Here is a 112,472-nt window from a genome sequence, read left to right on the forward strand (position 1 = left end):
CCTGTCCCCCGTGGCCCGGTTGCCGATCTGGTCGTGGTTCTGGTTGCAGACCACCAGCGCCGCGGGGTGCACCAGCGACGTGTTGATGGGCCGGCCGTGGTGGCGCCCGCGGAAGCTGGAGTAGCTGCCGTCGTGCAGGAACCCGTCCTTCAGCACCTTGGCCAGCACAGCCAGGGATTCGAAGTCGGAGTAATACCCGGTGGTTTCGCCGCTGACGTTGACGTGGACGGCATGGTGGAAGTCGTCGCTCCACTGCCCGGCCAGCCCGTAGCCGTTGGTGTCACGCGGGTACAGCAGTCGCGGGTTGTTCAGGTCGGACTCCGCGATGAGCGTTTTGGGCAGCCCGGTTTCGGCGGACACTGCGTCGCCCAGTGCGCCGAACTCCTCGAGGATGTGCACGGCACGCTCATCCCGCAGGGCATGCACGGCGTCCAGGCGGAGCCCGTCCACGTGGTAGTCCCGCAGCCACAGGGCAGCGTTGTCCAGGATGTACTCGCGCACCACGTCCGAGCCATGTCCGTCCAGGTTGACCGAGTCGCCCCAGGTGTTGGCGTCACCCTGCTTCAGGTACGGGCCGAATTTGGGCAGGTAGTTGCCGCTGGGCCCAAGGTGGTTATAGACCACGTCCTGGATGACGCCCAGCCCTGCCGCGTGGGCAGCGTCGACGAAGCGCTGGTAGGCGGCGGGGCCGCCATAACCCTCGTGCACGGCGTACCACTGGACGCCGTCGTAGCCCCAGTTGTGGGTTCCGTTGAAGCCGTTGACGGGCAGCAGCTCAATGAAGTCGATGCCCAGCTCAGCCAGGTAGCCCAGCTTCTCCGCGGCAGCGTCCAGGGTTCCCGAAGGCGTGAAGGTGCCCACATGGAGTTCGTAGATCACCGAGCCCTTGAGGTCCTTGCCGCCCCAGCCGGAGTCCTGCCACGGGTAGGAGGCCGGGTCGAACGTTCGGGACAGCTCGTGGACACCGGACGGCAGGCGCCGCGACCGGGGATCGGGGACAGGATGGCCGTCCCCGTCCAGCAGGTACCCGTAGTCCACTTCGCCGTCGCCGGGAGCGTCGGGGGCGGTCCACCACCCCTCAGAACCGGGCGCCGTGTCTTTCTTCAGCATGGGGTACTGCCGGCCGTTGGCCAGCAGGATCACGGATGTGGCGTCCGGGGCCCAGACATCGAAGCGCTCAGGACCAACATTGACCAGGGTCATGCGTTCTCTCCATCCACCGGTACCAGCAAAGCCACCGGGTAGGTACCCAGGACATCCGCCACCGAAACGCTGCCAGGCCCGTAGCCGGTCCCGGTGAGTTCGTCCCGCATGGGAACGGAAAGTTCGACGGCGGTGTCCCGCCAGCCGCCGCCGGCTTCCAGTCCTGCGGGGAGCCGGGTGGCAAGCGTCAGCGCCCCTGGCGACGTGTGCGGGGTGCCGCGGGAAAACGCCAGCAGGTGTTCGGCCGCCGCACCCGTGGCCGCCACCGGGCTGTAGCCCTGGAACAGTTCCGGCCGGTCACGCCGCAGGCGGAGTGCCCGCGAGGTGGCCAGGAGCTTGCTGGCTTCCGTTCCCGCTGCCGGCAACATCCCGCCGTCGATCCTTGCCAGCTCCTGCCGGCGGAGCGTGAAGTCCACGGGCCGGCGGTTGTCCGGGTCCGTCAGGGAGCGCTCCCAGAACTCACTGCCCTGGTAGACGTCCGGCACGCCGGGCATGGTGAGCTGGACCAGTTTCGCTGACAGGGAGTTGGACGCGGCGTGGGCGTCAATCCGTGCCACAAACTCCTCCACTGCCTTGTTCACCCGGGCGTCGTCGAACGCCGCGTCCACGGCTGCCTTCACGGCGGACTCAAAGTCCTCGTTGGGCTCTGTCCACTTCGTGGAGTTGCCGGCCTCGCGGGCCGCCTTCTCCGCGTACCCCTGGAGCCGCTCCCGGCTGGCGGGCCACGCGCCGATGATGGCCTGCCACAGCAGGTTCTCGTACGGGCCGTCCGGGATCGGCGCCAGTTCCCGCAGGGTATTCAGTGTGGCCGTCCACTCCTGCGGCAGTTCGGCGATCACGGAGATCCGCGCCCGGGCGTCCTCGCTGCGCTTGGTGTCGTGGGTGGACATCGTGGTCATGGACAGGGGCAGGTCCTCCTGCCGGCGGCGCATCCGGTGGTGGAACTCCTCCGGCGCGACGGCGAACTCGGTTGGTTCGGCGCCCACTTCGGTCAGCGTGCCCAGGCGGGTGTAGCGGTAGAACGCGGTGTCCTCGACGCCCTTGGCCATGACCATGCCGGAGGTCTGCTGGAACCGGACCGCAATCGGGTTTGCCGGGTCCAGCAGCAGCGGCAGGAGTGTTCCCACGGCCACGGCCAGGTCCGGCCGGTGTTCCGCGGCGGACCCGCACGCTTCCTTGAGGATCTCGGCGCCTGTGGGCAGGTAGGTCCGGTAGACCGGGAACGATGCGATGATTTCCGCGATGGCGTCGGCCGCCTGCTCCAAGGGCAGCCCGTAGGACTCCGGCACCAGGCGGGCCAGGCGCAGCACCTCGGACCTCAGGATGCCGTCCGCGATCATCCGCTTGGTGCCGCGGATCATTTCGGCGTAGTCCGCCGGTCCGGAAGCCCCGCGCAGGTCAGCGTCCAGGGCATCCAGCGCGGCCTGCCCTGCGGGGTCCACGAACACGCGGTCCACGTCCGCCAGGGCGTCGTAGCCGGTAGTGCCTTCGCAGGCAAAGTCCCCGGGGAGCACTTCGCCAGGCTCCAGGATCTTTTCCACCAGGACGTAGCCCCCGCCGGTGAGGTCCTTCAGCCAGCGCAGGTAGCCGGCCGGGTCCGCCAGACCATCGGGGTGGTCCACCCGGAGGCCGTCCACCAGTCCCTCGCGGAACCAGCGGCCCACCTCGGCATGGGCTTCCTCAAAGACCCGGGGAAGCTCAACCCGGATGCCCGCCAGCGTGGTGACCGCAAAGAACCGGCGGTAGTTGAGCTCGGCGTCGGCGCGGCGCCAGCCCATCAGCTCGTAATGCTGCCGGCTGTGGACGTCCTGCGGCGAGTCGCCTTCGGCGTAGGTGCCCGGCGCGAGCGGGAAGCGGTGGTCGTAGTAGCGGAGTTCGCCGTCCTTGATTTCCAGCTTGTCCAGGTCCGCGTCGGAGCCCAGCATGGGCAGCCGGATCTTGCCGCCGGCCAGGTCCCAGTCCACGTCGAAAGCCTCGGCGTAGGGCGAGCCCCGGCCTTCCCGGAGCAGCGACCACCACCACGGGTTCTGCGGGGGCGAGGCAACGCCCACATGGTTGGGGACGATGTCCACCAGGACGCCCATGCCATGCTCGCGGGCAGCCGTGGACAGAGCCAGCAGCCCTTCCGGGCCGCCGCGCTCCGGGTCCACCGCGGAGGGGTCGGTGACGTCGTAGCCGTGGTCCGAGCCCTGCTCCGCGGTGAGGATGGGCGAGAGGTACACCCAGTCCACACCCAGCGATTTCAGGTACGGGACCTGTTCGGCAGCATCGAACAGCGTGAAGCTGCTGCGGATCTGCAGCCGGTAGGTGGATGCGGGGGTCCTCATTTGTCAGATGCCTTCCGCGTGCCCACCTTCGTCGTCTTCCCCGGCTCTGCCACCACGGGCGTGCTGATGGACTCCGCCTCGCTGGTTGTGGACTGTGTCAGCGCGGCAAGCGAGGCGGCCACGGAATGGTCCGGCTCAACCTCCGGCACGGTGTGGGCCCGGAGGACCACCAGGGACTTGGCTTCCACGGGCAGCGGCTCGCCGGCGGAAACCGGTTCGGTGTCCGCGTTCTGCCCGGCGCTGTCGATAATGATGTCCCACGCCGGGGCGTACTCGTCGGACGGAAGCGTGAACTTGACCGTGTCGTCGTGGGCGTTGAAGTACAGCAGGAAGTTCACGTCGGTGATCCGGCGTCCGCGGCTGTCCTTGCCCTGGATGCCGTCGCCGTTCAGGAACACACCCACAGAGCGGCCGAACCCGCTGTCCCAGGCCTCTGGCTTCATGGTTTCGCCGTCCGGGTCCAGCCATACGATGTCCGGCAGGCGTTCACCTTCGCCCCGCAGGACGGGCCGGCCGTCGAAGAACCGGCTGCGACGGAACGTGGGGTGCTTGGCGCGGAGGGCGTTGACGGCTGCGGTGAACTCGACCAGTGGCTGGTCGATGGTCTCCCAGTTGATCCAGGTCAGCTCGGAGTCCTGGCAGTAGCCGTTGTTGTTGCCCTGCTGGGTGCGGCCCATTTCGTCGCCGTGCAGGATCATGGGCACGCCCTGGGACAGGAGCAGCGAGGCGAGGAAGTTCCGCTGCTGCCGGGCCCGGAGCGCAAGAATTTCGGGATCGTCCGTGGGGCCTTCAACACCGCAGTTCCAGGAACGGTTGTGGGATTCGCCGTCGTTGTTGTCCTCGCCGTTGGCCTCGTTGTGCTTCTCGTTGTAGGACACCAGGTCGTGGAGGGTGAAGCCGTCATGCGCCGTGACGAAGTTGATGGAGGCGACGGGGCGCCGGCCGGAGTGTTCGTAGAGGTCGGCCGAACCAGTGATGCGGGAGGCGAACTCGCCCAGCGTGGCAGGTTCGCCGCGCCAGAAGTCGCGGACCGTGTCCCGGTACTTGCCGTTCCATTCGGTCCACTGCGGCGGGAAGTTGCCCACCTGGTAGCCGCCGGGCCCCACGTCCCAGGGCTCGGCGATGAGCTTGACCTGCGAGACCACCGGGTCCTGCTGGATGAGTTCGAAGAAGGTGGACAGCTTGTCCACGTCGTAGAACTCGCGGGCCAGCGTGGAGGCGAGGTCGAAGCGGAAGCCGTCCACGTGCATCTCCGTCACCCAGTAGCGCAGCGAGTCCATGAGCAGCTGCAGGGAGTGGGGCTGGCGGACGTTCAGCGAGTTGCCGGTGCCCGTGTAGTCCATGTAGTACTTTTCGTCGCCCTCCATCAGCCGGTAGTAGGCGGCGTTGTCGATGCCCTTGAAGGACAGCGTGGGGCCGAGGTGGTTGCCCTCGGCGGTGTGGTTGTACACCACGTCCAGGATGACCTCAATGCCGGCTTTGTGCAGCGAGCGGACCATGGCCTTGAAATCCTGGACCTGCTGCCCGGTGTCACCGGTGGAGCTGTAGGTGTTCTGCGGCGCGAAGAAGCCGATGGTGTTGTAGCCCCAGTAGTTGGTCAGGCCCTTGTCCTGCAGCGTGCCGTCATTGACGAACTGGTGCACGGGCATGAGTTCGATGGCGGTGACGCCGAGTTTCTGCAGGTGCGCGATGACGGCAGGATGCGCCACCCCGGCATAGGTTCCGCGCTGTTCCTCGGGGACGTCCGGGTGCAGCTGGGTGAGGCCTTTGACGTGCGCCTCGTAGATGACGGACTGGTGGTAGGGAATCCGGAGGTTCTGGTCGCCCTCCCAGTCGAAGAACGGGTTGATGACCACGCCGAGCATCATGTGCCCGGCGGAATCCTCGTTGTTGATTGAGTCCTCTTCACCCAGGTTGTAGGTGAACAGCGACGGGTCCCAGTCCACCTGGCCGTGGATGGCCTTGGCGTAAGGGTCCAAGAGGAGCTTGTTCGGGTTGAAGCGGTTGCCGGAGGCGGGATCGTAGGGTCCGTGGACACGGTAGCCGTACTTCTGGCCGGGCTGGACCTGCGGGATGTAGCAGTGCCACACATAGCCGTCCACCTCGTCCAGGGTGATGCGGGTTTCTTCGCCGTCGTCATCAAAGAGGCACAGTTCCACTTTTTCTGCTCGTTCGCTGAACAGGGCAAAGTTGGTGCCGGTGCCGTTGTACGTGGCGCCAAGGGGATAAGCCGATCCGGGCCAGACTTCCATAATGCTCCTCATCGTTGGTCGGCAGCGGTACTGAACCGCCCCCAGCTGCCGTGCGAACTATGCCTACCGTAGCGGGTGGCTGTGACTTCCACGTTTCCGGCCACCCGAATTGCTAAGCATGCTGACTTTACCCCAAACATCGGGAATCGCGTTGGCGATTACGCCAGCAGTGATCGGACCTCCTGAGTAGAAGTCCGACGCCGACCTGCCGGCTTTGCCGTGCAGCGCCGCTCCCAGCGCGGCAAGTGCAGCCCACCGGCCGTCCTCGTCGGTATTGTTGGTGGCCGTGTTTTGAACGTTGGGAACCGGTAACCGGAAGCGTCCGACGTCGGGTCCCGCCTGGGCGAGCAGTGCGCCGATGACACCGGCCAGGACGTCTCCGCTGCCGGCGGTGGCCAGCCAGGGCGTTCCGTCCGCCTGGCTGTACACATCACCGGTAGGGGCAGCCACCAGGGTGGACGCTCCTTTCAGCAGGACGGTGGCGCCGGTCCGGGCGGCGGCGCGGCGGACGGCGCCCAAAGTTGCGGCTTCCACCGCGTCCCGGTCCTCCGACCCGCCCATGCGCTGCAGAAGCGAGGCTAGCTCGCCGGCGTGCGGGGTCAGGACCACGTGCGGGGCGAGCGTCTCGGGAAGCGCGGGCAGGGCTCCGGCGTCCGCCACCGTGGGGAGCCCGGAGTCCACGGCGTCCCGGGCCCGTGCCAGCTGCCCATGGTCTTCGGTCCCCATCCCGGAGCCCACCAGCCAGGCCTGCACCCGGTTGTCGGCCACGGTACCGGTGCTGCACACAACTTCCGGGCATGAATGCCGCACCAGGTCGGCCACCTCGGGCGGCCCAAGGTACCTCACCATTCCCACGCCAGCCGCGAGGGCACCGCGGCAGGCCAGGACCGCGGCCCCGGGGTAGGCGGCAGATCCCGCGACCACACCCAGGACCCCGCGCGAATACTTGTGGGCGCGGCGGGCGGGGCTTGGCAGGAGCGCGGCGAGGTCCGCGTCCTCCAGCCGGCGCAGCGGCGGACTGGGAAAGTTGTCTTCGATGCCGATGGGCACCGCCTGCACCCGGCCGGCATAGTCCGCGCCGGGATCCGCGAGCAGGCCGCACTTGGCAGCCCCGAACGTGACGGTCAGGTCAGCCGCCAGCACCGGCGCAGCGGCGCCGCCGGTGTCGGCGTCCACGCCGCTGGGCAGGTCGCAGGCCACCACGAACCCATGCCTCTCGACCCGGCGGGCTTCCACGATGGCCTCGACGAACGTTGCGGCGCTCCCCCGCAGCCCGCCCTTGGCTCCGGTTCCCAGCACGGCATCAATCACGACGTCCGCTCGCGCGGCTTCCGCCGCCAGCCCACCCAGTACCGCCTCCGTTAGTTCATGGGCACGCCCGCCGGCGCCCTCAAAAGCAGCCAGCGCCTGGGGGTGGCCCATCCCCGAGGTGAGGACCGCCGTCGTACGCATCCCGCGCGCGGCAAGGAACGCAGCCGCGTAAAGCCCGTCCCCGCCGTTGTTGCCCTTGCCGGCGAGCACCACCAGGCGTGTGCCGTAGATGCGCCGGCCGCGGCTGCGGAGTTCCATGATGACGGCGTTGGCCAGCCCGTGCGCAGCGCGCTGCATCAGCGCGTCACCCAGCCCGGCAGCCAGGAGTGGCTCCTCGGCGGCCCGGACCTGCGTTCCGGTGAAGGCGCTGATCATCTGGTCAGGTCATCTGCTCAGGCGGATGCCCGGGCCCGGTGCCTGCTCAGCCCTCGGCCAGGACCGTGGCGGTGGCGATCCCGCCGTCATGGCTGATGGAGAGGTGCCAGCGCTTGACGCCCTTGGCTTCGGCGACGGCCAGCACGGTGCCCTTGACCTGGACGGTGGGGCCGTTGTGGTCCAGACCGATCCAGCAGTCCTGCCAATTCATGCCGGCGGGTGCCCCCAATACCTTAGCCACGGCTTCCTTGGCAGCGAACCGGGCGGCCAGGGACCGGGTGTTCAGTTCCCGCTCGGCGGGGACGAACAGCCGGTCCCGGAGGCCCGGTGTGCGCTCAAGCTGGCGGCCGAACCGCTCGATGTCTACGACGTCTACCCCAATGCCTACGATCATGGCACTACTCTACGGTCACGCTCTTGGCGAGGTTGCGCGGCTGGTCCACGTCGTAGCCCTTGGCCGCGGCGAGTTCCGCGGCGAAGATCTGCAGCGGGACGGTGGTCAGCAGCGGCATCAGCAGGGTGGGCGTCTCGGGGACGTAGAAGACGTGCTCGGCGTAGGCCTTGACCGCTTCGTCGCCTGCTTCGGCAATGACCAGGGTGCGGGCGCCGCGGGCGCGGACTTCCTGGATGTTGCTGATCACCTTGGCGTGCAGCGATTCGCGGCCGCGCGGGGACGGCACGATCACGAACACCGGCTGGCCTTCATCGATCAGGGCGATGGGGCCGTGCTTGAGCTCGCCGGCGGCGAAGCCCTCGGCGTGGATGTAGGCGATCTCCTTGAGCTTCAAGGCGCCCTCGAGGGCCACCGGGTAGCCGACGTGCCGGCCCAGGAACAGCACGGACTTCTCGTTGGCCATGCTCCGGGCCAGTTCACGCAGCGGACCTGCGTTGTCCAGGATGGTCTGGATCTTCTCCGGGATCTTGTTCAGGTCCGCCAACACGTCCCTGATCTGGCCGGAGAAGATGTTGCCGCGCAGCTGTGCCAGGTACATGCCCAGCAGGTAAGCGGCCGTGATCTGGGCCAGGAACGCCTTGGTGGAAGCCACCGCGATCTCCGGGCCGGCGTGCGTGTAGAGCACGGCGTCGGACTCACGCGGGATGGTGGAGCCGTTGGTGTTGCAGATCGAGATGGTCTTCGCGCCCTGTTCCCGGGCGTAGCGGACGGCCATCAGGGTGTCCATCGTCTCCCCCGACTGGGAGATGGACACTACCAGGGTGTTCGCGTCTAGGATCGGGTCGCGGTAGCGGAACTCGTGCGCCAGCTCCACCTCGGTGGGGATCCGGCACCAGTTCTCGATCGCGTACTTCGCCACCGTCCCGGCGTACGCGGCCGTGCCGCAGGCCAGCACGATGATCTTGTTGACCTGCTTCAAAAGCTCCGGATCGATCCGGATCTCGTCCAGGGTCAGCTTCCCGTCCAGGTCCGAACGGCCCAGCAGGGTCTGCGCCACGGCGTCTGGCTGGTCATGGATTTCCTTCTCCATGAACGAGCTGAAACCGCCCTTCTCAGCCGAGGCCGGGTCCCAGTCCACGTGGTACTCCTTGCCGTTGGCCGGGTTGCCGAAGAAATCGGTAATGTCCACCGTGTCGGCGGTGATCGTGACAATCTGGTCCTGGCCCAGCTCCACCGCGCGGCGGGTGTAGTCGATGAACCCGGACACATCCGAGCCCAGGAAGTTCTCCCCCTCGCCCAGGCCGACCACCAGCGGCGAGTTCCGGCGCGCGGCCACCACCACATCGGGCTGGTCAGCGTGCACGGCAAGGAGGGTGAAGGCGCCCTCAAGGCGCTGGCAGGCAAGCTCCATCGCCCGGGTCAGGCCGCCGTCGGACGTGTCCCCGCCCAGCTTGTTCCGGAAAATGTCCGCCAGCAGCGCCGCGGCGACCTCGGTGTCCGTCTCGGACGCGAACTCCACGCCCTTTTCCAGCAGCTCCACCTTCAGCTCGGCGAAGTTCTCGATGATCCCGTTGTGGATCACGGCGAGCTTGCCGCCGTCAGCCAGGTGCGGGTGAGCGTTGCGGTCCGTGGGCCCGCCGTGCGTGGCCCAGCGGGTGTGGCCGATACCGGTCACCGTCTCCGGCAAAGGCCGCGCCTCCAGCTCCGCGATCAGGTTGCTCAGCTTCCCCGACTTCTTCCTTGCCTCGATGCTGCCGTGGGACACCACAGCCACCCCCGCGGAGTCGTAGCCCCGGTACTCCAGGCGGCGCAGCCCCTCCAGGACAACATCCAAAGCATTGTGACCGGCAATTACACCGTCAACCGGACGGCCCACATATCCCACGATTCCACACATAGGCTAAAGACTATCGGCTGGGAGCCCTAGCTCTAAACCGCCTCGCACGGGCCTGTGGACTCGAGTGTGGCGGCTGCACGCCGCCCGGAGAGAGACGCCTGCATTTCGCTATGTGCCGGGGGCGGGGCAGAATCACTAGCGTGACTTTGCAACGCAACGAGGCGAATGGAGAGGGTGTCTCCCCGTTCGTGGAGCTGGACCGGCAGACCTGGTCCAGGCTGGCAGCCCAGATGGAACAGCCTCTTAATGAAGAGGATATCGTCCGCCTGCGCGGCCTTGGCGATCCCCTGGACATGAGGGAGATCCGCGAGGTCTACCTGCCCCTCTCCCGCCTCCTGCACCTGTACGTCGAGGCGGCAGGCCAGCTGCACGCGGCCACCACCACGTTCCTTGGCGAGCAAACCCAGCGCACCCCGTTTGTGATCGGCGTGGCGGGTTCGGTGGCGGTGGGCAAGTCAACCATTGCCCGCGTACTCCGCGAGATGCTGCGCCGCTGGCCGGGCACCCCGAACGTGGAACTGATCACCACCGATGGTTTCCTTTACCCCCTGGCCGAACTGAAGCGGCGCCAGCTGCTGGACCGCAAGGGTTTCCCCGAGTCCTACGACCGCCGCGCGCTGCTCCGGTTCGTGAGCGAGATCAAGAGCGGGGCAGAGGAGGTCCGGGCGCCCTGGTACTCGCACGTCACGTACGACATTGTTCCGGACAAGGAAGTGGTGGTCCGCCGGCCGGACGTCCTGATTGTGGAGGGACTGAACGTGCTGGCCCCCGCGCGCCCCCGGCATGACGGCCGGCAGGGCCTGGCGCTGAGTGACTTCTTCGACTTTTCCATCTATGTGGATGCCAAGACGTCCTACATCGAGGAATGGTACGTGGACCGGTTCCGGAAGCTGCGGAGCACGGCGTTCGCGCAGCCGGAGTCCTACTTCCACCGGTATGCCAGCCTGTCCGACGACGAGGCCGAGAGCACGGCCCGGGACATCTGGAAGCGCATCAACGAGCCCAACCTTGAGGAGAACGTCCTACCCACCCGCGGGCGGGCGCAGCTGGTGCTCACCAAAGAGGCGGACCACACGGTGCGGCGCATGCTGCTACGGAAGGTGTAGCACAGGTGTGCTACGGCTGCCCGCCTGATTCGGATCCTTCGGTTCCCAGCCGCCGGAGCTTTGCCCGCTTCCTCGCCACAGGCGCGGGGCTGACCGTCCTGACAGCCTGCACGCCGGAGGCACCCAAGGTGGCGCCGCCGTCGTCCTCTCCTTCGGCGTCCCCCTCCCCCGCTGCCGTGACCGCTTCGGCAACCCCGACGGCGGAGTCCGCCACGTTGCCGCCCGCGCCTCCGGAGCCGGTCCCGACGCCTTCTCCCTCCGCCGCGCTGCCGCGGCAGTTCTCCCTGGCGGACCCGGCGAGCCCGTGGCTGATCGTGAACAAGCACCGGCCGCTGGTGCCGGCGGCGTACGCGCCGGCCGACCTGGTGCGTCCCGCCGTCACGATGACTGTGTCCGGGGAGGCGTCACTCCTGAACAGCACGACGGCGGCCGCCGCGGAGGCGATGTTCGCGGCGGCCGCGCGCGATGGGGTGTCCATGGTGCTGGCGAGCGGCTACCGCTCGTACGCGACACAGGTGGCCACCTACAACGGCTACGTTGCGGCCCGCGGCCAGGCCGACGCCGACAATGCCAGCGCGCGCCCCGGCTATTCGGAGCACCAGACGGGGTGGGCGTTCGATATTGCCGACGGCGGGGGCGCGTGCGGATTCCAGCCGTGCTTCGCGGACCAGCCCGCCGCCGTGTGGGCGAAGGCGAACGGACACAGGTTCGGGTTCGTGGTGCGGTACCCATGGATGTTCCATCCGATTACCGGGTACTACTACGAGCCGTGGCACCTGCGGTACATCGGCGTGGAGGCCGCCACGGATATGGCGCACCGGGGCATTTTCACGCTGGAGGAGTACTTCGGCGTGGAGGCGGCGCCGGGGTATCCCTAAGGCTGTACATTGGCCGCATGGGGGACAATCGCGGCGCGGACCCGCAGAGCGAAATCGACAGCATCGTTGGACGCATCGGGGCTGCGGCGCGGGAGGACCTGACGCGGCGTAAGCCCCTCGACGAGAAGCAGATCGCTGCGCTGAGCTCTTCCCTGGCCTTCACGCAGGAACTCAGTTTGGGCACTCTTCAGGCGCTCGACAAGGATTTGGCCAGGTCCGACAGCCTAGCGATGTCCGGGGTCTTCGCGGATTTTAGCGGTGGACCTGGGGTTGCCCCTTTCCTAATACGTTTCTGTTCCCCTCCCAGCGCTCCTCCTTTGGCTCCCCGTCCAGCGGGTGCTGTAGACGCGGCGCTTTACGACATGCTGTTGTTCCGCGACATTCTGTTGGCGCACGGCAGCATTATGTTTTTCCGGTGTCACACTCGGGTGAAAGAGATCCTCAGCCTCAGCCCGGAGGTCAGCTTGGCAAGGGGCGGTGTGATCCAGTACGGCGCGAGCGAAGTAGTTCTGCTGCTCAACACGGCACATTCAATAGCTGCGCTTCAGCTCAGGCAGACCTCGGCGGGCATAACGGGCAACATGGGCTACTCGGGCCTTGATGCCTATGCAGACGCTCAGGACAACTGCCACTTCATGACCGCTGAGTTCGCGAAGTGGATACTCCGCCGGAGACCCCGCCACCAGGAAGTGGCCGCGCCTGCGAGCAGGGGCCGGTTGGCCAATTTCTGCATTTCGCCGTCGGAACTGGATCCGGAGCTGCTGCTGGCTGAACTTTCTAAGGTGGACGTTGACCGTCAGGCCTCCGTCCTGGCCCAGTCGAACGCACTGGACGTCAGATTGACACGTCCAGGGCGCGCCAAAAGCCTCCGGACAGATTTTCGTGGCATCAGTGATCGGGGTGTCCGGAGTTTTGATGTACGTACACTCCCCGGCGCGACCAATGCCGGTGATGCTTTTGAAGCGCACATCTGGCGTCGCCAGTCGAAAGAGGCTGCCCATCAATTCAAGATTGTTTGTTGGGTGGCGGGCCCACTCGCAGCCTTAGTAATTTCGTTCTGGCTCACGTGGCCGATGGTTCAGCAACTACTGTCAGGGCCTCCCACCAAGGATTGGCCCGGAGTACTTGCCTTTTTCCTGGCCGAACTGCTCGGCGGGACCTTTTTGGCAATGGGGGCTACATCGTTACTGAACCTGCGGACGGACGGCTTCTTCGCGATGGCTCGTGCCATGAGTCAATTCACAGTACTGCAGGGCCAGCGCACCCCTGAATTCCTCGCGGCCCTTCATACGCTCCGCCCGGAACTAATGCGGAACTTAAACTCCAGCCGTTTGCCTCGCTTCTTCTCATTTTGCTTCAACAAAGATGGAGCACTGCTGATTGGGGGTGGCTGGAGACCCGACATCATAGCTACCTTTCCCTGGGAAACCGTGCGCGGCATCGAGCCCGACCGGCCGTATGCGGCAGGTCCGGACCCCAGTGGGGTACAGCTAAGGGTTGACCACCACGGGGCGGAAGTTACGTTGGCCTTCCCGCTGGAGCGGGCAAAAGTGGCGTGGACGTCGCGCACATACTTGGAGGACAAGCCCATTGAAGCGACCTTGGGGATGATCCAAGGCTTACGGACGCTCAGAAGGATGGATTCTGTCGGGTCAGGCTTTGGTGATTGGTCGCGTCCGAACGCTCAAGCCACGGCAGCCCAGCTTCGAGCGCGGAGCCAGCAGATCTGGCGCGGCATTGTCGGCGCCGCACTTATCTGTCTCGCCAGTCCGCTGATCCTAGTGTTGTTCCTGCGATAGGTGTTGGCCGGGCAGGGCAGCTGTAACAATCCTTCGTCCCCTTTGGGTTAGCGTGGGTGTCATGCTGACTGGATTCAAGAATTTCATCATGAAGGGCAACGTCGTTGACCTTGCCGTCGCCGTTGTGATCGGTACCGCGTTTGGTTCGGTGGTGACGGCGCTCGTGAACAAGGTGCTTATGCCGTTTGTCGCTGCTGTGGTGGGGTCGCCGAACTTTGACAGCTTTGCGAGGGTCGACCTGAACGGGAACGCCATCGAGTTCGGCGTCCTGCTCACCGCGATCGTCAATTTCCTGCTGATTTCGGCTGCCATCTACTTTGTGGTGGTGCTGCCGATGAATCTGATGATCGAGCGCCGGAACCGCCGGCTTGGCATCAACGAAGACGTGAAAGCAGAGTCTGCCGAGGACCCGCAGATCGCGCTGCTGACCGAGATCCGTGATGCCCTGAAGAGCCGAACTTCCTGACCCGCCCGGATATTGTGGCCCGCCTCCCAGGGGGAGGCGGGCCACATCTGTTTGTTGCCGGTTACTCGCTGACCAGTTCCAGGGCGAGTTCGGTGCGGACCACCTGCGCGAGGTGCTCTGCAATGGACTGGGCGGTTTCCTCGTCGCCTGCTTCCACCATGACGCGGACTACGGGTTCGGTGCCGGAGGGGCGGAGCAGGACACGGCCGGTTTCGCCGAGCGCTGCTTCCGCTGCAGCGACGGCCTGTGCGAGGACATCGCTGCTGCCGACCCGGCTGCGGTCCACGCCCCTGACGTTGATGAGCACCTGCGGGAGCTTGGTCATTACTGTGGCCAGTTCCTTGAGCGGCTTCTTGGTCAGCGCAACCTGGGCGGCGAGCTGCAGGCCCGTGAGGAGGCCGTCTCCGGTGGTGGCGTAATCGGAGAAGATGACGTGTCCGGACTGTTCGCCGCCGAGGTTGAACCCGCCCTCGCGCATGCCCTCGAGGACGTAGCGGTCTCCCACTGCTGTTTCGCGGATGCTGATGCCGGCTTCGCGCAGCGCGAGCTTCAAGCCGAGGTTGCTCATGACGGTGGCGACCAGGACGTCGTCCTTCAGCTTGCCGGACGCTTTGAGCGCGACCGCGAGGATGGCCATGATCTGGTCGCCGTCCACCTCGTTACCCTCGTGATCCACTGCGAGGCACCGGTCAGCGTCGCCGTCGTGGGCGATGCCGAGGTCGGCGCCGTACTTCACCACGGCTTCCTTGAGCGGGCCGAGATGGGTGGAGCCGACGCCGTCGTTGATGTTGAGTCCATCCGGTTCCGCACCGATAACGATGACATCCGCGCCGGCGTCCTTGAAGACCTGGGGCGAGCAGCCGCTGGCGGCGCCGTGCGCGCAGTCCAGGACCACAGTGAGCCCGTTCAGGTTGTGCGGCAGGGTGCTGAGGAGGTGGACGATGTAACGGTCCTCGGCGTCGGAGAAGCGCTGGATGCGTCCCACGTCGGCGCCGGTGGGGCGGACTGCCTCATTGCCCATCTGGGCCTCTATCGCGTCCTCCACGTCGTCGGGGAGTTTCTGGCCGCCGCGGGCAAAGAACTTGATCCCGTTGTCGGGCGCCGGGTTGTGGGAGGCGGAAATCATGACACCGAAATCCGCGTCAAGGTCTGCCACCAGGTAGGCTGCGGCGGGCGTGGGGAGGACGCCGGCGTCGTAGACATCGATCCCTGAACTGGACAGCCCGGCTTCCACAGCAGCGGCGATGAACTCGCCGCTGGCGCGGGGGTCGCGGGCCACCACGGCGCGGGGCCTCGAGCCGTTGGAGTTGCGGTCGTGGCCAAGCACGACGGCAGCCGCCTGGGCCAGCTGCATGGCCAGCTCTGCTGTCAGCAGGCCGTTGGCCAGCCCCCGGACACCATCAGTTCCAAATAATCTAGACACCGGTCAAGTCTAGAGGATGGGGCTGGCTGGGCTGCATCTGAGTAGCCAGTGCGTCCGGGCCGGATCTACTTGCCAGTACCTGCACTTAGCCAAGGGTAATTACTGGGACTACTTGGTTTTTTTCGGTGCTACCTGTCTTTGGCGAAAAGCCTCGCCACGCCTATTTCGCCACCCCTACGATCCATGCATGACACCTAGCTATGGGGGCTTGGCGCTCGAAATTGTAGTACCGGTCTATAACGAAGAAGCGGTACTCGAAAGCAGCATCACAAGGCTCGCCGAATATCTGACGCACGAAATGCCGTCGACGTGGAAAATTACCATCGCCGATAATGCAAGCACCGACCGTACTCCGGTGATTGCCGCTCGACTCAGCGAGCATATGCCAAACGTCAATTACCGCCGGCTCGAGGTTAAAGGCCGCGGACTCGCCCTGAGAGATGCGTGGGGTGCTTCGGAGGCAAAAGTCCTGGCTTACCTGGACGTTGATCTGTCCACGGATCTTGCTGCGCTGCCGCCATTGGTTGCCCCTTTGCTTTCCGGGCATTCCGACATTTCCATTGGCACCCGGCTAGGCCAGAACTCGCGGGTAAGCCGCGGTCCCAAGAGGGAGTTCATCTCCAGGTCCTACAATTTCCTGCTCCGCCGGACCATGCAGGTGCGTTTTTCTGACGCCCAGTGCGGGTTTAAGGCAATCCGTGCCGACGTTGCCAAACGGATTCTTCCGCACGTGGAAGACAACGGGTGGTTCTTTGATACGGAACTGCTGATTATCGCGGAACGATCAGGACTTCGTATCCACGAAATCCCGGTTGACTGGGTGGACGATCCGGACAGCCGGGTGGACATCAAGCAGACCGCGCTCGATGACCTGCGGGGTATGGTCCGCGTAGCCGGCTCCTTGGTCAGGGGTGTGATTCCCGTGCAGGCAATCTACGCTGAGCTGGGGCGGCGCCCAATTGTGCCGGTGGGCCGGCCGAGCTTCTTTGGTCAAGTGCTGCGCTTCGGCGTCGTGGGAGTAGCGTCGACGCTCGCTTTCGCCCTGCTGTATCTCATCCTGCAGGGCCCGTTCGGTGCCCAGGAAGCGAACTTCCTGGCACTTCTGCTAACGGCTGTCGGTAATACCGCCGCCAATCGGCGCTTTACATTCGGCATTAGTGGTCCGGAGAAGTTGTTCACTCAGCAGTTACAAGGCCTTATCGTCTTCCTGCTGGCTTGGAGCATCACCTCCTCCTCGCTGTTGGTCCTGCACGCGGCTCAGCCCGACGCCGCGCCAAACCTCGAACTGCTCGCCCTGACGGCGGCAAACATCCTTGCCACACTGATGCGGTTCGTACTCCTGCGGCTGTGGGTGTTCCGGGTGCGGCAAAGTAGCAAACAGACGACGCTTGGGACATTGCTTCAAGCCAGGGAAGCTGTCCGGTGAAAGTTGCAGAACTCCACCCGGTTAACACATCTTTAGTCGACGGCCCGAATTCCACCCCACGCTGGCATTCTTTCGCCCTACTGGTTCTGCTTTTGTCTTCCGCCGTTTTCTACATCTGGGGTATTGACCGGAATGGGTGGGGAAACGCCTACTACTCAGCAGCAGTGCAAGCGGGCCAGTACGACCTGAGAGCCCTGTTTTTCGCGTCAGCCGATTGGGGTAACTCGATAACGGTTGATAAGCCTCCTCTCAGTCTGTGGCTTATGGGCTTGTCCGTTCACATGTTCGGCCTCAGCTCTTGGTCGATAATGCTGCCGCAGGCAGCGATGACAGTCCTGAGCACTTTTCTTGTATATCGGTTGACGAAGCGCTGTTTCTCGTTTTCCTCGGCTCTGTTTGCTGCAGCGGCGTTTGCATGCACGCCCATCACCGTCTTACTAGCGCGCTACAACAACCCGGATCCCCTGATGGTCCTTCTCATGGTGGCAGCCCTCTACGCAGGCGTCCGTGCCACCGAGTCCGGGCGTTATAGGTTTCTTTACCTAACCGCCCTACTGCTTTCGCTGGGTTTTCTGACTAAACAGCTTCAGGCGTTCCTGGTTTTGCCGGCGATAGTTCTTACTTTTGTGTTGTTCTCCCCACTCACGTGGCGCAGGAGACTGGCCGCAATCATCAGCGCAGGTGCCTTGTTGGTCCTCGGTTCCTTGCTGTGGCCGGTTTTCGTCGATTCGACACCTGCCGAGACCCGCCCCTACGTTGGAGGATCGCAAACCAACAGCATGCTCGAACTAACTTTGGGTTATAACGGTCTCGATCGAGTACTGCACCAGGAAGAGGCGCCATCCACGACCCTTATCCCAGAGCAATTTCGGAGTGTCGCTTCGGACGCGGGACTATTCCGTCTGTTCAACGCCAACTACGGACAAGAAATAGGCTGGCTTCTACTGCCTGGTATAGCTGCCTGCTTGGTAATACTGCTTAGGCTCTTGCGCCGTGGCTACAACCGAAAACAAGCCCTGCTCGCTTGCGCATCAGTGGTATGGATGATGACGACTTACCTGGTTCTCAGCTTCATGGGAAACAATTTTCACTCCTATTACACCGCGGCTCTCGCAGTTCCCATGGCCCTGTGTTTGGGTCTGGGTTTGGAATCACTAACCAGGAGCAGGACATCAACCGCAGGCCGATTTTGCGTGGCGGCCATTTTGGTTGCCAGCCTCGTGTTCTCGCGAGCTATGTGGCAGCTGAGCGATGCATTTCCGGAGTGGCTTGGCACGGTGGCATTTCTGCTGGGCCTTTGCACGGCGGCAGCACTTTCGGTTCCAGCCCCTAGAGCTTGGATTCCCCGTACGGCAACGTGGCTCGCGGCAGTTATCCTTCTGATCGGGCCCGTCTACTGCTCGGCGCTGACGCTGGCCTCCCCACAAAGCGGTTCTAACCCGTTATCGGGAGGCGTAACGAAAAATCCCAACACCCTTAGTCGTTTCCTGGCAGATGTAAAACGGGGCGATCCCGCATGGGCTGCTGGTATCGCACTCGGATCCGCACCTACCCCTCGACTAGCAAATTTTCTTCACAACGCCCCGGCCGACTGCACCTGGGGTGCCGCAACCTATCCAGGTCAGACAGCCGCGCGCTACCAACTAGCAATAGAACGCCCCGTAATGGCTATTGGTGGTTTCGCCGCGACTGATCCAAGTCCAACCCTTCAGCAGTTTAAGGATTGGGTTTCGTCACGGGACGTATGTTATCTCGTCGAACAACCAAGCCAACTCGAAGTGCCGGGCAATAGCCCAGAGCTCATTGCAATTCAGGAATGGGTTACCAATACCTACGAATCGGAGGAGATCGATGGGATCACTGTCTACGACCTCGCTTCCTGAACCCACGACAGCGCAACAGCAGAATAAGGACGGAAGGTGGAGTCGGCATCTGCCCACACTGGTACTGGCCGTCATAGCGGGTGTCGTCTACTTCTGGGACCTCACCATAAACGGTTGGGGCAACCCGTACTACGCCGCTGCAGCACAAGCAGGGTCCCAGGACTGGATCGCCCTATTCTATGGATCAGCCGACGCGGGAAACGGCCTCACAGTCGACAAACCGCCATTCCACTTGTGGCTCATGGCTTTGTCCGTACACGCCTTCGGCCTCAGTTCGGCCTCTGTGCTGGTACCGCAAGCCGTAATGGGTGTAGCAACAGTGCTGCTAGTACATGCCACAGCACTGGCGTGGACTGGGCAACGGCAGGCCTTTATGGCTGGGCTCTTCGTCGTATTGACTCCGGTGACATCGATTGTTTTTCGCTTCAACAACCCGGATGCCTTATTGCTCCTGCTGTGGGCGTTGACCGCCTACTTCTCAGTAAGAGCTGTAAAACGCAACCAGGTGCGAGATATCTATCTGGCCGCTTTTATTTTGGGCTTGGCTTTCTTATGCAAACAGTTCCAAAGTTGGATCATTGTACCGGCCCTCGGAATCTCCTTCCTTACGTTCGGCTTCGGGACTCTTTGGTCGCGGGTTCGGCAGCTCGTACTGGCTGGACTGGCGATGATCGCCCCTGCTTCGCTATGGATAGCCATCGTTGAACTGACGCCCGCCTCCGGCCGTCCCTGGATCGGCGGATCGACGGCAAACAGTTTTCTCGAACTCACATTCGGTTACAACGGTTTCGGGCGTCTTACCGGGCAGACCGATCTTGGCGCCGTGAACCCAAAGGACTTCGAGGGTGTTGTGGGCCAAGACGCCAGCCTTATACGGCTTCTCACTATCAACTACGCCCCCGAGGTCGCTTGGTTTCTACCATTGGCGATTGTCGCGAGTCTGTCTATAACAACCACACTCTGCCGCCGCCGGTACAGCCGGCAGGACTCGTATGCAGCTAGCTTTATCCTCATCTGGTTCCTCACAACGTTTTCGGTGTTGAGCTTCATGACCGGAGACATTCACCCTTACTACACAGCGATGGTTGCCATACCCATGGCGTTTCTGTCGGCGCATGCCTGTGAACAGCTGTGGGTGAATCGAATGAAGGCCGGATACGCACGTGGAGCAGCGTTCATCACCCTTTTCTGTGTTTTGCTAGCCTCCGGCATGCTCACATGGTTTGACGGTTGGAACCCCTGGGCAGCAACCACCATCAAACTGGCTGCCCTCGCTTCGGCATGTATCTTATTTCTTCCACGACCAGGCAAACGGCCTCATACAACTCAGCTCGCAGTTTTCGTAGCAGCCGCATCGGTGCTGCTAATCCCAACACTTTTTATCGTCGAGTCAATAACAACGCCACAACAGGGTTCGTTTCCAATCTCCGGGCCGGTTCCAACTGCTGAGAGCTGGCACAAACGTGATGCCGAACAACTCCGGCTGGGCGAGAAAACTAAGTACGCACTGGCGCGAGGAGAGCCTGTCATCCCGGAAATTGCAGCATATATCGAGGATGTAAGTGAGGGAACCCGCTGGGCGGCAGCCACGACGGGCAGCGAGAACGCTGCCCTATACCAACTGTGGACCAAACGTCCCGTCATGTCGATTGGCGGCTTTTCAGCCTTGGACTCGTTTCCGACTCTTGCAGCGTTTCGGGATCTCGTAAAGGACGAAAACATCCGTTATTACGTACACCAACCAGGCATTCTCCACTGGTCCGCAAGTAGCAACACGCTCTCGGTCGTCGCTTGGATCGAAAGCAACTTCGAGTATCAAGAATTTGACGGTGTACGTCTGTACGATTTGGCCCGGCCCATTCAATGAATACTTAAAGCAGAAGCCCGCCCCGCCGAACGGCGGGACGGGCTTCTGTGAAAGCGGTTTTAGCGCTTGGAGTACTGCTGGGCCTTGCGGGCCTTCTTGAGACCGGCCTTCTTACGCTCGATAACACGGGCGTCGCGGGACAGGTATCCAGCCTTCTTCAGGGTGGCGCGGTTGTTCTCGACGTCAATCTCGTTCAACGAACGGGCGATGCCGAGACGCAGCGCACCGGCCTGGCCGGAAATGCCGCCGCCGTGGATGCGGGCGATGACGTCGTAGGCGCCTTCGAGATCGAGGATCTTGAAGGGCTCGTTGACGTCCTGCTGGTGCAGCTTGTTCGGGAAGTAGTTGTCCAGCGCGCGGCCGTTGATGGTCCACTTACCGGTGCCTGGCACAACGCGGACGCGTGCAACGGCTTCCTTACGGCGGCCAACAGCTGCGCCGGCAACGGTCAGGGCCGGGCGCTCCTTCTTCGGCGCAGCTTCGGCAGCTGAGCTTTCAGAGGTGTAGCTGGTCAGGGTTTCCTCGGCCTCAACGGCTTCGGTGGTCTCTTCGTTCTGAGCCACGATTCTCCTTGTATAGATAAGTTGCTTGGTGGCCAGGACTACTGGGCGACCTGGGTGATTTCGAAAGTCTTGGGCTGCTGCGCGGCGTGCGGGTGCTCAGCACCGCGGTACACCTTCAGCTTGCCCAGCTGCTGGGCAGCGAGTGAGTTCTTGGGGAGCATGCCCTTAATGGCCTTCTCAACGGCGCGGACCGGGTTGGATTCCAGCAGTTCCGCGTAGTTGACGGAGGTCAGGCCGCCCGGGTAACCGGAGTGGCGGTAGGCCCGCTTCTGCTCCAGTTTGGCGCCGGTCAGGGCTACCTTTTCAGCGTTGATGATGATGACGAAGTCGCCCATGTCCATGTGGGATGCATAGGTGGCCTTGTGCTTGCCGCGCAGCAGGATTGCGGTCTGGCTTGCAAGACGGCCAAGGACAACGTCGGTGGCGTCAATGACGTGCCACTGGCGGTTGATATCGCCGGGCTTCGGGGTGTACGTACGCACGGTGTTTGCCTCGTTCTTGTTCTGGCGTTCTTGTTTAGGTGTCACTAGCTCGTGCACCTACTATCTGCGCGCTACCGGAACAGAGGTGAGGGCTCTATGTAACCAGTCATCCTGAGGTTCCGAATGTGCCCGTTGAGTAGTCATCCTGCAACCGGATCCTCAAGCGGGCACGCACCATCGGAATAGGACACGCACAACGACTACCAAGATTAGCGCGTCAAGGGGTTCAGGGTCAAAATGGGGTAGCCGGAGCCGCCTCAGCGTCTTCGGCCTAATGGACGCAAGGGGTCGCGGTGTTTGCTACGGGTAGTGAGAGTTCTGCAGGCTGGCTAGTCGTCGTCGGCGCGGCACTCGTGGGCTGCATCCTCTCCCCCGCTTCCGAGGTCCTCATCGCACACTGCCTGCCCCGGCTTGGGCGGCTTCCATCCCTTTCCGTACGCATCACGACGGCGGCGCTAGCCGGCCTCGCATGCGCCGCTTTTGCTATCCGATTTGGATTTGGCTTTACTCTGCCGGCTTTTCTTTTCTTGGCTGTTCTCGGAGTGCAGCTCGCGCGGATCGACGTGGCTCTGCATCTCCTGCCCAACCCGCTCGTACTAATACTGTTCGCCGGCGGCTTTCTTTTTCTTTTAGTGCCTGGACTCTTCGATCAACAGGCTGATGGACTACTCCGCGGGATATTGGGAGCTGCTGTGTTGTTTGCCGGCTACCTTATTTTGGGACTGATTTCGCCAGGAGGGATCGGAATGGGTGATGTGAAGCTCGCAGCCCCCATCGGCCTTTACCTTGGGTACTTAGGTTGGGGCCAACTGCTCTACGGCGGACTCCTGGGCTTCATCCTGAACGGCCTGGCCGCGGTGGTCATCATCAGCCGAAAAGGCCCAAGAAAAGCGACAGAAGTGGCCCACGGGCCTTCTATGTTCGGCGCGACTGCCGCCGCCATCTTAATTGTCATGTAGCCCAATCGGAGGCAATTTTCAGCGGCTTCCCCCGCTCAAGCGCACCGCCGAATCAAGTAGTCACATGCGTACTCGCTTCGTTTCTTGAGTACCACTCCCATCTTTCGAGTACGTAGTTCTCGGGCTGCGAAAAAAAGTCGAGTACCACTACGCATTGTTGCCCCATTACCCCCAATGACAATCTCTTCTTAGCGAAGTCCAGCCGCTAAGGAACTATGGGGGCAGCTGGAAATTCGTTGAAATCAAATCAACCCTATTTCACCGAATTAAGGAATCTACAATGACTTCTCTCATGGTCTCAATGACTGCTTTTATCGCCGGCATCAAGGCACGCTTCGAGTCAGAAAAGGGCGCAACCGCTACGGAGTACTCCCTCCTGGTCGGACTCATTGCCCTCGTCATCGTGGCTGGCGTGACCCTCTTCGGCGGCAACCTCAATACCTTCTTCAACGGCCTGGCTGGCAAAGTCGGCGCCTGGTAACCGCACCCACACAAGAAAAGAAGGCCAACTAATGATGCACATAACGGAGTACCTCCAACGAATGACCATGGCTCTCCGGGCGGTGTTCGCTGGTGAGAAGGGTGCCACGGCAACCGAGTACTCGCTGCTGGTGGGTCTCATTGCTCTGGTGATCGTTGCGGGAGTCACGCTCTTCGGAGGGAACTTGAACACCTTCTTCGACAGCCTCGCCGGCAAAGTCGGCGCCTGGTAGCCAATTTGACCGGTGTGCCGCGCTTCGAGCGCGGCACACCGCACCTATTTCCATGCTGCAACCGTCCAGGGGGACATGTGAAACGCAGTCACAAAAACGGGGAGCCCAAGGATCGGGGCGCAGTTGCCGTCGAGTTCGCCCTTGTCGCGCCTTTCTTGGTGGCGTTGATTATCGGAATTGTCGAATTCTCCAACGCTTACAACATCCAAGTGTCTGTTACACAGGCCTCCCGCGAAGCAGCACGGACAATGGCAGTAACTAAAGACGCGACCAAGGCGACTGCCGCCGGCAAGGCCGGCGCACCGTCCATCAACTCGGCACTGCTGTCATTTGATTATTCGGCAGCAACGTGCCCTGCCTCAACACCTTCAGCAACTGCCCTGGTAACGGCCACTTATAGCGGTCCGTCCCTCACGGGCTTCTTCGGGTCCAGTCTTTCACTTACCGGCAAGGGGGCAATGCAATGCGGCGGCTAATTAGGAAGGTTCGAGCCCAATCCTCAGGTGAACGAGGGGCTGCGGGCGTAACCGTCGCGGTAATGATGCTGGTACTGATCGGGGCTGGTGCCATGGCCGTTGATGTGGGCCAGATCTATTCCGAACGAGCTCAACTCCAAAACGGGGCTGACGCCGGGGCCCTCGCTGTGGCGCTGAGTTGCAAGCAAGGCGCATGCAACTCCGCTTTGGCGGATGGCCTGGCCAACTCGAATTCGAACGACTCTGCGAGCACGGCAACGGTGGACCTTACAGTTCCGGGCCAAGTGACCGTTACCACGTCCACGAAGAACGGCTCATCCAGCTTCCTGACGAATCTGTTTGCCAATGCCATAAATGCGGGCCCAGTAACGGTCGGTGCGCAGGCCACCGCCGGGGCCGGCCTACCCGGAAGCGGGTCTGGATTCCCGCTGGCCCTGTCGGACAATTGCTTCAACCTGAGCTCAGGAAGCCAGACTGCCGAAGTGCAGAAGATGTCCTACAAGCCAGGAGGGACCTGTACTGGCCCGTCCGGGACACAGATAGCTGGCGGATGGGGCTGGCTGGACGAAGATTCGCCGTGCAACGCGGTCACCCACGTCGGCACGAATGATATGGGGTCAGACCCGGGTAACAACCCTCCCAGTGGCTGCGCCACAGTTCTTGGGACCTGGAAAACCACGCTGCTGGCCGGTGGAGAGGTTAAGGTGCCTTTCCCCGTTTTCGATGTGGCTAGTGGCACCGGGCAGAACGGCTCGTTCAGCATCATTGGCTACGCCACCTTCAAAATCTGGGGCTGGAAGTTCGGCAACAACGGAGTCTACGAGTTCCGCAACACCAGCACCGACCCCGGCATGACCAGCGCCCTTGCCTGCACCGGCGGCAATGACCGCTGCGTCATTGGTCAGTTCGTCAAGTTCACGTCCATCGGCTCCGGCAGCGTTGTTCCCGGTGGCGCAGATCTTGGCACTTCGGAAATCCGACTCATCAAGTAGTTCCACCTAAGGGGAAGAAATGAAAGCACGCCTACTGGGAGGCATAGCCGCATTGGTGGTAGCGATATTTGGCACCGTCCTCCTATTCAATTACGTGCAAGGCGCCGACCGCCGCGCCCTTGCCAACACGGAGACGGAAGACGTCCTTGTGGTGAAGCAGGAGGTGGCTGCCGGTACGCCGGCCAGCCAACTCAGCCAATACCTCGTTACCAAGACGGTGCCCCGGAGCGCAGTAGCCGAGGGCGTAGTCGACGACCTCGAGGCTCTTGGCACGAAGGTTACTTCGGTTGCTCTCGAACCGGGGGAACAACTCCTAAGTAGCCGGATGGTCGATGCCAATGCCTTCCTGGGGCCAGCGAGGGTGGAGGTTCCAGATGGTTTGCAAGAGATCACGGTTCGGCTCAGCATCGATCGTGTTGTGGGTGGCCGAATTCAGGCCGGCGACACTGTGGGCGTTTTCATCTCCCTCGGTGACGCTGCGGCAACTGACCAGGCTGAAGGCGGAAACGCAACGCAGCTGACCTTCCACAAGGTCCTTGTCACTGCGGTCCAATTCAGCTCGGGCCAGGCAGCACAAACCCAGGCCCAGGCAACGCAGGCAAGCTCCCAAGGAGCCCTAAACACGGATAACAAGGACCAACAAACCTCAAGCGATTCCTACCTGATCACGTTCGCCAGGAACGCCGTTGATGCTGAAAAGCTGGTGTTCGCCGCTGAATTTGGAAAGATCTACCTTTCCAAGGAGCCGGCCGACGCTACCGAGGGCACCAGCGGAGTGGTCAACCAGACAAAGGTATTCCGATGAGCCGCTTCATATTGATTTCCCCTTCAGTGGACTATGAACGCAAAGTTCGAGCTTCCGTGGCACCTCTTAGCGGGTCGCTCCAGTTCTTCCAGGCAGCCTACTTGCCTGACAGTCCGGATGACATCCTTCGCCAGCAAGTTGGCGAGCCACCCGAGGTCCTGATCCTCGGTCCCGGCCTTCCCCAGGACGAGTCGCTCAAATTCGCGGCAGTTATGGACCTTCAGTACCCGGAAATCAGCATAGTTCTGGCCGCCGATGACGATGGGGAACTGGCCCTGAACGCAATGCGATCAGGCATCAGGGATCTCATTCCTCCAACCGCCGAAATGGACCAGGTACGGGCTTTAGTTGAACGGGCCAGTCTCGCCTCGGCCGGCAGGCGGCGGGGCCTCGCTCCAGGCACAGCCGAACGTCCTACAGCTGAAGGCGGTCGGGTTGTTGCTGTCATGTCCCCTAAAGGGGGAGTTGGTAAGACAACCGTAGCCACCAACCTTGCAATCGGATTGGGCCAGATCGCTCCCATGAGCGTCGTAGTAGTGGACCTCGATCTACAGTTCGGCGACATAGCCAGTGGGTTGATGCTCGAGCCAGAGTTCACAATAACGGACGCCGTGGTCGGAGCGGCCAGCCAAGACTCCATGGTTCTCAAGACTTACCTGACGATGCACCCCGGAAACATCTACGTCCTGTGCGCTCCCCGCAACCCTATCGACATGGACAAGATCACTGGTGAACACATCAGCCATCTGCTGCGCCAACTGCGGGCCGAGTTCCAGTACGTCGTGGTTGATACTGCCCCCGGGCTTGGCGAGCATGTGCTCGCCACCCTGGAGCAGGCAACCGACGCCGTCTGGGTTTGCGGTATGGATGTCCCCAGCATCCGCGGGCTGCGAACAGGATTCCAGATTCTGTCGGAGCTCGATCTGCTCCCTGACAACAGGCACGTCGTCCTCAACATGGCCGACCGCAGGACGGGTCTGACGGTCCAGGACGTGGAGGCCACCATCGGGGCTCCCGTGGACGTTGTCCTGACGCGGTCCCGTGCCGTCCCATTCTCTACGAACAAGGGGGTCCCCCTCCTTCAGGATGGAAGCCGCGACTCAGTGGCAAAAGGCCTCCGTCAATTGGTTGAACGATTCAAGCCGAATTGGGAAGCCCCCCGCAAGAAGCTCCACAGAAGGGCGGTAGTGCAGTGACTCTCTCACACCGGTTTGCCAGGTTACGGGGCGAGGAAGGCCCCGGGTCCGAGCCATCCGCCATCCCGGCAGCGCCGCCCCTTCCCTCCACGTTGAGCGCCATCCAACAAGCCCAGGCGGCCGAGCACGCCAACACCACCGTTCCAGAGCAGGTTTCAACAGGCCACGCAAGTGAAGCTCTTGCAGGACTCAAAGAGCGGGCCAGCCAAGCACTCTACGAACGCCTGGGCTCCCGTATCACTGACTCCTCCTTGGAAGAGTCAGAACTTCACCAGTTCGTGAAGGACGAACTGAAAGCGGTCGTCGATGAGGAACAGGTTCCCTTGTCTCAAGGGGAGCGACAGCGCCTCACGCGGGAGATCATCGATGACGTGCTGGGCCACGGCCCGATGCAGCGCTACCTGGATGATCCCTCGGTCACTGAAATCATGGTGAACCGTGCCGACCAAATCTATGTGGAGAGAAATGGCCACCTGTTCCTTACCGACACAAAGTTCAGCGGTGAGGAAGCACTGCGGCGGGTTATCGAAAGGATCGTGTCCCGCATAGGGCGCCGCATTGACGAGTCCTCACCGCTGGTGGATGCGCGCCTCCCCGATGGCTCGCGCGTCAACGCGATCATTCCGCCTCTGGCAGTCAATGGAGCCTCGCTGACAATCCGTAAGTTCGGGCGTGAAGCACTTACCGTACAAAAACTTATAAGTTTCGGAAGCTTGTCTCCTGAAATGGCAGAACTCCTCCAGGCTTGTGTGCACGCGCGCATGAACATCATCGTCTCCGGCGGTACGGGAACCGGAAAGACGACCATGTTGAATGTTTTGTCATCCTTCATTCCGGCTACCGACCGCATCGTCACCATTGAGGACGCGGTGGAACTTCAGCTTCAGCAGGACCACGTAGTCCGGTTGGAGAGCCGGCCCGCAAATATCGAGGGCAAGGGTGAGGTCTCGATCCGCGACCTCGTTAGGAACTCACTTCGCATGCGGCCCGACCGAATTGTGGTTGGTGAAGTCCGTGGCGGCGAGTCGCTGGACATGCTCCAAGCCATGAACACCGGTCACGACGGCTCCATCTCAACGGTGCACGCCAATTCCCCGCGCGACGCAGTCGCCCGCCTGGAGACCCTGGTTCTCATGGCAGGAATGGACCTGCCGTTGAGAGCGATCCGGGAACAGATTGCATCCGCTGTGAATTTGATCGTTCACATTTCCCGTCTTCGGGACGGAACGAGACGGGTGACCCACATAACTGAGGTGCAAGGCATGGAAGGAGACATCGTCACCCTCCAGGACGCCTTCGTCTTCGACTACTCGGCAGGCATTGATGCGAACGGCCGTTTCCTGGGCAACCCTGTGCCCACGGGTGTGCGGCCCCGGTTCACGGACCGATTCGAAGAACTTGGAATTCGAATCTCTCCCTCTGTCTTCGGCGCGCAAGCCATCAGGGGCCGGTGATGGAGACGGCCGAAGCCCCGGTCATGATGATGGTCGCGGGCGTGGCACTTATATTCGCCGCGATCGTTGTCCTGTTCGTTGTCGTCCTGAAACCTCGGCATACCATTCCGCTTTCGCGGCGACGGCCAGACGTAGCTTCAGCAACGTCCAGACTGACCATACTGACCGATACCGCGGTAGGCGCGATTGACAAGCAGCTGAGGGGCAAGAAGGACTTCCTGGTGAGCCGGGAGAAACTCGAACGGGCAGGACTCAAGACCCAGCCAGCAAATTTCCTGCTCATGATGGGCGCGGGTGCGCTCACGGGGAGCGTCCTCGGATTCCTCCTTGGCGGTCTGTTCTTCGCAGTCCTGATGATTGCCCTGGTTCCGGCAGGCATGCTCGCTTACCTTTCGGTCCTGACGTCCAGGCGCAAGAGCAAGTTCGACGAGCAATTGCCGGATACGCTCCAGATGCTCACCGGAAGTATGCGTGCTGGCCACTCCCTCCTCCGGGCCGTGGACGCCTCCGCCCGGGAATCGGAAGCGCCGATGTCCGAGGAACTGAGCAGGATCGTCAACGAAACCAGGATCGGGCGAGACCTCGGAGAATCAATGATCGACGTTTCCGCCCGCACGGGCAGTGAAGACTTCGCTTGGATCGCTCAGGCAATTGAGATCCACCGGGAAGTCGGCGGAGACCTTGCCGAGGTGCTCGATCACGTCGGTGAGACAATCCGTGACCGAAACCAGATTCGGCGGCAAGTCAAAGCCCTGAGTGCCGAAGGCAAAATGTCGGCAGCGGTTCTCATGGGACTGCCCATAGTCCTGTTCTTTGCGTTGATTTTCATCAATAAGCAATACGCGGAGACCTTCACGAGCACCGTTCCCGGCTACCTGATGCTGGGCGTGGCCGCCGTGATGCTCACAGCCGGTGGATTCTGGCTCAGCCGTCTGATCAAGCCGAAGTACTAGGAGGGTTGAAATGTCACCAGTAGCACTTGGGGCAATCCTGGCCATTGTTCTTCCAATTACATACTTGGTGTGGTCCGTTGCTGCCACTGACAGGGTTGCTTTGCGGAACATTCAGGCAAACCTCGGGCAGCGGGCGAGAAGTGTTGCGCCCCAGAACTTCTCGGCCGAATTAAGCACCCTTGCACGCAAGATCGCACCCGTGGGATACGTCGCTTGGCTCGATAAGCAGCTCGCCGCCGTCGGGCGACCCAAGGAGTGGCCGCTTGAGCGTCTCCTGATCGTGAAGGCACTGCTGGCACTTGCTCTTGGAATGCTGGGGTTGGTCAACTTCCTCGCTTCGCCTGCACCGGCCCGCTTCGCAATTCTATTCGCCGCGCTCGTCTTCGGGTACTTCGCGCCGGACCTGCTGGTACGCACCAACGCCGAGAAGCGGAGGGCCAAGATCCGTCAGGAGCTACCGAACACTTTGGATCAAATGTTGATTTCCGTCCAGGCGGGCCTTGGTTTCGAAGCGGCGATGGCCCGCACCGCCGAGAACGGCGGCGGACCTCTGGCAGACGAGATGACGCGAACTTTGCAGGACATGCAAGTAGGACGCTCCCGCAAAGAGGCTTACCTGGACATGTCCGACAGGGTAGACGTTGCCGACCTGCGTTCCTTCATCCGAGCGATCGTCCAGGCGGACGCTTACGGTATCGCCATCGCAAAGGTGCTGAAGATCCAGGCACATGAAATGAGGCTTAAGCGCCGCCAGCGCGCCGAAGAACACGCCATGAAGATTCCGGTCAAGATCCTCTTCCCGCTGATCTTCTTCATCTTTCCGACCCTGTTCATCATCCTGCTGGGGCCGGCCGTCATGAACATCGTCGCCGCCTTCTCGTAGGAGGAATGATGAAGTATCTGCACCGTATGTTGCTACCTACAAGAGCCCTTTTGGGTCGCATCCGCTGTGAACAGCAGGGCGCAACGGCAACGGAGTACAGCATTCTTGCCGGATTCATTGCTCTCGTAATTGTGGCAGGCGTCGGGTTATTCGGCGTTGCATTGAACTCCTTCTTCGGATTCCTCACCACCGGGGTCAAAACGGCGCTAGGCATCCCCTAGCCCTCCATAACCCCAGACGCGCCATCCGGCGCCCCATAGACCGGACCCCCTCGGCACCCAGAACCGAGGGGGTCCGTTTGTGTGCGTGCATCACGGGGAAATCCCAGTCTTAGCGCAGCAAAAACCAAGCGAAAGCGCAGGAAAAGTACATGGCCGAGAGCCTTTGCGCAGGATGCTCCAAGATCCGGCTTCGGCTCCAATTTCCGTTGCTAACTTCGTTTTAGTGCTGGTGCAGGGCCAGCCATCCGTCTCGCACAGGAGTCTCAAATGCTTTCTCTCTACACCAACCTCATGATCCGCCTCCGCAGCGAAGAGAAGGGCGCAACCGCCGTTGAATACGGCATCATGGTCGCACTCATCGCCGTCGTCATCATCGTTGCCGTCAGCACGCTCGGCGGCCAGCTCGGCACGCTCTTTACGGGAGTCTCCACCGACATCGCCAACCCGACCACCACCGCCATCCCCACTCCGTAGCCCTCAAAGTCCGGTTCCGGCCCCCATATCGGAACCGCACCGCCTCGAGCAGCAGGGGCAAAAAACGAGACATTGAAGAGGAGGTGCAGCAGGTGTCACACGAATCGGAGCGCGGCGCAGCCGCCGTCGAGTTCGCGATCCTGTTGCCCCTCCTCTTGATGCTCGTTCTGGGAACCATCGAATTCGGGCGCGCCTACAACGCCCAGATCACCCTCACCAACGCAGCACGCGACGGTGTCCGGGTCATGGCAATCGCCAACGATCCCACCGGCGCCAGAACCGCGGCAAAGAATGCAGCCGCCTCAGTAAGTGCCAGTATCCCCACCTCGGACATCACCCTCAGCACCAACGCATGCAGCACCGGCGCCCAAGTCACGCTCACCATCACGTACAACCTGTCCACCATCACCGGAATCGCGGGACCTTTCCCGATGACCGGCAAGGGGGTCATGCTGTGCGGCGGCTGACCGATGACCAGGCAACGAATGAACGCGGCGCCGTCAGCGTCATCGTCGCCATCCTCCTGGTGACCCTCCTCGGCTTCGTCGCGATCGCCGTCGACGTCGGAGTCATTTATTCAGAACGCGCCCAGCTGCAAAACGGCGCGGATGCCTCCGCCGTAGCGCTCGCACAAAAGTGCGCTAAAGACACAACCGACCCGGTGTGTTCGGAGACGTCGAGCCTCGCCACGAGCCTCGCCAACCAGAACGCCCTGGACGGCATGAGCAAGGTGTACAGCATCGAGCTCGACAAGACGGCGCGCAAGGTCAGTGTCACCACGTCCGCAAAGGAAGCCGGTGGAACAGACAACTCTGTCTCCCTCTTCTTTGCTGACGTCCTCGGCATTCCCACCAAGGAAGTCGGGACACGGGCCTCAGCCGAGTGGGGCAGCCCCAAGGCAGGACGTACCGCGTTCCCCCTGGCCTTCTCCATCTGCCAGGTCAAGGACCGTGTGGACGGCTCGCTCCAACTGCTTCAGGACCACGGCAACAACGCCAACCCGGACTGCAACTATGGCCCGTCAGGCGCCGCAGTGGCGGGAGGATTCGGCTGGCTTGCCCCGGACCCAGGAAAATGCGGCGGCAGCATCGACCTCGCCACCAGCGAGGGCGGAAGTGACACTGGCAACAACGCGCCAGGCCACTGTTCCGCCGAGCTCAGCAAATGGGCCAGCGAGATCACGGCAGGACGGAAGGTCGTCGTCCTCCTGCCGGTCTTCAACAAGGTCACCGGCACCGGCGCGGGTGCCGTCTACAGCCTGATTTCCTTCGCAGCATTCGAAGTGACCGGTTGGAAGTTCAGCGGCAACAGCGGACTCCCTTACGAGTTCCGCAGCGAAAAATCGACGACGACGGGCGTCACCACGGCCACGGAATGCAAAGGAAACTGCCGCGGCATTATCGGCAGTTTCATCAAATACGTCTCCCTGGCCGATGGCTACACCCTCGGCCCGGTTACCGAGTACGGGGCGACGATCGCGCGCCCCACCCTCTAATAACCACCACCCCCTTATCCAGGAGATCAAAGTGAAGTCTCGCCTCCTCGCCGGAACGGCTGCGGTCGCCTTGGCGATTGTGGGAGCCCTCCTCATCGTCTTCTACGCCCAGGGCGCAGACCAGCGGGCGCTGGCATCGACAAAACCCGTTGACGTCCTGGTGGTAAAGACTTCCATTCCCGCAGGAACCCCGGTCAACGACATGACAGCCTCGCTGGTCATCGAGAAGGTACCGGCAGCGGGGGTCTCAGACACCGCACTCAGCACCCTGGACAACAAAGCCGGCACCGTCAGCGCCGTGGACCTCGTCCCCGGCGAACAGCTCCTCGCCGAGCGTCTCGTCGCCCCGGAAGACGTCAAAGCCCAGGGCGCCGTCGAGGTCCCCGCAGGCCTGCAGGAAGTCTCCTTCGAGGTGGAACCCAAGCGTGTAGTGGGCGGCCGCATCGACGTCGGCGACCACGTAGGCATCTTCCTCACCTTCGAGAACGGCGCCTACAAGGCGAAAACCGATGACCCCACCACCCAGCTGGCGGTGCGCAAGGTTCTGGTCACCGCCGTCCAGCGCGCACCCCAGGCTGCAGGCCCCGAAAAGCCGGCAGACGGTTCGGACCCCCAAGACACCACCCTTCCCGAGGGATCGCTCATGCTCACCGTCGCCGTGAACGATATCGACGCCGGCAAGATCGTTTTCGCCTCCGAGTTCGGCAAACTCTGGCTCACCAAGGAGCCCCTCGACGCCCAGGACAACGGACCCCGCGTGGAGCGAAAGGAAGTGGTGTACAAGTGAGCCGCTTCGTCCTCCTCTCCCCCAACGGCGAGTTTGACCAGAAGCTGCGCGCCGCCGTCGCCCATGGCCTCCGCGGTACCGTGCAGACCATCGCCTCGGACATCCTTCCCACAGGCCCCGCGGAACTGTTCTCGCTCCTTAACCAGGAGCAGCCCGAGGTCCTGATCATCGGACCGGACGTTCCCTACGAGGAAGCGCTCCGGTTCGCGAAGGTCTTCGACGTCCAGGTCCCTGGCCTCAGCCTGGTCCTGGTCAGCGACGCTGACCCGTCCTTCCTGCTGCACGCCATGCGGGCCGGCATCCGGGACATCGTCAGCCCGCAGGCCGACGCCGCGGAAATCCGCGTGCTGCTGGAACGCGCCTGCCAGTCCTTCGCCGCCCGGCACCGCAACCACGAGGCGCCGCCGGCGGAAAACGGCGGCAAGGGCCTGGTGATCGGCGTCTTCTCGCCCAAGGGCGGCGTCGGCAAGACCACCCTTGCCACCAACATCGCCATCGGACTGGGGCAGGTCGCGCCCATGAGCGTGGTGATCGTTGACCTGGACCTGCAGTTCGGCGATGTCGCCTCCGGCCTCTACCTCAACCCGGAGCATACCGTCACGGATGCCGTCACCCCGGCAGCCGCGCAGGATTCACTGGTCCTCAAGGCCTTTCTCACCGTCCACCCGGCGGGCATCTACGCGCTCTGCGCCCCGCCAAATCCGGTGGACGCGGACCACATCACGCCGGACCAGATCACCCGCCTGCTGGAACAGCTGGCCCAGGAGTTCCAGTACGTGGTCCTGGACACCGCCCCCGGCATGCCGGAAATCGGCCTGGCCGCCATGGAGCAGTGCACCGACGTGGTGTGGGTCAGCGCCATGGACATACCCAGCCTCCGCGGCCTGCGCTCCGGCCTGGAAGTCCTCCGCCAGCTTGAGATCATGCCCGAGTCCCGGCACGTGGTCCTGAACATGGCCGACGCCAAAGCCGGCCTCAGCGTCCAGGACGTGGAATCCACCATCGGCGCGCCCGTGGACGTAAGCGTCCCCCGCTCCCGCGCCGTGGCCCTGTCCACCAACCGCGGCATCCCCGTCCTGCAGGAATCCAAGAAGGACCCCGCCGTGAAAAGCCTCCGCCAGCTGGTGGAGCGCTTCAACCCGGCGTGGCGTACCCAGACCCAGCGGAAGCTTCACCGAAGGGTGGTCATCTGATGAAACTCTCCGAACGGATCAACGCTGTCCAGGACCGCAACCAGGCGTCCGGTACGGCCACAGCCGTCCTTGAGCGGCCCGCCGCCGCTTCGCCGGCCCCCGCTCCCGGCCCGGCAGCTGAGGGGCACCTTCCCGTGCGCCCCGCCGTCGTCACGCCAACGCACGACGCCGGCACGCAGCAGGTGCCAGCGGTACCCAAGGTGGACGTCTTCGCAGCCATGAAGCTTCGGGCGGCCAACGCCCTTTTCGAACGGATGGGCGCCCGGTTCAACGACGCCGCCGTGACCGAGCAGGAGCTCCGAAGCACCGCCAAGGAAGAGCTGTCCCGCATCATCGACGCCGAGCAGGTTCCGCTCTCGTCGGAAGAACGCACCCGGCTGGTCCGCGATGTTGCCGACGACGTCCTGGGTTACGGCCCCCTCCAGCGGCTGCTGGATGATCCGGCTGTCACCGAAATCATGGTCAACCGGATGGACCAGATTTATGTGGAGCGCAAGGGCAAGCTGACCCTCACCGAATCCCGGTTCAGCTCCGAGGAACACCTGCGCAAGGTCATCGAGCGGATCGTGTCCAGGGTGGGCCGGCGTATCGACGAATCCTCACCGCTGGTGGACGCCCGCCTCGAGGACGGCTCCCGTGTTAACGCCGTCATCCCGCCGCTGGCCGTGGGCGGCTCCTCACTCACCATCCGTAAGTTCAGCAAGGTCCCGCTGACTGTCCGCAACCTGATTGACTTCGGCACCCTGACCCCGGAGATGGCCGAACTCCTGAACGCCTGCGTCAAGGCCAAGCTGAACATCATCGTTTCCGGCGGCACCGGCACCGGCAAGACCACCCTCCTCAACGTCCTTTCCTCCTTCCTTCCCGCAGACGAACGCATCGTCACCATCGAGGACGCCGTGGAACTGCAGATCCAGCAGCAGCACGTGGTCCGGCTCGAAAGCCGCCCGCCGAACACGGAAGGCAAGGGTGAGGTGACCATCCGCGAATTGCTCCGGAACTCACTGCGTATGCGGCCCGACCGGATTGTTGTAGGCGAGGTCCGCGGTGGCGAGTCCCTCGACATGCTCCAGGCCATGAACACCGGCCACGACGGGTCCCTCTCCACCGTGCACTCCAACTCCCCGCGCGACGCCGTGGCAAGGCTTGAAACCCTGGTGCTGATGGCCGGCATGGACCTGCCGCTGCGCGCCATCCGGGAACAGATCGCCTCCGCGGTCAACCTCATCGTGCAGATCTCCCGGCTCCGGGACGGATCCCGGCGCATCACGCACGTTACCGAGGTCCAGGGCATGGAAGGAGACATTGTCACCCTCCAGGACGCGTTCGTCTTCGACTACTCCGCCGGCGTCGACGCGCACGGGCGGTTCATGGGCAAGCCCGTGGCCACCGGCATCCGCCCGCGGTTCATCGACCGGTTCGAGGACCTGGGCATCCATGTCTCCCCCGCAGTGTTCGCCGGACCGCAGTCCCCCGTCCCACCCACCGGAAGATAGGGCGCCGCCGTGATCCTCGCAACCGGAGCTGTTATCCTGCTCACCGCCGTGTGCCTGCTGGGCGTCGCCGTGATCCTGCCGGGCGCCCCCGCGGTGCCGCTGGACCGCCGTCGTCCTTTTGAAGCCGAGCCGCCGTCGTCGCTGACGCGGTTCGCGCTCTCTGCCGTCCGGTCCTTCGAACGGCTCCTCGCCGGACGGAAGGTTACCTTGTTCTCCCGTCCGCAGCTTGAGAACGCCGGGCTCCGCCTGAGCCAGGCAGAATTCTTCCTGCTGGTAGGCATCGGTGCGGTCATCGGCATGCTGGTGGGCACCGTCACTGTAGGCCCGCTTGTGGGGCTGCTCCTTGCCCTGCTGGCACCATTTGTCGGAAAACTGGTCCTCGGGTTCCTGGCCGGGAAACGCCGGGCGGCCTTCGACGGCCAACTCGGTGACACCCTGCAGCTCCTCTCCGGCGGCCTCCGGGCAGGACACAGCATCCTGCGCGCCATTGACGCCGCGGGCACCGAGTCGCAAAAGCCGACGTCCGAGGAGATGCGGCGGGTGATCACCGAGACCAGCCTGGGCCGCGACCTGCTGGCCGCGCTCAACGACACTGCAGACCGGATGAAGAACGAGGACTTCATCTGGATTTCGCAGGCTATCCAGATCAACCGGGAGGTGGGCGGCAACCTGGCCGACGTCCTGGACCAGGTGAACGAAACCATCCGCGAGCGCAGCGAGATCAAGGGCCACATCAAGGCGCTGGCAGCGGAAGGCAAGTTCTCCGCCTACATCCTGATCGCCATGCCGTTCGGCATCGTGGCCATGCTGCTGTCCGTCAGCCCCAACTACATGAACCCCATGTTCACGCACCCCCTGGGCTGGGCCATGATCGGGGCGTCGTTTGTCCTGATGACCATCGGTGCGCTGTGGATGCGCAAGATCATCGACCTGAAGTTCTGAGGACGCCATGAACCTGATAGTTCTCCTCTCCGTCCTGCTGGTGTGTGTTCCCTTGGCCGCGCTCGCCTGGTCCGTCCTGGGCGTGGATAGGCAGGGCCGGCTGGCCGTCAGCGATTTGCTGTCCCGCGGCGCCACACCGGTGGCCGTTGCCCCGGTAACGAAGCCCGGCCTGCTCGAGGGCATCGGCCGGCGGCTCCACCCGCCCGCCTACGTGGCTTTCCTGGACCGGCTGCTGGCCCTCGCGGGCCGGCCCGCGTCAATGCCCCTGGGCAAGGTGCTCGGGTCAAAGCTCGCCATCGGTTTTGCCGGGGCGGCCGCCGGCATCTACCTCAGCGCCACCGGCAGCACGCCGCTGATGAAACTGGCGGGGCTGTTCCTGCTGTTCCTGGGCTATTTCATTCCCGATCTCCTGCTCTACAGCAAGGGCCAGGAGCGGCAGAAGGTCATGCAGCTGGAGCTGGCCAACACCCTGGACCAGATGCTGATCTCGGTGGAGGCCGGCCTTGGGTTCGAGGGCGCCATGGCCAGGGCGGGCGAGAATGGCAAGGGCCCGCTGGCGGAGGAGCTGGTTCGGACGCTGCAGGACATGCAGGTGGGCCGCAGCCGCCGCGAGTCCTACATAGCACTGGCGGAGCGGACCAGCATCCCGGAACTGCGCAGTTTTGTCCAGGCAGTGGTTCAAGCGGACACCTATGGCATTGCGATCAGCCGGGTGCTCCGCGTCCAGGCCAAGGTGATGCGCGTCAAGCGCCGCCAGCGGGCCGAGGAGAAGGCCATGAAGCTTCCGGTGATGATCCTCTTTCCGCTTCTCTTCTTCATCTTCCCGGTCCTTTTCATCGCCATTCTCGGTCCGGCGGTGATCAACACCGTGATGACGTTCAGCGGCCAATGAAAGCCAAAAGGCCTGCTGAAGAGTCGCTCAAGGTTTACACAGCTTCACCCGAAATAGGCCAACGAAAGAATTCCAGGAAGTAGCCTTGAACAATGCACAGTCCAGGTTCCGGCTCCAGCAACGAGGGCCCAGCTGCGGGTTCAGTGCCCGCCGGGATCACCGCACACAGCCATTCCGCGTCCTCACAGGAAGCGGCCGGGCTCTTGCCGCTCATTGACGCCGCCGTCCTCGACGAACTGGAAGACGAGTTAGCCGGCACCGAGCTCGCCAAGCGGTTCGCCCGTGACTACGCGGCCATGTGGGACCAGCGCTACTCGCGCCTTGCGGCTGCGGTCCACCGCCACGACAGCGACTCGGCGCTGGATGCAGCCATCAGCCTGAAAATCAGCTCCGCCATGGTGGGCGGCATGCGCCTGGCCAAGCTTGCCGAACTTCTGGAAGCAGTCATCCGCCTGGGTGACTTTGGGCAGGGGCAGCTGCTGATGGAGCGCGTTGCTTTGGACGGCGGCCTGACCATCTCCGAGCTCCAGGCCACGTACATCCTGCAAGCGGATTAGGCCTTCCCGAACGGCCTTGCCGGTGCCAGCCGGTAGCCCACCCCACGCACGGTCTGCAGCCAGCGCGGCTGCAACTGGTCCTCCTTGAGCTTGCGCCGCAGGTTGCCAATATGGACCTCGACGGCGCGTTCGTCCGCCTCGCTGATGTAGGTGTCCTCGTCGTAGAAATCGCCGCGAACTGCCTTGACCAGATCCGCCCTGGTACACACCGCGCCGCCGCCCTTCAGCAGCACGTGGAGCAGGTCGAACTCGCTGCGGGTGAGTGCCAGCGGCTGGCCGTCCACTTCCACGGTCCTGGTCCGGTGGTTCAGGAGCAGGCCGTTGTGCTGCAGGACGGCCACGCCCTGTGTCCGCGTGGCGGGGGCAGCTGGTGCGGACGCCCAAACGACGGGGGCAGGCTTTTGCCCGTTCACTTCGTGCCGCGGCCTCCGCATCATCGCCGCAACCCGTGCCCGAAGCTCCCGGGGCCGGAAGGGCTTGGCGATGTAGTCGTCCGCGCCGGCGTTCAGCGCTGAGAGCAGGTCCGGCTCATCGGTCCTGCCCGTCAGCATCACCACATAGGCGTTGCTGAAATGGCGGATCCTCCGGAGAACCTCAAACCCGTCGATATCCGGCAGGCCGATGTCCAATGTCACCACATTCGCCTGCTTGTCGCGGACCACCTCAACCCCGGCCCGCCCGTCAACCGCTGTATGGACTTCGAAGCCGGCCTGGCTCAGAACCCCCTCCAGGAGGTTCCGAACGTCAGCGTCGTCCTCGATGACCACAGCTACACCAAGATCGTCGTCCATTGCTATCCCTGTGCCAGGCGGATATGACCCCCCATTGGCCCAGCGCCAATGCCATATCCGCTCCAACTCTTTATACGCTACAAGTAAGCCGGGCTTATCACTATCTGTTTTGGCACTCATTTTCAAAAGTCAATTATCATGACAAGACATGTGCATTACCGGCTGGGAAAGGATGTGCATGAGGGTGACCTGCAGGAATTCGACGGCGCGGGAGAACTGTGCCTGGACCATTGCGCCATGCGGCCGGAACGGCTTTCATGGCTGAACCCCTGTTCCGGCGCGGTCCGCTGCGCCTTTTCCGGGAATTGGGGACCCGCTCACAAGTGGCACTGTGCCAGCTGCCGCTGGCACTGGTGGTGGCTGCGCTGGCCGTTGCCACGCCGTTCGCCTGGCCAACGCTTCTGCATAATCCTTTCTACATGTCCGGCATCGTCCTGCATGCCGTCCTGTTCGGAGCCTGCCTCCTGGTTCCCTGGGAGCGCCTGCCGCAGCGCCCCTACCTCCTGATCCCCGTCCTGGATTTCCTTGCGATCGGGCTGTTGCGCAACGGCGCTGCCCCGCTCCTCCCCGGACTCGCGGTGCTGGTGGTGTTCCCGGTGATTTGGCTCTCGGCCTCGGGGATGCTGGCGCGCAGCAGCCTGGTGCTCAGCTTCACCGGCCCACTGCTCATCATGCTGCCCCCGGTGGCAGGACGGTTCCCAAACCTCACGGCCTCGGATGTCACCACGGTTGTCCTCTTCCCGCTGATGATGCTGGCCGTGTCGCTGGCCATCCGGTTCGCGAGTATGAACCTTCGCCTGCAGCAGCGCGAGCTTGCCGAGAAGGACCGCGAACTCCGGCAACTCCTGCACGAAAGCCGGGAACGGGAGAAGCTGCTGGAGACGGTCCTGGACGCCACCGACGTAGGCATTGCCGCCGTCGACCCTTCCGGGCGCTTCTTAGTCTCCAACGACCGGCAGCGGAACTTCCGCCGGGCAACGGGTGCCGACGACGCTGCCCCCGGGCAGGGCCACCAGCTGATTTTCGGCCCCGACAAACGCACCCTGGTGCCGCCCGAAAAGCGCCCCATCAGCCGGGCCATGGCCGGCGAATCCTTCGCGGACTACCTGGTCTGGGCAGGCGAGGAACCCGGACTGCGGGCCCTGTCCACGGCTGCCCGCCCGCTGGTCGGCGAGGACGGCAGCCTCACCGGGGCAGTGGTGGTGTACAGCGACGTCACCGGCTGGGTGGAGGCTCTGGCAGCACACCAGGAGCTGATCTCCAACGTTTCACACGAGTTCAAGACGCCGCTGAACTCCATCATCGGCAACGTGGACCTGGTGCTTGACGATGTCGCAGGCCTCCCGCCGCAGGTGGAACGGCGCCTCACCGTGGTGCAGCGCAATGCAGAGCGTCTGCTGGCCCTCGTCTCGGACCTCACGGCTTCGGCGTCCACTGCCCTGAATGTGCACCCGAAGCGCACGGACCTGGCCAGCCTGGTGGAAACGAGCATGGGCTCGGCGCAGGCGCAGGCCGAGCAGGCACACATCGAGCTCACCGCGGACGTTCCGTCGCCCCTTTGGGCCTATGCGGATCCCATCAGGATCGGCCAGGCCCTCGACAACCTGCTGTCAAACGCGATCAAGTACTCCCCCGACGGCGGACAGGTGAGCATCAGCGCCAGCGCCGGCAGCAACTGGGTGCAACTCAGCGTCAGCGACACCGGGATGGGCATGAGCAGCGACGACGCCGGACGGGTTTTCCGGCGCTTCTTCCGCACCGATGCTGCCCGGGACGCCGCCATTCCCGGCGCGGGGCTGGGGCTCTCCATCACCAAGATGATCGTGGAACGCCACGGCGGCACCATCACCTGCGTCAGCGGCCAGGGCAAAGGCAGCACCTTCACGCTCACCCTGCCCGCGGAAGGGCCCCCGCCGTCATTTTGACTGGGCACGCGGCCGTACTATTCCCTGGCCTTGGTGGCGACTGGGACTACTCCCGCAGCGCCCTGGTGAGCTCTGCACGGGCCAGCAGCTCGGCGTCGGACGGGTAGGCCACTTCCTCGAGGACAAGCGGGTGCGGCGCGGCAAGCACGGATTTCGCGTCACGTTTCCTGGCGAGCAGCCGTTCATGGAGCCAGCCGGGCTCCACCACGCCCTCGCCCACATACAGCGCCGAGCCTACGAGGGCGCGGACCATGTTGTGGCAGAACGCGTCGGCCTGGACGGTGGCAACGATGACGCCGTCCTCCCCGCGGGCGAACTCGAAGCGCTGCAGGTCGCGGATGGTGGTGGCACCCTCGCGCGGTTTGCAGAAGGCCAGGAAGTTCTGCAGCCCCAGCAATTGTGCGGCGCCCTCGTTCAGCAGGGCAACATCCAGCTGGTTCTTGTGCCACAGCGTGGAGTAACGGCCCAGCGGATCCCACAGGGCGGGGCCGTCTGCAATCCGGTAGCTGTAGCGCCGCCAGAGCGCCGAGAAACGGGCATCAAAACCTTCCGGTGCGGGGGCTGCGCGGTGCACCTCGACGGCGCCGTGCAGGTCTCCGAGCACGCGGTTCAGGGCTCCGCGGATCCGGCGCATCATGGCGACGGCGGGGTCAAGTTCGTGCCCGCGGGCCAGTCCCAGCCACTCGGCTTCGGTAAGGTCCAGGTGGACCACCTGGCCGCGGGCGTGCACGCCGGCATCGGTCCGGCCGGCGACGGTGACGCGGACCGGGCGGCGGACCAGCAGCTGCAGCGCTTCCTCCAGGACGCCCTGGACTGTGCGGAGGCCCGGCTGCACCGCCCACCCGCTGAAGGGGCCGCCGTCGTATGAAAGATCAAGCCGGATACGCAAAAACCCGCCGCCCCCTAAAGCGGGGGCCGCGGGTTTTTGGTCGTTCATAGACTCAAGTCTATGCGAAGCAGGTCAGCGAATTACTTCGCGTCCTTCTCCTCGGCAGCCGGAGCTTCGGCTGCTTCTTCAGCGGCCGGAGCCTCTTCGGAAACGGCCTCTTCGGTTGCAGCCTCTTCAGCGGCAGGAGCCTCGGTGGTCTCCTTGGCTGCAGGGGCCTCGGCAACCTCAGCCTCGGGAGCTTCCGCGGCGGCCGGAGCAGCCTTGTCAGCGTCGCGCTTGGCGGCCGCGGTCGCCTCGGCCACAACGGCCTGCTTGGCGGAAACGGGCTCGAGAACCAGTTCGATGACAGCCATGGGAGCGTTGTCGCCCTTGCGGTTGCCGATCTTGGTGATGCGGGTGTAGCCGCCGTCGCGGTTCTCCACTGCCTGGGCAATGTCGGTGAACAGCTCGTGGACAACGCCCTTGTTGCTGATCAGGCCCAGGACGCGGCGGCGGGAAGCCAGGTCGCCACGCTTGGCGAAGGTCACCAGGCGCTCTGCGTACGGCTTCAGGCGCTTGGCCTTGGTCACGGTGGTGGTGATCCGCTTGTGCTCGAACAGGGAAGAAGCCAGGTTCGCGAGCATGAGGCGCTCGTGAGCCGGGCCGCCTCCGAGGCGCGGACCCTTAGTGGGGGTAGGCATAATTGTTTCTCCTCATGTGGAAGCCGTGGGCCGCACACCATGGTGCTGCCCGCCGGCCAAGGTCTGGTTTAGAGTTCGTCGTCGCCGAAGGCGGCGTCGTCCTCTTCGATTGCTGCGGCGCGTGCTGCGAGGTCAAAACCGGGAGGCGAGTCCTTGAGGGACAGGCCCAGTTCAACCAGCTTTGCCTTGACCTCGTCAATGGACTTTGCACCAAAGTTGCGGATGTCCATCAGGTCAGCCTCGGAGCGGGCAACGAGTTCACCCACGGTGTGGATGCCCTCACGCTTGAGGCAGTTGTAGGAACGGACGGTGAGATCCAGATCCTCGATCGGCAGAGCCATGTCAGCTGCCAGGGCAGCGTCGGTGGGCGACGGGCCGATCTCGATACCTTCAGCTGCGGTGTTCAGCTCACGGGCCAGACCGAACAGTTCCACCAGGGTGGTGCCTGCGGAAGCCACGGCATCGCGCGGAGCGATGGCCTGCTTGGTCTCGACGTCGACAATCAGCTTGTCGAAGTCGGTGCGCTGCTCAACACGGGTTGCTTCCACGCGGAAAGTAACCTTCAGCACCGGCGAGTAGATGGAGTCGACCGGAATGCGGCCGATCTCTGCGTCGCCGGACTTGTTCTGAGCTGCCGAAACGTAGCCGCGGCCGCGCTCGATGGTGAGTTCGAGCTCGAACTTGCCCTTCGAGTTCAGCGTGGCGATGTGCAGATCCGGGTTGTGGAATTCGACGCCGGCCGGCGGAGCGATGTCCGCGGCGGTGACGACTCCGGGACCCTGCTTGCGCAGGTAAGCCACAACAGGCTCGTCGTGCTCGGAGGAAACCGAGAGGTTCTTGATGTTCAGGATGATCTCGGTGACATCTTCCTTGACACCCGGAACCGTGGTGAACTCGTGCAGCACGCCATCGATCCGGATGCTGGTTACGGCAGCACCGGGGATGGAGGAGAGCAGGGTACGGCGGAGGGAGTTTCCGAGGGTGTAGCCGAAGCCCGGTTCCAGCGGTTCAATGACGAAACGCGAACGGTTTTCGGAGACGACCTCTTCGGAGAGGGTGGGGCGCTGTGCAATGAGCACTTAGGTTTCCTTTCGGCGAGCATCCGCTATATGACGCAACACAGGTGGTGGAAATTCGGTCTGAAGACTTAACGCGCTGGGCTTGCCCGGACCATTGCTGGTCCGGGCAAGCTCCTGCTGCGGAAAAGAATTAGACGCGGCGGCGCTTCGGCGGGCGGCAGCCGTTGTGGGCTGCGGGGGTGACATCCTGGATGGAGCCAACCTCAAGGCCTGCGGCCTGCAGCGAACGGATTGCGGTTTCGCGTCCGGAACCCGGTCCCTTGACGAAAACGTCTACCTTGCGCATGCCGTGCTCCTGCGCACGCTTGGCAGCAGCTTCGGCTGCCATCTGGGCAGCGAACGGGGTGGACTTGCGCGAGCCCTTGAAGCCAACCTCACCAGAGGAAGCCCAGGAAATAACAGCGCCGGTCGGATCCGTGATGGAAACGATGGTGTTGTTAAAGGTGCTCTTGATGTGCGCCTGGCCAAGCGCGATATTCTTCTTGTCCTTCTTACGCGGCTTGCGGACCGCGCCACGAGTCTTCGGGGGCATTTTTTCTCCTACAGAAAGTTATTGGGGAAAGCTCCGTTAATCCCGGACGGGATCTTAACGGGCCTTCTTCTTGCCGGCGACGGTACGCTTCGGGCCCTTGCGGGTACGGGCGTTGGTCTTCGTACGCTGGCCGCGTACGGGCAGGCCCTTGCGGTGGCGCAGGCCTTCGTAGCTGCCGATTTCAACCTTGCGGCGGATGTCAGCTGCTACTTCGCGGCGAAGGTCACCCTCAACCTTGTAGTTGCCTTCAATGTAGTCACGCAGTTCAACCAGCTGTGCATCAGTCAGGTCCTTGACGCGAACGTCGGCGCTGATGCCAGTGGCAGCCAGGGTTTCGTGTGCACGGGTCTTGCCCACGCCGTAGATGTAAGTAAGCGCAATTTCCAGCCGCTTTTCGCGGGGAATGTCTACGCCAGCGAGACGAGCCATAGTGGCAGTACTCCTTGAATAAACCGGAGGTCGTAGGCAGTACACCCGCACTTCTGTGCGGCCCCAGCCTCCGACCGGGGGTTAGCTGTCCGGACTCTTTCGAACTCAATGTTCCAGATCAGCTTGTGCTGCCTTTATTTACTTGCGTGGGTTAGCAACCCAGGATTCCCAGGAAAGGGAATTAGCCCTGGCGCTGCTTGTGGCGCGGGTTCTCGCAGATCACCATGACCCGGCCATTACGGCGGATCACTTTGCACTTTTCGCAGATCTGCTTGACGCTCGGCTTGACCTTCATGGCATTCCTTTGCGTGTAGCAGTGGTCAACTGGAGCAGCGTTCAGCTCACACTGACGCCGCCCAGCAATTTACTTGTAGCGGTAGACGATACGACCACGCGTGAGGTCGTACGGGCTCAGCTCCACCACTACGCGGTCCTCGGGGAGGATTCGGATGTAGTGCTGACGCATCTTTCCAGAGATGTGTGCCAGAACGATGTGCTTGTTGGTGAGCTCAACGCGAAACATCGCGTTAGGCAGCGCCTCGGTCACAACGCCTTCGATCTCAATGACCCCGTCCTTCTTGGCCATACCCTCCGCTAACTGTTCTTGCCGCAGCCCTGCCGGATTGCACCGGGCATTGCCACGAACGTTTTTGTTGGTTCAGTTGCCCGCTCCAGGGCCCAAAGGGCACGGCAGTCCAGACAACCAACAAGCAACACTACGCCATTGGGCCGGGAAAGTTAAATCCAGCCATGCTAGCGCATCCGCCCGCCGTACGCACCATAGTTCCCGGCAGGAGTGGCCACGGCTTCCGCGCTGGCCACTCCGTCCAGGATGGCCAGGCGTACGACGTCGGCTGCGGCGCTTTGCAGCGCCACAAGGCCGGCCTGCCGTGCAGTTTCGTCGCTGCGGTCGAGTGCCAGGGCTCCGGTGGCAATGCAGAAAACAGTGTCTCCGTCAGCGAGTGTGTGGCTGGGATTCAACGCCCGGGAGATTCCGGCATGCGAAGCCGAAGCTGTCCTCTTGCATTCGGCAACGTCGAGCACGGCATTGGTCGCGACGACAACGAGGGTGGTGTTGAGCGGCGGCCGGTGTGGAGGCTCAACCACCGACTCCTCAAGCACCGAGTGCTCGACGAACGGCAGGCCGAGGGCATTCACCACCACCAGCGCCCCCACAACCACTCCGCTGTCCAGCGCGGCAGCGGCTGTCCCCACTCCGCCTTTGTATGTGCGTCCGATAAGTGCTCCGGTGCCGGCGCCGACGTTGCCGCGCCCGACGTCGTGCCCTTCCTCTTGCGCAGCAGCGGCGGCCGTCGCGGCGTAGCCCATGTCCGGCGTCGGACGGGCGGAAAAGTCGCCGCCGCGGCCAAGGTCGAAGATCGCGGCAGCCGGGACGATGGGCACCACTCCCCCGGGCACGGCAAAACCGCGGCCGTTTTCCTCGCACCACCGTTGCGCACCGCCGGCGGCGGCGAGGCCGTACGCACTGCCGCCGGTGAGCACTACCGCGTCCACCCCGCTGACAAGGCTGGTGGGGTCCAGGGCGTCCGTCTCGTGGGTGGCAGGTCCGCCGCCCTGGACGTCCACCGAACCAACCGTGCCGGGCGGCGGCAGGACGACCGTTACTCCGGTCAGCCAGCCCGCGTCTGTCTTCTGGACGTGTCCCACCCGGATGCCGGGTACGTCAGTCAGCGATCCCATGGCCCCATTCTCCCCGCAGGCCTGCCGTTGCCGCCGCAGCCAGGCCCGCATTTACTTAATCTATTGAAACTCGATAGAATTCCACTGTTAGCCGATAAAGGAGATTTTCATGGGAAAGCTGGCCGTCCTCGCACTGCGCATCGTTATCGCGCTGGTTCTGGCAGGTTCACTGTTCGTCCAGGTGTGGATGGTGCCGCTGGTGTCCGTCGACCTGCAGGAAGCGGGAGCTCCGGACGGGCCACGCATTGCGCTGCTTGCCATTGTGGTCCTGGGAATTCTCTGCGTGCAGGTCACCGCGGTGTGCGTCTGGCGGCTGCTGACCATGGTCCGGCACGGGACAGTGTTCTCGCACGGCGCCTTCCGATACGTGGACATCATCTTCGGCGCTATCGCCGCCGCGGCCGTGCTCGTGTTCGGGATCGCCGTGCTGCTGGCACCGGGAGAAGTCGCGCCGGGCATCGTGATGCTGATCTGCGGTGCCGCCCTGATGATCGGCGGCGTTGCACTGATCGTGCTGGTGCTCCGCACCCTTCTGGCCCAGGCGGTGGCCCGCGACGCCGAGGCCAAGCACCTGCGCGACGAACTCGATGAGGTGATCTGATGGCAATCGTCGTCGACATCGACGTGCTGCTGGCCAAGCGCAAGATGCCTGTTGGCGTACTGGCAGAGAAAGTGGGGATCACCCCGGCCAACCTGGCCGTGCTAAAGAACGGCCGCGCGAAGGCCGTGCGGTTCACGACGCTCGAGGCGCTGTGTGAAGTGCTGGAATGCCAGCCCGGCGACCTGCTGCGGTGGGAACCGGACGGCCCGCCGGACGAGTAGCCGCCCGCTCCCCCAACTAGGTAGCAGCACATGTCATTATGCGGTTCCAAAACGACACTTACTGCTACCTACATGGGCTAGGGAATGGGCACGGGGGTGACTCCGAGGGGCACAAGGTGCTCCGCACCGCCGTCGGGCGCCGACAGCACCCAGATGCCCTTTTCGTGCACCGCCACGGAATGCTCCCACTGGCAGGAACGCTTGCCGTCGGTGGTGACAACGGTCCAGTCGTCCTCCAGCACGGCGGTCTCGATGCCGCCACGAACCAGCATTGGTTCGATCGCCAGGCACAGACCGGGCTTGATCCTGGGGCCGCGATGGCTCGTACGGTAGTTGAGGACGTCCGGTGCCATGTGCATCTCGGAGCCGATGCCGTGCCCAACATAGTCCTCCAGGATGCCGAGCGGCTTGCCCGGCACGGAAGAGACGTAGTCGTCGATGGCGGCGCCGATGTCGCCCACGTGGGTGCCGGTGGCCAGTGCCGCGATACCCCGCCACATGGCAGCGCGGGTGACGTCGGAAAGCCGCTGGTCTTCCGGATCGGCCGTCCCCACAATGACGGTCCGCGCAGAGTCGGAGTGCCAGCCGTTTACGATGGCACCGCCGTCGATAGAGATGATGTCGCCGTCCTGCAGCACCCGGCTGCCCGGAATTCCGTGAACCACTTCCTCATTGACCGAGGTGCAGATGGTGGCCGGGAAGCCGTGGTAGCCCAGGAAGTTGGACTTGGCACGGGCCTCGTTGAGCACGGCCGCGAAGACATCGTCGAGGTGCTTGGTGGTAACTCCCGGAACGGCCGCGGCAACCGCGGCATCCAGGGCGCGGCTCAGGACCAATCCGGCCTCGTGCATGGTGCGCATCTGGGCGTTGTTCTTGAGTTCGATGCGGGGCTGGCGGAAACCCATGGTGTGTCCTTTCAAATGGCTGAGGCTCCTCCCCTGTTCCGGGAGGAGCCTCTAAAAACCGGTGCCTTGAATCAGGCTGCCTGTGCCGCCTTGATGGCCTGCATCACGCGGTCGGTCACGTCGTCGATCGGGCCGATGCCGTCAACCTGGGTAAGGATGCCGCGCTCGGCATACTTTGCCACCACAGCTTCGGTCTGCTCGTGGTACAGGTCCAGGCGGTGGCGGATGACGGCTTCGTTGTCGTCGCTCCGGCCCGTTTCCTTGGCCCGGCCCAGGAGGCGGTGAACCAGTTCCTCATCGTCGGCAGTGAGCTGCAGGACGACGTCGAGCTTCTCCTCGCCCTTGGCAAGAATTTCGTCAAGGTAGTCCACCTGCGCGGTGGTGCGGGGGTAGCCGTCCAGCAGGAAGCCGCTTTCGACGTCGGCCTCGCTGAGGCGGTCGCGAACCATCTTGTTGGTCACGCTGTCCGGAACAAAGTCCCCGTTGTCCATGTACTTCTTGGCCTCGATGCCAAGGGGCGTCTCGCCCTTTACATTCGCACGGAAGATATCACCGGTGGAGATGGCCACAACGCCGAGGCGCTCTGAGATCCGCTCCGCCTGCGTTCCTTTTCCGGAACCGGGAGGTCCAATAATCAGCATTCTCGTCATCGCAAAAGCCCTTCGTAGTGACGTTGTTGTAGCTGCGCATCAATTTGCTTGACGGTCTCCAGACCAACGCCCACCATGATCAGGATCGAGGTGCCACCGAACGGGAAGTTCTGGTTCGCGTTGATCAGTACCAGCGCCACCAGCGGAATCAGTGCCACGAAACCCAGGTAAAGGGCGCCGGGCAGGGTGATCCGGGAGAGCACGTACTGCAGGTAGTCAGCGGTCGGTTTGCCGGCGCGGATACCTGGAATGAAGCCGCCGTACTTCTTCATGTTGTCCGACACTTCTTCAGGGTTGAAGGTGATCGCGACATAGAAGTAGGTAAAGAACACGATCATGGCGAAGTACAGAACCATATAGATCGGCTGGTCGCCGCGGACCAGGTTGTTGTTGATCCATTCGACCCACGGCTGGAGCTGCTCGCCTTGCGCGGGCTGGTTGAACTGGGCAATCAGGCCGGGCAGGTAGAGCATGGAGGAAGCGAAGATCACCGGGATGACACCGGCCATGTTGACCTTGATGGGGATGTAGGTGCTGGTGCCGCCAACAGTGCGGCGTCCGATCATCCGCTTGGCGTACTGCACCGGGACGCGGCGCTGGGACTGCTCCACGAAGACCACCAGTGCCACTGTCAGCAGACCCACCGCGAGGACGGTGAAGAACGTGGCCGGTCCCTGCGAGGTCCAGATGGCACCCAGGGAGGTGGGGAACGTTGCCGCGATGGAGGTGAAGATGAGCAGGGACATGCCGTTGCCCACCCCCTTCTCGGTGACAAGTTCGCCCATCCACATAATCAGGCCGGTGCCGGCCGTCAGGGTGATGATGAGCAGGATGGTGGTGATGATGCTGTCATCAGGGATGATCGGCAGGTTGCAGCCCGGGAGAAGCTGCCCGGACCGTGCCAGGGACACCAGCGTGGTGGCATTGAGCAGGCCCAGGGCGATGGTGAGGTAGCGCGTGTACTGGGTCAGCTTGGACTGGCCCGAAGCGCCTTCTTCGTACAGCTGCTGGAACCGGGGAATGACCACCCGGAGGAGCTGGACGATGATGCTGGCCGTGATGTACGGCATGATGCCCAGGGCGAAGATGGACACCTGGAGCAACGCGCCGCCGCTGAACAGGTTCACGAGCTGGTACAGCCCGCCTGCCGTCTGACCGTTCTGCAAACATTGCTGGACATTCTGGTAGTCCACACCAGGCGAGGGAATGAAAGCACCCAAGCGGAAGATGGTGATGATTCCCAGCGTGAACAACAACTTGCGTCGCAGATCAGGCGTGCGAAAGGCCCGGCCAAATGCGCTAAGCAAGCGTCCTCCTGTGGTGTTTGTAAGAGTGGTGTGATGGGGCTCGATAAATCCCAACAACCGAGTCTAACGGTTCTATGCGCCATGCGAACAATCCGCGGAAGTGCTCCAGCGCCGGATGGCGGGAAAAATACGGCGTGTGGATGTGAAAAACTCCCGGCGACCAGGGCGTAGGCCCCGGTCACCGGGAGTTGAACAACGGGCGTGGCGCCCACCGGCTCTAGAGAGCGGTGGTGCTTCCGCCTGCTGCTGCGATCTTTTCAGCGGCGCTGGCCGAGAATGCGTGGGCGGTGACGTCAACCTTGACGGTGATGTCACCGGTGCCGAGCACCTTGACGGGCTGGTTCTTGCGAACGGCACCCTTTTCGACCAGGTTCTCCACGGTGACAGTGCCACCTTCCGGGAACAGCTCGTTGAGCTTGTCCAGGTTTACAACCTGGAACTCCACCCGGAACGGGTTCTTGAAGCCGCGCAGCTTGGGCAGGCGCATGTGCAGCGGCAGCTGGCCGCCGGCAAAGCCAGCCTTCACCTGGTAGCGGGCTGCCGTACCCTTGGTACCGCGACCAGCGGTCTTACCCTTGGATGCCTCACCACGACCAACACGGGTCTTGGCGGTCTTTGCACCCGGGGCGGGACGCAGGTGGTGAACCTTCAGGGCGTTCTGCTTTTCAGCCTGAGCCTTTTCGTTCTCTGCCATTTACTTCGCCTCCTCTACCTTTACCAGGTGCGGAACCGTGTTGAGCATCCCGACGGTCACGGCGTCGGCGGTGCGGACAACGGTGTGTCCGATCCGCTTCAGGCCGAGGGAACGCAGGGTGTCGCGCTGGTTCTGCTTGCCGCCAATGGCGGACTTGATCTGAGTGATCTCCAACTGTGCGTCGGAGGGGACCAGGTTCTTAGCCATAACCTAGACACCTGCCTTCGGAGCCAGGAGGGCCTTCACCAGTGCCTGCGGAGCGATCTCGTCCAGCGGCAGGCCGCGGCGTGCTGCCACGGATGCCGGCTCTTCGAGGCGCTTCAGGGCATCAACGGTCGCGTGGACGATGTTGATGGCGTTGGAGGAACCGAGCGACTTGGAGAGGATGTCGTGGATGCCCACGCACTCCAGTACTGCACGGACCGGACCACCGGCGATAACACCGGTACCGGCGGAAGCCGGACGCAGCATTACGACGCCGGCAGCGGCTTCACCTTGAACGCGGTGCGGGATGGTGTTGCCGACGCGCGGAACGCGGAAGAAAGACTTCTTGGCCTCTTCAACGCCCTTGGCGATAGCAGCGGGAACTTCCTTGGCCTTGCCGTAGCCCACGCCGACCATGCCGTTACCGTCACCAACGACGACCAGCGCGGTGAAGCTGAAGCGACGACCACCCTTGACCACCTTGGAAACGCGGTTGATGGTGACAACGCGCTCTACGAACTGGTTCTTTTCGGCTTCACGGCCACCGTCGCGGCCGCCACGGCCACCGCGGTCGCCGCGGCCCTGGCCGCGGTCGCCACGCTCGCCGCGACGGGCGCCACCACGGCGGTCGTCGGCAGCGGGGGCAGTGGTCTCAGCAGCTGCGGCTTCGGGAGCCTTCTGATCTGCAGACACAGTGTCCTTTTCCTTGTTTGCTTCAGTCACAGTGACAGCCCACCTTCGCGTGCACCGTCAGCGACGGCGGCAATCCGGCCGTGGTACTTGTTACCACCGCGGTCGAAGACAACTGCCTCGACGCCGGCAGCCTTGGCACGCTCGGCAACGAGCTCACCAACGCGCTTGGCCTTGGCGGTCTTGTCACCGTCGAATGCACGGAGGTCGGCTTCCAGAGTGGACGCGCTTGCTACGGTCTGGCCAATGCTGTCATCGACAACCTGGACAAATACGTGGCGGGCGGACCGGTTGACCACCAGGCGGGGGCGAACGGCCGTTCCTGCAATGCGCTTGCGGATACGAAGCTGGCGACGGCTGCGGGCAGCAGCCTTGCTCTTGTTCGTGCGCTTCTTGTTTATGGCGATGGCCATGGTTACTTACCAGCCTTTCCGACCTTGCGGCGGATAACTTCGCCGGCGTAACGGATGCCCTTGCCCTTGTACGGGTCAGGCTTCCGCAGCTTGCGGATGTTGGCAGCAACTTCGCCGACCTGCTGCTTGTTGATGCCAGAGACAGAGAGCTTGGTCGGTCCCTCTACTGCAAAGGTGATGCCGGCAGGAGCCGACACGTTGACCGGGTGGCTGAAGCCCAGAGCGAACTCCAGGTCAGATCCCTTGGCCTGAACGCGGTAACCGGTACCGACGATTTCAAGCTTTTTCTCGTAGCCTGCGGTGACGCCCTGGATCATGTTGGCGATCAGGGTGCGGGTCAGGCCGTGGAGCGAACGGGAGGCGCGCTCGTCGTTCGGGCGGGTGACGGTCAGGGTGTTGTCTTCCAGGGCAACCTCGATGGGGCTGGCCACAGTGTGGCTCAGTTCGCCCTTGGAACCCTTGACGCTGACGACAGAGCCGTCAACCTTGACCTCAACGCCGGCAGGAACGGTGATGGGGAGACGTCCAATACGTGACATTATTCTCTTCCTTTCCCGTTACCAGACGTACGCGAGGACTTCGCCGCCCACGCCCTTCTTGCCGGCCTGCTTGTCAGTCAGGAGGCCGGAAGAGGTGGACAGGATTGCGATACCCAGGCCACCCAGCACGTGCGGCAGGTTGGTGGACTTCGCGTAAACGCGGAGACCCGGCTTGGAGATGCGGCGAACACCGGCGATGGAACGCTCGCGGTTCGGACCGAACTTGAGCTCGAGGGTCAGCTTCTTGCCGACCTCTGCGTCCTCTTCCTTCCAGCCGGCGATGAAGCCTTCGGCCTTAAGGATGTCGGCAACGCGAGCCTTGAGCTTGCTGTAAGGCATAGACACGGTGTCGTGGTATGCCGAGTTTGCGTTACGCAGGCGCGTAAGCATGTCTGCGACAGGATCTGTCATTGTCATGGTGGGCTCTTGCCCTTCCTCGTAACGGTTTCCGCCGTCCGCTTCGCATGAAGCAGGGCGGCCGGACCTTTTACGTAGTAATTAAGCTTCGGTTTTGAACGGGAAACCAAGCGCCTTGAGCAGCGCGCGGCCTTCGTCGTCGGTCTTCGCAGTGGTCACAACCGTGATGTCCATACCGCGGACGCGGTCGATCTTGTCCTGGTCGATTTCGTGGAACATAACCTGCTCGGTCAGACCGAAGGTGTAGTTGCCGTTGCCATCGAACTGCTTGCCGCTGAGGCCGCGGAAGTCGCGGATACGGGGCAGTGCCAGGGTGACCAGACGGTCCACGAATTCCCACATGCGGTCGCCACGGAGGGTAGCGTGTGCACCGATGGGCATGCCTTCGCGCAGCTTGAACTGTGCGATCGACTTGCGGGCCTTGGTAACCTGCGGCTTCTGGCCGGTGATCTGGGTGAGGTCGCGGACAGCGCCGTCGATCAGCTTGGAGTCCTTGGCGGCATCTCCAACACCCATGTTCACAACAACCTTGACGAGGCGGGGAACCTGGTTCACGTTCGCGTACTTGAACTCATCCTGGAGCTGGGCCTTGATGGAGTCTGCGTACTTGGTCTTCAGACGGGGAACGATCTTCGTTGCCGGAGTCTCGAGAGTCTCAGTCATTAGATGTCCTTCCCGGTGCTCTTGGACACGCGGATGCGGACGGTCTTCTCGACGCCGTCCTTCTCTACGGTGTCGAGGCGGAAGCCCACGCGGGTCGGCTTCTTGGTCGACGGGTCAACCAGTGCCACGTTGGAGATGTGGATCGGGGCTTCAACAACCTCGATGCCACCGGTCTTGGTGCCGCGCTGCGACTGACCGACCTTGGTGTGCTTGGTGACGCGGTTGATGCCTTCAACCAACACGCGGTTGGTGTCGGTGAACACGCGCAGGACCTTGCCCTGCTTGCCGCGGTCGCCGCCGCGCTCAGCCTTGGCGCCAGTGATGACCTGGACCAGGTCACCCTTCTTGATCTTTGCAGCCATGGACTAGAGCACCTCCGGAGCCAGAGAAACGATCTTCATGAACTTCTTGTCACGGAGTTCACGACCAACCGGTCCGAAGATACGGGTACCGCGGGGGTCACCGTCGCCCTTCAGGATCACAGCTGCGTTCTCGTCAAACTTGATGTAGGAACCATCCGCACGGCGGCGTTCCTTCTTGGTACGGACGATGACTGCCTTGACAACATCGCCCTTCTTTACGTTGCCGCCCGGAATTGCGTCCTTGACGGTGGCGACAATGACGTCACCGATGCCTGCGTAGCGACGGCCGGATCCACCGAGAACGCGAATGGTAAGGATTTCCTTAGCACCCGTGTTGTCGGCGACCTTGAGTCGCGACTCCTGCTGAATCACTATTTACTCCTTGCGTCGCGCCGGTTCTCAGACCGAAAATCTTCCTACGGAATGAGCCTTGCGGAACGGTTGATCGGGGTGTCTCTTGACCCGCCTGGATTTTGCCAGACCAGGCCTAAACGCCCGTGCCAGAAGCAGTTGCTCCCATCCGGTCCGGGACGGATCCCGGGCGCACAGGGGCACTATGCTGTGGCACGCTTGTTTACGAGGTTGATGAACGGCGCGCGAAAGGCGCCATACAAACTCAAAATCTTAGCACAGTTTGGCCTGGTCCCCATATCACCAGCGGCCACTCCCCCGCAAGACGGACGACGGCGTCCTGCCCGGCACCTGTCGGCCCTGCCGGGTGCCACTCCCCCCGCAAAGCCGCACCGCCGCCGTCGTACATCCAGGCAAAGCATGCTCCGCGTGACGCCCTTGCCGTTAAACGAGGCAGCCCCCGCTCCCAGTGGGAGCAGGGGCTGCAACAGCTAAGCAGCAGGTGCTACTTGGCCTTCTCGAGGATTTCCACGAGCCGCCAGTTCTTGGTGGCGGACAGTGGACGGGTCTCGGCGATGACAACGAGGTCGCCGATACCGGCGGTGTTCTCTTCGTCGTGTGCCTTGACCTTTGAGGTACGGCGGATGACCTTGCCGTACAGGGCGTGCTTCACGCGGTCCTCAACCTGGACAACGATGGTCTTTTCCATCTTGTCCGAGACTACGTAGCCGCGACGCGTCTTGCGGTAACCGCGCTGACCAGCCTTGGCGCCGGTAGCAGCTTCCGTCACGTTCTCGTCCTTTTCACTCACTTGGCATCCTCCTCGGTCTCAACCGTTTCAGCCTTCTCGGCCTTTTTGGTTGCAGCCTTCTTGGACTTCTTCTCTTCCTTGGCTTCCACAACCGGTGCGGCAACCTCGGCACGGATGCCCAGCTCGCGCTCACGGAGAACGGTGTAGATGCGGGCGATGTCCTTCTTTACCGCGCGCAGGCGACCGTGGTTCTCCAGCTGACCGGTGGCGGACTGGAAACGCAGGTTGAACAGCTCTTCCTTGGCCTTGCGGAGTTCTTCAACGAGACGCTCGTTGTCGAAACCGTCCAGCTGTGCGGGAGCCAGATCCTTGGATCCTACTGCCATTTCTATTCACCACCCTCGCGACGCACGATGCGTGCCTTCAACGGCAGCTTGTGGATTGCCAGGCGCAGGGCCTCGCGAGCTACCTCTTCATTGACACCGGCGAGTTCGAAGAGAACCCGGCCCGGCTTGACGTTGGCGACCCACCACTCCGGCGAACCCTTACCGGAACCCATACGGGTTTCGGCAGGCTTCTTGGTCAGCGGACGGTCCGGGTAGATGTTGATCCAGACCTTACCGCCACGCTTGATGTGGCGGGTCATCGCGATACGTGCAGATTCGATCTGACGGTTGGTGACGTATGCCGGGCTCAGGGCCTGGATGCCGTACTCACCGAACGAGACCTTGGTGCCGCCCGTGGCAGCGCCGGAACGACCCGGGTGGTGCTGCTTACGGTGCTTGACTCGACGTGGGATAAGCATTTAAGCCTGTCCTCCTTCTACTGCTGCAGCGGGTGCAGCCTCACCTGCCGGTGCTTCGGCAGCAGGAGCTGCGTCAGCGGCCGGACGGTCGTTGCGACGGCGGCGATCACCACGGTCAGCGCCACCCGGGCGGCCCGGACGGTCGCCGGAGCGGCCGCGGGACGGGGCGGAAGCGGCCTGGGCGGCCAGTTCCTTGGCAGTGACGTCACCCTTGTAGATCCAGACCTTCACACCGATGCGGCCGAAAGTGGTCTTGGCTTCGTAGAAGCCGTAGTCGATGTTCGCGCGGAGGGTGTGCAGGGGCACACGGCCTTCGCGGTAGAACTCGGAGCGGGACATTTCAGCGCCACCCAGTCGACCCGAGCAGGCGATACGGATGCCCTTGGCACCGGCACGCTGCGCGGACTGCATGGCCTTCTTCATGGCGCGGCGGAATGCCACACGGGAAGTCAGCTGCTCGGCAACGCCCTGGGCAACAAGCTGGGCTTCCATCTCGGGGTTCTTGACCTCGAGGATGTTCAGCTGGACCTGCTTGCCGGTGAGCTTTTCGAGCTCGCCGCGGATGCGGTCTGCTTCTGCTCCACGGCGGCCGATGACGATGCCGGGACGGGCCGTGTGGATGTCCACGCGGACGCGGTCACGGGTGCGCTCGATCTCGACCTTGGCGATGCCGGCGCGCTCCATGCCCGTGGACATGAGCTGGCGGATACGGATGTCTTCGCGAACGAAGTCCTTGTACCGCTGGCCGGACTTGGTGCTGTCAGCGAACCAGTGCGATACGTGATCGGTGGTGATGCCGAGTCGGAACCCGTGCGGGTTTACTTTCTGTCCCACTTAGCGAGCCTCCTCTTTCTCCGGGGTAGCGACTACCACGGTGATGTGGCTGGTGCGCTTCTTGATCTGAAATGCACGACCCTGGGCGCGCGGCTGGAACCGCTTCATGGTCGGGCCTTCATCAACAAACGCTTCGCTGATGATGAGGTCACCTTCGTCAAACGCCACGCCGTCGCGGTCCGCAAGGACCCGGGCGTTGGAGATTGCCGACTGTACTACCTTGAATACCGGCTCCGAAGCTGCCTGCGGGGCAAACTTCAGAATTGCCAGAGCCTCATTCGCTTGCAATCCACGAACAAGGTTGACGACGCGCCGGGCCTTCATAGGCGTTACGCGGATGTGGCGCGCAATTGCCTTGGCTTCCATTGCTTTCCTTCTCTCGTCTATGACGTAAGCGCAGGCGCCTAGCGGCGCTTGCCCTTACGGTCGTCCTTGACATGGCCGCGGAATGTCCGCGTGGGAGCGAATTCGCCGAGCTTGTGCCCGACCATCGACTCAGTGACAAACACCGGAATGTGCTTGCGTCCGTCGTGTACGGCGATCGTGTGTCCGAGCATGTCGGGGATGATCATCGAACGGCGGGACCAGGTCTTGATGACGTTCTTGGTGCCCTTTTCGTTTTCCCTGGCTACCTTCACAAAGAGGTGCTGGTCAACGAAAGGACCTTTTTTCAGGCTGCGTGGCATGTGTCCAGGCTCCTATCGCTTGTTCTTGCCAGTACGACGGCGACGCACAATAAGCTTGTCGCTCTCTTTGTTGGGGCGGCGCGTGCGGCCTTCCCGCTGACCGTTCGGGTTGACGGGGTTACGACCACCGGACGTCTTACCCTCACCACCACCGTGCGGGTGGTCAACCGGGTTCATGGCGACACCACGGACGGTCGGGCGGACGCCCTTCCAGCGCATGCGGCCGGCCTTGCCCCAGTTGATGTTCGACTGCTCGGCGTTGCCCACCTCGCCGACGGTTGCGCGGCAGCGCACGTCAACGTTGCGGATTTCGCCGGAAGGCAGGCGCAGCTGGGCGAAGCGGCCTTCCTTGGCAACGAGCTGGATGGATGCGCCGGCGGAGCGGCCCATCTTGGCGCCGCCGCCCGGACGCAGTTCAACTGCGTGGACAACGGTACCCACGGGGATGTTGCGCAGGGGGAGGTTGTTGCCGGGCTTGATGTCAGCGTTGGCACCTGCCTCCACGAAGTCACCCTGGGACAGCTTGTTCGGGGCGATGATGTAACGCTTGGTGCCATCAACGTAGTGCAGGAGCGCGATGCGGGCCGTACGGTTCGGATCGTACTCAATTTCGGCAACGCGGGCGTCAACGCCGTCCTTGTCGTGGCGACGGAAGTCGATCAGACGGTACTGGCGCTTGTGTCCGCCACCCTTGTGACGGGTGGTGATCTTACCGGTGTTGTTACGGCCGCCCTTCTTGGGCAGCGGACGTACCAACGACTTTTCCGGCGTCGACCGCGTGATTTCGATGAAGTCCGCTACGCTCGAGCCACGACGGCCCGGGGTAGTCGGCTTGTATTTACGGATTCCCATAATTTATTTCCTCGTTAAAGTGGTCTCCGCTACGAGAGCGGACCGCCGAAGATGTCGATGGTGCCTTCTTTGAGGGTGACAATCGCACGCTTGGTGTTCTTGCGGGTACCCCATCCGAATTTGGTGCGCTTGCGCTTACCGGCACGGTTGATGGTGTTGATCGATTCGACCTTGACGGAGAAGATCTTCTCCACGGCCAGCTTGATCTCGGTCTTGTTCGACCGGGGGTCCACCAGGAAGGTGTACTTGCCCTCGTCGATCAGGCCGTAGCTCTTTTCCGACACGACGGGTGCAAGCACGACGTCGCGGGGATCCTTAATGGTGGCTGCACTCACTTGGCATCCTCCTCGTTCTTAGCTGCCTTGGCGGCAACGAATGCGTCGTAGGCAGCCTTGGTGAAGACAACGTCATCAGACACGAGAACGTCGTAGGTGTTCAGCTGGTCTGCGTACAGAACGTGAACACCGGCGAGGTTGCGCACGGACAGTGCAGCAACATCGTTGGCGCGCTCGATGACAACCAGCAGGTTCTTGCGGTCGGAAACACCGCGGAGCGTTGCCAGGGCGGTCTTGGCCGAAGGCTTGTCGCCTGCAACCAGCTCGGAGACAACGTGGATGCGTCCGTTGCGGGCCCGGTCAGACAGTGCGCCGCGCAGTGCAGCAGCAATCATCTTCTTGGGGGTGCGCTGGCTGTAGTCACGCGGAGTGGGACCGTGGACAATGCCACCGCCGGTCATGTGCGGAGCACGGATCGAACCCTGGCGGGCGCGGCCGGTGCCCTTCTGCTTGAACGGCTTGCGTCCTGCACCGGAAACTTCAGCGCGGGTCTTGGTCTTGTGGGTACCCTGGCGAGCAGCAGCGAGCTGGGCAACGACAACCTGGTGCAGCAGCGGCACGTTGGTCTGGACGTCGAAGATCTCTGCAGGCAGGTCAACCTGGACAGTGTTAGCCATTGGATTAGGCTCCCTTCACGGCGGTGCGTACGAGGACGACCTGGCCGCGGGCGCCGGGAACGGCACCCTTGATAAGGAGCAGCGACTTCTCGACGTCAACCGCGTGGACCGTGAGGTTCAGCGTGGTGTGACGAACGGCGCCCATGCGGCCGGCCATTTTCATGCCCTTGAAGACGCGGCTCGGGGTGGATGCGCCACCGATTGAACCGGGCTTACGGTGGTTCTTGTGGGCACCGTGGGAAGCTCCAACGCCGTGGAAGCCGTGACGCTTCATAACACCGGCGAAGCCCTTACCCTTGGTGGTCCCGACGACGTCGATCTTCTGGCCGGCTTCGAAGAGCTCCACAGAGAGTTCCTGGCCCAGCTCGTACTCGGCAGCATCTGCGGTACGGAGTTCGACGACGTGGCGGCGAGGCGTAACGCCTGCCTTCTCAAAGTGACCAGCCAGCGGCTTGGTGACCTTGCGGGGATCGATCTGGCCGTAGCCGATCTGAACGGCGACATAGCCATCAGCTTCTGCGTTGCGCAGCTGGGTGATGACGTTCGAATCTGCCTGGACCACAGTGACGGGGATGAGCTTGTTGTTCTCGTCCCAGACCTGGGTCATGCCGAGCTTCGTGCCCAGCAGGCCCTTCACGTTACGGGTTGCGGTCATAGTTTCTCAGCACCTCCCTACAGCTTGATTTCGATGTTCACGTCGGCCGGCAGGTCGAGACGCATGAGCGAGTCAACAGCCTTGGGCGTGGGGTCGATGATGTCGATAAGACGCTTGTGCGTGCGCATTTCAAAGTGCTCGCGGCTGTCCTTGTACTTGTGCGGAGAGCGGATGACGCAGTACACGTTTTTCTCCGTCGGCAGCGGCACCGGGCCGACTACCGTTGCGCCTGCGCGCGTGACCGTCTCAACGATCTTCCGTGCTGAAACGTCAATGACCTCGTGGTCGTATGACTTCAGCCGGATGCGGATTTTTTGTCCCGCCATGTCGCCTGACTCTCTTTCAGTCTGTGCTTCCCCGGATTAGGGCTGCCCTGTTCACTTTCCTGTTGTATGTGGCTGCCGAAGCATTTGAAGTCGTAACTACCACCCGCCGCACAAACTGAATCCGGATGAATCCGGGTTCCTCACCTTGCCGGCGTAACCGACCCCCGCGGTCGGGCGTGTCGTGCTGAACACGCATACAAATCCGCAATTCCATTGGGGTGGGTTATGTTTGGTCTTCAACCTGGACCCTGCACCCGGCATTATCCGGATCGGGACGCGAAGAAGCGCTTGAACAACTCATCTAGTATGCCGGAAATCCCCCGCAGATGCGAATCGCCCTTCTGGTGGCGCCACGGGGGAGGTCATTGCCCTTGGCTGCGTCCGAATGGATGATAAGGACATGACGCTGGAAAGCACTGAATCGGTGACGGAACTGGCCAGCCGCATGCCGCCGTCGTTCACACTTGGCGTGGCTGCAGCCGCCTTCCAGATTGAGGGCGCCCTGGGTGAAGGCGGGCGCGGCCCGTCCGGCTGGGACGCGTTCGCCGAGAAGCCCGGCGCCATCGTGGACGGCCACTCCCCCGCGGTGGCGTGCGACCACTACAACAGGCTGCCGGAGGACGTGGCGCTGCTGCAGGACCTGGGGGTGGACTCCTACCGGTTCTCGCTTTCGTGGCCTCGGATCCAGCCGGAGGGCCGTGGCAGTTTCAACGCGGAGGGCCTGGATTTCTACGACCGGCTGATCGACCAGCTGCTGGAGGCCGGCATCTCCCCCATGGCCACGCTCTACCACTGGGACACTCCCCTGCCGCTGGAGCACCGCGGGGGTTGGCTGAACCGCGAAACGGCTGAACGCTTTGGCGAGTACGCAGCAGCAGCCGCCGAGCGCTATGGCGACCGGGTGGCCCAATGGGTCACCCTCAACGAGCCCCTCTCGGTAACACTGAACGGCTATGCCCTCGGCGTGCATGCGCCCGGGCGGGCACTGATGTTCGACGCCCTGCCGTCGATCCACCACCAGCTGCTGGCGCACGGGCTGGGCGTACAGGCGCTGCGGGCCGCCGGAGTAACCGGCGGCGTTGGGGTGACCAACCTGCACGCGCCCGTCCGGCCCGCGAGCCGGAGCATCGGCGACCGGATGGTGGCCCGGATGTATGACCTGCTGATGAACCGGATCTACGCAGATCCCGTGCTGCTCGGCCGCTACCCCACGCTTCCGGTGTACGCCCGGCCGTGGCTGCGCTCCATCGGGAGGATCTCCGACGCAGACCTGCGCATCATCCACCAGCCGCTGGATTTCTACGGCCTGAATTACTACTTCCCTGTGAAGGTGGCCATCGGCCGCGGCGTGACCCCCATCCCGGCCGACATGCACAAGGCCGTTGCCCGGCTGCCGTTCCATGAAGTGGGGTACCCCGAGTTCGGCAGCACCGGATTTGGCTGGCCCGTGGCTCCGGAGCACCTGGGTATCCTGCTCAAGGAGCTCCAGGACCGGTACGGGGACGCCCTGCCGCCTGTGTACATCACGGAAGGCGGAGCCAGTTTCCCCGAGCCGGACAAGGTTGACGGCACCCTCCAGGACGACGACCGGGTGCAGTACCTGGCCAGCCATTTGCGCACCGCCCTGGACGCGACCTCACCCGGTGGCATCGCTTCCGGCGTGGACCTTCGCGGCTATTACGTGTGGACGCTGATGGACAACTTCGAGTGGGCAGCGGGCTACTCCCAACGATTCGGGTTGATCCACGTTAACTTTGAGACGCAGGAGAGGACCCCGAAACAGTCCTTCTACTGGTACCAGGCACTTTCCCGGGCGCGCAAAACCCAAGGCGGCCAATAAGTAGGCACTGGCACGGCCCCTCGCGCATGCGGGCCCTGCGTGATGCCTTGCTATTGGTCCTTGTTTGCCCGGTTGATCCGTTTGGCCCGGTCGATTTCGTGGCGGAAGTGCTTCCTGGCCCAGAACACGCCTGCCACCACCGCGACCACGATTATCAGGAAAATAAGCCATCCCATGATGATCTCCTCTCGATGCTGCCACAGTATCAGGGAAGGTTCCGTACAGGGCTGTCGTGCTTTTCGGCCGCTTCAGAGCCCGTGCTGCGGTTGAGCCGCCACACGGCAAACGCAATAAGTCCGACGGCGACAAGCGCCAGCAGGGCGAAGGTGTACTCCCGCATTGCCCATAGGATGCACGCGGCGACTCCGCCCGCGCCCCAGCGGACAAATGTCCTGTCGCCAAGCGCCAGCCCCGCGACGAGCAGCACTGCCAGCATGACCAGGAGCCACAACTGCTGGCCGCCCGCCCCGCTGAAAACCACGCCGACGCCGGACAGGGTGAGCAGTACGGCCGAAGCCGCAGCGAAGGCCCGGCCCGTTCCGTTCTGTCCTGCCAGGTACCGTAAGGCGGCCAGCAGGGCACCCAGAACCACATACCACTGGGCAACCCAAAACGGGTCTGGCAGCCCGGTCGCGGACCAGGCCGACCCGACACCGGCAACGCCCAGCCTGTCCGCTGTGTCCAGGTGGAAGATGGCCGCGCGCTGGATTGCTGCCACAACGGCCAGCGCAGCCAGTTCAGCCGTAACGCGGCGCATGGCCGTGGGGACTTCAAGCACGGCGACTCCGGCCGTGCACGTCAGGAGGACAGCAGCGCACCATGATGTTGCATCCGCGGGCAGCCCGGCAGCCGCCGCTGCCCCTAACCCAAGAAAGGACGCGCCGGCCAAGGACCACCGGCGGACCGGCTCTTCCGCCAGGCGGTCGGCGCGGGCCTGACGCAGAACATAGAGACCTGCCGCCACCGCGCCCGGTCCTGCCAGCCAAGGAACATAGCGGCCCCATTCTCCAGGGTGGTCCCCGAACAGGGAACCCGCGAGCAGCCAGGCTCCTGTCAGCAATCCCGCCACAGCCAGGGGGTAAAGCGCAGGGATCCGCTCGACGTGGGAAGCAGTACAAAGGACGGCTGCCAAGGCAAGGACGGCGGCACCGGCAACCCAGCCGGCTGCCAAGGGTGCGGTAAGCAGCGCGGCCCCCGTGAAGGACCCGGCTGCGGTGAGCCACAGCCAGTGCTCGATGCCGGAGGGCACAGCGTTCCGCCGGTTTCCCAACACGCCCGCCCCTGCCGCGGAAAGCCCCAGAAGCAAAAGCACAACGGCGGTTCCGGTGTAACCCAGCAGCATTTGCGCACCGAAGGTGGCAAAGGGGCCCAGAGCGAGCACCGCAAACAGCAGCGCGTAGACACCGAAGAACAGCGCCCCGCGGGCGGCAAACAGCCGGCGGGCAACGATAGCGGACACCAGCAGCAGGGCCAGTTCCAGGAACAGGACGCCGCGGCCGCCGCCGTCGCCTGCATGGCCGTATTGAAGGGCGTAAACCAGGGGCAGAAGTGCCTGGCCGGCCAGCGTGATCCACACGGCTGCCTGCTGGAAGGGCACCGTCTCTAACCGGGAGCGCAGCACCCACCGCGCCGCGTGCTGGGCGGCAAGGACCCAGGCGAAGGTCAGGGACACCACCGCGGGTGAAGCGGTGATGTCATAGCTGAGCACAACGGCCAAGGCCGCTGTGAGTATCCGGGCCGACACGAAGTACCAGCCCTTCTGCAGGGTCCGGGGCGCGGCCGCCACCATGACCGCGGCAAAGAGCCCGAAAACGCCCAGCAGCACCTCCACCAGGAGCAGGTTGCCTGAAGACAGGTACAGGAGCACAGCGAACGACGCCGGCGCAAACCACGGAGAGCCGCCCTCCTGCCGCAGCACGCAGCCTGCAAGTACCGCCGAGGCGGCAGCAACAGCGGGTACAAAGATGGCCTGCCAGCTGCCGTCTCCCAGCGGTTCCAGGCCGGTACAACCAGCAAGCTGCAGGAGGATCACCAGGCCCGCGTCAACGGCCGTCCCCCGCGGCGTACGCCGCAGGAGGTAAGCCCCGAGGACAAGCGTCAGTTGTAGCCCGAGAGCCACAGCCAGCACAGTGGCTTGCCGAAGCTCCTCTCCCGCCACCACCGGCACGCCCGCGCCCTGTGCAAGCTGCCCGAACGCTGTGACCACCAGGATCGTGCCCGCAATCCGGGACAACCACCAGTAGCACCAGCGGTGGAGACGTGCCGGAAGGATGATGGCGGTACCGGACAGATAGGCAATCACCAATGCCAGGGCAGTGTTGCCTGCGGCCTGGGATACGAATCGGAAAGCGAAATCCACCATGACCGAACCGACCGCCAGCGGCAGCACTTCCCCTACAGTGGGACGCCAGGCAGAGGCCTCGCCAGGACGCCGGACCAGCATCAGGCCCGTGGTGGCGGCCGCCACCAGCTGCAGCAGGATTACCAGCGTAGTCAGCCAGGCACCCGGTGTAGTGTCGACGGACGCCAGGAACGCGACTCCCGCAACTCCGAGGCCTGCAAAGGCGGCGAGGGTGGCCTGCGGCGCCAGCGCGCGGAACCCGAAACGCTGCAGTGCCGCCGACAGCAGCTGCTGCCCGACAGCGACGGCAACAAGGCTGGACCATATGGCATGGTTTTGCAGTTCCCCCTCAGTGAGGGCCGCTGCCGCGGCAGGAACAGCCAAGGTGGCCGCCACCCGGCCATTCAACTCCAGCACACGCCGCAGTTCCTCCCCCGTCCTGAACGAACGTGCCAGCCAGATGAGCGAGGCCACCACCGGCATCGCTGCAAACTCCCACTCACCCAGCACCGGGCTGAAGAACCAGGCCAGCGCCAAAGGCACAAACGGTGTAAACTCGGCTGCCCCGCGCAGCCTCGTGGCCAGTACAAAGCTGGTCAGCAGCAAGATCAGGACCGGCAGCCAGAGCGGAACCGTGCCGCTGTCCCCGGGCGAAGCAGCCATTAGACCGGGAAGGGCAACGCTTCCGGCGAACCCGGCGGTCACCGCAAACTGCGCTCCGAATGTCAGGAGGGCGTCCAGGCGCCACCATCCGGCACCGGGTGAAGTGCCGCCGTCGGCCGTGCCCCGCCCGCTTGCGGCCCGCCCAGCCCCTGCAATCCGGCGGGAGAACCAGGAGTCCAAGCTTCCGCTGCCAAGCGTGGTTGCGACTGACTGTAGTGCAAGAAGCGCCCCGGCGGTGAACAGCGCATTCGCCCCTTGCCCGGTGAAGTCCCAGACGGCGACGCTGCAGGCGATTGTGAGGGCCGCCCGTGCCGCATAGAAATTTGGCAGCCTGAACGGGGCCGTCCGGACGGCTGCCATGACGCCGAAGTACGAAGCGCAGGAGCCGAGAACGAGGGCATACTCCCACCTGGTGAGCAGCAACGGGACGAAGGTGGCGGCCAGGGCTGCGGCGGGAACCACAACCGGGTGAAGGGACGCCAACGGCCTCACGAAAACTGGAGGAAGCCACCCCGGGCTCAACAGCGACACCAGGGTGAGCAGCACCGCCATGCCGATGAGCGCAACAAAGTACCAAACCAGGGCCCCGCCCAGCACGGCGAGGCCAGACCACGCAGTCGAAACGCCGAACGTTAGCGACAGATACACCAGGACGCGACTTTCCAGCCGAAGGGCAGCCGCGATGTACGCGATGGTGCCGGCCAGGGAGGTAAGCAGCCAAACCGCCGGGCCGTTCAGCCAAACGAAGTTGTACAGCGCAAGGCCTACCACGGGAACCAATGCCAGGCCGGTACCGGTGAACGCCACTGCTGCAGGCCTAAGCCGGGGCGCCTTGTGGTGGAGCACCAAGCCGGAGGCGTAGAAGAAGCCAGCAACCGCGCAGACGCCGGCGAAGCGGAACATCGGGGCAAGCCCGGTCCCCACGAACAGGGCCGCGGCCGCCACGAGCAGCAGGCTCGCGACGTACAGGGTGATGTTGATGTTCTGCCTGTCCCGGCGTTCCCGGCGGGCCTTGCGCTCCTCGGGAGTCTCAGCAGGGCGGACCGGCTTGGCGGCAAGTGGCTGCGTCGCTGCCGGCCGGACAACCGGCCTGGCTGGCTGAGGCGGATCAGTCCGGCCAGTTTTACTGGCCGGAGTGGCAGTCGTCATCGGCATGGAAGTTGACGGGCGATGCTGGAGTGCCGCCAGCGGCGGGTCAGCTGGAGGAATGGCCCAAGCGTGGTGAACAGTGCCTCCTTGCTCGAGGCGCCCGTCCTGAAGCGGCACATGGACCGGGCGCCCGGGGACCGGGGGCAAAGGCTGGCCCTGGGGCTGCCCCTGGGCGACTTTGGCCATCGCATCCAGCCACCCCTGCAGGTGGCCGTCGCGGTAACCCGCTTCGTAGGATGTGTCCTTCATGCCGGCGCCCTTCCAACAGGCAGCACAGTGCAGCTGCTATTTATCCAGTGACTGGACTTAAGTTAGCAAAAGAAAACCCCGCTGCACATGGCAGCGGGGCTTCCTGTGGATTATTCGGGACCGGGCCCCGGATAACCGTTGATCAGCAAGGACTACTTGTTGATCTTGGTAACACGTCCCGAACCAACGGTGCGGCCGCCTTCGCGGATAGCGAAGCCGAGGCCCTCTTCCATGGCGATGGGCTGGATGAGCGCAACGGTCATCTCAGTGTTGTCGCCGGGCATAACCATTTCCGTGCCCTCGGGCAGGGTGATAACGCCGGTAACGTCCGTCGTACGGAAGTAGAACTGCGGGCGGTAGTTGGAGTAGAACGGGTTGTGGCGTCCGCCTTCGTCCTTGGAGAGGATGTAGACGTTTGCCTCGAAGTCGGTGTGCGGGGTGATGGAACCCGGCTTGACGACAACCTGGCCACGCTCGACATCGTCGCGCTTCAGACCGCGGAGCAGGAGGCCACAGTTCTCGCCGGCCCATGCTTCGTCGAGCTGCTTGTGGAACATCTCGATACCGGTAACCGTGGTCTTCTGAACGGGGCGGATGCCGACGATCTCGACCTCGGAGTTGATGGCGAGGGTTCCACGCTCGGCGCGGCCCGTAACAACGGTGCCACGGCCGGTGATGGTGAAGACGTCCTCGATCGGCATCAGGAACGGCTTGTCACGGTCACGTACGGGGTCCGGAACGGACTCGTCGACAGCAGCCATCAGGTCCTCAACGGACTTGACCCACTCGGGGTCGCCTTCCAGTGCCTTCAGGCCGGAAACGCGGACAACCGGAGCGTCGTCGCCATCGAAGCCCTGCGAGCTCAGGAGCTCACGAACTTCCATTTCGACGAGGTCGAGGAGTTCCTCGTCCTCAACCATGTCAGCCTTGTTCAGCGCGACCAGCAGGTAGGGAACACCAACCTGGCGGGCGAGCAGAACGTGCTCACGGGTCTGTGCCATGGGGCCGTCGGTAGCAGCAACCACGAGGATTGCGCCGTCCATCTGGGCAGCACCGGTGATCATGTTCTTGATGTAGTCAGCGTGACCGGGGGCGTCAACGTGTGCGTAGTGACGCTTCTCGGTCTGGTACTCCACGTGGGAGATGTTGATGGTAATACCGCGCTGACGCTCTTCGGGAGCAGAGTCGATCGACGCGAAGTCGCGCTTCTCGTTGAGATCCGGGTACTTGTCGTACAGCACCTTGGAAATGGCGGCCGTCAGCGTCGTCTTACCGTGGTCAACGTGACCGATGGTGCCGATGTTGACGTGCGGCTTAGTCCGCTCGAACTTTGCCTTTGCCACAGGTTCCTCCTAGAAACGTTTTCAAATGGCTTGCCCTTCAACCGCGCTTGTCGCGGCAGAAACTCAGGCAAGTCTACTTGGGGGCTTTGGATTGGTGAAATTGCAGATTCAGGAACTAATACTAGTCCCTTGAGCCTGTTCGTACAGGTGGCCGGGCCTTGCTTGGCCGGATGAATCCGACCAGGCCCGGCCACCTGTACTGGCTGCGCTTTCCGTTTCCGGCGGGCGCACCCGAGGTGATCGCTTTGAAAGTCCTGGGGACTACTCGCCGCGGCTCTTCTGGATGATCTCGTCGGCAACTGCCTTCGGGACCTCGGCGTAGCTGTTGAACGTCATGGAGTAAACAGCACGGCCCTGGGTCTTCGAGCGCAGGTCACCGATGTAACCGAACATTCCGGACAGCGGAACGTGTGCACGAACAACCTTGACGCCCTGCGCATCTTCCATGGACTGCATCTGGCCACGGCGGGAGTTGAGGTCACCGATAACTTCACCCATGTATTCCTCAGGGGTGCGGACCTCGACATCCATCAGCGGTTCGAGCAGAACAGGGTTCGCCTTGCGTGCAGCTTCCTTGAAAGCCATACGGCCGGCGATCTTGAACGCCATTTCCGAGGAGTCGACATCGTGGTACGCGCCGTCAACCAGCGTGGCCTTGATGCCCACAACCGGGTAGCCGGCCAGGACGCCGTCGTTCAGCGCATCCTGGATACCAGCGTCGACCGACGGGATGTACTCGCGGGGAACGCGGCCACCGGTGACCTTGTTCTCGAACTCGTACAGCTCGCCCTCGGCGGTGTCCAGCGGCTCGATCGCAATCTGAATCTTTGCGAACTGGCCCGAACCACCGGTCTGCTTCTTGTGCGTGTAGTCATGACGCTCCACAGCACGCTTGATGGTTTCTCGGTAGGCAACCTGGGGCTTGCCCACGTTTGCCTCGACCTTGAACTCGCGGCGCATGCGGTCCACCAGGATGTCCAGGTGGAGCTCGCCCATGCCGGCGATGATGGTCTGGCCGGTGTCTTCGTTGAGGGACACCTGGAAGGTGGGATCCTCAGCGGAGAGCTTCTGGATGGCCGTGGAGAGCTTCTCCTGGTCACCCTTGGTGTTGGGCTCGATGGCAACCGAGATCACGGGCTCCGGGAAGCTCATGGACTCGAGGACGATCTGATTGTTGGCATCACACAGGGTGTCACCCGTGGTGGTGTCCTTCAGACCGATGGCTGCGTAGATGTGACCGGCGGTAGCGCCCTCAACAGGCATTTCCTTGTTGGCGTGCATCTGGAACAGCTTGCCGATGCGCTCCTTCTTGCCCTTGGTGGAGTTGACCACCTGGGCGCCTGCTTCCACGTGACCGGAGTACACGCGGATGAAGGTGAGCTGGCCGAAGAACGGGTGCGCAGCAATCTTGAACGCCAGTGCGGAGAACGGCTCTTCGGAGGAAGGCTTGCGGGTCAGTTCCTTCTCTTCGTCGCGAGGATCGTGGCCGACCATCGGGGGGACGTCGAGCGGGTTCGGCAGGTAGTCGACAACTGCATCGAGCATCGGCTGAACGCCACGGTTCTTGAAGGCGGAACCGCAGAAGATCGGGTAGAGCTCGGAGTTGATCGTCATCTTGCGGATGCCGGCCTTGAGCTCGTCGATCGAGATTTCTTCACCCTCGAGGTACTTCTCCATGAGTTCCTCGGAGGACTCTGCAACGGTCTCTACGAGCGCTGCGCGGTACTCTTCGGCCTTTTCCTGGAGGTCAGCCGGGATCTCACGGATCTCGTACTTGGCACCCATGGTGACGTCACCCTTGGCATCGCCGGGCCACACCAGTGCGCGCATGTAGAGCAGGTCCACGACGCCGATGAAGTCATTCTCGGCACCGATGGGAAGCTGCATCACGAGAGGCTTGGCGCCCAGGCGGCTGATGATGGTGTCTACCGTGAAGTAGAAGTCGGCACCGAGCTTGTCCATCTTGTTGACGAAGCAGATGCGCGGGACGTTGTACTTGTCAGCCTGGCGCCAAACGGTCTCGGACTGGGGCTCAACGCCTTCCTTGCCATCGAAGACGGCAACGGCGCCGTCGAGGACGCGCAGCGAGCGCTCTACCTCAACGGTGAAGTCCACGTGGCCGGGGGTGTCGATGATGTTGATCTGGTTGTTTTCCCAGAAGCAGGTCACGGCGGCAGACGTGATGGTGATGCCGCGTTCCTTTTCCTGTTCCATCCAGTCAGTGGTCGAAGCGCCGTCGTGCGTTTCGCCGATCTTGTGGTTCACACCCGTGTAGAACAGGATGCGCTCGGTTGTGGTGGTCTTGCCGGCATCAATGTGGGCCATGATGCCGATGTTGCGGACCTTACTAAGGTCGGTAAGCACGTCCTGTGCCACGGGGTCTCCTTTTGGGATGGACTACACGTTCGCCGCCGGCTCGGTTGAGCCGGCGGCGTACGGGAAGTATTACCAGCGGTAGTGTGCGAAGGCCTTGTTGGACTCGGCCATCTTGTGGGTGTCTTCGCGACGCTTCACAGCGGCACCGAGACCGTTGGAGGCATCCAGGATTTCGTTCTGGAGGCGCTCGGTCATCGTCTTTTCGCGGCGGGCCTTGGAGTAGCCGACCAGCCAGCGCAGGGCGAGTGCGGTGGAGCGGCCAGGCTTGACCTCAACCGGAACCTGGTAGGTGGCGCCGCCGACGCGGCGTGAGCGGACCTCGAGGGAAGGCTTGACGTTGTCCATGGCCTTCTTCAGCGCTGCGACGGGGTCGCCGCCGGACTTGGCGCGCGCGCCTTCGAGGGCACCGTAGACGATGCGCTCTGCCGTGGACTTCTTGCCGTCAACGAGGACCTTGTTGATGAGCTGGGTTACCAGCGGGGAACCGTAGACCGGATCCTGTACGAGCGGCCGCTTGGGGGCCGGACCCTTGCGAGGCATATTACTTCTTCTCCATCTTTGCGCCGTAGCGGCTGCGGGCCTGCTTACGGTTCTTCACGCCCTGGGTATCGAGGGCGCCACGGACGATCTTGTAGCGGACACCCGGGAGGTCCTTCACACGACCACCGCGGACGAGCACAATGGAGTGCTCCTGCAGGTTGTGGCCAACACCGGGGATGTAGGCGGTTACTTCAACGCCGCCGTTGAGGCGCACACGTGCCACCTTACGCAGAGCCGAGTTCGGCTTCTTGGGGGTGGTGGTGTAGACGCGGGTGCAAACACCGCGGCGCATCGGGCTGCCCTTAAGCGCGGGAGCCTTGGTCTTTGAGACCTTAGGCGTGCGGCCCTTGCGGACCAGCTGGTTAATCGTAGGCACTCTCGTGTTCTCCGTTTTATCCGGAGCAGCCGTCTCCGGCCGCTCTCTTGTTGCGTTGCCCCGCCGCCCGGGCCCTGAAGGGAATCTCCAGGGCGGCGAAGGCGAAGCCTTAATAGTCGGATCCCATACCCATGACCTGACTCGCGTCCAAATGTCCCTAGGCATGCGAAAATGTGGCATACGTTGCACAAGAACCCTGCAAACCGGAAACGTCGCTCTGGCCACAGTCTTCCAACTGGGACCGGCGCACTCATCCACTGCCACAATAACAATTGGTAACAAGTCTAGCATGGACGGCCTCCATGCCTTAATCGCCGTCGCCTCCCCCAACTAAGTAGCAGCAGGTGTCGTTATGGGCGCCCATAACGACACCTGCTGCTACTTAGTTGAAAGCGGAAGGCCCCGCCCCCACAAACGTGGAGGCGGGGCCTTTCAGCCAATCAACGGGACTTCCTTAGCGGAAGTCGTTGCCCAGGTCGTAGTCATCCAGCGGGATGGCGTGGAACTCAGGAGCTCCGTCGCCACCCAGGGTGTCGTACGAGAAGTCACTGAATGCACTTGGGCCGGTGAAGAGGTTGGCCTTTGCTTCCTCAGTGGGTTCGACTGTGACCTCGGTGTAGCGCGGGAGACCCGTACCGGCCGGGATCAGCTTACCGATGATGACGTTCTCCTTGAGGCCCAGCAGCGGATCGCTCTTGCCTTCCATGGCCGCCTGCGTCAGGACGCGGGTGGTCTCCTGGAAGGAAGCTGCGGACAGCCAGGACTCGGTTGCCAGCGAGGCCTTGGTGATGCCCATGAGCTCAGGACGTCCGGATGCCGGAGTCTTCCCCTCGGACACAACGCGGCGGTTGGCGTCTTCGAAGCGGCTGCGCTCGGCGAGTTCGCCGGGAAGCAGGTCCGATTCGCCGGACTCGATGACCGTGACGCGGCGCAGCATCTGACGGACGATAACCTCGACGTGCTTGTCGTGGATACCGATGCCCTGGCTGCGGTACACGCCCTGGACCTCGTCCACCAGGAACTTCTGTGCCGCACGGGGACCCATGATGCGCAGGACCTGCTTGGGATCGACAGGACCGTTGATCAGCTTCTGGCCGACGGCGACGTGGTCGCCGTCTTCGATCAGCAGGCGTGAACGGCGCAGGACCGGGTACGCGATCTCTTCGGTTCCGTCATCCGGGGTGATGACCAGGCGCATCTGGCGCTCGGACTCTTCGATGGTGATGCGGCCGGCTGCCTCGGCAATCGGTGCAACACCCTTCGGAGTACGGGCTTCGAAGAGCTCCTGGATACGGGGCAGACCCTGAGTGATGTCATCGCCACCACTGGCGGAAACTGCACCACCAGTGTGGAACGTACGCATGGTCAGCTGGGTACCGGGCTCACCGATGGACTGTGCGGCGATGATGCCCACGGCCTCGCCGATGTCCACGGTCTTGCCGGTTGCCAGCGAACGGCCATAGCACAGGGCGCAGGTGCCGACGCTGGATTCACAGGTGAGTACGGAGCGGACCTTGACCTCGGTGATGCCTGCCTTGTAGAGCTCATCGATGACCACGTCGCCGCAGTCGGTACCGGCGGCGGCGAGGACCTTGCCCTCGGAGTCCACGACGTCGACAGCCAGCGTACGTGCGTAGGCACTGTTCTCGACGTTCTCGTCCAGCACCAGCTCACCGTTGGAATCGGCGACGGCGATGGGCGTGACCAGGCCGCGCTCGGTGCCGCAGTCCTCTTCGCGGACGATGACGTCCTGGGACACGTCCACCAGACGACGGGTCAGGTAACCCGAGTTGGCGGTACGCAGAGCGGTATCGGCGAGGCCCTTACGGGCACCGTGCGTGGCGATGAAGTATTCCAGCACCGACAGGCCCTCACGGTAGGAGGACTTGATGGGGCGCGGGATGATTTCACCCTTCGGGTTGGCCACCAGGCCACGGATACCCGCGATCTGGCGGACCTGCATCCAGTTACCACGTGCACCGGAGGACACCATGCGGTTGATGGTGTTCATCGGGGACAGGCTTTCACGCATCACCGAAGCGATCTCGTTGGTTGCCTTGTTCCAGATCTCGATCAGTTCCTGGCGGCGCTCGTCGTCGTCGATCAGGCCCTTGTCGTACTGGCCCTGGATCTTGGCGGCCCGCTCCTCGTAACCTGCGAGGATTTCCGGCTTGGCGGCCGGGACCTCGATATCGGAGATCGCAACGGTGACGCCCGAACGGGTGGCCCAGTAGAAACCGGCATCCTTCAGGTTGTCCAGCGTGGCAGCCGTGACAACCTTCGGGTAGCGCTCGGCGAGGTCATTGACGATACGGGACAGTTCGCCCTTGTCGGCAACAGCCTCCACCCAGGGGTAGTCCTCGGGCAGGGTCTCGTTGAAGAGCACCTGGCCCAGGGAGGTCTGGACGAGCGCGGGCTGACCCGGCTCCCAGCCTTCGGGGGCTTCCCAGCCGGCGTACGGAACGAAGCCTTCGAGGCGGATCTTGACCTGCGAGTTCAGGTGCAGCTCGCGGGCGTCGAACGCCATGATGGCTTCTGAGACCGAGCCGAAGACGCGGCCTTCACCAGCCGAACCCTTCCGCTTGGTGGTCAGGTGGTAGAGGCCGATGATCATATCCTGCGAAGGAAGGGTGACCGGGCGTCCGTCGGAGGGCTTCAGGATGTTGTTCGAGGACAGCATCAGGATGCGTGCCTCAGCCTGGGCCTCGGGGCTCAGCGGCAGGTGGACTGCCATCTGGTCGCCGTCGAAGTCGGCGTTGAAGGCGCCACAGACCAGCGGGTGCAGCTGGATTGCCTTGCCTTCAACAAGCTGCGGCTCGAACGCCTGGATGCCCAGGCGGTGCAGGGTAGGTGCACGGTTGAGCAGCACCGGGTGTTCGGTGATGATCTCTTCGAGCACGTCCCAGACCTGCGGACGGTAACGCTCCACCATGCGCTTGGCCGACTTGATGTTCTGGGCGTGGTTGAGGTCAACCAGGCGCTTCATCACGAACGGCTTGAAGAGCTCCAGTGCCATCTGCTTGGGCAGGCCGCACTGGTGCAGCTTCAGCTGCGGGCCGACGACGATGACCGAACGGCCGGAGTAGTCGACGCGCTTGCCGAGGAGGTTCTGGCGGAAACGGCCCTGCTTGCCCTTGAGCATGTCGCTCAGGGACTTCAGCGGACGGTTGCCCGGTCCGGTGACCGGACGGCCGCGGCGGCCGTTGTCGAAGAGGCTGTCAACAGCTTCCTGAAGCATGCGCTTCTCGTTGTTGACGATGATCTCCGGGGCACCCAGGTCAAGCAGGCGCTTGAGGCGGTTGTTGCGGTTGATCACACGGCGGTACAGGTCATTGAGGTCGGAGGTCGCGAAGCGGCCACCGTCCAGCTGGACCATGGGGCGCAGTTCCGGCGGGATCACCGGGACGGCGTCGAGGACCATGCCAAGCGGGCTGTTGTTGGTGGTCAGGAACGCGTTGACCACCTTGAGGCGCTTGAGCGCGCGGGTCTTGCGCTGGCCCTTGCCGTTGGCGATGACGTCGCGGAGCAGGTCCGACTCGGCCTGCATGTCGAAGTTCTCAAGGCGCTTCTTGATGGCTTCGGCACCCATGGAACCTTCGAAGTACATGCCGTAGCGGTCGCGCAGCTCGCGGTACAGGCCCTCGTCACCTTCGAGGTCGGCGACCTTCAGGTTCTTGAAGCGGTCCCAGACCTGCTCGAGGCGCTCGATGTCGGCGTCGGCGCGCTTGCGCACGTTGGCCATCTGGCGGTCGGCGGAGTCGCGTGCCTTCTTCTTGTCGGCAGCCTTGGCGCCTTCGGCCTCCAGGCGGGCGATTTCGCCCTCGAGGTCGCGGGCGATGGCAGCGATATCGGAATCGCGGTTGTCGATCAGCTGCTTCTTCTCGATGTCGTGCTCAACCTGCAGGTTGGGCAGTTCCTCGTGGCGGGCAGCCTCGTCGACGCTGGTGATCATGTAGGCAGCGAAGTAGATGACCTTTTCGAGGTCCTTCGGTGCCAGGTCAAGGAGGTAGCCCAGGCGGGACGGAACACCCTTGAAGTACCAGATGTGCGTAACCGGTGCGGCCAGCTCAATGTGGCCCATGCGTTCGCGGCGGACCTTGGCGCGGGTGACTTCGACGCCACAGCGCTCACAGATGATGCCCTTGAAGCGCACGCGCTTGTACTTGCCGCAGTAGCATTCCCAGTCACGGGACGGGCCGAAGATCTTCTCGCAGAAGAGGCCGTCCTTCTCGGGCTTGAGCGTGCGGTAGTTGATGGTTTCCGGCTTCTTAACCTCGCCGTAAGACCAGCCGCGGATGTCTTCCGCGGTGGCGAGGCCGATCTGCATGAGGCCGAAGGAGGATTCGCTGGACATATGGTCCCTGTTCTCTCTTGTTCTCTAAATTCTGAAGTCTTGGGTGCGGGAGAAGGAAGGAGGACGACGGCGGACTGGGCCCGCCGTCGTCGGACTCCTTAGACCTCTTCTACGGAGCTGGGCTCTGCACGAGACAGATCGATGCCCAGTTCCTCCGCAGCCGTGAAGACTGCGTCATCAGAGTCACGCATTTCAATTGTGGTTCCGTCCGTGGAGAGGACTTCCACGTTCAGGCACAGCGACTGCATTTCCTTGATCAACACCTTGAAGGACTCGGGAACACCCGGCTCGGGGATGTTCTCGCCCTTGACGATCGCTTCGTAGACCTTCACGCGGCCGTGGATGTCATCGGACTTGATCGTGAGGAGTTCCTGGAGCGTGTAGGCGGCGCCGTAGGCTTCGAGCGCCCACACTTCCATTTCACCGAAGCGCTGGCCACCGAACTGTGCCTTACCACCCAGCGGCTGCTGCGTGATCATGGAGTACGGGCCGGTGGAGCGGGCGTGGATCTTGTCGTCCACCAGGTGGTGGAGCTTCAGGATGTACATGTAGCCGACCGAGATCGGATCCGGGAACGGCTCGCCGGAGCGGCCGTCGAACAGGCGGGTCTTGCCGGAGGAGTTGATCAGGCGCTCACCATCGCGGGTCACGTTGGTGGAGTCCAGCAGGCCCGTGATTTCTTCCTCGCGGGCGCCGTCGAACACCGGCGTGGCAACAGTGGTGGGGCCACTCTCGCGCGGCAGGTTGGGCAACTGCTTGACCCACTCAGGCTCGCCTTCGATCTTCCAGCCCGTCTTGGCAACCCAGCCGAGGTGCGTTTCCAGCACCTGGCCCACGTTCATACGGCCCGGGACACCCAGCGGGTTCAGGACGATATCAACGGGGGTGCCGTCGGCAAGGAAGGGCATGTCCTCGACCGGGAGGATCTTGGAGATAACACCCTTGTTGCCGTGGCGTCCGGCGAGCTTGTCGCCGTCGGTGATCTTGCGCTTGGCGGCCACGTAGACACGCACCAGCTGGTTCACGCCGGGGGGCAGCTCGTCGTCGTTGTCGCGGTCGAAGACGCGGACGCCGATGACGGTGCCGGACTCGCCGTGGGGCACCTTCAGGGAGGTGTCACGCACTTCGCGGGACTTTTCGCCGAAGATGGCGCGCAGCAGGCGCTCTTCCGGGGTCAGCTCGGTTTCACCCTTCGGGGTGACCTTTCCGACCAGGATGTCACCGGCTTCAACCTCGGCACCGATGTGGATGATGCCGCGCTCGTCCAGGCCTGCAAGGACTTCCTCGGACACGTTGGGGATGTCACGGGTGATTTCCTCGGCACCGAGCTTGGTGTCGCGGGCATCGATCTCGTGCTCCTCGATGTGGATGGAGGAAAGGACGTCCTCCGCAACGATGCGCTGCGAGAGGATGATGGCGTCCTCGAAGTTGTGGCCTTCCCAGGACATGAATGCCACGAGCAGGTTCTTGCCGAGGGCGAGCTCGCCCTGGTCCGTTGCCGGGCCGTCAGCGATGATGCCGCCGACCTCAAGGCGCTGGCCTTCGTTCACCAGGACACGGTGGTTGTAGCAGTTGCCCTGGTTGGAGCGGGCGAACTTGTTGATGCGGTAGTTGGTTTCCGTGCCGTCGTCATTGAGCATGATGACGAGTTCGGCGGAGACCTCGGTAACTACACCGGCCTTTTTGGCGATGACAACGTCACCGGCGTCCACGGCAGCGGCGCGCTCCATGCCGGTGCCCACAACCGGGGCCTCGGAACGGACCAGCGGCACGGCCTGGCGCTGCATGTTGGCACCCATGAGTGCGCGGTTGGCGTCGTCGTGCTCGAGGAACGGAATCAGGGCCGTTGCAACGGACACCATCTGGCGCGGGGAAACGTCCATGAACTCGACGTCCTCGGCCGGGACCAGGACGGGCTCGCCTCCACCACCGCGGGCACGGACCAGGACGGTCTCTTCGGCGAAGCGCTTGTTCTCGTCCAGCGGCGCGTTGGCCTGGGCGATCAGCACTTCAGCCTCGTCGTCGGCCGTCAGGTACTGGACGTCGTCGGACACGATGCCGTCCTTGACCTTGCGGTACGGCGTCTCGATGAAGCCGAACGGGTTGATGCGTCCGTAGGATGCCAGCGAACCGATCAGACCAATGTTGGGGCCTTCAGGCGTTTCGATGGGGCACATACGTCCGTAGTGGGACGGGTGCACGTCACGGACTTCCATGCCGGCGCGGTCACGGGACAGACCACCGGGGCCAAGGGCCGACAGGCGGCGCTTGTGGGTCAGGCCCGAGAGCGGGTTGTTCTGGTCCATGAACTGCGACAGCTGGGAGGTTCCGAAGAACTCCTTGATGGCGGCAACGACCGGGCGGATGTTGATCAGGGTCTGCGGCGTGATGGCCTCGACGTCCTGGGTGGTCATACGCTCGCGGACAACGCGCTCCATGCGGGACAGGCCGGTGCGGACCTGGTTCTCGATGAGCTCGCCAACGGCGCGGATGCGGCGGTTGCCGAAGTGGTCGATGTCGTCGATCTCGACGCGCAGGTCCACTTCCTGGCCGTCGCGGACGCCCTTGATGGTCTTCTCGCCGGCGTGCAGCGCAACGAGGAACTTGATCATGGCGACGATGTCTTCAACGTGCAGGACCGAAGCTTCCTTGTCACCAAGGGAGCGGTCGATGCCCAGCTTGCGGTTGATCTTGTAGCGGCCGACCTTGGCCAGATCGTAGCGCTTGGAGTTGAAGTACAGGTTGTCCAGCAGGGACTGGGCAGCCTCGACGGTGGGCGGCTCGCCCGGACGCAGCTTGCGGTAGATGTCCAGCAGCGCGTCTTCGCGGGTCTCGGTGGCGTCCTTCTCCAGGGTGGCGCGCATGGAGTCGTACTGGCCGAACTCTTCGAGGATCTGGCCTTCGGTCCAGCCGAGGGCCTTCAGCAGAACGGTGACGGACTGCTTGCGCTTGCGGTCGAGGCGGACACCCACCTGGTCGCGCTTGTCGATTTCGAGCTCGAACCATGCACCGCGGGACGGGATGATCTTGGCGGTGAAGATGTCCTTGTCGCTGGTCTTGTCAGCGGCGCGCTCGAAGTAGGCGCCGGGCGAACGGACCAGCTGGGAGACGACGACACGCTCGGTGCCGTTGACCACGAAGGTGCCCTTCTCGGTCATCAGCGGGAAGTCGCCCATGAACACGGTCTGCTGCTTGATTTCGCCCGTGTTGTTGTTCATGAACTCGGCCTTGACGTACAGCGGAGCGGAGTACGTAGCGTCCCGGTCCTTGCACTCGGCCATGGTGTACTTGGGGTCGGCGAATTCCGGATCGGAGAAGCTCAGGGACATAGTGCCCTGGAAGTCCTCGATCGGGGAGATTTCTTCGAAGATGTCCGAGAGGCCGGACGTGGTGGCGACGCTGAGATCGTTTTCTTCGACAGCCTTTGCTACGCGTGCCTGCCAGCGCTCGTTACCGACCAGCCAGTCAAAGCTGTCCGTCTGCAGGGCAAGCAGATTCGGAACGTCAAGAGGTTCGTGAATCTTTGCGAATGAAAGCCGGCGAGTGGCACCATCAGTGCTGTCGGCGGTGTTAGCGGTTTCGTTATTAGAGGTGCTCGAGGCGACCAAGAGGGATCCTTCCACAGACCTTCAGGCGTTTTCAGATCTCCCCCGCTGTGCACCCTGCGGACAGAGTCCGCAGCGCTACCATCCGGTTCCGCTATATGACCCGGGGCCGGTACTGACTATGCTGTGACGTTGGTACGGCATGTTAATTGTCAGCTGCCAGGCAAAGCCCACCGCTATATGAAGGCTGAAGGTAAACAGGGAAGACGCAAATATCTACGATACGGCAAAATATCGCACGTGTCTACCCCACATCCGGCCGGAATGCAAGCACCTGTTTTTCGCGCTGCCAACGCCCAGTTGGGGCCGGACAATGGGGACCTGTCCCCTTGCGGTGACCGGCGGAATGCACATGGCCGCGACGGTGTTTGAATAGTTAGGTGACCAGGGTCACCATAGCCTTGGTGGCTTACATCGGATCAGAGCGGAAGAGACAACCATGGCCAACTCTCCAGGCAACAGCGACGTTGTTATCCTCGCAGCAGCGCGTACTCCCACGGGCCGCATCAACGGCCAGCTGGCGAGCTTCACCGCCGTGGATCTGGGCGCGCACGCGATCAGGGCTGCCCTCGACGCCAGCGGGGTGGACGTGGGCGACGTCGAAGCGGTGATCATGGGGCAGGTGCTGCAGGCGGGCGCCGGCCAGAATCCTGCCCGGCAAAGCTCGGTCGGCGCCGGAATCGGCTGGGACGTTCCGGCCGTAACGGTAAACAAGGTGTGCCTCTCGGGACTGACAGCCGTCATCGATGCCGCCCGGATGATCCGCGGCGGTGAGGCCGACGTGGTGGTGGCAGGCGGCCAGGAATCGATGACCAAGGCACCGCATCTGCTGCCCGGCTCCCGGCAGGGCTGGACCTACGGCTCCATCCAGGCCCTCGACGCAGCCGCCCATGACGGGCTGACCGATGCGTTCGACGGCCAGTCGATGGGCCTGTCCACCGAGACGCGGAACCTCCCCCTGGGCATCGACCGGACGTCGCAGGACAACGTGGCCGCGCAGTCGCACCAGCGCGCGGCGCTGGCCGCAAAGAACGGAACATTCGACGACGAGATCGTCCCCATCAGCGTCAAGCAGCGCAAAGGCGACCCCGTTGTCGTGGCCACGGACGAGGGCGTCCGTCCGAACGCGTCCGTTGAGTCCTTGGCCGGGCTGCGCGCGGCGTTCGTTACCGACGGCACCATTACCGCCGGCAACTCCTCGCCGCTGTCCGACGGCGCCGCCGCCCTGGTCCTGGCATCACGCGGTTACGCGGAGGCACACGGGCTGGACTACCTCGCTGTGGTTGGTAAGCCGGGCCAGGTGGCGGGACCGGACAACTCGCTGCACTCCCAGCCCTCCAACGCCATCATGAATGCGTTGGGCCGAGCGGGATGGACAACGGCGGACCTGGATTTCATCGAGATCAACGAGGCATTCGGGTCCGTGGCGGTGCAGTCGCTCAAGGACCTGGACTATCCGCTGGAGAAGTGCAATATCCACGGGGGTGCTATCGCCCTTGGCCATCCCATCGGCGCCTCCGGGGCCCGCCTGGCGGTCCACGCTGCCCACGAACTCAAACGCCGCGGAACCGGCAGGGCCGCCGTATCCCTGTGCGGGGGCGGCGGGCAGGGCGAAGCGCTCCTGCTGTACCGCGACTGATGGCGGGCCAATCTGGGAACGCAGCCGACGGCGTCGGACGGGAACGTTTCCTTGCTGACGCCACCGCCCGCGGCCTGAAGGTGGACGTGGTGGAACGGCCGGCCGCAAAGAGCCTCGAGGAAGCGGCCGGCATCCTGGGCATAACCCCCGCTGATATCGTCAAGTCGCTGGTGGTCAAACACAAGGACGGGTCCTTCCTGTTCGCGCTGATTCCGGGCGACCGGCAGATCTCCTGGCCCAAGCTGCGGACCCTTGTGGGCGTCAACAAGCTGTCACTGCCGCCGGCCGACGTGGCCCTGGACGCCACGGGCTACGAACGCGGCACCATCACGCCCCTCGGCAGCACCACTCCCTGGCCGGTTTACGCGGATGCCACCATCACCGGCCGGCGGATCTCCATGGGTGCCGGAGCCCACGGCTACAGCGCATTCGTTGACGCAGATGCCCTGACTTCCGCCCTGGACGCCGTGGTGGCGGACATCTCGGATCGGCTCTAGGACGCAGAAAACCCCGCCCACCGAAGTGGACGGGGTTTCCCGGGAGTATGCGCTGTTACTTGAGGGTAACGGTGGCGCCTGCAGCCTCGAGCTGCTCCTTGGCCTTCTCGGCGGCCTCCTTGTTGGCACCTTCGAGGACAGCCTTGGGGGCACCGTCAACCAGGTCCTTGGCTTCCTTGAGGCCGAGGGAGGTGATGGCGCGAACTTCCTTGATGACTGCGATCTTCTTGTCGCCAGCAGCTTCGAGGATGACGTCGAAGTCGGTCTTCTCCTCAGCCTCTTCTGCAGCGCCGCCGGCAGCGGGGCCAGCAACTGCAACAGCAGCAGCGGTAACTTCGAAGGTCTCTTCGAAGAGCTTGACGAACTCGGAGAGCTCGATGATGGTCAGTTCCTTGAAAGCTTCAATGAGCTCTTCGTTGCTGAGCTTCGCCATGGTAGGCGTCCTTCCTGTTGTGGTGTTCGCGGACCAGTGGGCCGCACGAACACCGGAGTCTTGTGGGGTAAAGAGAATCAGTTCTCTTCGGCTGCGGGAGCTTCAGCCGGAGCTTCAGCTCCAGCTTCGGCAGCTTCTTCAGCGGCGGGCGCTTCGGCAGCTGCCGGTGCACCGTTCTCTTCTTCAAGCTTGAGGCGCAGTGCGTCAATGATGCGTGCAGCTGCGGCGGCGGGTGCCTTGAGGACGCCTGCAACCTTGGCGAGCTGCAGCTCGCGGGACTCTAGTGCTGCCAGTTCGGCAACTTCGCTGGCGTTCAATGCCTTGCCCTCGAAGTAGCCGGTCTTGATGACCAGCTGCTTGTTGGCCTTGGCAAAATCCGTCAGGCTCTTGGCAGCGGCAACTGCGTCACCCTTGATGAACGCGATTGCAGTGGGGCCGGCAAGCTGGCCGTCGAATGCTCCGACGCCGGCTTCCTTGGCTGCAATGGCAGTCAGGGTGTTCTTGACGACCGCGAACTTGGTGTCCTGGCCGAGAGAAACACGCAGCTGCTTGAGCTGTGCAACGGTGAGCCCGCGGTATTCGGTCAGGACAGCGGCGTTCGATTCCTTGAAATCGTTAGTGATCTCAGCTACTGCTGAAACCTTGGTAGGCGTTGCCATAACCCTCCTTCCGGGGATAGTGCCGGGTATTCGACGGTCCCCGCTCAGGTGAGCTAAAACTAAAAACGCCCCGCGCAGATGCACGGGGCTTGGCTCAACATGGTTCTCCATGGAGCTTTGCTTCGTTCACCTGCGCCGGCCGCCCTATGTCAGGGTCCTTCGTAAGGAAAGCCACGGCGCCTCCCGCGCACAACTGCAGAGTTGAGTTATGTCCGGGAGAGTGGATTTCCAATAACCGACGGTCTTTGGTCAACCCAGTCTACGGGAAGGCGCGGCGGACCTCCAAATCGTGCCCGCCGCCTGCTTCGGCCACCCTAGCTGGTCCGGGTATGCAGCTTCGGCAGCTCCTTCTGCCAGATGCCGGTGACGCCTGCCGTGTGGAAACCCAGCTGCTGGTTGACGGTCAGCAAGTAGCGGTTTTCCGGTGCGTTCCAGGTGTAGATCACGCGGGCATCGGGGAACTGCTCTGTCAGGCGCTCCATGTTGGCCACCTTGATGAGCAGTCCCAGCTTGTTGCCTCTGTGTTCCTGAAGGACCAGGGTGTCGTCCTGGAACACCACGTCCGTACGGTGTGCCAGCACGGTGATGGTTGTCAGGCCCACCAGCGAGCCCGTGGCGAGGTGCTCGACGGCGGTGACCACCGTCCGCCGTCCCTGCGCAATGGCGACGTCCTCGGCTTCCCGGAGGATGCCGCCGTCGAACACCATGTCCTGCTCCACCGGCACGTCAAGGGACGGGTCCACGTCCGCGCCGGCCTGGTTTTCCAGGGCCGCGACGGCTTCCAGCCAGCGGTCCGGGCAGCGGTCCGTCCAGTGGTGCAGCCGGTACCGGCCGTTATTGGCCTCATCCGCTTCCGCCTGCAGATCGGCCACGAGCTTCGAATCCAGGGGCAGCGCGCAGGAGCTGAACTGCTCAATGTGCTGGAGGGTGTACCCCGTCTTCTGCGCGAACTCCACTTCACGGCTCTCCAGGGGCACAAAGCCGAGCCCGGAGCCGGGAACGAGCTGCGCCTGCTCGAACTCGTGCAGGGAGGCGCCCGGGTGGTTGGTGTCCACCAGGATCATGGTGCGCCCTTCCCCGCGGGCAAGGTGTTCGGCGGCTTCGAGCAGGCGCCGGCCCACGCCCTGGCGCTGGAACTCGGGGAGGATGTCCAGGGTGAATTCCGCAAGGTCCAGGTGGTCCGTCATGGGAAGGGCGATGTCCACGGTGCCCACGATCTCGCCGTCCACCTTGGCCACCAGGATGAGCTGCCGCTCATAGGGGTCCTCAAACTCCAGGAGCTTCTCCAGGGGCCCATAGGCAAGGTCGTCGCTGCCCCAGGTCTGCATCCTGACTTTGCGTCCAACTTCGACCGCGGCGAGGAAATCCGCCGCGTCCGGAGAGTCAAGGGAGTCGGGAATCCAGAGCTGCTCGATCTTCACGTCTTTTGCCATATGGGGCATCATCCCAGCCGTTTCTGCCATTCACCCTCATAGCCTGCAGGTTTGAATCCAAGCGCAATATTAATCGCCAGCATATGCTGGTTTTCGTTGGCGTTCCACGTCAGGACGGAACGCGCCGCGGGCCATCTGGCCTGGGCCATGCGGAGGTTCTTGAGCTTGATCAGCATCCCCAGGCGGTGCCCGCGATGCCCGGCGGACACCAGGGTGTCCTGCTGGAGTGCTGTCGCCGGTACCTCCGGCCGCCAATTCAGTACGGTATAGGCCACCAGTTCACCCGTGGGCCGGTGCATCGCGGCCGCCACCAGGGCCTGCACACCGCTGCGGGCCGCTGCCTCTTCGTCCCGCCTGACCCTGGCGGCGTCCCAGATCCCGCCTTCCCAATCCATCCCTGCCGTAGGCACATCAGTGCTCATCCGGGCATTCAGGAGGGCGTAGTTGTCCACCAGTTCCTCGGGGCAGGCGTCGGACCAGCCCACCAGTGTGTAGTCCCCCGCATGGGCGGACGCGGCCGCTTCCAGTTCGGCAAGCCGTTCGGGCGGCACGGGCAGGCCTAGGCGGCTGGACGTCTCCACCTGTTCGAGTTCATAGCCACCTGCCACGGCGAAGGCGGTGGCAGGCTCGTCCGCCGGCAGGCCTCCCGCCCCTGACTTTGCCGGAAGCAGCGGACCGGCGCCGTCCACCACCCGTGCCGGAAGCTCAAAGTAGCCGTCCAGCGAAGTACGGCTGTGCTCCTGCGCCACGGCCTCTGCGAACTGCAGGAGCTGGCGGCCCAGTCCCCGCCGCCGGAACTCCGGTGCCACCAGGACGTTGATACCTGCTGTCCAGAGGTTCTCCCGCAGCGGCAGCGTCACTGAACACATGCCCACTGTTTCCCCGTCGATCCGGCCCACGAAGAGGTGCCGCGCCTCGTAGGGGGTGCCGCGCCAATGTTCCAGCTCCTCGGCAAGGGTGTAACCGCGGTCAAGGTCGCCCCAAGTCTCGAGTTCGTGTGCTTTCCGCATCGCCTGGCAGTCGAGGAAATCCCGGGAGTCCTCCGTTCCGTCAAGGGAACGGGGCGTCACGACGGCGGAAATCACCATGGCGTTCGGCTGCGTCATGACATCAGCCTAGTTAGCCCGGGCCGTCTGTCGAGGGAAGCCAGCCTAAAACCGCCGCTTGACGCGGAAGGGACCGCCCGGCTGCTGCCGGGCGGTCCCTTCCTGTGTGCCGGGATGGCACGGATGCTGCTGAGGACTATGCCTCGATGAGCACCTTGGTGACGTTGGGGTCAACCGAGATGCCGGGACCGAAGGTGGTGGCGACCGTAGCCTTCTGGATGTAGCGGCCCTTGGCAGCGGACGGCTTCAGGCGAAGCACCTCTTCCAGGGCTGCTGCGTAGTTCTCGGCCAGCTTGACGGCGTCGAAGGACACCTTGCCGATGATGAAGTGCAGGTTGGAGTGCTTGTCGACGCGGAAGTCGATCTTTCCACCCTTGATGTCGTTCACGGCCTTGGTGACGTCGGGGGTCACGGTGCCCGTCTTCGGGTTCGGCATGAGGTTACGGGGGCCCAGGACCTTACCGAGGCGGCCAACCTTGCCCATGAGGTCAGGGGTTGCAACGGCGGCGTCGAAGTCGGTCCAGCCGCCGGCGATCTTCTCGATCAGGTCATCGGAGCCAACGAAGTCGGCGCCGGCAGCGATTGCTGCCTCAGCCTTGTCACCCGTGGCGAACACCAGGACGCGGGCGGTCTTGCCGGTGCCGTGGGGCAGGTTGACCGTGCCGCGGACCATCTGGTCAGCCTTGCGGGGGTCCACGCCGAGGCGGAAGGCGACCTCAACCGTGGCGTCGAACTTGGACGGGTTGGTGTCCTTGGCGAGCGTTACTGCCTCGAACGGCGCGTAGAACTTCTCCGCGTCGATCTTGGCGGCTGCTGCCTCATATGCTTTGCTGCGCTTTGCCATGCTGCTGTTTCTCCTTGTGCAGTTGTGGTCTGCGGACCGCGCTGGGCCCTGCCACAGTCGGTGGTCCGGTTCGTTATTCGGCCCGGATGCCCGACATTTCAAATTTTCTGTAGTGCCGGTTTCCCGGCGGTGCCGCCCGTCGTCGTCAATTGCCCGACCCTGGAAGGCTGACGGGGTATTAGCCCTCGACGGTGATGCCCATGGAGCGGGCGGTGCCGGCGATGATCTTCGCTGCGCCCTCGAGGCTGGTGGCGTTGAGGTCTTCCATCTTGGTGGAGGCGATCTCGTTGACCTGGGCCTGGGTCAGCTTTGCAACCTTGACGGTGTGCGGGGTGGCGGAACCCTTGGCAACGCCTGCAGCCTTCTTGATGAGCTCTGCAGCCGGCGGGGTCTTGGTGATGAACGTGAAGGAACGGTCTTCGTAGACCGTGATCTCCACGGGGATGACGTTTCCGCGCTGGGCTTCCGTCGCAGCGTTGTACGCCTTGCAGAATTCCATGATGTTGACACCGTGCTGGCCAAGCGCAGGACCGATCGGCGGAGCCGGGTTAGCGGCACCTGCCTGGATCTGCAGCTTGATGAGGCCGGTGACCTTCTTCTTGGGAGCCAATGTAGGGTCCTTCTCTCAATAACGTCCTGGGACACAGGAGCGTGCCTCAGGTTCTTGGCCGCCATGGCAAGGCGGCCGGCCGTTCCGGTGCCGCTAAGCGGGCAGCGCCGGGACGAATTCTTTGGTTGTCAGATCTTGGTGACCTGGTTGAACGCCAGCGTGACCGGCGTTTCGCGCTCGAAGATGGAGACCAGCACCACGAGGGTCTGGGACTCGGGCTTGATCTCGGAGATGGTCGCCGGGAGGGTCTCGAACGGACCTTCCTTGACGATGACCGATTCGCCGACTTCGAAGTCGACAGCCACGGGAGCCTGGTTCTGCTTGTTGACCGGCTTGCCCTTCTCGGCCTGCTCTTCCTCGAAGACCGGGGCCAGCATAGAGAAGACCTCGTCCAGGCGCAGCGGCACCGGGTTGTGGGCGTTGCCCACGAAGCCGGTAACGCCGGGGGTGTGGCGGACGGCGCCCCAGGAAGCGTCGGTCAGGTCCATGCGGACAAGAACGTAGCCGGGGATGCGGACGCGGTTGATGACCTTGCGCTGGGCGTTCTTGATCTCAACGACTTCTTCCATGGGCACCTGGATTTCGAAGATGTAATCTTCCATGTCCAGGGTCTGAATGCGGGTCTCGAGGTTGGCCTTCACGCGGTTTTCGTAGCCTGCGTAGGAGTGGATGACGTACCAGTCACCCTCCTGGCGGCGCAGCTTGGCCTTGAACTCCTCAGCCGGATCAGCAGCCGCTGTAGCGGCGGCCGCGGCGAGGGCGTCGGCAGGTTCGTCGCCGCCGGCCTCGCCTTCGGTTTCGGCAGCGTCGGAGCCGGCGAAGTCGGATTCGGGCGCGGCGGACTCAGCCTCAGACTCGTCACCGGCTTCTGCCGTGATGTCCGCGGATTCTTCCAGCTCAGTCTCGGTTACCCCGAGCTCCTGCTCAGACACTTGGTCTCCTGCTTCCTCATTGCCTAACATGCCTATTTAAATGGCTCAATTCCGCACACCGGTGTTTCCCTCCGGTTTCCGGAGCGAACACGCGGCCTGCGGACCGTGCAGCCTTAGCTGTCCGTGGAGCCGGTACCGCCGAAGATCCAGCCGACAGCGGTTCCGAAACCGATATCCAGCAGGCTGACGATGACCATCATGATGGCCACGAACACCAGCACCACGAGCGTGTAATTGATCAGTTCCTTGCGGGTAGGTGCAACGACCTTCTTCAGTTCGCCGATGATCTGGCGGACGAAGAGCGCAATGCGGGCGAAGAAGTTGGCCTTGGCGTCCTTCTTAGCTGGGCGGCCCTTGGAGCTGCTGGCAGCTGTTTCGGTCACCTGGTCCTCGCTCATCTTTGCAATGCTGGATTACCCGGCCCTGATCAGAACCATGGTTGCTGCGCTTGCCCCGGAAATTCGCCCGGGGCAGCTTGCGCAGGGCAGACAGGACTCGAACCTGCAACCTGCGGTTTTGGAGACCGCTGCGCTACCAATTGCGCCACTACCCTTTGGAGTGAATGTCACTCCGACGACGAACCGCCAGCCTGAACTGGGGCGCACGTCATCATCCGTGTTTTCAACACCGGTGAACCAGTCTACGCAACATCTGCACGTTCGTAAAACCAGCCCGTTCCGGCCCTTCGGCGCCGCGTCCTGACGTTGCCTGCCGGAGCAGTCATAATTCAAAACCGGCACCCCGAAGGGCCCGGTGAACAGCATAGAGTAGAACCCGTCGAATCCCACATTCCAGCCTCCGGGCTGCAAGCGAAGAACGGACCTGCCATGTCTGCCGCCCGCGTTTCCCAGCGCATATCCGCTATTGCCGAATCCGCAACCCTTGCCGTTGATGCCAAGGCGAAGGCGCTCAAGGCAGCAGGCCGGCCCGTGATTGGCTTCGGGGCGGGCGAGCCGGACTTTCCCACGCCGGACTACATCGTGCAGGCAGCCATCGACGCCGCAAGCCAGCCGAAGTACCACCGCTACTCCCCCGCAGCCGGGCTGCCCGAGCTGAAGAAGGCCATCGCCGAAAAGACGCTCCGGGACTCGGGCTACGCCGTCGACCCTTCCCAGGTGCTGGTCACCAATGGCGGCAAGCAGGCCGTCTACAACACGTTCGCCACGCTGGTGGATCCGGGTGACGAAGTCATCGTCCCCACCCCCTTCTGGACCACGTACCCGGAAGCGATCAGGCTGGCCGGCGGCGTTCCGGTTGAGGTTTTTGCGGGTCCGGAGCAGGACTACCTGGTCACCGTCGAACAGCTCGAAGCAGCCGTCACGGACCGGACCAAGATCCTGCTGTTCGTCTCGCCGTCGAACCCCACCGGGTCGGTGTACTCCCCCGAACAGGTGGCGGAAATCGGCAAGTGGGCCGCCGCGAAGGGCCTGTGGGTGGTCACCGACGAGATCTACGAGCACCTGACCTACGACGGCGTCCCCTTCACCTCCATCGCCACCGCCGCCCCTGAGCTGGGCGACAGGGTTGTCATCCTCAACGGCGTGGCCAAGACCTACGCCATGACCGGCTGGCGGGTGGGCTGGATGATCGGCCCGGCCGATGTGATCAAGGCGGCCACGAACCTCCAGTCGCACGCCACGTCCAACGTGTCCAACATCCCCCAGATCGCGGCCCTCGCGGCTGTGTCGGGGCCGTTGACCGCCGTCGACGAGATGAAGGTGGCGTTCGACCGCCGCCGCAAGGCGATCGTTGCCGGCCTGAACTCCATCGAAGGCGTGGAATGCCCGACGCCGAAGGGTGCCTTCTACGTCTACGCGGACGTTCGTGCCCTGCTGGGCAAGGAATTCCCGACGGCGTCCGGTACCGCCGCGCCGCAGACCTCCGCCGAGCTGGCGTCGCTGATCCTGGACGAGGTAGAGGTGGCAGTAGTGCCCGGCGAGGCATTCGGCCCTTCAGGCTACCTGCGCCTCTCCTACGCCCTGGGTGACGAGGACCTGGCCACCGGCGTCCAGCGCCTGCAGGATTTCCTGGGCAAGGCCCAGTAGGACGCTCCCTCACTTTTGGCGCCAGAAACCCAAACGCTCTCTCACCACGGTGAACTGGTCCCCGGAAGTTGGACTGAGAAATTCAGTTCCGACTTCCGGAGAGCAGTCCAGGATCTGAGGGAGCGTTTGGGTTTAAGGCGCAGGATGTGAGAGAGCGTCTAGAGGAGGCGGCGCTCGGCGGCCCACTTGGTGAGTTCGTGCCGGCTGGAGAGCTGCAGCTTCCGCAGCACCGCCGAGACGTGCGTTTCCACCGTCTTGATGCTGATGAACAGTTCCTTGGCCACTTCCTTGTAGCTGTAGCCGCGCGCGATCAGGCGCATCACTTCCAGCTCCCGGGCCGAGAGCTTGTCCAGTTCGTCGTCCGCGATGTCGGCCGGGGCGGTGCCGAACGCGTCCAGGACGAATCCTGCCAGCCGGGGCGAGAATACCGCGTCCCCGCCCGCTACCCGGAACACGGCATCGGTGATCTCGGCGCCGGAAATGGTCTTGGTGACGTACCCGCGGGCGCCTGCGCGGATGACAGCCACCACATCCTCCGCCGCATCGGACACGCTGAGGGCCAGGAACCGCGTGGTACCCAGCAGGGGAGCGGATCCGGCGATGACCTCGCGTCCACCTCCACCCAGCCCGCCCGGAAGGTGCACGTCCAGCAGCACCACATCGGGGCGCTGCTCCGCGATGACGGCAATGGCCTGCTCCACGGTGGCCGCTTCGCCCACAACCTGGATACTGGCGTCAAGGTCAGCTTTCAAACCGGACCGGAAAATCGCGTGGTCGTCCACAATCACCACCCGGACGGAGTTTATGGGACGGGTGGCCGCTGCCCCCTGGCTGTTGTTCATGATTTACCTTCCGCGTTGTCTGCTCCTGCCGCCTGCAGCCGCAAACGTACTTCCGTGCCGGTTCCGGTGCTGAGGATGGTTGCCGTGCCGCCGTGCCGTTTCATCCGGCCGATGATCGACTCGCGCACGCCCAGCCGGTCCTCGGGCACGTCCGAGAGTTCAAAGCCGGGTCCCCTGTCCTTGATGAAAACCTCCGCCTGCTCGTCCGACGCCTCCAGATAGACGGACACCGTCCCACCGCCGTGCCGGGAGGCGTTGAGCATGGCTTCGCGGCTGGCCTGGACCAGGGCCTCATGCGCCTCGGTCATGGCGGTGTCGCCTACGCTGACGACGTCCACGGCGTTGCCCAGCAAGTCCTCCACCTCGGCAGCGGTTGCCTTGATCCGGTCCGAAAGCTGGCCCGCTTCACGGCCGGGATCCTGGAACAGCCAGCCCCGTAGTTCACGCTCCTGTGCACGGGCCAGCCGCACCACGTCGTGTTCATTGCCGGCCCGCCGCTGGATCAGGGCCAGCGTCTGCAGGACAGAATCATGGAGGTGCGCTGCAATCTCCGCCCGTTCCATTTCCCGGATCCTGCCGGCACGCTCGGACTCCAGGTCCCGCCAGAACCTCAGCGCCCACGGCAGCAGGACCAGCACCACGCCGCCCAGGACCGCCACCGAGGCCAGCAGGGCAAGCCAGGTCTGCTCCCAGGATCCGGAGCCGGACACCATTACCAGCACCCCTGCCACCACCAGCGCAAGGCCGGCGGCGAGGCGCGCCCAGCCGCCGGCCTGGTCCGCCTTCGTCTTGTCCACCAGGCCTGCGCGCCGGGTTTCATCGAGCTGCATCCAGGCGATGGAAGCGCCGCCCAGGACCGCCGCGGCCGGGATCAGTGTTCCGAGCGGAACGTCCACCCCCAGCAGCTGGGCGATCATGATGCCCGCCACCAGCAGCAGGCCACAGCCCAGCAGGATTTCCTTTCCGTACTTCATGCTGCGGAAACGGAACCAGGGTGCCGCCGCGGGCTGGGCGGGGCCGGTAGCGCCATTGCCGCGGGCACCGCCGTCGAAAGGTATGCCGCCTTGGGCGGGAACCGGGCCCGGCGGTGCCTGCAAGCCGGAGCCCGAGCCCAAGGCAGGCAGGTCCGGACGCGGCCCCCCGGGGGTTGGCGTGCCAGGCACGGAACCTGAGGGCTGGCTCACCGCGGGGGCAATGGGCGATGCCGGGCGGCGGGCGTTGCGGCGGGCGGCCTCGTCCGCGGTGGGAACCATGATCCATAACCACGCGTAGAAGACGAGTCCTGCACCGCCTGCAAGGGTTGCGAGCGCCATGCCGACACGGACATTCTTCACCGGCCAGCCCAGATGAAGCGCCAGGCCAGAGCACACACCGGCGATCACGCGGTCGCTGCTGCGCGCAAGCGGTGGCCTTGCCGGGACGGTTGTCATGGTTCAATCCAAGCACGGATCAGGGTTCCCCGGACCGCATTCCAGCGGCAACCGGGGGTGACTCAGGGGCGGTTCAGGGTATCCCCCAGTAGAGCGGCGGCCTGCCCAAACGGGAGGATTCAGGTATGAACTCGCAGACCCCCTCCCCCGATGACGGCCAGCCCACCGAGCCCCTTCCCCGGCCCGGCAGCCAGCGACCCACTGAGCCCCTGCCGTCCTCCGTGCCATCTTCTCCGGACCCGTCCGCGGGCCCTTCGGCTCCGCAGGACGCGGAGAAGAACGACGCCGGCTCCAGCGACGGACGAAACGGCGCCGGTGCCCAGCCCGGAGCCAGCCAGGCTGCCGGCGGCCAGGAGCCGCCGTCCGGCACTTCTCCCGGCCCACGTTACGGTTCCACCACCACATCGCAGCCCACGGACTTCTTCACCTGGGTCCGCGGGCACGGGATCTACCGGGGCACCGACCGCTGGGTGGGCGGTGTTTCCAGCGGCATCGCCAACCGGCTGGGCGTGGATCCGCTGATCATCCGCGGCGTCTTCATTGTCCTCACACTCTTCGCCGGCATCGGCGTGCTGCTGTACGGCCTGGCATGGGCGTTCCTCCCGGAACCGGACGGGCGGATCCACGTGCAGGAAGCCGGGGCAGGCCGCTGGACCACCGGCATGACCGGTGCGCTCATCGCTACGATCGTCGGCCTCACGGGCCTCGGCGGCGGATTCTGGGGATGGAGCCATAACGGTTTCGGCGGCTTCCTCTGGACCGTCTTCTGGGTAGGCGGCGCCGTCTACCTGGTTTACTACCTGTCCCAGCGCAACAAAGGCACCCGGCCCGCCATGGCCGGACAGCAGCCCGGCTTTGGCACCACTTACCAGCCCGGGTACCCCGGAAGTGCCACCAGTTCCTCTTTCGCCGCCACCGGCACCACCTACGGCACGTCGCCGGGCTCGGGTTCCATGCCGTCCTATGGCGGCGGGTCCGGCAGCGGCTCCTACGGTGACGGCACCTACAGTGGCGGCGGCAGCACCACCCCGCCGCGGCCTCCGAAGCCCCGTCCTGCAGGTCCCGGTGCCCCCGCCGTCGCCATCGCATCAGGTGCTGCCCTGCTGGTGGGTGGCGGGCTCAAGGCCCTCGATGTCACCAACGTGATCGACCTGGGCGACTCCGCCAATGCGGTCGTCTGGGCAAGTGCTGCCGCGGTTCTGGGCCTGGGCATCCTGATTGCCGGTATCCGCGGCAGGACTGCAGGCGTCCTGAGCCTCTTCGCCGTCATCGCACTGATTGCCGGCGGGGTGTACAACGTGGTGGGCAACGGCGACCGCATGCGGTTCCAGCAGGTGAACTGGAGCCCCGCCAGCATCGCCGAGGCCCGGGACGGCTACGACGTCACGGCCGGGAGGGGAACTGTGGACCTCACCAGGCTGGCGGTCAACGCTCCGCTGCCGTCCGACGTCGTCATCCCACTGGACATCACGGCAAGCAACGTGACTGTGGTCATCCCCGACAACGTGCCCGTGGACATCAAGGCGGACATGACGATGGGAAACCTCAATGAGGTGACCGGACAGCGCGGCGGCACCACCACCCGCGAAAGCAGCTACAACACCGACGCACCCGGCAGCCGTCTGGTGGTCCAGATCGACGGCACCTTCAGCAACGTCACCATCGAGGAAGGCAACTGAGATGAGCAACAACAATCCGGCGCCGGAGCCCTACACACCCGGCTCCTATTCCCCGGAATTCCCGACGGCGTCGAACGCCGATGCGGGCACGGCACCCGCCCGGGTGGGCACGGTGGTGTGGGGACTCATCGTCCTGGCCCTGGCAGCGCTGATCATCGTGGCGCAACTGGGGTTCGTGACCCTCAACGGCACCTACGTCCTGATCGGCCTCATGATCGGCGCCGGCGCCGCACTGGTGGTGGGCGGCCTGCTTTCGGCCCGCAAGCGTGACAATGAACCAACAACACGGGAGTCTTAAGCCATGGACAAGTTTTTCAGCATCATCAGGGGCCTTGGCCTGAAACGCGGCCCGCAGCGCTGGCTCGGCGGGGTCCTGGGCGGCATTGCGGCAAAGCTGAACGTGGATGTGGCCTACGTCCGCATCGGTTTCCTCATCTTCTGCCTCCTGCCCGGCCCGGCCGTCATCTTCTACCTCCTGGCGTGGGTGGTCCTTCCGGACCAGCGCAACGTGATCCCGCTCCAGACGTTCCTGGACCGGCGCTCACTCAACCGTCCCTGACGCCAGCTCAGCGGCCCCTGCCCCCTCCGGGCAGGGGCCGCTGTGTTCCCGGGGCAGTGTTGTCCACCGTCCGGTGGACGGGAAGTTCAACCGGCAGGTCGTGTTGGCCGCCAAGGGCCAACTGCCACGCTGAAGGCATGAGAACCCACAACACATCAGGCCCTGCCGGAGAAGCCATTTCCGTCCGGGGCCTCCGTAAGACCTACAAGACTCCCGACGGCGGCTTGCTGGCCGCTGTCGACGGCCTCAGTCTGGCCATCCGGAACGGCGAGACCTATGCGCTCCTGGGCCCCAACGGCGCCGGGAAATCCACCACCATCGAAATCCTTGAGGGGCACCGCCGGGCGGACGGCGGCGAGGTCCGGGTCCTGGACACCGACCCGTGGAAGGCCCCGCCCTCCTTCCGGGCAAGGATCGGAATAGTTCTCCAGGAAGCAACCGACGCGGGAGAGCTCAGGGTCCACGAGGCGCTGGCCTCCCTTGCCGCCTGTTTCCCGGCCCCGCGGCCGGTGGCTGAGGTGCTGGCAGCCGTAGGGCTGGAGGACAAAGGCGGCGTCCGGATTTCAACGCTGTCCGGCGGACAGCGGCGGCGGCTGGACGTGGCACTCGGCATCATCGGCAACCCGGAAGTCCTCTTCCTCGATGAACCGACCACCGGCTTTGACCCGGCAGCCCGCCGCCAGTTCTGGGGGCTCATCCGTTCGCTCGGCAGCAACGGCACCACCATCGTGCTCACCACCCACTACCTGGACGAGGCCGAGCAGCTCGCCGACCGGATCGGCGTGATCAACGGCGGACGGCTCATCAGCGAAGGGACACCCCACGAAATCGGCGGACCGGCCCTCCGGGTGCCGCGCGTGCGGTGGCGGGACACTGCCGGCATGCATGAGGAGGTCACCGGCAACCCGGCAGCGCTGGTGAATGCCTTATCCGACGGCGGACGGCGGGAACCGGAGGAGCTGACGGTTCTGCGGCCCAGCCTCGAGGACGTTTATCTTGAACTGATCGGCTCCGGTTCCACCGGTGCGGCCGCCGGATCATCCGGCAGCCCCCAGGTGGCTGCGCACTCAGCGGAGGTCCTGTCATGAGCACACTTCGAGCCGTGCCGCAGCGGGCGGTACCAGCAGCGTGGAAGCCATCCGGGCTCCGGTTGGGGCTGAAGCGGACGGCCCTGGAAATCAAGCTTTTTAACCGGGATGTGCTGTCCCTGGTGCTGGTGCTGTTCTTCCCGATCCTCATGCTTGCGCTGTTCGGCACCGTGTTCGGCGATGAACCGGATTTCGGTGCGGACCCGTCCGGCAACGGCGGAATCACCCCCGCCCACTACTACCTCCCCGGGATGCTGGCACTGGGCACCATCCTCAGCGGATTCCAGAACCTCAGCAGCTACGTGGCAACGGAGCGCTTCAACGGCACCATCAAGCGGCTCGCCGGAACACCGCTGCCGGCCTCGTCCTATTTCATGGGCAAGACGGGACAAACCCTCTACCTCATCACAGCCCAGACTGTGCTGCTCCTGCTGGCGGCGAGGTACGTGTTCGACGTCCCGCTTCCAGCCGACGCCGGCCAATGGGCGCTGCTGGCGGGCCTGATGGTCCTTTCCACTGCCGGATGGGCGACGGTGGCCATCGCGTTCACTGCGGTCGCCAAATCCGCGCAAAGCGCGTCGACGCTCGCGGTGCTTCCCGTACTGCTCCTTTCCTTCACCTCGGGTGTGTACTTCCCGTTTTCCCAGCTGCCTGAGTGGCTTCAGTCGGTGACCAATTTCTTTCCGCTCCGGTGGACAGCCAGCGCATTCCGGTCCATCTTCCTTCCCGGAAGCTTCGAGGCGGCAGAACCGGGCGGAAGCTACGATATGCCGCTGGCATTTGTGGTCCTGGCGGTGTGGGCGGTGGCCGGAGCGGTGCTGGCCCGGCTGGCCTTCAAATGGCCGCCGCAAAAGTAGGGCACGCACAGGAGGGGCGCCAGGGCCCCCGGTTGGTGCCACCTTGCGGCGGGGATAAGGTGCAGTCATGAACAATATCGGTGGCCGGACGGAGCGGCTGCTGCCCGCCCGTTCCGTCTGGACCACCTCCATGATCTGGTGGCACATCGGTTTCTATGCGGCGCTGGCCGCCCTCATGTACCTGGCGGTAGCAGGCAGGCCATGGCGTCCGGAAACACCGGTTGTGGTGGCGGCGATGGTCCTGCTGGGCGTGGTGTACCCGTTCCTGACCCGCCTGAAGGACCTCCGGACCGGGCGGCCTGTGATATACGTGGCGGTCCTGGTCACGGTGGTGGTGTTCCTGTCCTTTGTCCACGACGGCGCCGGGGCACTGCTTTTCGTGGCTTTCCCGCAGGTGTGGATGTTCACCGCAACCCAGAGGCAGGGGGTTGTTGCCACCGCTGTGCTGTGCGTGGGCGTGGCCGCAGGACAGATCAGCCGCTACGGCCTGGGCGGGCCGGAGGTCTACGGCATCACAGCCCAGCTTGTGACGTCTTTCGTGGCCAGCTGCATGATCGGTCTGTGGATCTCAAAAGTCATCGAGCAAAGTGAACAGCGTGCCGAACTGCTGGCCGAGCTGGACGCCACCCGTGCCGACCTCGCCGCTGCAGAACAGGCCCGGGGCGCCCTGGCCGAACGTGAACGGATGGCCCGCGAAATCCACGACACCCTGGCCCAGGGCTTCACCTCAATTGCAATGCTGTCCGAAGCAGCCCAGGCGCAGCTTCGGAGTCCCGGGTCCCCGGAAGTTGTGGACACGCTGGCTGCAATTGCCCGGACCGCCCGGGAAAACCTGGCTGAGGCGAGGTCGCTGGTGGCGTCGGGTGTTCCCACCGACGTGCAGGGCGGCGACCTGATCGCCGCGCTTCGGCGCCTTCCGGAAAGCCTGCACCTGGAGCCGATTGGGCTGACCGTTGACGTGCCTGCCTCCCTGCCGCCGCTGACGTCGAACGAGCAGGTGGCCCTGCTCCGGACCGCACAGGAGGCCCTGAACAACGTGCGCAGGCACTCGGGCGCGTCCGCCGCGCAGCTGTCCGTGGTTACAGGCGGGGCGGAAGGAGGCCAGGAGCTGAGGCTCTCGGTCAGCGACAACGGCGACGGCTTCGACACCACCGCGGCCCACCCCGGTTTCGGACTGAAATCCATGGCCGCCCGGCTGGCCGGGATCGGCGGAAGGTTGGACCTGGAGTCATCCGGCACCGGCACCGTCCTGACCGCCGTCGTTCCGGTCTCCCCGCCCTCCCCCCAAACCGCCACGCAGGAACTTTCCAGGGAGAACACCCCATGAGCGCATCGATGCCGGTCCGGGTTGTCCTGGCTGATGACCATCCGGTGGTCCGCGGCGGCCTCGCCGCCTTGCTCGGCACCTCGGCCGGGATCGAGGTGCTGGCGGAGGCGTCGAACGGCAAGGAGGCTGTGGACTCGGTGGCGGAGCATGGCCCCGACGTGGTGCTCATGGACCTGCGCATGCCCGTCCTGGACGGGGCCGGCGCCACCGAGCGGATCCGTGCCCGCTTTCCGGAAACGAAGGTCCTCATCCTCACCACGTACGACGGCGACGCGGACATTGTGCGTGCCGTCGAGGCAGGAGCCGTGGGCTACCTCCTGAAGGACTCCCCCGGCGATGTGATCATCGACGCCGTGTTCGCCGCGGCGCGCGGTGAAACTGTCCTCGCCCCGCCGGTGGCAGCCCGCCTGGTCCAGCACCTGCGGGCGCCTGAACGGCCGCAGCTCACTGCCCGTGAGGTGGAGGTCCTAAGGTGCGTGTCGCAGGGGCTGAGCAACTCGGACGTGGCAGCGCGGCTGCACATCGCCGAGGCGACCGTCAAAACGCACCTGCTGCGCGTGTTCAACAAGCTGGACGTTGACGACCGGACCCGGGCCGTGGTCATCGCTATGGAGCGGGGCCTTTTGTAACCGGTTTGTGTCGTACCCCACACCTCCCACTACACTTCTAGGTGAGCTCAGCGTGGCGCTCTGCCTGTAAACCTTCTCCCAGGATTTGAGCCAAACATGAAAATTGGAATCCTCACCAGCGGTGGCGACTGCCCCGGATTGAACGCGGTTATCCGCGGTGCTGTACTGAAGGGCATCGCCATCCATGGCCACGAGTTCGTCGGATTCCTCGACGGCTGGCGCGGCGTGGTGGAGGGTGACATCATCGACATCCCCCGCACCATGGTCCGCGGCATCGCCAAGCAGGGCGGCACCATCCTTGGCACCTCACGCACCAATCCGTTCGACAACGGCGGTGGCCCCGAGGTCATCAAAGCCCACATGGACCGCCTGGGCATCGACGCCATCATCGCCATCGGCGGTGAGGGAACCCTGGCCGCCGCCAAGCGGCTCACCGACGCCGGCCTCAAGATCGTCGGTGTTCCCAAGACGGTGGACAACGACCTTGACGCTACCGACTACACGTTCGGTTTCGACACCGCCGTGCAGATAGCCACCGAAGCCATCGACCGGCTCCGCACCACCGGCGAATCCCACCACCGGTGCATGATCGCCGAGGTCATGGGCCGGCACGTGGGCTGGATCGCCCTGCACGCAGGCATGGCAGCAGGCGCCCACGCCATCCTCATCCCGGAGCAGAAGGTCAGCATCGAACAGATCACCGAGTGGGTCAACGAAGCCCACGCCCGCGGCCGCGCACCGCTGGTGGTTGTGGCCGAAGGCTTCGTTCCGGAGCACATGGAAACCCCGCACTCCGAGCGCGGCCTGGACACCTTCGGCCGGCCACGCCTGGGTGGCATCGCCGACCAGCTCGCGCCGGAACTGGAGGCCCGGACCGGCATCGAAACCCGCGCCACCATCCTGGGCCACATCCAGCGCGGCGGCGTGCCCTCAGCCTTCGACCGCGTCCTGGCCACCCGGCTGGGCATGGCCGCCATCGACTCCGTGGTGGAGGGCTACTGGGGCACCATGGTTGCCCTGAAGGGAACGGACATCGAACACGTGGGCTTCCAGGACGCGCTGGGCCAGCTGAAGACCGTCCCGCAGAATCGTTACGACGAAGCCTCTGTCCTGTTCGGCTGAGGTGTCCTCTTCGGCTGAGGTGTCCTGTTCGGCTGGGCCGCCTGCCCGCCCTAGGCTGGGAGCATGACACTCGACCCCGGTTCTGCTGCCATCATCCAGCTTGCGTGGGCCCGCCGCCTGGGGCTCGATGACGACGCTTTCGGAACGGCTTTGGCCTCCGGCGAACGGGTGGTCCGGGCTGATGAATCGGTGCGGACCGTGGAGTTCATCCGCCTGTTTGGCAGTTCGGCCCTGGTGGGCCCGCAATGGGTCATTGACGCCGCGGCGGGCATTCCGGACGAGGAGATGGCGCAGCACGTGACCCTCCTGACCCTGACCCGCTCCCACGGCGGGCATGGCCTGGGCGCCGCGGCCCTGTTCTTTGCCGACGACCTGCCCCTCAGGCAGCCGGCCGGGGAGATGACCGTTTCGCACGGCAATCCTGAGGCCATCGAGCTGGAGGGCAGGTGCCCGCCGGATGACGTCAACGAGGTTGGCCTTTCAGACCTGGAGAACCGCTACACCATCGTCCAAGAGATTGATGGACGGCGGGTTCCCCTGGCCTGTGGCGCCTATGCGGAGTGGGAAGGCCTGCTGGCGCACCTGGGTGTGCTGGTGGACCCGGCATGGCGCCGCCGGGGGCTCGGCTCGCTGGCCGCCTCCATTGCAGCGCAGGAAGCCCTGGCCGCCGGGCTGACCCTGCAGTGGCGGACTGACGTCAGCAACACCGGATCGCTGGCGCTGGCCCGCAAGCTTGGCCTCTCAGCCGGCGGAATCCAGACCAGCGTCCACCTTGGCTGACGCGGGAGCCCCCGTGCCCCAGCCCCGGACCGGCTGGGGTTTGGCGAAGAACAGAGCCACCGCAGCCCCTGCGAGGACCACCGCGGCGGGCAGCAGGATGGACTGGCCCATCGCCGTCGAAAATCCGCTGTGCAGGGCCACCGGCAAGGTGCCGGTGAGCGCCATCCCCTCACCGGCTGCTCCGGCCGGTCCCCCGGCGGGCAGCTCCGCCGCGAGCCGTGCCTGGATCAGGACGGCGATGGCGGCACTGCCCAGGACCGCCCCGAACTGCCGGGTGGTGTTGTAGACGCCGGAGCCGGCACCGGCCTGGCGGGGCGGCAGGTTGCGGGTTGCCGTGGTACTGAGCGGGGCCCAGATGCCGGCGTTGGCAAAGCCCAGGACGGCGCTGGGCAGCAGGAACAGCAGGATGTGCGTGCCGGGCTGCATTAGCAGGGCGTTCCAGGCCAGGGCCACGGCCATCAGGGTCAGGCCGCCTGCGGCAAGGTACTTCGGGTTGACCCTGTCCACGATCTTCCCCACCACCGGTGCCAGGCCGCCCGAAATCAGCGCCATGGGCACCATTAACAGGGCCGACTGCGTGGGCGTCAGGCCGCGGACCATCTGGTAGTAGAAAATCAGCGGCAGGCCGAAAGAGGTCACGGTGAAACCCACCATGGTGATGCCGAGGTTGGCGAGGGAGAAGTTCCGGTCCCGGAACAGCCCCAGCGGCAGCAGCGGCTCGCCCTTGTTCAACCGTTGCCACACCACAAAGGCGGTCAGCACAACCAAGCCCGCGATGATCAGGCCCCACACACTGACGGGCCCGGTGATGGTGCCCCAGTTGTACGTCTCGCCTTCCTGGATGCCGAAGACCAGCAGGAAGAGTCCGAGCGCGCTGAGGACCACGCCAGGGATATCGAACCTGTGCGGGTGGGTGCTGAGGGTGGGAACGTTCCGCAGCGCAAGGATGAACCCGGCGATACCAACAGGCAGGTTGATGAAGAAGATCCACTGCCAGCCCAGCCCGTCCACCAGGACGCCGCCCAGGATGGGCCCGACAAGAGTCGCCAATCCGGCGGTGGCCCCCCAGATGGACATCGCGGCCCCGCGCCGGTCCGGCGGGAAGATCCGGGTGATAACAGCCATGGTCTGGGGTGTCATGATCGCCGCGCCGAGGCCCTGCAGTACCCTGGCTGCGATGAGGGTCTCCACGTTTCCGGAAAGCCCGCACCACAGCGAGGCCAGGGTGAACACCACCAGGCCCAGAAGGTAGAGCTTCTTGGGCCCGAACCGGTCACCGAGCCTACCGGTGATCAGCAGCGGCACCGCGTACGCCAACAGGTAGGCGCTGGTCACCCAGATCACCGAGTTGATGTCCGCGCCAAGGCCCTCCATGATCACCGGATTGGCCACGGACACGATGGTGCTGTCGATCAGGATCATGAAGAATCCGATCACCAGGGACCACAGGGCAGGCCATGGCTTTGCTACGTTTTCCACTCGGTCATCTTTCAGGGTTGCTGGCTGGGCGGACCCGGAACGGCTAGCCCAGGAGATCCAGGATCTCCTGGCGCGCGAACATTTGGGCCGCGGCACGGGCCGAAGGGGAACCGGCGTCGGGATCCGCGCCGGCGTCCAGCAGCGCGCGCGCCACGTCGGGGTAGCCCTTGAAGGCTGCCCCCGCGAGGGGCGTCTGGCCGCGGTCATTGGCGGTGTCCGCTTCGGCGCCGTGCTGCAGGATCAGCCGGACCGCATCCACGTGGCCGTGATAAGCGGCCAGCATCAGCAGGGAGTCTCCCGCGGCGTTGGTCAGGGTGGCGGGTGCGCCGGCCTCGAGGTAGGCGCGCAGCAGGTCCGTGTTTCCTTCGCGTGCGGCCTGGAAGAGCGTGTGCGCCAGGGCGACGGCGTCGTCGTCGGCCCCTGCCGTTGGTGCAGCGTTGTCAGTCATCAGCGTGGCCCCCTGAGGAATCCGGTCTGGCGCCCCACCACCTGGCCGGCGTCGGGGGCGACGATGAGTTCTTGGCTGGCGGGGTAAGGCTCGTCCCCGTCCAGGACCGTCAGTATCTCATCCGGCGCCACGGAACGCTTTATGACTGCAAGGGCTACCGGGCCCATCTCGTAATGCTGGGCCACCGAGGTCACCGACCCCACCTTGCGGTCGCCCACCAGGACCGGGCTCCCGGCCGCGGGCATGGTGTGCTGGGATCCGTCCAGCTGCAGGAACACGAGGCGCCGCGGCGGGTGGCCCAGGTTGTGGACGCGGGCAATGGTTTCCTGGCCTTTGTAGCACCCCTTGGCCAGGTGGACCGCCGTGCGGAGGAGGTCGAGTTCGTGCGGGATGGTCTTGTCGTCGGTTTCGGCGCCGATCCGGGGGCGCCAGGCCGCAACGCGGAGGGCTTCGGCAGCGAGGGTGCCGGCGAGGGGACGGCCGGCGACAGTCTCCTCCAGGGCCGCTGCGGGAACCAGGTATTCGAACCAGGGGCGTTCCAGGCCGGGGTGGCTTTCCTCGGACACAGTCGCGTAGGAGTAGCCGCCGGCGCTCACTTGCGGCCAGGGGTCCTGCCAGGCCAGCAGCCCGGACCATTCGGGGACGGCGTGCGTGCTTCCAACAACCGCCCATTCGGCAGAGACGTCAGCCACCTCCACCCGCAGCATGAACTTCATCCTGTTGAGGAACTCCGCCAGCGGTGCTGCCTCGGCGCCCTCCACGATCAGCCAGGTGGTCTCGCCGTCGTCAATCACCCGGGCATCAAAGTCGATCCGGCCCTGCACGCTGAGGAGCAGCAGCTCGCTTGACTCCCTGGGCTCCAGGCCGGTGACCTGCTGTGAGGAGAGCGTGTTGAGCCAGCTCAGCCGGTCGGGACCGGTAACGGTCACCACGCCGCGGTGGGAGAGGTCGACGACGGCGGTTCCGGCGGCGAGGGCGCGCTGCTCGCGCAGGGGTTCACCGTAGTGGGCGGCCACGCCTGCATCGGCGCCGGCAGCCTCAACGGCGCCAGGGCGCGACAACAGAGGGCTGGGAATAGTCATATGTAGTAGAAGTCCTTGAGGCTCGGCGATATTCCGGATTGTCTGATTTGACCCGGGTTCCCTCAGCCTGCGACTTCCGGTGGGTACCGGCAGGGGGTCAGGAAACCCTCTTGAGGAAGGCCGAGGCGTGGGCTTCCAGGCCCTTGCCGCCCTCTCCGCCTGTTGCGACGTCCCAACGCCACAACAGGTTGCCATCCACCAGCCCGAATATGCGGGTGGCGGCGCTGTAGTCCTTGGAATGGCTGCCCCGCATCACCATGTCTGTGGTCAGCTGGATCTGCGGGCCCTTGATCTGCCCGTAGTACAGCTCGGATATACCGCCGGGGTGGGCGATGGAGACCGAGATGTCGAAGCCGCCCTCGCTGTTACGCAAGGCTTCCACTTCGTCGGCACTCTTCAACGCCGGCACGATGTCTGCCGGCACCAGGCCCGGGCCGCCGTCGGCGTCCAGCTGCTTGCGCTCCAGCGCCCAGAACCCGGTCTCGACGGTGAGCGGCCGAAGCCGCGTGCCGTCGTCGTCGGTCAGCCAGCTTTCCGCGCGGTACTGGAGGTACGGGAGGCCGTTGTGGGTGAAGGAAACGTGCTGCAGGAAATGCTCAGAGTCCTCGTCCCCGCTGCCGAGCCGGCCGCGGCCCTCCCACTCGCCGATGAGCCAGGAGAGGGGAACGAGTTCTGGGGTCAGATCCGTAGGAATCTCAATGGGCACGACAATTACCTCGAGATACAGCTAGCTCCGGAAAAGCGGTCTACTTCTGGCCTTTGAAGAGGCGGTAAACCACGAAGCCGGCGAACCAGGCCATCGACAGGCTGGCGATGCCGAGCAGGACAAGGAAGAAGATTTCAAATGCAAGTACGGACATGGTGCCATCCTAACGCGTTAGTAGATGAGTAGTTTGTCTATGAAGTAGGCCAGGGAACCCACGGCGGAGACGGGCGCCAGCCCCATGCCGAGCGCCGCAGGAAAGTTGAGCGGAGCGCCCCGAAGAGTGGCCATCCGGCGGAAGCTGGCCAGCACGGCACCCACCAGGACGCCGAAAATTGCGGCTGGAAGGACTGCAATATCGGAGAGCACCAGCCCGGCGAGTGGTCCAGCCAGCCCGGCCAGGACCATGCCCAGCGGTGCCACCACGCTGTCAGGCCAGCGGATCACCCCTGTGATCAACGCCACAGCGGCGCTGATGGCCGCTACCAGGAGCATCTCGCGGACACCGTTGAACCTGGCACCGGCAACCCATCCCGAGCCCAGGCAGGACAGCAGGACCCCGACACAGCAGCCAAGCGTTGACTCCAGCCGCTGCGCCTGGCCGGTGCCCCGGATGAGTTGCACCACGAAGACGGCCATCATTCCCAGGGCCATGAATCCGGGCGTCCAGTCGAGGTAACCGGGTGCGGGCACCATGGCTGCGGCTAACGCGGATGCTGCTCCCGGCAGGGCGATGACGGCGGCGAGGGTCTTCTTTGCTGGTATCCGAAGGAAGTGCGGCCAGCCGATTCCCACGGCGGCTGCGATCAGGACGGCGACGGCCACCAAGGCCTCGCGGGACGTATAGACACCGGCAATGATCGCCGCAAGCCCTGCTATTCCCACCACCCCGATGGTCCAGGAGCCAAGGGAACGCACGGGCGCATGCAGATCCGCCGTCATGCGGAACCCGGCCTGTGCTTAATTTCTGCACTCACTGCGCTGCAATCCCATCCTGGCGTCGACCGGAGGCGGAATCCGCCCCTTTGTGGCAGGGCATGACGCCCTGGCTCAATCCTGCCCTATGTGAACGGGATATGTAGCAAAACGTACCGTTTCCGGGCGTGAATCTCTGGCTCCACAAGGGGTGCCGGGTATACTCAAGGTTCAGCTATGCTCCCCGCGGGGATGGCTGGCCGGCAGTTTTCTGGCGGCCCTAAATCCACGCAGGGAGACAGTACCGGCCGGTGGAAATCCGGTTCAGTCGCCCAATGATGCGCGGACGGCCCTTGGAGGAACAATGTCGCACATCCTGTTACTGACGAACAGCACCGGCTCTTCGGTCGACATCCTGCCTGCCTTGGAATTGCTGAACCACCGGGTCCATATCCTCCCCGCCGAGCCCACGGCCCTGCTCGAAACAGATCCCTGCGACATCGTCCTGCTGGATGCGCGGAAGGACCTGGTGGGGGCCCGCTCCCTCACCCAACTCCTTAAGGCCACCGGCCTCAGCGCCCCGTTGGTGCTGATCCTCACCGAAGGCGGCATGGCCGCCGTGTCCTCGGCCTGGGCCGTGGACGATATCGTCCTCGATTCCGCCGGCCCCGCCGAGGTGGAAGCGCGGATCAGGCTGTCCGTCGCGCGTGCCGTGCCCGAACAGGAAGATGCACCCAGCGAAATCCGGGCTGCCGGTGTGGTGATCGACGAAGCCAGCTACACGGCCCGCGTGAACGGCGCCCCGCTGAACCTGACCTTCAAGGAATTCGAGCTCCTGAAATACCTTGCCCAGCATCCCGGCCGGGTTTTCACCCGCCAGCAGCTGCTCACCGAGGTGTGGGGCTACGACTACTACGGCGGCACGCGCACGGTGGATGTCCACGTCCGGCGCCTGCGGGCCAAGCTGGGCGCGGACCACGAGAATCTCATCAGCACGGTCCGCAACGTGGGGTACCGCCTCACGCTGGTCCGGCAGCAGGAAGACGAGCTCACGGAAGCCTGAGTGGCAGGCCGCCATCCCGTATAGCCTTGCTTCATGACTCCTGCGCACCCTGAGAAGTGGCCCGTCCATGTCGTCCGAGGCGGGGTTGACCAGCAACTCCTAAAGGACTGCCGCGACCTGCTGTCCGCGGCAGAAGAATCTGACGGGAATCCTTCCATTTCTGAGCAGACCCTGGTGACCATGCGTGCCGGGGATTCGGCCGCGCACTCGCTGCTGACCCTCGCCCTGTACGCACCCGATGAGGACTCGGATCCCGCCACCGGGCAGGACTTGGCAGGGTTCGCCGTCGTGGTCGAGGAGCCGGACGGCAGCGGAATCCTGGAGATTGCCGTGCACCCGTCGTACCGCAACCAGGGCGTCGCTGACCGCCTGGTGGGGGCACTGGTGGAAACCCGCGGGCTGGACGGGCTTAAGGCCTGGTCCCATGGCAACCACGAGGCCGCCGCCGACCTCGCTGCCCGTTATGGCTACGCGCCGGTGCGTGAATTGTGGAAGATGCGGATGACGACGGCGGGCGCGAACCTTCCCGACGTCGGCCTGCCGGACGGGGTCTCGCTCCGCGCCTTTGTCCCCGGGCAGGATGAGGACGCGTGGCTGGCGGTCAACAAGGCAGCCTTTTGCGGGCATCCGGAGCAGGGCAACCTCACCAGGGCGGACCTCGAGGCACGCATGGCCGAGGACTGGTTCGACCCCGGAGGTTTCCTCCTGGCCGAGGACGCCGGCGGGCGGCTGCTGGGCTTCCACTGGACCAAGGTTCACCCGCAGCACGGCGCGCACCCGGCCATCGGCGAGGTTTACGTGGTGGGCGTGGCACCCGAGGCGCAGGGGATGGGCCTCGGCAAGGCGCTCACGGTCGCGGGGATCCGGCACCTCCAGGATCAGGGCCTGCACGCCGTCATGCTGTACACCGATGCGGAGAACGCCCCCGCCGTCTCCCTGTACCGCCGGCTGGGGTTCACCCGTTGGGACATGGACGTGATGTACGGGCCGGTGGCGGCCGGTTAGTCCAGTCGACTGAGGTATGCCTCGGGCACCCGATATCTGGGGGTTTGAGGCAGCGAATGCTTGTAAGGTTGAAACAGAACCCCGCGGGCCGGAAGCGCCAGCATCAAGCGCCAGCTAAAGGAGATGCCATGAACCCGGAACCTTCCGGAACAGCCACGTCCCAGGATGTGGCAGTACCTGTGCGGGCCCGCTTCGGCTCCTCGGAGGTACCGGCATCGCGGGCCACCCAGGACCGCATCGACATCCCGGAATTCGCGCCGAACCTTCAGCCCGAAGGCGACATCCGCCCCGACCGCTTCCTGGACCGTGAACTGAGCTGGCTCGCCTTCAACTCCCGGGTCCTGGAACTTGCCGAGGACCCCTCGCTGCACCTGCTGGAGCGGGTCAGCTTCCTCTCAATCTTCGCCTCCAACCTGGACGAGTTCTTCATGGTCCGGGTGGCCGGCCTGAAGCGCCGCATCGCCACCGGCCTGGCTGTTCCGTCCCCCGCAGGCCTGAGCCCGGTTGAGGTACTCGAAAGGATCAGCGAGGAAGCCCACCGGCTGCAGCAGCGGCACGCCCAGGTGTACGCGGACCAGATCCGCCCAGCCCTGGCATACGAGCACATCCACCTGATGCACTGGGAGGAACTGGACGACGCCGCCAAGCAGCAGCTCAGCGTCATGTTCGCCGAGAAAGTCTTCCCCATCCTCACTCCCCTGGCGGTGGACCCGGCCCACCCCTTCCCGTATATCTCCGGCCTCTCGCTGAACCTTGCCGTGGTGGTCCGCAACCCGATCAGCGACAAGGAGCTCTTCGCCCGCGTCAAGGTGCCGGACCAGCTGCCGCGCCTGATCTCCATCGACGGGCCCCGTGCCGGCGCCGTTGCAGGCCGGGTGGCCCGCTTCATCGCGCTCGAGGAAGTCATTGCCGTCCACCTGGACAAGCTTTTCCCCGGCATGGAGGTCCTGGAACACCACACCTTCCGCGTCACCCGGAACGAGGACGTGGAGGTGGAGGAGGACGACGCCGAAAACCTCCTGCAGGCGCTCGAAAAGGAACTCCTGCGCCGCCGCTTCGGCCCGCCGGTGCGGCTTGAGGTCACCAATGACATCAACCCCAATATCCGCGCGCTGCTGATCCGCGAACTGGGGGTGGAGGAGTCCGAGGTGTACTCGGTGCCGGCCCCGCTGGACCTCCGCGGACTGTCCGTCATCGCCGGCATCGACCGCGCGGACCTGCACTACCCCAAGCACGTTCCGCACACCTCCCGGTACCTCAACGAGTCCGAGACCTCCAAGGCCGCGAACGTCTTCGCCGCGATGCGGCGACGCGACATCCTGTTGCACCACCCGTACGACTCCTTCTCCACCTCGGTACAGGCGTTCCTGGAGCAGGCCGCAGCGGACCCCAAGGTCCAGGCCATCAAGCAGACCCTGTACCGCACCTCCGGCGATTCCCCCATCGTTGACGCCCTGATCGATGCAGCCGAGGCGGGCAAACAGGTCCTGGCGCTCGTGGAAATCAAGGCCCGCTTCGACGAGCAGGCCAACATTTCATGGGCGCGCAAGCTGGAGCAGGCCGGCGTGCACGTGGTGTACGGGATCGTGGGCCTGAAGACGCACTGCAAACTGTCCCTGGTGGTCCGCCAGGAAGTGGACGGGCTGCGCCGCTACTGCCACATCGGCACCGGCAACTACCACCCGCGTACGGCGCGCTACTACGAGGACCTTGGCCTGCTGACCGCCAACGACCAGGTGGGCGAGGACCTGTCCAAGCTGTTCAACCAGCTCTCCGGCTACGCCCCGAAGTCCACCTTCAAGCGGCTGCTTGTGGCGCCGCGGTCGGTGCGGTCGGGGCTGATCGACCGGATCGAAACGGAGATCCGCAATGCCCGCGCCGGCGTTCCCGGCCGGGTGCAGATCAAGGTGAATTCCATGGTGGACGAAGCCATCATCGATTCCCTCTACCGGGCATCACAGGCGGGCGTGAAGGTGGACGTGGTGGTCCGCGGTATCTGCTCGCTGCGCCCCGGCGTTCCGGGCTTGAGCGAAAACATCACGGTCCGCTCCATCCTGGGCAGGTTCCTGGAGCACTCCCGGGTGTTCGCTTTCGCCAACGGCGGTGAGCCGGTGGTGTACATCGGCTCGGCAGACATGATGCACCGCAACCTGGACCGGCGGGTGGAGGCCCTGGTCCAGCTTGCCAGCGCGGATGACATCAACTACGTCCTTGACCTGCTCCGCCGGTACATGGCGCCGGAAACCGCCAGCTGGCACCTGGATAACCAAGGCGACTGGACCCGGCACCACCTGGCCGAGGACGGAAAGCCGCTTGAGGACGTCCAGTCCTGGCTGCTCGCCTCGCGTCCCCGGCAGCGCAGCCTGACCCGGCGGTAAGGGCAACCATTTTGTCGAGCGATGCACTCGTAGCTGACCAGACAGACCATCCGGGGGAACCAGTAGCAGTCACCGCTGCCGGCGCCCTGCCGTGGCGGGTCACGAATGACAGGCTTGAAGTCCTGCTGATCCACAGGCCACGCTATGACGACTGGTCATGGCCCAAGGGCAAGATCGACGACGGCGAGACCATCCCCGAATGCGCCGTCCGTGAGGTGCGTGAAGAGATTGGACTGGACGCGCCCCTGGGGCTTCCCCTGCCGGCCATTCACTACCACGTCGCGTCGGGCCTGAAAGTGGTGCACTACTGGGCTGTGAAGGTCAACGGGAGCAGGCTCGTTCCTGACGGCAAGGAGGTGGACAGCGTCATGTGGTGCACCCCGGAAAAGGCTGCCACGCTGCTGTCCAACCCCACCGACGCCGTTCCGCTGGAGTACCTGCGCGAAGCCCACGAACGCGGCGAGCTGAACACCTGGCCACTCGTGGTGTTACGGCATGCGAAGGCGAAGCCGCGCTCGTCCTGGACCAAGGCTGAAGGTGAACGGCCGCTGGCTGCCACCGGAACCCGGCAGGCCCAGGCGGTGGGACGGCTGCTGCAGGCATGGAAACCGCCGCGGGTGGTTACCAGTCCCTGGCTCAGGTGCGTGGCCACCGTGGCTCCGTACGCCAAGGCCGCGGGTGCGAAGGTTCGGCTGGCGGAGGCCCTCACCGAACACCGCCACGAGCGCAGCCCAAAGAAGACCGCCGCAGTCATCGAGTCCCTGTTCGACAAGCAGCGGCCAGTGGTGGTCTGCACCCACCGCCCTGCGCTGCCCACTGTCTTCGCCCAGCTGGCAAAACACATGCCGGCCCGTTTGAGCAGTCTGCTGCCCTCCGAGGAGCCATACCTCTCCCCCGGCGAACTCGTGGTCTGCCATGTAGCGCCCGGCGCAAAGAACCGGGTGGTCGCCGTCGAGCAGTTCAAACCCTTCGACGACTGAGGCACCAGGCCCTGTTGACCCGTGCCACTTTGTACCAGATGCTTGATACAAAGCAGCACGAATCTGGGGGATGATGTGCCGGGCACCGACGCGATTGCCGTTTTCAGCAACGTTCCACCCATGGCGGTCTTGTGGCCTTTTCTGCTCGCTGCGGGAGTCTACCTGCTGCTGCGGTGGGGCCTGTGGGAACCGGGTGACCGCTCCTCAGCAGTAACGGCTGCGCGGCATTCCTACTGGGTGGGGATCATCGGCTGGCTGGCGAGTTCCCTGCAGCCGGCGGCCAGCGCCGGCATCCTCCGTCCCTCCCTCCAGGGATCGACAAGCGGAGCAGCGGACATCCTTCCGGCATTGGCCTGGCCCGTTATGGGCTGCCTGGCTGTCCACGCCATCGGCCAGTTCACCTACCCCGGCCACCGGCTTCCGCGGCGCCAGGCAGACCTCGGCATCCGGAAAATCCGCGACTTCCTGCCCCTTGCACTCGCCTGGACGGTCCTGGTGATATTCGTGGTGGCCGCCGCGCAGATCGCCTGGACCGCAACCCTGCCCGGATTCGCCCCACTTCCCTACGAATCCCGGCCCGCCCCCGGTAACCAATACGTCACCTACGGCGGAGACGGGCGCATTCCGGGCGTCGAGCTCGCGATGTACCTGGGCGGGGCTCTCCTCGTCCTGGCCCTCGGGACATTGGCCGTGCTGGCGGTGATCACCCGCCGCCGCAAGCTTGAGACGCTCGCTCCGGAGGATAACGGCATCCTGCGGACGATTGCCATGAACCGCCTCCTTCGTACAGTTGCCACCGTCGCCTCGGGCCTGGCGGCCATTGCCGGCAATCATGCTGCGCGGCCCGATCCGACGGGCGGGACCGGCAGCTGGTTCAACCCCTCCGGCCTGCTGAACCTGGCTGTGTTGCTGGTCATGTGGTGGTGGGCGCCGCCCAAACTCACGGGTGGCCGTCAAGCCTCAAACCGGAACCCGCAGGCCTCTCCCCAACCGGCCACCAGGCTGGCGGTATCGATCGGGCCTGCCATGGGGCTGGCAGTGCTGGTTCCGGTTCTGGCCGCATTGCTAATCCCGGGTGCCATCGCGGGACCCCCCGCAGTGTTCGTTGCACTGGCAGCCGCCGCTGTCCTCGCTGTTGTTGCTGCCGGCGAGGTGCTTCTCCACCGCAACCACGGGAGCGCAGGCGAGCCACGCCGTTGGCCCCGCCAGCCGGTGTCCCCTGCGATGCTCAGCACGGCCATCGCAGCAATAGCTGTACTGGGCGGCATAACTGTTACCGTGGCCTTCCGCCAGGCCGAACTCTCCGTGCCGGCATCGTGGAGCTCGACGGCCTGGAGCAGCATGGCCGTCACGGTGTTCTCCGTGCTCCCGCTGGCCCTGGCCCGGCGTCGCCGCAGCATCCCCCCGGCGATTCCCGGCCTGGACGCCGCCCTCCGCGCGATCACGGTGCACCGGGTGGTCCGCACGCTGGCCGCGTTCTTCACCGTGCAGGCGGGCGTGCTGCTGATGGCCGCTGGCAACAAATTGCAGGTGGCATATCCCTTGCACGCCGGGACGTGGGACGACCTTTGGCAGGCCGCTACCGGCATCGGAGTCCTCCTGGCCGCGGCGGGCGTTGTGATTGCCGTGATTCCGGTACGCAGTATCGCCGCCAAACCTGCCTCCAGTTCTACCCACGCATCCGACCCGGTGCCGTGAGCGCCGGCATCACGGTGGACCTGCGGTCCCCCATACCGCCGTACGAGCAGATCCGGTCGCAGATCAGTTCCTTGGTGGCGGTGGGTGAACTGGCTGCGGGAAGCCGGCTTCCCACCGTCCGAAGCCTTGCCGCCGACCTTGGCATCGCGGCAGGGACCGTGGCGAGGGCCTACAAGGAACTCGAGGCTGCCGGGATTGTCGAATCACGACGGCGGGGCGGCACCGTTGTGACCGGCACCGTTGTGATCGGCACGGTTGTGACCGGCGCTGGGGCGGGCGGCACCGGGGACGCAATCACCGGGCCGGTCCCGGATGAGGTGACTGCCGCCGTCGACCGTTACATCCGCGCTGGGCGGAAAGCCCAACTGGGCGACGAGGTCCTGCTGGACCTTCTCCGCGGCCGGTTGAGGAAGCGCTAATACCGGAAGGGTCCAACCAACCCCGATAGACTTGGGGCGTGAGCATCCCAACGCCCTATGAAGACCTCCTGCGCGATGTCCTGGCTTCCGGCACGCACAAATCGGACCGTACCGGAACCGGAACCACCAGCGTATTCGGGCGCCAGCTGCGCTTTGACCTGGCCAAGAGCTTCCCGCTGATCACCACCAAGCGCGTGCACTTCAAGTCAGTCGCGGTGGAGCTCCTGTGGTTCCTGCGCGGCGAAACGAACGTGAAATGGATGCAGGACCAGGGCGTCACCATCTGGGACGAATGGGCCGACGAGGACGGTGACCTGGGCCCGGTCTACGGTGTCCAGTGGCGCAGCTGGCCCACCCCCGACGGCGGCCACATCGACCAGATCGCCGAACTCGTGGAGAGCCTGAAGTCCAATCCGGACTCGCGCCGGCACATCGTGTCCGCCTGGAACGTCTCCGAACTGCGTGACATGGCGCTGCCGCCCTGCCACGCCTTCTTCCAGTTCTACGTGGCCAACGGCAAACTGTCCTGCCAGCTGTACCAGCGATCGGCGGACATGTTCCTGGGCGTGCCGTTCAACATCGCCTCCTACGCCCTGCTCACCTGCATGCTCGCCCAGCAGGTGGGTCTTGAGCCCGGCGAGTTCATCTGGACCGGCGGCGATGTGCACATCTACGAGAACCACATGGACCAGGTCCTCAAGCAGCTGGAGCGGGAGCCGTACGACTACCCGCAGCTGAGGATCAACCGTAAGCCGGCGTCGATCTTCGACTACACGCTGGAGGATTTCGAAGTGGTGGGTTACAAGCACCACCCGACGATTAAGGCACCGATCGCCGTATGAGCACAGAGAACTTCACAGATCCGCAGTCCTTCACGGAGGAACTGGCCGCATCGATCACCGGCGTCGGCC

Annotated in this window: 115 protein-coding genes, 1 tRNA gene and 1 pseudogene (2 of these 117 running past the window's edge); 52 read left to right on the plus strand and 65 right to left on the minus strand. The window is 64.1% G+C overall.

Annotated features, from left to right (window positions below; all coding sequences use genetic code 11):
* From treZ to glmS, 6 genes are all read right to left on the minus strand, one after another.
* Positions 1-1,203, minus strand: partial view of a malto-oligosyltrehalose trehalohydrolase gene (gene treZ / locus AC5RUU_RS01005; protein ID WP_493973369.1) — the 5' portion only. Its footprint begins 588 nt before the window's first position; 1,203 of the gene's 1,791 nt are visible here — the first part of the coding sequence; it begins with the start codon at positions 1,201-1,203; the stop codon falls past the left edge of the window.
* Entirely contained in the window at positions 1,200-3,530 is a 2,331-nt protein-coding gene (gene treY, locus AC5RUU_RS01010; protein ID WP_493973370.1) for a malto-oligosyltrehalose synthase, read from the minus strand. Before treY ends, treZ begins: the two co-directional genes overlap by 4 nt.
* Complete coding sequence (gene glgX, locus AC5RUU_RS01015; protein WP_493973371.1) at positions 3,527-5,782, minus strand: glycogen debranching protein GlgX; 2,256 nt, start codon at positions 5,780-5,782, stop codon at positions 3,527-3,529. The genes treY and glgX overlap by 4 nt, the downstream gene beginning before the upstream one ends.
* A gap of 63 nt (positions 5,783-5,845) precedes the next feature.
* On the minus strand, positions 5,846-7,468 hold the full coding sequence (locus tag AC5RUU_RS01020; protein ID WP_493973372.1) for an NAD(P)H-hydrate dehydratase: 1,623 nt from the start codon (positions 7,466-7,468) through the stop codon (positions 5,846-5,848).
* A 46-nt stretch (positions 7,469-7,514) separates the two neighbouring features.
* Entirely contained in the window at positions 7,515-7,862 is a 348-nt protein-coding gene (locus AC5RUU_RS01025) for a holo-ACP synthase (RefSeq protein WP_013601780.1), read from the minus strand.
* Between the two features lie 4 nt (positions 7,863-7,866).
* Positions 7,867-9,759 (minus strand): glutamine--fructose-6-phosphate transaminase (isomerizing), encoded by a 1,893-nt coding sequence (gene glmS, locus AC5RUU_RS01030; RefSeq protein ID WP_493973373.1) that lies wholly within the window; start codon positions 9,757-9,759, stop codon positions 7,867-7,869.
* 110 nt (positions 9,760-9,869) lie between these two features.
* Between glmS and coaA the strand changes: the two genes are divergently transcribed.
* The 4 genes from coaA (at position 9,870) to mscL (ending at position 14,008) form a co-directional block, all read left to right on the plus strand.
* Positions 9,870-10,865: a type I pantothenate kinase gene (gene coaA / locus AC5RUU_RS01035; protein WP_493973374.1), complete on the plus strand. Its 996-nt coding sequence runs from the start codon at positions 9,870-9,872 to the stop codon at positions 10,863-10,865.
* A gap of 5 nt (positions 10,866-10,870) precedes the next feature.
* Positions 10,871-11,743 carry a M15 family metallopeptidase gene (locus AC5RUU_RS01040; RefSeq protein ID WP_493973375.1) on the plus strand — a complete coding sequence of 291 codons (873 nt, stop codon included), beginning with the start codon at positions 10,871-10,873 and terminating at the stop codon, positions 11,741-11,743.
* A 17-nt stretch (positions 11,744-11,760) separates the two neighbouring features.
* Entirely contained in the window at positions 11,761-13,542 is a 1,782-nt protein-coding gene (locus tag AC5RUU_RS01045) for a hypothetical protein (RefSeq protein WP_493973376.1), read from the plus strand.
* A 61-nt stretch (positions 13,543-13,603) separates the two neighbouring features.
* Entirely contained in the window at positions 13,604-14,008 is a 405-nt protein-coding gene (gene mscL / locus AC5RUU_RS01050) for a large conductance mechanosensitive channel protein MscL (protein ID WP_493973377.1), read from the plus strand.
* Between the two features lie 61 nt (positions 14,009-14,069).
* Here the strand turns inward: mscL and glmM are convergent, their stop codons facing one another.
* The gene (gene glmM / locus AC5RUU_RS01055) at positions 14,070-15,431 is read right to left on the minus strand and encodes a phosphoglucosamine mutase (protein ID WP_493973378.1); all 1,362 of its coding nucleotides are present in this window, start codon (positions 15,429-15,431) and stop codon (positions 14,070-14,072) included.
* A 187-nt stretch (positions 15,432-15,618) separates the two neighbouring features.
* Here glmM and AC5RUU_RS01060 point away from each other — a divergent pair, with 187 nt between their 5' ends.
* The 3 genes from AC5RUU_RS01060 to AC5RUU_RS01070 are packed head-to-tail and all read left to right on the plus strand — an operon-like array spanning position 15,619 to position 20,607.
* The gene (locus AC5RUU_RS01060; protein WP_493973379.1) at positions 15,619-16,857 is read left to right on the plus strand and encodes a bifunctional glycosyltransferase family 2/GtrA family protein; all 1,239 of its coding nucleotides are present in this window, start codon (positions 15,619-15,621) and stop codon (positions 16,855-16,857) included.
* Positions 16,854-18,740, plus strand: coding sequence for an ArnT family glycosyltransferase (locus AC5RUU_RS01065; protein WP_493973380.1), 1,887 nt, complete (start codon positions 16,854-16,856; stop codon positions 18,738-18,740). The genes AC5RUU_RS01060 and AC5RUU_RS01065 overlap by 4 nt, the downstream gene beginning before the upstream one ends.
* A complete protein-coding gene (locus AC5RUU_RS01070) occupies positions 18,709-20,607 on the plus strand; it encodes a glycosyltransferase family 39 protein (protein WP_493973381.1) in 1,899 nt (632 codons plus the stop codon). Before AC5RUU_RS01065 ends, AC5RUU_RS01070 begins: the two co-directional genes overlap by 32 nt.
* Positions 20,608-20,666: 59 nt before the next feature.
* Here AC5RUU_RS01070 and rpsI read toward each other — a convergent pair whose 3' ends face one another.
* Complete coding sequence (rpsI, locus tag AC5RUU_RS01075) at positions 20,667-21,170, minus strand: 30S ribosomal protein S9 (RefSeq protein ID WP_013601788.1); 504 nt, start codon at positions 21,168-21,170, stop codon at positions 20,667-20,669.
* 38 nt (positions 21,171-21,208) lie between these two features.
* The gene (rplM, locus tag AC5RUU_RS01080) at positions 21,209-21,652 is read right to left on the minus strand and encodes a 50S ribosomal protein L13 (RefSeq protein ID WP_009358699.1); all 444 of its coding nucleotides are present in this window, start codon (positions 21,650-21,652) and stop codon (positions 21,209-21,211) included.
* Between the two features lie 293 nt (positions 21,653-21,945).
* On the opposite strand from rplM, the gene AC5RUU_RS01085 reads away from it, so the two are divergent.
* From AC5RUU_RS01085 to AC5RUU_RS01185, 21 genes and pseudogenes are all read left to right on the plus strand, one after another.
* On the plus strand, positions 21,946-22,611 hold the full coding sequence (locus AC5RUU_RS01085; protein WP_493973382.1) for a prepilin peptidase: 666 nt from the start codon (positions 21,946-21,948) through the stop codon (positions 22,609-22,611).
* 280 nt (positions 22,612-22,891) lie between these two features.
* On the plus strand, positions 22,892-23,092 hold the full coding sequence (locus AC5RUU_RS01090; RefSeq protein ID WP_493973383.1) for a Flp family type IVb pilin: 201 nt from the start codon (positions 22,892-22,894) through the stop codon (positions 23,090-23,092).
* A 31-nt stretch (positions 23,093-23,123) separates the two neighbouring features.
* Positions 23,124-23,324: a Flp family type IVb pilin gene (locus AC5RUU_RS01095; RefSeq protein ID WP_493973384.1), complete on the plus strand. Its 201-nt coding sequence runs from the start codon at positions 23,124-23,126 to the stop codon at positions 23,322-23,324.
* A gap of 77 nt (positions 23,325-23,401) precedes the next feature.
* Positions 23,402-23,800 (plus strand): TadE/TadG family type IV pilus assembly protein, encoded by a 399-nt coding sequence (locus tag AC5RUU_RS01100; protein ID WP_493973385.1) that lies wholly within the window; start codon positions 23,402-23,404, stop codon positions 23,798-23,800.
* A pseudogene (locus AC5RUU_RS01105) lies at positions 23,788-23,961 on the plus strand (pilus assembly protein TadG-related protein); the annotation flags it as partial. The gene AC5RUU_RS01100 and the pseudogene AC5RUU_RS01105, both read left to right, overlap by 13 nt.
* Before the next feature lie 543 nt (positions 23,962-24,504).
* Positions 24,505-24,792 carry a hypothetical protein gene (locus AC5RUU_RS01110; RefSeq protein WP_493973689.1) on the plus strand — a complete coding sequence of 96 codons (288 nt, stop codon included), beginning with the start codon at positions 24,505-24,507 and terminating at the stop codon, positions 24,790-24,792.
* Positions 24,793-24,811: 19 nt separating this feature from the next.
* Positions 24,812-25,597 (plus strand): Flp pilus assembly protein CpaB, encoded by a 786-nt coding sequence (cpaB, locus tag AC5RUU_RS01115; protein ID WP_493973386.1) that lies wholly within the window; start codon positions 24,812-24,814, stop codon positions 25,595-25,597.
* Entirely contained in the window at positions 25,594-26,793 is a 1,200-nt protein-coding gene (locus AC5RUU_RS01120) for a CpaE/TadZ family protein (RefSeq protein WP_493973387.1), read from the plus strand. The genes cpaB (AC5RUU_RS01115) and AC5RUU_RS01120 overlap by 4 nt, the downstream gene beginning before the upstream one ends.
* Positions 26,790-28,247, plus strand: a complete 1,458-nt coding sequence (locus AC5RUU_RS01125; protein WP_493973388.1) for a TadA family conjugal transfer-associated ATPase — start codon at positions 26,790-26,792, stop codon at positions 28,245-28,247. Before AC5RUU_RS01120 ends, AC5RUU_RS01125 begins: the two co-directional genes overlap by 4 nt.
* Positions 28,247-29,200 (plus strand): type II secretion system F family protein, encoded by a 954-nt coding sequence (locus AC5RUU_RS01130; RefSeq protein ID WP_493973389.1) that lies wholly within the window; start codon positions 28,247-28,249, stop codon positions 29,198-29,200. Before AC5RUU_RS01125 ends, AC5RUU_RS01130 begins: the two co-directional genes overlap by 1 nt.
* 10 nt (positions 29,201-29,210) lie before the next feature.
* The gene (locus AC5RUU_RS01135) at positions 29,211-30,083 is read left to right on the plus strand and encodes a type II secretion system F family protein (protein ID WP_493973390.1); all 873 of its coding nucleotides are present in this window, start codon (positions 29,211-29,213) and stop codon (positions 30,081-30,083) included.
* A 5-nt stretch (positions 30,084-30,088) separates the two neighbouring features.
* Positions 30,089-30,304, plus strand: a complete 216-nt coding sequence (locus AC5RUU_RS01140) for a Flp family type IVb pilin (RefSeq protein ID WP_493973391.1) — start codon at positions 30,089-30,091, stop codon at positions 30,302-30,304.
* Between the two features lie 267 nt (positions 30,305-30,571).
* The gene (locus AC5RUU_RS01145; RefSeq protein WP_493973392.1) at positions 30,572-30,778 is read left to right on the plus strand and encodes a Flp family type IVb pilin; all 207 of its coding nucleotides are present in this window, start codon (positions 30,572-30,574) and stop codon (positions 30,776-30,778) included.
* 92 nt (positions 30,779-30,870) lie between these two features.
* A complete protein-coding gene (locus tag AC5RUU_RS01150; protein ID WP_493973393.1) occupies positions 30,871-31,245 on the plus strand; it encodes a TadE/TadG family type IV pilus assembly protein in 375 nt (124 codons plus the stop codon).
* The gene (locus tag AC5RUU_RS01155; RefSeq protein ID WP_493973394.1) at positions 31,233-32,273 is read left to right on the plus strand and encodes a pilus assembly protein TadG-related protein; all 1,041 of its coding nucleotides are present in this window, start codon (positions 31,233-31,235) and stop codon (positions 32,271-32,273) included. Before AC5RUU_RS01150 ends, AC5RUU_RS01155 begins: the two co-directional genes overlap by 13 nt.
* A 31-nt stretch (positions 32,274-32,304) precedes the next feature.
* Positions 32,305-33,060, plus strand: a complete 756-nt coding sequence (cpaB, locus tag AC5RUU_RS01160) for a Flp pilus assembly protein CpaB (protein WP_493973395.1) — start codon at positions 32,305-32,307, stop codon at positions 33,058-33,060.
* Complete coding sequence (locus AC5RUU_RS01165) at positions 33,057-34,253, plus strand: CpaE/TadZ family protein (protein WP_493973396.1); 1,197 nt, start codon at positions 33,057-33,059, stop codon at positions 34,251-34,253. Before cpaB (AC5RUU_RS01160) ends, AC5RUU_RS01165 begins: the two co-directional genes overlap by 4 nt.
* Positions 34,253-35,749, plus strand: a complete 1,497-nt coding sequence (locus AC5RUU_RS01170) for a TadA family conjugal transfer-associated ATPase (protein ID WP_493973397.1) — start codon at positions 34,253-34,255, stop codon at positions 35,747-35,749. The genes AC5RUU_RS01165 and AC5RUU_RS01170 overlap by 1 nt, the downstream gene beginning before the upstream one ends.
* 9 nt (positions 35,750-35,758) lie before the next feature.
* Complete coding sequence (locus AC5RUU_RS01175) at positions 35,759-36,691, plus strand: type II secretion system F family protein (RefSeq protein WP_493973398.1); 933 nt, start codon at positions 35,759-35,761, stop codon at positions 36,689-36,691.
* 7 nt (positions 36,692-36,698) lie between these two features.
* On the plus strand, positions 36,699-37,583 hold the full coding sequence (locus AC5RUU_RS01180) for a type II secretion system F family protein (RefSeq protein WP_493973399.1): 885 nt from the start codon (positions 36,699-36,701) through the stop codon (positions 37,581-37,583).
* 92 nt (positions 37,584-37,675) lie between these two features.
* Positions 37,676-38,140: an Hpt domain-containing protein gene (locus tag AC5RUU_RS01185; RefSeq protein ID WP_493973400.1), complete on the plus strand. Its 465-nt coding sequence runs from the start codon at positions 37,676-37,678 to the stop codon at positions 38,138-38,140.
* Here AC5RUU_RS01185 and AC5RUU_RS01190 read toward each other — a convergent pair.
* Positions 38,137-38,931, minus strand: coding sequence for a response regulator transcription factor (locus AC5RUU_RS01190; protein ID WP_493973401.1), 795 nt, complete (start codon positions 38,929-38,931; stop codon positions 38,137-38,139). The two genes, AC5RUU_RS01185 and AC5RUU_RS01190, sit on opposite strands and share 4 nt — an antisense overlap.
* Positions 38,932-39,188: 257 nt before the next feature.
* Between AC5RUU_RS01190 and AC5RUU_RS01195 the strand changes: the two genes are divergently transcribed.
* A complete protein-coding gene (locus AC5RUU_RS01195) occupies positions 39,189-40,856 on the plus strand; it encodes a sensor histidine kinase (protein WP_493973402.1) in 1,668 nt (555 codons plus the stop codon).
* A gap of 46 nt (positions 40,857-40,902) precedes the next feature.
* Here the strand turns inward: AC5RUU_RS01195 and AC5RUU_RS01200 are convergent, their stop codons facing one another.
* The 8 genes from AC5RUU_RS01200 to AC5RUU_RS01235 form a co-directional block, all read right to left on the minus strand.
* The gene (locus AC5RUU_RS01200; RefSeq protein ID WP_493973403.1) at positions 40,903-41,793 is read right to left on the minus strand and encodes a tRNA pseudouridine synthase A; all 891 of its coding nucleotides are present in this window, start codon (positions 41,791-41,793) and stop codon (positions 40,903-40,905) included.
* Between the two features lie 32 nt (positions 41,794-41,825).
* A complete protein-coding gene (gene rplQ, locus AC5RUU_RS01205; RefSeq protein WP_493973404.1) occupies positions 41,826-42,425 on the minus strand; it encodes a 50S ribosomal protein L17 in 600 nt (199 codons plus the stop codon).
* 68 nt (positions 42,426-42,493) lie between these two features.
* The gene (locus AC5RUU_RS01210) at positions 42,494-43,504 is read right to left on the minus strand and encodes a DNA-directed RNA polymerase subunit alpha (protein WP_009358719.1); all 1,011 of its coding nucleotides are present in this window, start codon (positions 43,502-43,504) and stop codon (positions 42,494-42,496) included.
* A 130-nt stretch (positions 43,505-43,634) separates the two neighbouring features.
* Complete coding sequence (rpsK, locus tag AC5RUU_RS01215) at positions 43,635-44,036, minus strand: 30S ribosomal protein S11 (protein WP_009358720.1); 402 nt, start codon at positions 44,034-44,036, stop codon at positions 43,635-43,637.
* Between the two features lie 54 nt (positions 44,037-44,090).
* The gene (gene rpsM, locus AC5RUU_RS01220) at positions 44,091-44,465 is read right to left on the minus strand and encodes a 30S ribosomal protein S13 (RefSeq protein WP_003803743.1); all 375 of its coding nucleotides are present in this window, start codon (positions 44,463-44,465) and stop codon (positions 44,091-44,093) included.
* Positions 44,466-44,646: 181 nt separating this feature from the next.
* Positions 44,647-44,760 (minus strand): 50S ribosomal protein L36, encoded by a 114-nt coding sequence (rpmJ, locus tag AC5RUU_RS01225; RefSeq protein WP_009358722.1) that lies wholly within the window; start codon positions 44,758-44,760, stop codon positions 44,647-44,649.
* Between the two features lie 69 nt (positions 44,761-44,829).
* Positions 44,830-45,051: a translation initiation factor IF-1 gene (gene infA / locus AC5RUU_RS01230; RefSeq protein WP_009358723.1), complete on the minus strand. Its 222-nt coding sequence runs from the start codon at positions 45,049-45,051 to the stop codon at positions 44,830-44,832.
* 167 nt (positions 45,052-45,218) lie between these two features.
* The gene (locus AC5RUU_RS01235) at positions 45,219-46,166 is read right to left on the minus strand and encodes a P1 family peptidase (RefSeq protein ID WP_493973405.1); all 948 of its coding nucleotides are present in this window, start codon (positions 46,164-46,166) and stop codon (positions 45,219-45,221) included.
* Between the two features lie 109 nt (positions 46,167-46,275).
* On the opposite strand from AC5RUU_RS01235, the gene AC5RUU_RS01240 reads away from it, so the two are divergent.
* A complete protein-coding gene (locus tag AC5RUU_RS01240; protein ID WP_493973406.1) occupies positions 46,276-46,767 on the plus strand; it encodes a DUF2975 domain-containing protein in 492 nt (163 codons plus the stop codon).
* Positions 46,767-46,988, plus strand: coding sequence for a helix-turn-helix domain-containing protein (locus AC5RUU_RS01245; RefSeq protein ID WP_493973407.1), 222 nt, complete (start codon positions 46,767-46,769; stop codon positions 46,986-46,988). Before AC5RUU_RS01240 ends, AC5RUU_RS01245 begins: the two co-directional genes overlap by 1 nt.
* A 77-nt stretch (positions 46,989-47,065) precedes the next feature.
* On the opposite strand, the gene map is transcribed toward AC5RUU_RS01245, so the two are convergent.
* The 23 genes from map to rpsJ all read right to left on the minus strand — a co-directional run bounded on the left by map (position 47,066) and on the right by rpsJ (position 60,044).
* Positions 47,066-47,893, minus strand: a complete 828-nt coding sequence (map, locus tag AC5RUU_RS01250; protein ID WP_493973408.1) for a type I methionyl aminopeptidase — start codon at positions 47,891-47,893, stop codon at positions 47,066-47,068.
* A gap of 71 nt (positions 47,894-47,964) precedes the next feature.
* Positions 47,965-48,534 carry an adenylate kinase gene (locus AC5RUU_RS01255; protein ID WP_493973677.1) on the minus strand — a complete coding sequence of 190 codons (570 nt, stop codon included), beginning with the start codon at positions 48,532-48,534 and terminating at the stop codon, positions 47,965-47,967.
* A 5-nt stretch (positions 48,535-48,539) separates the two neighbouring features.
* Positions 48,540-49,850, minus strand: coding sequence for a preprotein translocase subunit SecY (gene secY, locus AC5RUU_RS01260; RefSeq protein WP_493973409.1), 1,311 nt, complete (start codon positions 49,848-49,850; stop codon positions 48,540-48,542).
* Between the two features lie 217 nt (positions 49,851-50,067).
* Complete coding sequence (gene rplO, locus AC5RUU_RS01265; protein WP_009358730.1) at positions 50,068-50,544, minus strand: 50S ribosomal protein L15; 477 nt, start codon at positions 50,542-50,544, stop codon at positions 50,068-50,070.
* On the minus strand, positions 50,545-50,751 hold the full coding sequence (rpmD, locus tag AC5RUU_RS01270) for a 50S ribosomal protein L30 (protein ID WP_009358731.1): 207 nt from the start codon (positions 50,749-50,751) through the stop codon (positions 50,545-50,547). It lies immediately after the preceding gene.
* 3 nt (positions 50,752-50,754) lie between these two features.
* Complete coding sequence (gene rpsE, locus AC5RUU_RS01275; protein WP_133345796.1) at positions 50,755-51,471, minus strand: 30S ribosomal protein S5; 717 nt, start codon at positions 51,469-51,471, stop codon at positions 50,755-50,757.
* On the minus strand, positions 51,468-51,851 hold the full coding sequence (gene rplR / locus AC5RUU_RS01280) for a 50S ribosomal protein L18 (protein WP_133345794.1): 384 nt from the start codon (positions 51,849-51,851) through the stop codon (positions 51,468-51,470). The genes rpsE and rplR overlap by 4 nt, the downstream gene beginning before the upstream one ends.
* Positions 51,852-51,853: 2 nt before the next feature.
* The gene (gene rplF, locus AC5RUU_RS01285) at positions 51,854-52,390 is read right to left on the minus strand and encodes a 50S ribosomal protein L6 (protein ID WP_009358294.1); all 537 of its coding nucleotides are present in this window, start codon (positions 52,388-52,390) and stop codon (positions 51,854-51,856) included.
* Between the two features lie 18 nt (positions 52,391-52,408).
* Positions 52,409-52,807, minus strand: a complete 399-nt coding sequence (gene rpsH / locus AC5RUU_RS01290; RefSeq protein ID WP_043454616.1) for a 30S ribosomal protein S8 — start codon at positions 52,805-52,807, stop codon at positions 52,409-52,411.
* An 81-nt stretch (positions 52,808-52,888) separates the two neighbouring features.
* Positions 52,889-53,470, minus strand: a complete 582-nt coding sequence (rplE, locus tag AC5RUU_RS01295) for a 50S ribosomal protein L5 (protein WP_493973410.1) — start codon at positions 53,468-53,470, stop codon at positions 52,889-52,891.
* Complete coding sequence (gene rplX / locus AC5RUU_RS01300; RefSeq protein WP_493973411.1) at positions 53,470-53,832, minus strand: 50S ribosomal protein L24; 363 nt, start codon at positions 53,830-53,832, stop codon at positions 53,470-53,472. The genes rplE and rplX overlap by 1 nt, the downstream gene beginning before the upstream one ends.
* A 3-nt stretch (positions 53,833-53,835) precedes the next feature.
* Positions 53,836-54,204, minus strand: coding sequence for a 50S ribosomal protein L14 (gene rplN, locus AC5RUU_RS01305; RefSeq protein WP_009358299.1), 369 nt, complete (start codon positions 54,202-54,204; stop codon positions 53,836-53,838).
* Positions 54,205-54,688: 484 nt separating this feature from the next.
* On the minus strand, positions 54,689-54,994 hold the full coding sequence (gene rpsQ / locus AC5RUU_RS01310) for a 30S ribosomal protein S17 (protein ID WP_493973412.1): 306 nt from the start codon (positions 54,992-54,994) through the stop codon (positions 54,689-54,691).
* Positions 54,991-55,320, minus strand: coding sequence for a 50S ribosomal protein L29 (rpmC, locus tag AC5RUU_RS01315; protein WP_018760452.1), 330 nt, complete (start codon positions 55,318-55,320; stop codon positions 54,991-54,993). Before rpmC ends, rpsQ begins: the two co-directional genes overlap by 4 nt.
* Positions 55,321-55,322: 2 nt before the next feature.
* The gene (gene rplP / locus AC5RUU_RS01320; protein ID WP_009358302.1) at positions 55,323-55,739 is read right to left on the minus strand and encodes a 50S ribosomal protein L16; all 417 of its coding nucleotides are present in this window, start codon (positions 55,737-55,739) and stop codon (positions 55,323-55,325) included.
* Positions 55,740-56,573 (minus strand): 30S ribosomal protein S3, encoded by an 834-nt coding sequence (gene rpsC / locus AC5RUU_RS01325; protein ID WP_493973413.1) that lies wholly within the window; start codon positions 56,571-56,573, stop codon positions 55,740-55,742.
* Complete coding sequence (gene rplV, locus AC5RUU_RS01330) at positions 56,574-56,939, minus strand: 50S ribosomal protein L22 (RefSeq protein WP_009358304.1); 366 nt, start codon at positions 56,937-56,939, stop codon at positions 56,574-56,576. It lies immediately after the preceding gene.
* 38 nt (positions 56,940-56,977) lie between these two features.
* The gene (gene rpsS / locus AC5RUU_RS01335) at positions 56,978-57,259 is read right to left on the minus strand and encodes a 30S ribosomal protein S19 (RefSeq protein WP_003803803.1); all 282 of its coding nucleotides are present in this window, start codon (positions 57,257-57,259) and stop codon (positions 56,978-56,980) included.
* Positions 57,260-57,271: 12 nt separating this feature from the next.
* On the minus strand, positions 57,272-58,111 hold the full coding sequence (rplB, locus tag AC5RUU_RS01340; RefSeq protein WP_493973414.1) for a 50S ribosomal protein L2: 840 nt from the start codon (positions 58,109-58,111) through the stop codon (positions 57,272-57,274).
* A 29-nt stretch (positions 58,112-58,140) separates the two neighbouring features.
* Positions 58,141-58,446, minus strand: coding sequence for a 50S ribosomal protein L23 (rplW, locus tag AC5RUU_RS01345; RefSeq protein ID WP_009358306.1), 306 nt, complete (start codon positions 58,444-58,446; stop codon positions 58,141-58,143).
* Positions 58,443-59,063 (minus strand): 50S ribosomal protein L4, encoded by a 621-nt coding sequence (gene rplD / locus AC5RUU_RS01350; RefSeq protein WP_133345792.1) that lies wholly within the window; start codon positions 59,061-59,063, stop codon positions 58,443-58,445. The genes rplW and rplD overlap by 4 nt, the downstream gene beginning before the upstream one ends.
* A gap of 4 nt (positions 59,064-59,067) precedes the next feature.
* Positions 59,068-59,718: a 50S ribosomal protein L3 gene (rplC, locus tag AC5RUU_RS01355; RefSeq protein ID WP_133345790.1), complete on the minus strand. Its 651-nt coding sequence runs from the start codon at positions 59,716-59,718 to the stop codon at positions 59,068-59,070.
* Between the two features lie 17 nt (positions 59,719-59,735).
* Positions 59,736-60,044, minus strand: a complete 309-nt coding sequence (gene rpsJ / locus AC5RUU_RS01360) for a 30S ribosomal protein S10 (protein WP_003803825.1) — start codon at positions 60,042-60,044, stop codon at positions 59,736-59,738.
* Positions 60,045-60,444: 400 nt separating this feature from the next.
* Between rpsJ and AC5RUU_RS01365 the strand changes: the two genes are divergently transcribed.
* Complete coding sequence (locus AC5RUU_RS01365) at positions 60,445-61,884, plus strand: GH1 family beta-glucosidase (RefSeq protein ID WP_493973415.1); 1,440 nt, start codon at positions 60,445-60,447, stop codon at positions 61,882-61,884.
* Positions 61,885-61,934: 50 nt separating this feature from the next.
* Here the strand turns inward: AC5RUU_RS01365 and AC5RUU_RS01370 are convergent, their stop codons facing one another.
* From AC5RUU_RS01370 to rpoB, 8 genes are all read right to left on the minus strand, one after another.
* Positions 61,935-62,060 (minus strand): hypothetical protein, encoded by a 126-nt coding sequence (locus AC5RUU_RS01370; protein ID WP_493973416.1) that lies wholly within the window; start codon positions 62,058-62,060, stop codon positions 61,935-61,937.
* A 29-nt stretch (positions 62,061-62,089) separates the two neighbouring features.
* Positions 62,090-66,286: a hypothetical protein gene (locus AC5RUU_RS01375; protein ID WP_493973417.1), complete on the minus strand. Its 4,197-nt coding sequence runs from the start codon at positions 66,284-66,286 to the stop codon at positions 62,090-62,092.
* 152 nt (positions 66,287-66,438) lie between these two features.
* On the minus strand, positions 66,439-67,629 hold the full coding sequence (gene tuf / locus AC5RUU_RS01380) for an elongation factor Tu (RefSeq protein ID WP_493973418.1): 1,191 nt from the start codon (positions 67,627-67,629) through the stop codon (positions 66,439-66,441).
* A 261-nt stretch (positions 67,630-67,890) separates the two neighbouring features.
* On the minus strand, positions 67,891-70,005 hold the full coding sequence (gene fusA / locus AC5RUU_RS01385; RefSeq protein ID WP_493973419.1) for an elongation factor G: 2,115 nt from the start codon (positions 70,003-70,005) through the stop codon (positions 67,891-67,893).
* Positions 70,006-70,074: 69 nt separating this feature from the next.
* Positions 70,075-70,545, minus strand: a complete 471-nt coding sequence (rpsG, locus tag AC5RUU_RS01390) for a 30S ribosomal protein S7 (protein ID WP_013601837.1) — start codon at positions 70,543-70,545, stop codon at positions 70,075-70,077.
* Between the two features lies 1 nt (position 70,546).
* Entirely contained in the window at positions 70,547-70,921 is a 375-nt protein-coding gene (gene rpsL / locus AC5RUU_RS01395) for a 30S ribosomal protein S12 (protein WP_009358312.1), read from the minus strand.
* A 454-nt stretch (positions 70,922-71,375) separates the two neighbouring features.
* Positions 71,376-75,275, minus strand: a complete 3,900-nt coding sequence (locus tag AC5RUU_RS01400) for a DNA-directed RNA polymerase subunit beta' (RefSeq protein ID WP_493973420.1) — start codon at positions 75,273-75,275, stop codon at positions 71,376-71,378.
* Between the two features lie 98 nt (positions 75,276-75,373).
* Complete coding sequence (rpoB, locus tag AC5RUU_RS01405) at positions 75,374-78,883, minus strand: DNA-directed RNA polymerase subunit beta (protein WP_493973421.1); 3,510 nt, start codon at positions 78,881-78,883, stop codon at positions 75,374-75,376.
* Between the two features lie 436 nt (positions 78,884-79,319).
* On the opposite strand from rpoB, the gene AC5RUU_RS01410 reads away from it, so the two are divergent.
* Positions 79,320-80,519 (plus strand): acetyl-CoA C-acetyltransferase, encoded by a 1,200-nt coding sequence (locus tag AC5RUU_RS01410; protein WP_493973422.1) that lies wholly within the window; start codon positions 79,320-79,322, stop codon positions 80,517-80,519.
* Positions 80,519-81,016: an aminoacyl-tRNA deacylase gene (locus AC5RUU_RS01415; RefSeq protein WP_493973423.1), complete on the plus strand. Its 498-nt coding sequence runs from the start codon at positions 80,519-80,521 to the stop codon at positions 81,014-81,016. The genes AC5RUU_RS01410 and AC5RUU_RS01415 overlap by 1 nt, the downstream gene beginning before the upstream one ends.
* Before the next feature lie 55 nt (positions 81,017-81,071).
* On the opposite strand, the gene rplL is transcribed toward AC5RUU_RS01415, so the two are convergent.
* From rplL to AC5RUU_RS01460, 9 genes are all read right to left on the minus strand, one after another.
* The gene (gene rplL, locus AC5RUU_RS01420) at positions 81,072-81,449 is read right to left on the minus strand and encodes a 50S ribosomal protein L7/L12 (protein WP_009358316.1); all 378 of its coding nucleotides are present in this window, start codon (positions 81,447-81,449) and stop codon (positions 81,072-81,074) included.
* A 77-nt stretch (positions 81,450-81,526) separates the two neighbouring features.
* Positions 81,527-82,108, minus strand: a complete 582-nt coding sequence (gene rplJ, locus AC5RUU_RS01425; protein WP_493973424.1) for a 50S ribosomal protein L10 — start codon at positions 82,106-82,108, stop codon at positions 81,527-81,529.
* Between the two features lie 314 nt (positions 82,109-82,422).
* Positions 82,423-83,541 (minus strand): GNAT family N-acetyltransferase, encoded by a 1,119-nt coding sequence (locus AC5RUU_RS01430; protein ID WP_493973425.1) that lies wholly within the window; start codon positions 83,539-83,541, stop codon positions 82,423-82,425.
* Between the two features lie 8 nt (positions 83,542-83,549).
* The gene (locus AC5RUU_RS01435) at positions 83,550-84,647 is read right to left on the minus strand and encodes a GNAT family N-acetyltransferase (RefSeq protein ID WP_493973426.1); all 1,098 of its coding nucleotides are present in this window, start codon (positions 84,645-84,647) and stop codon (positions 83,550-83,552) included.
* A gap of 136 nt (positions 84,648-84,783) precedes the next feature.
* The gene (gene rplA, locus AC5RUU_RS01440) at positions 84,784-85,491 is read right to left on the minus strand and encodes a 50S ribosomal protein L1 (RefSeq protein WP_493973427.1); all 708 of its coding nucleotides are present in this window, start codon (positions 85,489-85,491) and stop codon (positions 84,784-84,786) included.
* Between the two features lie 178 nt (positions 85,492-85,669).
* On the minus strand, positions 85,670-86,101 hold the full coding sequence (rplK, locus tag AC5RUU_RS01445; protein WP_003803853.1) for a 50S ribosomal protein L11: 432 nt from the start codon (positions 86,099-86,101) through the stop codon (positions 85,670-85,672).
* Between the two features lie 128 nt (positions 86,102-86,229).
* Complete coding sequence (gene nusG / locus AC5RUU_RS01450) at positions 86,230-87,033, minus strand: transcription termination/antitermination protein NusG (RefSeq protein WP_493973428.1); 804 nt, start codon at positions 87,031-87,033, stop codon at positions 86,230-86,232.
* Between the two features lie 113 nt (positions 87,034-87,146).
* On the minus strand, positions 87,147-87,431 hold the full coding sequence (gene secE, locus AC5RUU_RS01455) for a preprotein translocase subunit SecE (protein WP_493973429.1): 285 nt from the start codon (positions 87,429-87,431) through the stop codon (positions 87,147-87,149).
* An 82-nt stretch (positions 87,432-87,513) separates the two neighbouring features.
* A tRNA-Trp gene (locus tag AC5RUU_RS01460) sits at positions 87,514-87,586 on the minus strand.
* A gap of 274 nt (positions 87,587-87,860) precedes the next feature.
* Here AC5RUU_RS01460 and AC5RUU_RS01465 point away from each other — a divergent pair.
* Complete coding sequence (locus AC5RUU_RS01465; RefSeq protein WP_493973430.1) at positions 87,861-89,078, plus strand: pyridoxal phosphate-dependent aminotransferase; 1,218 nt, start codon at positions 87,861-87,863, stop codon at positions 89,076-89,078.
* Positions 89,079-89,236: 158 nt separating this feature from the next.
* On the opposite strand, the gene AC5RUU_RS01470 is transcribed toward AC5RUU_RS01465, so the two are convergent.
* Together AC5RUU_RS01470 and AC5RUU_RS01475 are read right to left on the minus strand one after the other, a co-directional pair.
* Complete coding sequence (locus tag AC5RUU_RS01470; RefSeq protein WP_493973431.1) at positions 89,237-89,920, minus strand: LuxR C-terminal-related transcriptional regulator; 684 nt, start codon at positions 89,918-89,920, stop codon at positions 89,237-89,239.
* Positions 89,917-91,350, minus strand: a complete 1,434-nt coding sequence (locus tag AC5RUU_RS01475; RefSeq protein ID WP_493973432.1) for an ATP-binding protein — start codon at positions 91,348-91,350, stop codon at positions 89,917-89,919. Before AC5RUU_RS01475 ends, AC5RUU_RS01470 begins: the two co-directional genes overlap by 4 nt.
* A gap of 125 nt (positions 91,351-91,475) precedes the next feature.
* Between AC5RUU_RS01475 and AC5RUU_RS01480 the strand changes: the two genes are divergently transcribed.
* The 9 genes from AC5RUU_RS01480 to AC5RUU_RS01520 all read left to right on the plus strand — a co-directional run bounded on the left by AC5RUU_RS01480 (position 91,476) and on the right by AC5RUU_RS01520 (position 99,391).
* Entirely contained in the window at positions 91,476-93,029 is a 1,554-nt protein-coding gene (locus AC5RUU_RS01480) for a PspC domain-containing protein (protein ID WP_493973433.1), read from the plus strand.
* Position 93,030: 1 nt separating this feature from the next.
* On the plus strand, positions 93,031-93,327 hold the full coding sequence (locus tag AC5RUU_RS01485) for a hypothetical protein (protein ID WP_493973434.1): 297 nt from the start codon (positions 93,031-93,033) through the stop codon (positions 93,325-93,327).
* A 3-nt stretch (positions 93,328-93,330) separates the two neighbouring features.
* Positions 93,331-93,588, plus strand: coding sequence for a PspC domain-containing protein (locus AC5RUU_RS01490; RefSeq protein WP_493973435.1), 258 nt, complete (start codon positions 93,331-93,333; stop codon positions 93,586-93,588).
* Between the two features lie 137 nt (positions 93,589-93,725).
* On the plus strand, positions 93,726-94,676 hold the full coding sequence (locus tag AC5RUU_RS01495) for an ABC transporter ATP-binding protein (RefSeq protein ID WP_493973436.1): 951 nt from the start codon (positions 93,726-93,728) through the stop codon (positions 94,674-94,676).
* Positions 94,673-95,533, plus strand: a complete 861-nt coding sequence (locus AC5RUU_RS01500) for an ABC transporter permease (RefSeq protein WP_493973437.1) — start codon at positions 94,673-94,675, stop codon at positions 95,531-95,533. The genes AC5RUU_RS01495 and AC5RUU_RS01500 overlap by 4 nt, the downstream gene beginning before the upstream one ends.
* 67 nt (positions 95,534-95,600) lie before the next feature.
* Positions 95,601-96,860 (plus strand): sensor histidine kinase, encoded by a 1,260-nt coding sequence (locus AC5RUU_RS01505; RefSeq protein ID WP_493973438.1) that lies wholly within the window; start codon positions 95,601-95,603, stop codon positions 96,858-96,860.
* Positions 96,857-97,489, plus strand: a complete 633-nt coding sequence (locus tag AC5RUU_RS01510) for a response regulator (RefSeq protein WP_493973439.1) — start codon at positions 96,857-96,859, stop codon at positions 97,487-97,489. Before AC5RUU_RS01505 ends, AC5RUU_RS01510 begins: the two co-directional genes overlap by 4 nt.
* A 96-nt stretch (positions 97,490-97,585) precedes the next feature.
* Positions 97,586-98,611 carry an ATP-dependent 6-phosphofructokinase gene (locus tag AC5RUU_RS01515; protein ID WP_493973440.1) on the plus strand — a complete coding sequence of 342 codons (1,026 nt, stop codon included), beginning with the start codon at positions 97,586-97,588 and terminating at the stop codon, positions 98,609-98,611.
* 63 nt (positions 98,612-98,674) lie between these two features.
* A complete protein-coding gene (locus AC5RUU_RS01520; protein WP_493973441.1) occupies positions 98,675-99,391 on the plus strand; it encodes a GNAT family N-acetyltransferase in 717 nt (238 codons plus the stop codon).
* On the opposite strand, the gene AC5RUU_RS01525 is transcribed toward AC5RUU_RS01520, so the two are convergent.
* The 5 genes from AC5RUU_RS01525 to AC5RUU_RS01545 form a co-directional block, all read right to left on the minus strand.
* Positions 99,353-100,870 carry a DHA2 family efflux MFS transporter permease subunit gene (locus tag AC5RUU_RS01525; protein WP_493973442.1) on the minus strand — a complete coding sequence of 506 codons (1,518 nt, stop codon included), beginning with the start codon at positions 100,868-100,870 and terminating at the stop codon, positions 99,353-99,355. The genes AC5RUU_RS01520 and AC5RUU_RS01525 overlap by 39 nt on opposite strands.
* 43 nt (positions 100,871-100,913) lie before the next feature.
* The gene (locus AC5RUU_RS01530; RefSeq protein WP_493973443.1) at positions 100,914-101,318 is read right to left on the minus strand and encodes an ankyrin repeat domain-containing protein; all 405 of its coding nucleotides are present in this window, start codon (positions 101,316-101,318) and stop codon (positions 100,914-100,916) included.
* A complete protein-coding gene (gene ygfZ, locus AC5RUU_RS01535; protein WP_493973444.1) occupies positions 101,318-102,400 on the minus strand; it encodes a CAF17-like 4Fe-4S cluster assembly/insertion protein YgfZ in 1,083 nt (360 codons plus the stop codon). The genes AC5RUU_RS01530 and ygfZ overlap by 1 nt, the downstream gene beginning before the upstream one ends.
* A gap of 97 nt (positions 102,401-102,497) precedes the next feature.
* Positions 102,498-103,106 (minus strand): nitrobindin family protein, encoded by a 609-nt coding sequence (locus AC5RUU_RS01540; RefSeq protein ID WP_411373939.1) that lies wholly within the window; start codon positions 103,104-103,106, stop codon positions 102,498-102,500.
* Positions 103,107-103,277: 171 nt separating this feature from the next.
* Complete coding sequence (locus tag AC5RUU_RS01545; RefSeq protein WP_493973445.1) at positions 103,278-104,045, minus strand: permease; 768 nt, start codon at positions 104,043-104,045, stop codon at positions 103,278-103,280.
* Positions 104,046-104,382: 337 nt separating this feature from the next.
* Between AC5RUU_RS01545 and AC5RUU_RS01550 the strand changes: the two genes are divergently transcribed.
* From AC5RUU_RS01550 to AC5RUU_RS01585, 8 genes are all read left to right on the plus strand, one after another.
* Positions 104,383-105,081 carry a winged helix-turn-helix transcriptional regulator gene (locus tag AC5RUU_RS01550; protein ID WP_133345752.1) on the plus strand — a complete coding sequence of 233 codons (699 nt, stop codon included), beginning with the start codon at positions 104,383-104,385 and terminating at the stop codon, positions 105,079-105,081.
* 33 nt (positions 105,082-105,114) lie between these two features.
* Positions 105,115-106,086, plus strand: a complete 972-nt coding sequence (mshD, locus tag AC5RUU_RS01555) for a mycothiol synthase (protein ID WP_493973446.1) — start codon at positions 105,115-105,117, stop codon at positions 106,084-106,086.
* A 128-nt stretch (positions 106,087-106,214) separates the two neighbouring features.
* Entirely contained in the window at positions 106,215-108,464 is a 2,250-nt protein-coding gene (locus AC5RUU_RS01560; protein WP_493973447.1) for an RNA degradosome polyphosphate kinase, read from the plus strand.
* An 11-nt stretch (positions 108,465-108,475) separates the two neighbouring features.
* Positions 108,476-109,444 carry an NUDIX hydrolase gene (locus AC5RUU_RS01565; protein ID WP_493973448.1) on the plus strand — a complete coding sequence of 323 codons (969 nt, stop codon included), beginning with the start codon at positions 108,476-108,478 and terminating at the stop codon, positions 109,442-109,444.
* Between the two features lie 120 nt (positions 109,445-109,564).
* The gene (locus tag AC5RUU_RS01570) at positions 109,565-111,142 is read left to right on the plus strand and encodes a hypothetical protein (protein WP_493973449.1); all 1,578 of its coding nucleotides are present in this window, start codon (positions 109,565-109,567) and stop codon (positions 111,140-111,142) included.
* The gene (locus tag AC5RUU_RS01575; protein ID WP_493973450.1) at positions 111,139-111,561 is read left to right on the plus strand and encodes a GntR family transcriptional regulator; all 423 of its coding nucleotides are present in this window, start codon (positions 111,139-111,141) and stop codon (positions 111,559-111,561) included. The genes AC5RUU_RS01570 and AC5RUU_RS01575 overlap by 4 nt, the downstream gene beginning before the upstream one ends.
* 38 nt (positions 111,562-111,599) lie before the next feature.
* Entirely contained in the window at positions 111,600-112,403 is an 804-nt protein-coding gene (locus AC5RUU_RS01580) for a thymidylate synthase (RefSeq protein ID WP_493973451.1), read from the plus strand.
* Positions 112,400-112,472: the 5' portion of a dihydrofolate reductase gene (locus AC5RUU_RS01585; RefSeq protein ID WP_493973452.1), read on the plus strand. Its footprint extends 512 nt past the window's final position; only the first 73 of its 585 coding nucleotides appear in the window; it begins with the start codon at positions 112,400-112,402; the stop codon falls past the right edge of the window. Before AC5RUU_RS01580 ends, AC5RUU_RS01585 begins: the two co-directional genes overlap by 4 nt.

Source organism: Arthrobacter sp. K4-10C (genome assembly GCF_059090085.1).

Bases quoted from the DNA above. Each gene is read 5' to 3' on its own strand.
- treY (WP_493973370.1), bottom strand. From the start codon at position 3,530: ATGAGGACCCCCGCATCCACCTACCGGCTGCAGATCCGCAGCAGCTTC.
- glgX (WP_493973371.1), bottom strand. From the start codon at position 5,782: ATGGAAGTCTGGCCCGGATCGGCTTATCCCCTTGGCGCCACGTACAAC.
- AC5RUU_RS01020 (WP_493973372.1), bottom strand. From the start codon at position 7,468: ATGATCAGCGCCTTCACCGGAACGCAGGTCCGGGCCGCCGAGGAGCCA.
- AC5RUU_RS01025 (WP_013601780.1), bottom strand. From the start codon at position 7,862: ATGATCGTAGGCATTGGGGTAGACGTCGTAGACATCGAGCGGTTCGGC.
- glmS (WP_493973373.1), bottom strand. From the start codon at position 9,759: ATGTGTGGAATCGTGGGATATGTGGGCCGTCCGGTTGACGGTGTAATT.
- coaA (WP_493973374.1), top strand. From the start codon at position 9,870: ATGTGCCGGGGGCGGGGCAGAATCACTAGCGTGACTTTGCAACGCAAC.
- AC5RUU_RS01045 (WP_493973376.1), top strand. From the start codon at position 11,761: ATGGGGGACAATCGCGGCGCGGACCCGCAGAGCGAAATCGACAGCATC.
- mscL (WP_493973377.1), top strand. From the start codon at position 13,604: ATGCTGACTGGATTCAAGAATTTCATCATGAAGGGCAACGTCGTTGAC.
- AC5RUU_RS01060 (WP_493973379.1), top strand. From the start codon at position 15,619: ATGACACCTAGCTATGGGGGCTTGGCGCTCGAAATTGTAGTACCGGTC.
- AC5RUU_RS01070 (WP_493973381.1), top strand. From the start codon at position 18,709: ATGGGATCACTGTCTACGACCTCGCTTCCTGAACCCACGACAGCGCAA.
- AC5RUU_RS01090 (WP_493973383.1), top strand. From the start codon at position 22,892: ATGACTTCTCTCATGGTCTCAATGACTGCTTTTATCGCCGGCATCAAG.
- AC5RUU_RS01095 (WP_493973384.1), top strand. From the start codon at position 23,124: ATGATGCACATAACGGAGTACCTCCAACGAATGACCATGGCTCTCCGG.
- cpaB (WP_493973386.1), top strand. From the start codon at position 24,812: ATGAAAGCACGCCTACTGGGAGGCATAGCCGCATTGGTGGTAGCGATA.
- AC5RUU_RS01120 (WP_493973387.1), top strand. From the start codon at position 25,594: ATGAGCCGCTTCATATTGATTTCCCCTTCAGTGGACTATGAACGCAAA.
- AC5RUU_RS01130 (WP_493973389.1), top strand. From the start codon at position 28,247: ATGGAGACGGCCGAAGCCCCGGTCATGATGATGGTCGCGGGCGTGGCA.
- AC5RUU_RS01135 (WP_493973390.1), top strand. From the start codon at position 29,211: ATGTCACCAGTAGCACTTGGGGCAATCCTGGCCATTGTTCTTCCAATT.
- AC5RUU_RS01140 (WP_493973391.1), top strand. From the start codon at position 30,089: ATGATGAAGTATCTGCACCGTATGTTGCTACCTACAAGAGCCCTTTTG.
- AC5RUU_RS01145 (WP_493973392.1), top strand. From the start codon at position 30,572: ATGCTTTCTCTCTACACCAACCTCATGATCCGCCTCCGCAGCGAAGAG.
- AC5RUU_RS01170 (WP_493973397.1), top strand. From the start codon at position 34,253: ATGAAACTCTCCGAACGGATCAACGCTGTCCAGGACCGCAACCAGGCG.
- AC5RUU_RS01180 (WP_493973399.1), top strand. From the start codon at position 36,699: ATGAACCTGATAGTTCTCCTCTCCGTCCTGCTGGTGTGTGTTCCCTTG.
- AC5RUU_RS01185 (WP_493973400.1), top strand. From the start codon at position 37,676: ATGCACAGTCCAGGTTCCGGCTCCAGCAACGAGGGCCCAGCTGCGGGT.
- AC5RUU_RS01190 (WP_493973401.1), bottom strand. From the start codon at position 38,931: ATGGACGACGATCTTGGTGTAGCTGTGGTCATCGAGGACGACGCTGAC.
- AC5RUU_RS01195 (WP_493973402.1), top strand. From the start codon at position 39,189: ATGGCTGAACCCCTGTTCCGGCGCGGTCCGCTGCGCCTTTTCCGGGAA.
- AC5RUU_RS01200 (WP_493973403.1), bottom strand. From the start codon at position 41,793: ATGAACGACCAAAAACCCGCGGCCCCCGCTTTAGGGGGCGGCGGGTTT.
- rplQ (WP_493973404.1), bottom strand. From the start codon at position 42,425: ATGCCTACCCCCACTAAGGGTCCGCGCCTCGGAGGCGGCCCGGCTCAC.
- rpsK (WP_009358720.1), bottom strand. From the start codon at position 44,036: ATGCCCCCGAAGACTCGTGGCGCGGTCCGCAAGCCGCGTAAGAAGGAC.
- rpsM (WP_003803743.1), bottom strand. From the start codon at position 44,465: ATGGCTCGTCTCGCTGGCGTAGACATTCCCCGCGAAAAGCGGCTGGAA.
- rpmJ (WP_009358722.1), bottom strand. From the start codon at position 44,760: ATGAAGGTCAAGCCGAGCGTCAAGCAGATCTGCGAAAAGTGCAAAGTG.
- infA (WP_009358723.1), bottom strand. From the start codon at position 45,051: ATGGCCAAGAAGGACGGGGTCATTGAGATCGAAGGCGTTGTGACCGAG.
- AC5RUU_RS01235 (WP_493973405.1), bottom strand. From the start codon at position 46,166: ATGGGATCGCTGACTGACGTACCCGGCATCCGGGTGGGACACGTCCAG.
- AC5RUU_RS01240 (WP_493973406.1), top strand. From the start codon at position 46,276: ATGGGAAAGCTGGCCGTCCTCGCACTGCGCATCGTTATCGCGCTGGTT.
- AC5RUU_RS01245 (WP_493973407.1), top strand. From the start codon at position 46,767: ATGGCAATCGTCGTCGACATCGACGTGCTGCTGGCCAAGCGCAAGATG.
- map (WP_493973408.1), bottom strand. From the start codon at position 47,893: ATGGGTTTCCGCCAGCCCCGCATCGAACTCAAGAACAACGCCCAGATG.
- AC5RUU_RS01255 (WP_493973677.1), bottom strand. From the start codon at position 48,534: ATGCTGATTATTGGACCTCCCGGTTCCGGAAAAGGAACGCAGGCGGAG.
- rplO (WP_009358730.1), bottom strand. From the start codon at position 50,544: ATGGCAGAGAACGAAAAGGCTCAGGCTGAAAAGCAGAACGCCCTGAAG.
- rpmD (WP_009358731.1), bottom strand. From the start codon at position 50,751: ATGGCTAAGAACCTGGTCCCCTCCGACGCACAGTTGGAGATCACTCAG.
- rplR (WP_133345794.1), bottom strand. From the start codon at position 51,851: ATGGCCATCGCCATAAACAAGAAGCGCACGAACAAGAGCAAGGCTGCT.
- rplF (WP_009358294.1), bottom strand. From the start codon at position 52,390: ATGTCACGTATTGGACGTCTCCCCATCACCGTTCCTGCCGGCGTTGAG.
- rpsH (WP_043454616.1), bottom strand. From the start codon at position 52,807: ATGACAATGACAGATCCTGTCGCAGACATGCTTACGCGCCTGCGTAAC.
- rplE (WP_493973410.1), bottom strand. From the start codon at position 53,470: ATGACTGAGACTCTCGAGACTCCGGCAACGAAGATCGTTCCCCGTCTG.
- rplX (WP_493973411.1), bottom strand. From the start codon at position 53,832: ATGGCTGCAAAGATCAAGAAGGGTGACCTGGTCCAGGTCATCACTGGC.
- rpmC (WP_018760452.1), bottom strand. From the start codon at position 55,320: ATGGCAGTAGGATCCAAGGATCTGGCTCCCGCACAGCTGGACGGTTTC.
- rplP (WP_009358302.1), bottom strand. From the start codon at position 55,739: ATGCTTATCCCACGTCGAGTCAAGCACCGTAAGCAGCACCACCCGGGT.
- rplV (WP_009358304.1), bottom strand. From the start codon at position 56,939: ATGGAAGCCAAGGCAATTGCGCGCCACATCCGCGTAACGCCTATGAAG.
- rpsS (WP_003803803.1), bottom strand. From the start codon at position 57,259: ATGCCACGCAGCCTGAAAAAAGGTCCTTTCGTTGACCAGCACCTCTTT.
- rplB (WP_493973414.1), bottom strand. From the start codon at position 58,111: ATGGGAATCCGTAAATACAAGCCGACTACCCCGGGCCGTCGTGGCTCG.
- rplD (WP_133345792.1), bottom strand. From the start codon at position 59,063: ATGGCTAACACTGTCCAGGTTGACCTGCCTGCAGAGATCTTCGACGTC.
- rplC (WP_133345790.1), bottom strand. From the start codon at position 59,718: ATGACCGCAACCCGTAACGTGAAGGGCCTGCTGGGCACGAAGCTCGGC.
- rpsJ (WP_003803825.1), bottom strand. From the start codon at position 60,044: ATGGCGGGACAAAAAATCCGCATCCGGCTGAAGTCATACGACCACGAG.
- AC5RUU_RS01365 (WP_493973415.1), top strand. From the start codon at position 60,445: ATGACGCTGGAAAGCACTGAATCGGTGACGGAACTGGCCAGCCGCATG.
- AC5RUU_RS01370 (WP_493973416.1), bottom strand. From the start codon at position 62,060: ATGGGATGGCTTATTTTCCTGATAATCGTGGTCGCGGTGGTGGCAGGC.
- AC5RUU_RS01375 (WP_493973417.1), bottom strand. From the start codon at position 66,286: ATGAAGGACACATCCTACGAAGCGGGTTACCGCGACGGCCACCTGCAG.
- rpsG (WP_013601837.1), bottom strand. From the start codon at position 70,545: ATGCCTCGCAAGGGTCCGGCCCCCAAGCGGCCGCTCGTACAGGATCCG.
- AC5RUU_RS01400 (WP_493973420.1), bottom strand. From the start codon at position 75,275: ATGTCCAGCGAATCCTCCTTCGGCCTCATGCAGATCGGCCTCGCCACC.
- AC5RUU_RS01410 (WP_493973422.1), top strand. From the start codon at position 79,320: ATGGCCAACTCTCCAGGCAACAGCGACGTTGTTATCCTCGCAGCAGCG.
- AC5RUU_RS01415 (WP_493973423.1), top strand. From the start codon at position 80,519: ATGGCGGGCCAATCTGGGAACGCAGCCGACGGCGTCGGACGGGAACGT.
- rplL (WP_009358316.1), bottom strand. From the start codon at position 81,449: ATGGCGAAGCTCAGCAACGAAGAGCTCATTGAAGCTTTCAAGGAACTG.
- rplJ (WP_493973424.1), bottom strand. From the start codon at position 82,108: ATGGCAACGCCTACCAAGGTTTCAGCAGTAGCTGAGATCACTAACGAT.
- AC5RUU_RS01430 (WP_493973425.1), bottom strand. From the start codon at position 83,541: ATGGCAAAAGACGTGAAGATCGAGCAGCTCTGGATTCCCGACTCCCTT.
- AC5RUU_RS01435 (WP_493973426.1), bottom strand. From the start codon at position 84,647: ATGACGCAGCCGAACGCCATGGTGATTTCCGCCGTCGTGACGCCCCGT.
- rplA (WP_493973427.1), bottom strand. From the start codon at position 85,491: ATGGCAAAGCGCAGCAAAGCATATGAGGCAGCAGCCGCCAAGATCGAC.
- secE (WP_493973429.1), bottom strand. From the start codon at position 87,431: ATGAGCGAGGACCAGGTGACCGAAACAGCTGCCAGCAGCTCCAAGGGC.
- AC5RUU_RS01465 (WP_493973430.1), top strand. From the start codon at position 87,861: ATGTCTGCCGCCCGCGTTTCCCAGCGCATATCCGCTATTGCCGAATCC.
- AC5RUU_RS01470 (WP_493973431.1), bottom strand. From the start codon at position 89,920: ATGAACAACAGCCAGGGGGCAGCGGCCACCCGTCCCATAAACTCCGTC.
- AC5RUU_RS01475 (WP_493973432.1), bottom strand. From the start codon at position 91,350: ATGACAACCGTCCCGGCAAGGCCACCGCTTGCGCGCAGCAGCGACCGC.
- AC5RUU_RS01480 (WP_493973433.1), top strand. From the start codon at position 91,476: ATGAACTCGCAGACCCCCTCCCCCGATGACGGCCAGCCCACCGAGCCC.
- AC5RUU_RS01485 (WP_493973434.1), top strand. From the start codon at position 93,031: ATGAGCAACAACAATCCGGCGCCGGAGCCCTACACACCCGGCTCCTAT.
- AC5RUU_RS01490 (WP_493973435.1), top strand. From the start codon at position 93,331: ATGGACAAGTTTTTCAGCATCATCAGGGGCCTTGGCCTGAAACGCGGC.
- AC5RUU_RS01495 (WP_493973436.1), top strand. From the start codon at position 93,726: ATGAGAACCCACAACACATCAGGCCCTGCCGGAGAAGCCATTTCCGTC.
- AC5RUU_RS01500 (WP_493973437.1), top strand. From the start codon at position 94,673: ATGAGCACACTTCGAGCCGTGCCGCAGCGGGCGGTACCAGCAGCGTGG.
- AC5RUU_RS01505 (WP_493973438.1), top strand. From the start codon at position 95,601: ATGAACAATATCGGTGGCCGGACGGAGCGGCTGCTGCCCGCCCGTTCC.
- AC5RUU_RS01510 (WP_493973439.1), top strand. From the start codon at position 96,857: ATGAGCGCATCGATGCCGGTCCGGGTTGTCCTGGCTGATGACCATCCG.
- AC5RUU_RS01515 (WP_493973440.1), top strand. From the start codon at position 97,586: ATGAAAATTGGAATCCTCACCAGCGGTGGCGACTGCCCCGGATTGAAC.
- AC5RUU_RS01520 (WP_493973441.1), top strand. From the start codon at position 98,675: ATGACACTCGACCCCGGTTCTGCTGCCATCATCCAGCTTGCGTGGGCC.
- AC5RUU_RS01530 (WP_493973443.1), bottom strand. From the start codon at position 101,318: ATGACTGACAACGCTGCACCAACGGCAGGGGCCGACGACGACGCCGTC.
- ygfZ (WP_493973444.1), bottom strand. From the start codon at position 102,400: ATGACTATTCCCAGCCCTCTGTTGTCGCGCCCTGGCGCCGTTGAGGCT.
- AC5RUU_RS01545 (WP_493973445.1), bottom strand. From the start codon at position 104,045: ATGACGGCGGATCTGCATGCGCCCGTGCGTTCCCTTGGCTCCTGGACC.
- AC5RUU_RS01550 (WP_133345752.1), top strand. From the start codon at position 104,383: ATGTCGCACATCCTGTTACTGACGAACAGCACCGGCTCTTCGGTCGAC.
- mshD (WP_493973446.1), top strand. From the start codon at position 105,115: ATGACTCCTGCGCACCCTGAGAAGTGGCCCGTCCATGTCGTCCGAGGC.
- AC5RUU_RS01560 (WP_493973447.1), top strand. From the start codon at position 106,215: ATGAACCCGGAACCTTCCGGAACAGCCACGTCCCAGGATGTGGCAGTA.
- AC5RUU_RS01570 (WP_493973449.1), top strand. From the start codon at position 109,565: ATGGCGGTCTTGTGGCCTTTTCTGCTCGCTGCGGGAGTCTACCTGCTG.